Annotated in this window: 82 protein-coding genes (1 of these 82 running past the window's edge); 31 read left to right on the top strand and 51 right to left on the bottom strand. The window is 52.8% G+C overall.

Annotated features, from left to right (window positions below):
- Nucleotides 1-855, top strand: the 3' end of a protein-coding gene (locus ACS5NO_RS27340; RefSeq protein ID WP_439418073.1) for a glycosyltransferase family 117 protein. 2,178 nt of this gene lie to the left of the window's left edge; 855 of the gene's 3,033 nt are visible here — the last part of the coding sequence; its start codon lies off the left edge, out of view; its stop codon occupies nucleotides 853-855.
- 135 nt (nucleotides 856-990) lie between these two features.
- Here the strand turns inward: ACS5NO_RS27340 and dnaJ are convergent, their stop codons facing one another.
- Both dnaJ and ACS5NO_RS27330 read right to left on the bottom strand, forming a co-directional pair.
- On the bottom strand, nucleotides 991-2,133 hold the full coding sequence (gene dnaJ / locus ACS5NO_RS27335; protein WP_138992256.1) for a molecular chaperone DnaJ: 1,143 nt from the start codon (nucleotides 2,131-2,133) through the stop codon (nucleotides 991-993).
- Between the two features lie 89 nt (nucleotides 2,134-2,222).
- The gene (locus ACS5NO_RS27330; RefSeq protein WP_439418072.1) at nucleotides 2,223-2,810 is read right to left on the bottom strand and encodes a nucleotide exchange factor GrpE; all 588 of its coding nucleotides are present in this window, start codon (nucleotides 2,808-2,810) and stop codon (nucleotides 2,223-2,225) included.
- 193 nt (nucleotides 2,811-3,003) lie between these two features.
- Here ACS5NO_RS27330 and queG point away from each other — a divergent pair, with 193 nt between their 5' ends.
- The gene (gene queG / locus ACS5NO_RS27325; RefSeq protein ID WP_439418071.1) at nucleotides 3,004-3,942 is read left to right on the top strand and encodes a tRNA epoxyqueuosine(34) reductase QueG; all 939 of its coding nucleotides are present in this window, start codon (nucleotides 3,004-3,006) and stop codon (nucleotides 3,940-3,942) included.
- Nucleotides 3,943-4,006: 64 nt separating this feature from the next.
- Nucleotides 4,007-4,675 (top strand): FAD-binding oxidoreductase, encoded by a 669-nt coding sequence (locus ACS5NO_RS27320; RefSeq protein ID WP_439418070.1) that lies wholly within the window; start codon nucleotides 4,007-4,009, stop codon nucleotides 4,673-4,675.
- Nucleotides 4,676-4,879: 204 nt separating this feature from the next.
- Here the strand turns inward: ACS5NO_RS27320 and ACS5NO_RS27315 are convergent, their stop codons facing one another.
- The 5 genes from ACS5NO_RS27315 to ACS5NO_RS27295 all read right to left on the bottom strand — a co-directional run bounded on the left by ACS5NO_RS27315 (nucleotide 4,880) and on the right by ACS5NO_RS27295 (nucleotide 10,970).
- The gene (locus ACS5NO_RS27315) at nucleotides 4,880-7,219 is read right to left on the bottom strand and encodes a right-handed parallel beta-helix repeat-containing protein (RefSeq protein WP_439418069.1); all 2,340 of its coding nucleotides are present in this window, start codon (nucleotides 7,217-7,219) and stop codon (nucleotides 4,880-4,882) included.
- Nucleotides 7,220-7,262: 43 nt separating this feature from the next.
- A complete protein-coding gene (locus ACS5NO_RS27310; protein WP_439418068.1) occupies nucleotides 7,263-8,159 on the bottom strand; it encodes a sugar phosphate isomerase/epimerase family protein in 897 nt (298 codons plus the stop codon).
- A 108-nt stretch (nucleotides 8,160-8,267) separates the two neighbouring features.
- On the bottom strand, nucleotides 8,268-9,044 hold the full coding sequence (locus tag ACS5NO_RS27305; protein WP_439418067.1) for an SDR family NAD(P)-dependent oxidoreductase: 777 nt from the start codon (nucleotides 9,042-9,044) through the stop codon (nucleotides 8,268-8,270).
- Between the two features lie 110 nt (nucleotides 9,045-9,154).
- A complete protein-coding gene (locus ACS5NO_RS27300) occupies nucleotides 9,155-10,180 on the bottom strand; it encodes a zinc-binding dehydrogenase (RefSeq protein ID WP_439418066.1) in 1,026 nt (341 codons plus the stop codon).
- Nucleotides 10,181-10,265: 85 nt separating this feature from the next.
- A complete protein-coding gene (locus ACS5NO_RS27295; RefSeq protein ID WP_114407856.1) occupies nucleotides 10,266-10,970 on the bottom strand; it encodes an orotidine 5'-phosphate decarboxylase / HUMPS family protein in 705 nt (234 codons plus the stop codon).
- A 209-nt stretch (nucleotides 10,971-11,179) separates the two neighbouring features.
- On the opposite strand from ACS5NO_RS27295, the gene ACS5NO_RS27290 reads away from it, so the two are divergent.
- The gene (locus tag ACS5NO_RS27290; RefSeq protein WP_439418065.1) at nucleotides 11,180-11,998 is read left to right on the top strand and encodes an HpcH/HpaI aldolase family protein; all 819 of its coding nucleotides are present in this window, start codon (nucleotides 11,180-11,182) and stop codon (nucleotides 11,996-11,998) included.
- Nucleotides 11,999-12,115: 117 nt separating this feature from the next.
- The gene (locus tag ACS5NO_RS27285) at nucleotides 12,116-13,096 is read left to right on the top strand and encodes a Gfo/Idh/MocA family protein (protein ID WP_138992466.1); all 981 of its coding nucleotides are present in this window, start codon (nucleotides 12,116-12,118) and stop codon (nucleotides 13,094-13,096) included.
- Here ACS5NO_RS27285 and ACS5NO_RS27280 read toward each other — a convergent pair whose 3' ends face one another.
- From ACS5NO_RS27280 to ACS5NO_RS27250, 7 genes are all read right to left on the bottom strand, one after another.
- Nucleotides 13,097-14,455 carry an aminotransferase class III-fold pyridoxal phosphate-dependent enzyme gene (locus ACS5NO_RS27280; RefSeq protein ID WP_439418064.1) on the bottom strand — a complete coding sequence of 453 codons (1,359 nt, stop codon included), beginning with the start codon at nucleotides 14,453-14,455 and terminating at the stop codon, nucleotides 13,097-13,099.
- A 32-nt stretch (nucleotides 14,456-14,487) separates the two neighbouring features.
- Entirely contained in the window at nucleotides 14,488-15,960 is a 1,473-nt protein-coding gene (locus ACS5NO_RS27275) for a CoA-acylating methylmalonate-semialdehyde dehydrogenase (protein ID WP_439418063.1), read from the bottom strand.
- Between the two features lie 208 nt (nucleotides 15,961-16,168).
- Nucleotides 16,169-17,728 (bottom strand): calcineurin-like phosphoesterase C-terminal domain-containing protein, encoded by a 1,560-nt coding sequence (locus ACS5NO_RS27270; RefSeq protein WP_439418062.1) that lies wholly within the window; start codon nucleotides 17,726-17,728, stop codon nucleotides 16,169-16,171.
- A 142-nt stretch (nucleotides 17,729-17,870) separates the two neighbouring features.
- Nucleotides 17,871-20,300 carry a hypothetical protein gene (locus ACS5NO_RS27265; RefSeq protein ID WP_439418061.1) on the bottom strand — a complete coding sequence of 810 codons (2,430 nt, stop codon included), beginning with the start codon at nucleotides 20,298-20,300 and terminating at the stop codon, nucleotides 17,871-17,873.
- 123 nt (nucleotides 20,301-20,423) lie between these two features.
- Nucleotides 20,424-22,298, bottom strand: coding sequence for a hypothetical protein (locus tag ACS5NO_RS27260; protein WP_439418060.1), 1,875 nt, complete (start codon nucleotides 22,296-22,298; stop codon nucleotides 20,424-20,426).
- 106 nt (nucleotides 22,299-22,404) lie between these two features.
- Nucleotides 22,405-23,364, bottom strand: a complete 960-nt coding sequence (locus ACS5NO_RS27255) for a metallophosphoesterase family protein (RefSeq protein ID WP_439418059.1) — start codon at nucleotides 23,362-23,364, stop codon at nucleotides 22,405-22,407.
- A gap of 11 nt (nucleotides 23,365-23,375) precedes the next feature.
- Entirely contained in the window at nucleotides 23,376-24,515 is a 1,140-nt protein-coding gene (locus tag ACS5NO_RS27250) for an acyltransferase family protein (RefSeq protein WP_439418058.1), read from the bottom strand.
- Nucleotides 24,516-24,603: 88 nt separating this feature from the next.
- Between ACS5NO_RS27250 and ACS5NO_RS27245 the strand changes: the two genes are divergently transcribed.
- The 5 genes from ACS5NO_RS27245 (at nucleotide 24,604) to ACS5NO_RS27225 (ending at nucleotide 31,185) form a co-directional block, all read left to right on the top strand.
- Nucleotides 24,604-27,171, top strand: a complete 2,568-nt coding sequence (locus tag ACS5NO_RS27245; RefSeq protein WP_439418057.1) for a family 20 glycosylhydrolase — start codon at nucleotides 24,604-24,606, stop codon at nucleotides 27,169-27,171.
- Nucleotides 27,172-27,241: 70 nt separating this feature from the next.
- Nucleotides 27,242-27,790 (top strand): hypothetical protein, encoded by a 549-nt coding sequence (locus tag ACS5NO_RS27240; RefSeq protein WP_439418056.1) that lies wholly within the window; start codon nucleotides 27,242-27,244, stop codon nucleotides 27,788-27,790.
- Between the two features lie 13 nt (nucleotides 27,791-27,803).
- Nucleotides 27,804-29,057, top strand: coding sequence for an MFS transporter (locus ACS5NO_RS27235; RefSeq protein ID WP_114407865.1), 1,254 nt, complete (start codon nucleotides 27,804-27,806; stop codon nucleotides 29,055-29,057).
- Between the two features lie 123 nt (nucleotides 29,058-29,180).
- Nucleotides 29,181-30,344 carry a DNA-binding transcriptional regulator gene (locus ACS5NO_RS27230; protein WP_439418055.1) on the top strand — a complete coding sequence of 388 codons (1,164 nt, stop codon included), beginning with the start codon at nucleotides 29,181-29,183 and terminating at the stop codon, nucleotides 30,342-30,344.
- A 142-nt stretch (nucleotides 30,345-30,486) separates the two neighbouring features.
- Nucleotides 30,487-31,185 carry a 3-keto-disaccharide hydrolase gene (locus tag ACS5NO_RS27225; protein WP_439418054.1) on the top strand — a complete coding sequence of 233 codons (699 nt, stop codon included), beginning with the start codon at nucleotides 30,487-30,489 and terminating at the stop codon, nucleotides 31,183-31,185.
- A 106-nt stretch (nucleotides 31,186-31,291) separates the two neighbouring features.
- Here ACS5NO_RS27225 and ACS5NO_RS27220 read toward each other — a convergent pair whose 3' ends face one another.
- Both ACS5NO_RS27220 and ACS5NO_RS27215 read right to left on the bottom strand, forming a co-directional pair.
- Entirely contained in the window at nucleotides 31,292-33,610 is a 2,319-nt protein-coding gene (locus tag ACS5NO_RS27220; protein WP_439418053.1) for a hypothetical protein, read from the bottom strand.
- Nucleotides 33,611-33,712: 102 nt separating this feature from the next.
- The gene (locus ACS5NO_RS27215) at nucleotides 33,713-34,942 is read right to left on the bottom strand and encodes a DegT/DnrJ/EryC1/StrS family aminotransferase (RefSeq protein ID WP_439418052.1); all 1,230 of its coding nucleotides are present in this window, start codon (nucleotides 34,940-34,942) and stop codon (nucleotides 33,713-33,715) included.
- A gap of 236 nt (nucleotides 34,943-35,178) precedes the next feature.
- On the opposite strand from ACS5NO_RS27215, the gene ACS5NO_RS27210 reads away from it, so the two are divergent.
- The 3 genes from ACS5NO_RS27210 (at nucleotide 35,179) to ACS5NO_RS27200 (ending at nucleotide 39,336) form a co-directional block, all read left to right on the top strand.
- Complete coding sequence (locus ACS5NO_RS27210) at nucleotides 35,179-36,462, top strand: hypothetical protein (protein ID WP_439418051.1); 1,284 nt, start codon at nucleotides 35,179-35,181, stop codon at nucleotides 36,460-36,462.
- A 100-nt stretch (nucleotides 36,463-36,562) separates the two neighbouring features.
- The gene (locus ACS5NO_RS27205; protein WP_439418050.1) at nucleotides 36,563-38,590 is read left to right on the top strand and encodes a tetratricopeptide repeat protein; all 2,028 of its coding nucleotides are present in this window, start codon (nucleotides 36,563-36,565) and stop codon (nucleotides 38,588-38,590) included.
- Entirely contained in the window at nucleotides 38,587-39,336 is a 750-nt protein-coding gene (locus ACS5NO_RS27200) for a LytR/AlgR family response regulator transcription factor (RefSeq protein WP_439418049.1), read from the top strand. Before ACS5NO_RS27205 ends, ACS5NO_RS27200 begins: the two co-directional genes overlap by 4 nt.
- 2 nt (nucleotides 39,337-39,338) lie before the next feature.
- Here the strand turns inward: ACS5NO_RS27200 and ACS5NO_RS27195 are convergent, their stop codons facing one another.
- Nucleotides 39,339-39,755, bottom strand: coding sequence for a hypothetical protein (locus ACS5NO_RS27195; RefSeq protein WP_439418048.1), 417 nt, complete (start codon nucleotides 39,753-39,755; stop codon nucleotides 39,339-39,341).
- 107 nt (nucleotides 39,756-39,862) lie between these two features.
- Nucleotides 39,863-40,873 (bottom strand): helix-turn-helix transcriptional regulator, encoded by a 1,011-nt coding sequence (locus ACS5NO_RS27190; RefSeq protein ID WP_439418047.1) that lies wholly within the window; start codon nucleotides 40,871-40,873, stop codon nucleotides 39,863-39,865.
- Nucleotides 40,874-41,006: 133 nt separating this feature from the next.
- Here ACS5NO_RS27190 and ACS5NO_RS27185 point away from each other — a divergent pair, with 133 nt between their 5' ends.
- From ACS5NO_RS27185 to ACS5NO_RS27165, 5 genes are all read left to right on the top strand, one after another.
- Nucleotides 41,007-43,379, top strand: a complete 2,373-nt coding sequence (locus tag ACS5NO_RS27185) for a TonB-dependent receptor (protein ID WP_439418046.1) — start codon at nucleotides 41,007-41,009, stop codon at nucleotides 43,377-43,379.
- Nucleotides 43,380-43,405: 26 nt separating this feature from the next.
- A complete protein-coding gene (locus ACS5NO_RS27180) occupies nucleotides 43,406-44,608 on the top strand; it encodes a DUF4374 domain-containing protein (protein WP_439418045.1) in 1,203 nt (400 codons plus the stop codon).
- 24 nt (nucleotides 44,609-44,632) lie between these two features.
- Nucleotides 44,633-45,844, top strand: coding sequence for a PepSY-associated TM helix domain-containing protein (locus ACS5NO_RS27175; RefSeq protein ID WP_439418044.1), 1,212 nt, complete (start codon nucleotides 44,633-44,635; stop codon nucleotides 45,842-45,844).
- Complete coding sequence (locus tag ACS5NO_RS27170; RefSeq protein WP_439418043.1) at nucleotides 45,834-46,022, top strand: hypothetical protein; 189 nt, start codon at nucleotides 45,834-45,836, stop codon at nucleotides 46,020-46,022. The genes ACS5NO_RS27175 and ACS5NO_RS27170 overlap by 11 nt, the downstream gene beginning before the upstream one ends.
- 108 nt (nucleotides 46,023-46,130) lie before the next feature.
- Entirely contained in the window at nucleotides 46,131-47,426 is a 1,296-nt protein-coding gene (locus ACS5NO_RS27165) for a sensor histidine kinase (RefSeq protein WP_439418042.1), read from the top strand.
- Between the two features lie 16 nt (nucleotides 47,427-47,442).
- On the opposite strand, the gene aac(6') is transcribed toward ACS5NO_RS27165, so the two are convergent.
- The 13 genes from aac(6') to ACS5NO_RS27100 form a co-directional block, all read right to left on the bottom strand.
- The gene (gene aac(6'), locus ACS5NO_RS27160; protein WP_439418041.1) at nucleotides 47,443-47,880 is read right to left on the bottom strand and encodes an aminoglycoside 6'-N-acetyltransferase; all 438 of its coding nucleotides are present in this window, start codon (nucleotides 47,878-47,880) and stop codon (nucleotides 47,443-47,445) included.
- A gap of 208 nt (nucleotides 47,881-48,088) precedes the next feature.
- Nucleotides 48,089-50,302, bottom strand: coding sequence for a DUF6923 family protein (locus tag ACS5NO_RS27155; protein WP_439418040.1), 2,214 nt, complete (start codon nucleotides 50,300-50,302; stop codon nucleotides 48,089-48,091).
- Between the two features lie 152 nt (nucleotides 50,303-50,454).
- Nucleotides 50,455-51,261: a glycerophosphodiester phosphodiesterase gene (locus ACS5NO_RS27150; protein ID WP_439418039.1), complete on the bottom strand. Its 807-nt coding sequence runs from the start codon at nucleotides 51,259-51,261 to the stop codon at nucleotides 50,455-50,457.
- A complete protein-coding gene (locus ACS5NO_RS27145) occupies nucleotides 51,261-53,042 on the bottom strand; it encodes a purple acid phosphatase family protein (protein ID WP_439418038.1) in 1,782 nt (593 codons plus the stop codon). Before ACS5NO_RS27145 ends, ACS5NO_RS27150 begins: the two co-directional genes overlap by 1 nt.
- A gap of 109 nt (nucleotides 53,043-53,151) precedes the next feature.
- Entirely contained in the window at nucleotides 53,152-54,528 is a 1,377-nt protein-coding gene (locus ACS5NO_RS27140; RefSeq protein ID WP_439418037.1) for a PhoPQ-activated pathogenicity-related family protein, read from the bottom strand.
- A 44-nt stretch (nucleotides 54,529-54,572) separates the two neighbouring features.
- Nucleotides 54,573-55,835, bottom strand: a complete 1,263-nt coding sequence (locus ACS5NO_RS27135; RefSeq protein ID WP_439418036.1) for a hypothetical protein — start codon at nucleotides 55,833-55,835, stop codon at nucleotides 54,573-54,575.
- A gap of 116 nt (nucleotides 55,836-55,951) precedes the next feature.
- A complete protein-coding gene (locus tag ACS5NO_RS27130; RefSeq protein ID WP_439418035.1) occupies nucleotides 55,952-57,592 on the bottom strand; it encodes a SusD/RagB family nutrient-binding outer membrane lipoprotein in 1,641 nt (546 codons plus the stop codon).
- Between the two features lie 23 nt (nucleotides 57,593-57,615).
- Nucleotides 57,616-61,032, bottom strand: coding sequence for a SusC/RagA family TonB-linked outer membrane protein (locus ACS5NO_RS27125; RefSeq protein WP_439418034.1), 3,417 nt, complete (start codon nucleotides 61,030-61,032; stop codon nucleotides 57,616-57,618).
- A 151-nt stretch (nucleotides 61,033-61,183) separates the two neighbouring features.
- Nucleotides 61,184-62,878 (bottom strand): SusD/RagB family nutrient-binding outer membrane lipoprotein, encoded by a 1,695-nt coding sequence (locus ACS5NO_RS27120; protein ID WP_439418033.1) that lies wholly within the window; start codon nucleotides 62,876-62,878, stop codon nucleotides 61,184-61,186.
- Between the two features lie 22 nt (nucleotides 62,879-62,900).
- Nucleotides 62,901-66,497 carry a SusC/RagA family TonB-linked outer membrane protein gene (locus tag ACS5NO_RS27115; protein ID WP_439418032.1) on the bottom strand — a complete coding sequence of 1,199 codons (3,597 nt, stop codon included), beginning with the start codon at nucleotides 66,495-66,497 and terminating at the stop codon, nucleotides 62,901-62,903.
- Between the two features lie 128 nt (nucleotides 66,498-66,625).
- Nucleotides 66,626-67,666: a FecR family protein gene (locus ACS5NO_RS27110; RefSeq protein WP_439418031.1), complete on the bottom strand. Its 1,041-nt coding sequence runs from the start codon at nucleotides 67,664-67,666 to the stop codon at nucleotides 66,626-66,628.
- Nucleotides 67,667-67,846: 180 nt separating this feature from the next.
- Nucleotides 67,847-68,386 carry an RNA polymerase sigma factor gene (locus ACS5NO_RS27105; protein WP_150880523.1) on the bottom strand — a complete coding sequence of 180 codons (540 nt, stop codon included), beginning with the start codon at nucleotides 68,384-68,386 and terminating at the stop codon, nucleotides 67,847-67,849.
- A gap of 180 nt (nucleotides 68,387-68,566) precedes the next feature.
- A complete protein-coding gene (locus ACS5NO_RS27100; protein ID WP_439418030.1) occupies nucleotides 68,567-69,961 on the bottom strand; it encodes a purple acid phosphatase family protein in 1,395 nt (464 codons plus the stop codon).
- Between the two features lie 166 nt (nucleotides 69,962-70,127).
- Between ACS5NO_RS27100 and ACS5NO_RS27095 the strand changes: the two genes are divergently transcribed.
- From ACS5NO_RS27095 to ACS5NO_RS27075, 5 genes are all read left to right on the top strand, one after another.
- Nucleotides 70,128-72,377 (top strand): ligand-binding sensor domain-containing protein, encoded by a 2,250-nt coding sequence (locus ACS5NO_RS27095; protein ID WP_439418029.1) that lies wholly within the window; start codon nucleotides 70,128-70,130, stop codon nucleotides 72,375-72,377.
- A gap of 122 nt (nucleotides 72,378-72,499) precedes the next feature.
- Nucleotides 72,500-73,555, top strand: coding sequence for a polysaccharide deacetylase family protein (locus ACS5NO_RS27090; protein WP_439418028.1), 1,056 nt, complete (start codon nucleotides 72,500-72,502; stop codon nucleotides 73,553-73,555).
- 4 nt (nucleotides 73,556-73,559) lie between these two features.
- Nucleotides 73,560-74,753, top strand: coding sequence for a sialidase family protein (locus ACS5NO_RS27085; RefSeq protein WP_439418027.1), 1,194 nt, complete (start codon nucleotides 73,560-73,562; stop codon nucleotides 74,751-74,753).
- A gap of 26 nt (nucleotides 74,754-74,779) precedes the next feature.
- On the top strand, nucleotides 74,780-76,999 hold the full coding sequence (locus ACS5NO_RS27080; protein WP_439418026.1) for a ligand-binding sensor domain-containing protein: 2,220 nt from the start codon (nucleotides 74,780-74,782) through the stop codon (nucleotides 76,997-76,999).
- A 118-nt stretch (nucleotides 77,000-77,117) separates the two neighbouring features.
- Nucleotides 77,118-79,337 carry a ligand-binding sensor domain-containing protein gene (locus ACS5NO_RS27075; protein ID WP_439418025.1) on the top strand — a complete coding sequence of 740 codons (2,220 nt, stop codon included), beginning with the start codon at nucleotides 77,118-77,120 and terminating at the stop codon, nucleotides 79,335-79,337.
- A gap of 112 nt (nucleotides 79,338-79,449) precedes the next feature.
- Here the strand turns inward: ACS5NO_RS27075 and ACS5NO_RS27070 are convergent, their stop codons facing one another.
- Complete coding sequence (locus ACS5NO_RS27070) at nucleotides 79,450-80,217, bottom strand: DUF2490 domain-containing protein (RefSeq protein ID WP_439418024.1); 768 nt, start codon at nucleotides 80,215-80,217, stop codon at nucleotides 79,450-79,452.
- Nucleotides 80,218-80,790: 573 nt separating this feature from the next.
- Between ACS5NO_RS27070 and ACS5NO_RS27065 the strand changes: the two genes are divergently transcribed.
- From ACS5NO_RS27065 to ACS5NO_RS27045, 5 genes are read left to right on the top strand one after another with little or no spacing between them, the layout of a single operon-like run.
- Entirely contained in the window at nucleotides 80,791-83,958 is a 3,168-nt protein-coding gene (locus tag ACS5NO_RS27065) for a WD40 repeat domain-containing protein (protein WP_439418023.1), read from the top strand.
- A gap of 6 nt (nucleotides 83,959-83,964) precedes the next feature.
- Entirely contained in the window at nucleotides 83,965-86,628 is a 2,664-nt protein-coding gene (locus tag ACS5NO_RS27060; RefSeq protein WP_439418022.1) for a TonB-dependent receptor plug domain-containing protein, read from the top strand.
- Nucleotides 86,625-87,197, top strand: a complete 573-nt coding sequence (locus ACS5NO_RS27055; RefSeq protein ID WP_439418021.1) for a GNAT family N-acetyltransferase — start codon at nucleotides 86,625-86,627, stop codon at nucleotides 87,195-87,197. The genes ACS5NO_RS27060 and ACS5NO_RS27055 overlap by 4 nt, the downstream gene beginning before the upstream one ends.
- Nucleotides 87,172-89,730, top strand: coding sequence for a HEAT repeat domain-containing protein (locus ACS5NO_RS27050; protein ID WP_439418020.1), 2,559 nt, complete (start codon nucleotides 87,172-87,174; stop codon nucleotides 89,728-89,730). Before ACS5NO_RS27055 ends, ACS5NO_RS27050 begins: the two co-directional genes overlap by 26 nt.
- 21 nt (nucleotides 89,731-89,751) lie before the next feature.
- Nucleotides 89,752-93,423: a sensor histidine kinase gene (locus ACS5NO_RS27045; RefSeq protein ID WP_439418019.1), complete on the top strand. Its 3,672-nt coding sequence runs from the start codon at nucleotides 89,752-89,754 to the stop codon at nucleotides 93,421-93,423.
- A gap of 26 nt (nucleotides 93,424-93,449) precedes the next feature.
- Here ACS5NO_RS27045 and ACS5NO_RS27040 read toward each other — a convergent pair whose 3' ends face one another.
- The 5 genes from ACS5NO_RS27040 to ACS5NO_RS27020 all read right to left on the bottom strand — a co-directional run bounded on the left by ACS5NO_RS27040 (nucleotide 93,450) and on the right by ACS5NO_RS27020 (nucleotide 96,191).
- The gene (locus ACS5NO_RS27040) at nucleotides 93,450-94,013 is read right to left on the bottom strand and encodes a DUF4256 domain-containing protein (protein ID WP_439418018.1); all 564 of its coding nucleotides are present in this window, start codon (nucleotides 94,011-94,013) and stop codon (nucleotides 93,450-93,452) included.
- A 49-nt stretch (nucleotides 94,014-94,062) separates the two neighbouring features.
- The gene (locus ACS5NO_RS27035) at nucleotides 94,063-94,452 is read right to left on the bottom strand and encodes a DoxX family protein (protein ID WP_439418017.1); all 390 of its coding nucleotides are present in this window, start codon (nucleotides 94,450-94,452) and stop codon (nucleotides 94,063-94,065) included.
- A gap of 6 nt (nucleotides 94,453-94,458) precedes the next feature.
- Complete coding sequence (locus ACS5NO_RS27030; protein WP_439418016.1) at nucleotides 94,459-94,941, bottom strand: SRPBCC domain-containing protein; 483 nt, start codon at nucleotides 94,939-94,941, stop codon at nucleotides 94,459-94,461.
- A 19-nt stretch (nucleotides 94,942-94,960) separates the two neighbouring features.
- Nucleotides 94,961-95,284 (bottom strand): ArsR/SmtB family transcription factor, encoded by a 324-nt coding sequence (locus tag ACS5NO_RS27025; protein ID WP_150880507.1) that lies wholly within the window; start codon nucleotides 95,282-95,284, stop codon nucleotides 94,961-94,963.
- A 139-nt stretch (nucleotides 95,285-95,423) separates the two neighbouring features.
- Nucleotides 95,424-96,191: a toxin-antitoxin system YwqK family antitoxin gene (locus ACS5NO_RS27020; RefSeq protein ID WP_439418015.1), complete on the bottom strand. Its 768-nt coding sequence runs from the start codon at nucleotides 96,189-96,191 to the stop codon at nucleotides 95,424-95,426.
- Between the two features lie 107 nt (nucleotides 96,192-96,298).
- Between ACS5NO_RS27020 and ACS5NO_RS27015 the strand changes: the two genes are divergently transcribed.
- Nucleotides 96,299-97,864, top strand: coding sequence for a glycoside hydrolase family 43 protein (locus ACS5NO_RS27015; RefSeq protein ID WP_439418014.1), 1,566 nt, complete (start codon nucleotides 96,299-96,301; stop codon nucleotides 97,862-97,864).
- A 16-nt stretch (nucleotides 97,865-97,880) separates the two neighbouring features.
- Here the strand turns inward: ACS5NO_RS27015 and ACS5NO_RS27010 are convergent, their stop codons facing one another.
- From ACS5NO_RS27010 to ACS5NO_RS26945, 14 genes are all read right to left on the bottom strand, one after another.
- On the bottom strand, nucleotides 97,881-98,996 hold the full coding sequence (locus ACS5NO_RS27010; RefSeq protein ID WP_439418013.1) for a hypothetical protein: 1,116 nt from the start codon (nucleotides 98,994-98,996) through the stop codon (nucleotides 97,881-97,883).
- 99 nt (nucleotides 98,997-99,095) lie between these two features.
- Nucleotides 99,096-99,473 carry a hypothetical protein gene (locus ACS5NO_RS27005; protein ID WP_439418012.1) on the bottom strand — a complete coding sequence of 126 codons (378 nt, stop codon included), beginning with the start codon at nucleotides 99,471-99,473 and terminating at the stop codon, nucleotides 99,096-99,098.
- A 146-nt stretch (nucleotides 99,474-99,619) separates the two neighbouring features.
- Nucleotides 99,620-99,784 carry a lmo0937 family membrane protein gene (locus ACS5NO_RS27000; protein ID WP_114407910.1) on the bottom strand — a complete coding sequence of 55 codons (165 nt, stop codon included), beginning with the start codon at nucleotides 99,782-99,784 and terminating at the stop codon, nucleotides 99,620-99,622.
- Between the two features lie 225 nt (nucleotides 99,785-100,009).
- Entirely contained in the window at nucleotides 100,010-101,500 is a 1,491-nt protein-coding gene (locus ACS5NO_RS26995) for an FGGY family carbohydrate kinase (protein ID WP_439418011.1), read from the bottom strand.
- Nucleotides 101,501-101,504: 4 nt separating this feature from the next.
- Nucleotides 101,505-102,485 (bottom strand): ABC transporter permease, encoded by a 981-nt coding sequence (locus ACS5NO_RS26990; protein ID WP_439418010.1) that lies wholly within the window; start codon nucleotides 102,483-102,485, stop codon nucleotides 101,505-101,507.
- Nucleotides 102,486-102,496: 11 nt separating this feature from the next.
- A complete protein-coding gene (locus tag ACS5NO_RS26985) occupies nucleotides 102,497-103,999 on the bottom strand; it encodes a sugar ABC transporter ATP-binding protein (RefSeq protein WP_439418009.1) in 1,503 nt (500 codons plus the stop codon).
- Nucleotide 104,000: 1 nt separating this feature from the next.
- Nucleotides 104,001-104,630, bottom strand: a complete 630-nt coding sequence (locus ACS5NO_RS26980) for a DUF2291 domain-containing protein (RefSeq protein ID WP_439418008.1) — start codon at nucleotides 104,628-104,630, stop codon at nucleotides 104,001-104,003.
- A 140-nt stretch (nucleotides 104,631-104,770) separates the two neighbouring features.
- The gene (locus ACS5NO_RS26975) at nucleotides 104,771-105,748 is read right to left on the bottom strand and encodes a D-ribose ABC transporter substrate-binding protein (protein WP_439418007.1); all 978 of its coding nucleotides are present in this window, start codon (nucleotides 105,746-105,748) and stop codon (nucleotides 104,771-104,773) included.
- A gap of 81 nt (nucleotides 105,749-105,829) precedes the next feature.
- Nucleotides 105,830-107,239: a DUF1593 domain-containing protein gene (locus ACS5NO_RS26970; RefSeq protein WP_439418006.1), complete on the bottom strand. Its 1,410-nt coding sequence runs from the start codon at nucleotides 107,237-107,239 to the stop codon at nucleotides 105,830-105,832.
- 12 nt (nucleotides 107,240-107,251) lie between these two features.
- Nucleotides 107,252-108,226, bottom strand: coding sequence for a transketolase family protein (locus tag ACS5NO_RS26965; RefSeq protein WP_439418005.1), 975 nt, complete (start codon nucleotides 108,224-108,226; stop codon nucleotides 107,252-107,254).
- Between the two features lie 20 nt (nucleotides 108,227-108,246).
- A complete protein-coding gene (locus ACS5NO_RS26960) occupies nucleotides 108,247-109,074 on the bottom strand; it encodes a transketolase (protein ID WP_439418004.1) in 828 nt (275 codons plus the stop codon).
- Nucleotides 109,075-109,080: 6 nt separating this feature from the next.
- Complete coding sequence (locus ACS5NO_RS26955) at nucleotides 109,081-110,499, bottom strand: L-fucose/L-arabinose isomerase family protein (protein ID WP_439418003.1); 1,419 nt, start codon at nucleotides 110,497-110,499, stop codon at nucleotides 109,081-109,083.
- Between the two features lie 307 nt (nucleotides 110,500-110,806).
- Complete coding sequence (gene groL, locus ACS5NO_RS26950) at nucleotides 110,807-112,441, bottom strand: chaperonin GroEL (protein WP_114407920.1); 1,635 nt, start codon at nucleotides 112,439-112,441, stop codon at nucleotides 110,807-110,809.
- 95 nt (nucleotides 112,442-112,536) lie between these two features.
- On the bottom strand, nucleotides 112,537-112,830 hold the full coding sequence (locus ACS5NO_RS26945; RefSeq protein WP_114407921.1) for a co-chaperone GroES: 294 nt from the start codon (nucleotides 112,828-112,830) through the stop codon (nucleotides 112,537-112,539).
- A gap of 277 nt (nucleotides 112,831-113,107) precedes the next feature.
- On the opposite strand from ACS5NO_RS26945, the gene ACS5NO_RS26940 reads away from it, so the two are divergent.
- Both ACS5NO_RS26940 and ACS5NO_RS26935 read left to right on the top strand, forming a co-directional pair.
- Complete coding sequence (locus tag ACS5NO_RS26940) at nucleotides 113,108-113,845, top strand: hypothetical protein (RefSeq protein WP_439418002.1); 738 nt, start codon at nucleotides 113,108-113,110, stop codon at nucleotides 113,843-113,845.
- 191 nt (nucleotides 113,846-114,036) lie between these two features.
- The gene (locus tag ACS5NO_RS26935; RefSeq protein ID WP_439418001.1) at nucleotides 114,037-115,149 is read left to right on the top strand and encodes a DUF2911 domain-containing protein; all 1,113 of its coding nucleotides are present in this window, start codon (nucleotides 114,037-114,039) and stop codon (nucleotides 115,147-115,149) included.
- Nucleotides 115,150-115,343: the final 194 nt, after the last annotated feature.

Genomic DNA, 115,343 nt, shown 5'->3' with positions numbered 1-115,343 from the left:
TTGGTGAAACAGAACAACCAGGCAATTCAGGTGCCGCTGACAACCGGCGAAATGACCAATATTCTGCCGTCGCCGACGTTCTTCCTGCCGGTTGACAAGGCGGAGGTTCAGAAACTCGGTTTTGTGCCGGCAAATCTGCTGCCGATGGTGAAAGATACCGTGGTCTGGAATTATGGCAAACAGGATATCTACAAACCGGATCTGGTGATGCTCGACATCATTGCGACCAACAACTGGAAACGGCCGATCTATTTCTCTACTACGCTGGGGCAATCGAACTACCTGAATCTGAAGGATCACATGCAGTTGGAAGGGTATGCATTCCGGTTGATGCCGGTGCAGGTGCCGAGTGCAACGGACGGTTTTGTGAATTCCGACGTGATGTATACCAACATGATGAAGAAAACCTTCTGGCGGGAAATGAACAACCCGAATTCGTATTACGACGATACGTACCGTGGTTCACCGGTTATTTCGGCCCGGATTGCGTTCCTGCGGCTGGCCGATCAGTTGATGCGCGAGGGGAAAAATGCCCAGGCCAAAGAAGTGCTGAACCATTCGTTGCAGGTCATTCCCGACAAAAGCATTCCGTACGACCAGATTTCGACTAATTACATCCGGATTCTGCTGGAAGTAGGCGACCTGAAAACCGCCCAGGCCATTGCCGATGTGGTCGCAAACCGGGCCGACCAGAGTCTGACCTACATCAAGCAAACCGGTGGCGGCAGCGACGACGCCAACTTTGATCTGTACAACCTGCAAACCATCGTGAACGCGTTCCGCGAAACCAAAAACGAAGCGCTGGCGAAAAAATACGACGCGCTGTTCCAGAAGCATTTGAACGCGCTGGGATAACCCGGAGACAAGGGAGGTGAGAATAGAGAGTAAAGAATTTACAATTTGACTTTCAAATCTTTACTCTCAAGTCTCACCTCTCTTGTTTTCCACTGACATAAAAAATCCCGGCCAGTCTGGCCGGGATTTTTTATGTCAGTGGAAAAAGTCTTTCATTTTATCGAAGAACCCTTTTTCGTTCTTTCCCGGTTTGGGATGGAAGTTCGGCGAGTTTCGCAGTCGTTCCAGAATGCTGCGTTCTTCGGAACTGAGTGTTTTAGGCGTCCAGATGTTGATGTGGATGAGTTGATCACCACGCCCGTAGCCATTCAGCTCCTTGATGCCTTTGCCTTTCAGACGGAGGATTTTGCCGCCCTGCGTACCCGGTTCGAGGGTGATTCGGGCGCGACCGTCGATCGTTGGCACTTCCACGGAGGTTCCTAACGTGGCATCGACGAAGTTGACGTGCAAATCAAAAACCACATTGTTGCCGTCGCGTTTCAGGTTGTCATCTTCCTCTTCTTCCACCACAATCAGCAAATCACCGGCCACGCCCCCGCGCGGAGGAACGTTTCCTTTGCCGGTTACGGAAAGCTGAATGCCTTCGGCAACACCCGCCGGAATTTTGATGGGAATAACGTCTTCCTGCAACAGACGACCTTCGCCGAAACAGGTGTCACAACGGTCGGTGACCATTTTGCCTTCGCCATTACAGGTCGGGCAGGTGCTGGTCGAAACCATCTGACCCAGCATCGTATTGACCACTTTCCGAACCTGACCGGAACCGTTACAGGTGTTACAGGTGGTGACGGCGGTACCGTTTTTGGAACCGTTGCCACCACAGGTCGTACAGGAAACGTGGCGTTTTACCTTGATTTTTTTCTCGACACCGTTGGCGATTTCCTGCAGGTTCAGCTTCAGTTTAATCCGCAAATCCGAACCGCGCCGGACGCGCCGACCCTGCTGCTGACCACCCCGGCCGAAGAAACTGCCAAAGGGGCTGTCGTCGCCGAAAATATCGCCGAACTGCGAGAAAATGTCGTCCATCGACTGGCCACCACCGCCCGCGCCGTTCATGCCGGCATGGCCAAACTGATCATACCGTGCTTTTTTCTGCGGATCGCTCAGCACATCGTAGGCTTCGGCGGCTTCCTTGAATTTGTCTTCGGCGGTGGGATCGTCCGGATTTTTGTCGGGGTGGTGTTTGATCGCCATCTTCCGGTAGGCTTTTTTAACTTCTTCCGGCGAAGCGTTTTTGTCGACCCCTAATACTTCGTAATAATCTCGTTTCGTAGCCATGTATTGTTCGTTGAAAAACGAGTAGACTGAACGGGGAGGGGCGGAAAGCCGTCCTGTTCAGTCTACTCGTTCTAGCCTATCGTCATCGTTCAGGAGCCTAAAATCACTTTCGCAAACCGGATCACTTTATCATTCAGAAGGTATCCTTTTTCCGTTTCGTCCATGATTTTTCCTTTCAGATCATCGCTGGGAGCCGGAAACTGGGTAATGGCCTCGTGCAGATCCGGGTTGAAAACCTGGCCCAGCGAGTCCATCGGCTTCACGCCTTTGGATTCCAGAACTTTATAAAATTTATTGAAGATCAATTTCACCCCGGCTTTCAGCGCTTCGACATCCGATGTGTTTTCTGCCGATTTCAAGGCCCGTTCGAAATCGTCGAGAACCGGCAGCAACGCCACCAGCAACCCCTCGTTGGCGTTGGAGATCAGGTCGATTTTCTCCTTGGCCGTGCGCCGACGGAAATTTTCAAAATCGGCATACAGGCGGAGGTATTTATCCTTTAAATCAGTCAGTTCGACACTCACTTTATCGAATTCGGTAATCACCTGTTCGCCCGTTGCACCGGATTCGATGTCGTCCGACGTATTGTCAGTCGGAGCTTCCGAAACGACATTGGCTTCATGGGCGGTATTGTCAGGTTGCTGCTCTTCGGTATTCAAAGTTTCTTTATTTTCCATACGCTTGGTTGTATTTCGTCGCCACCACATAGTACCCAATAAAGTCGCAAATTAGTTGCCAATTTTTAGAATACTGACAAGATGGCATTTTTATTCGTGGGCCGGGCCTGTTAAATTTGACAGGAAACCCGGTAACGTGTCAGCTTCGGTACGGATAAAACCCCGGAATAGCGGCCTTGGGTTCAACCCGACTATGATTTCAGCGATCCAAAAACATACCCGCTTGCTCAAAGCCAAAGCGACTGAACTAGGCTTCGATTTCTGCGGAGTTTCCAACGCCGAATTCCTGGAAGAAGAAGCTCCGCGGCTGGAAGCGTGGCTCAACCGGCAGATGCACGGCAAGATGGGGTACATGGCCAATCACTTCGACAAACGGCTCGACCCCCGGCTTCTGGTGGACGGGGCGAAGTCGGTGGTGACGGTTTTGCTGAACTACTACCCCGAAAAAACCGTAGCGCAGGAAGAAGGCGGGTACAAAATCTCGAAATACGCCTACGGCACAGATTATCACTTTGTTATCAAGGAAAAGTTGGCGGAGTTACTGGCCTTTGTTCACGAGGAAATCGGCGACGTCAATGGGCGGTTTTTTGTCGATTCGGCCCCGGTGATGGACAAAGTCTGGGCCAAACGCAGCGGCCTGGGCTGGGTCGGTAAACACACCAACCTGATTACCCGCGATACGGGCAGTTTTGTCTTCATCGGTGAACTGATTCTGGATCTGGAACTGGTGGCCGATGGCCCCATCGCCGATTATTGCGGCACCTGCACCCGCTGCATCGACGCCTGCCCGACCGATGCCATTACCGATCCGTATGTTGTGGATGGCAGCAAGTGCATTTCCTATTTCACCATCGAACTGAAAGACGCCATCCCGGACGAGGTAAAAGGGAAATTTGAAAACTGGATTTTCGGCTGCGACATTTGCCAGGATGTTTGTCCCTGGAACCGGTTTTCCCGCCCCCACACGACCCCGGCGTTTGACCCCAATCCGGCTTTGGCGGAATTTACTAGGAGCGATTGGGAAGAAATCACCCAGGATATTTTTCAGGAGATTTTCCGTCGGTCGGCCGTTAAAAGAACGAAACTGGAAGGATTAAAACGGAATATTTCGTTTGTGAAAACGGGTGAGTAAGTTTGATAATTCTCCAGAATTATGAATAATTTGGCGTTTAATACCCTCTTAACCAATTACCGTAATGACCTATGTCGTAACCGTTTTATCCGTAACGCAGGTAACCCATGATGTCCGGTGTATCCGATTTCAAAAACCGGGAAATTATACGTTCGTACCCGGTCAGGCCACGGACGTCTCAATTAACAAGCCAGCCTGGAAAGAGGAGAAACGACCTTTTACCTTTACGTGCCTCAATACCGAACCTTACCTGGAATTCACCATCAAATCCTACAACGACCACGAGGGCGTTACCAAACAGATTGGATTGCTCCAGGAGGGCGATGAACTGATCATCGATGATCCGTGGGGAACCATTGAATACAAAGGTGAGGGCTATTTTATTGCGGGGGGGGCTGGCATAACGCCATTTATGGCCATTCTGCGGCAGCTTCACAAAGAGAACCGTCTCGGAAGCAACAAACTGTTCTTTTCCAATAAAACGCCCGCCGATATTATCTACGAAAAAGAACTGAAAGAAATGCTGGGCGATCAGGTGATTTTCGTCCTTACTCAACCGGAAGCCGGGAGCAATCATCCCAAACAACGCATTGACGAAACGTTTCTGAAAACACAGGTAGATCGGTTTGACAGCCATTTTTACATCTGTGGTCCGGACCCCATGATTCAGTCCATCGCCGGGATTTTGACTCAAAATGGAGCCGACCCGCAGGCCGTCGTATTCGAAAAGTGATTCTAGAAATATTCTTGTTTTCTTTTGAAATTCACATGGTTGTATTGAATTTTCAAAAATAAAAAGACGATCGATGGCTAGCGTTTTAACCGACACGAATCCTCAATCCGTGGTTTCGCCATGGACAAAATTCAGCAAAAGTGCCCTGAACTGGTCCAGCATCGTACTCGTGACGACAGGTTGGGTGAGTGCCGCAGATGTCAGTTACTTTAGCGGCAACGACAAGTTTAAAGTCTGCTGGTTTCGAATCACCGTTATATCGAGACGACCCGTCCAGTTGACCTGTTGCTGAATCGCGATCAGCCGACCGAGGTTGGGCGTCTCTTCCTGATTCGCCGTTCTGATCACGTCGCCGGGTTTCAGCCCCGAGGTTTCGAGCAGACTTCCTGTGGGAATGTTCACCACAATAACGCCTTTTTCGTCCGGCAAACCGAAGGCCGAGCGGTCGCCCAAACCGCGTATATTTCGGATCGAAGCGCCCAGCCAGGTCATTTCCTGCACCGAATCTTCAAACCGGCTGTCTAGTAAAATAGGGAGTTTAGGAGAACGGGCCAGAGCGCGCAAAGCCGGTTTTTGAACCCCAGATTGGTTCATCGGAAAATTCTGAAAGCCGGTTTTTAAAGCCGGACTGGTGGCGCTGACCTGATAATTCCCTTTTTCAGGCTGAACAAAAACCGGATCACCAGAAGCGCTGTGAAGGTCAGTCCCGTCCTTTTGCGCCTTTTGTAACGCAGGCTGATCCAGAAAAAGATTCGCATCCACTTCCTGGCCCCAGTCTTTGATGCCGATGGGCGCGTAAGGCCGCATGACGATGTTTTTCCGGAAGACGTCTCCGCTTTTGGCAAACCAGACGTGCGGGTGAAACGAGTTGTTAATCAGGATATTGTTTTCGGCGATGCGGTAAAAGCCTTCCCGGAATTTCAGACCGCCGTTCAGCAGAACGTTGTTGTAAATGTGGTAATTGCTGCTGCCGTCGTCCAGGTCAATGTCCCAGCCGTGGTCGCAGCGAAACCGGTTGTTGCGGATGATTGTGGTTTTCTGGGCATCCAGCCGAATGAGTTCCGGGTGAACGGCCACCAGACTGTCCATGGTCTGCCGGTTGGGGTGCCAGAACCGGTCGCGGCCCCAGGAATTGAACGCGCCATGATCGCCGGTTTCCAGAACCGTGTCGAAAACGTCGTTAAACTCCAGCAAATGACCGCCCCAGGTGCCATCGCCGATGTTGATCCCGGCGCGGGGAACCTGATAAATCGTGTTGTGCCGGACAATGATCCCGGACGCCATCGCAATTTCTACGCCCGCCGACTGTTTTTCGATCTGACCACTATCATGAATGAGATTATCAGCCGCCACGCATTCGGACGGAAACCGGTTATTTTTCGGCCCTGGTGTCAAATCCATCTGGCCGTACGGGACAAACTTTTCATACCGAAAAGCGGGAGAACGCACCGCCGATGAATCGCCCACGAAGCTGATGGCACTCGCTCCGATGTGGTGAAAATGACAACCTTCGACGGCCGATTTTCGGTTATAACGACTCAGCATCACCGCATTGCCACCCAAGTCGGCAAACTCGCAGTCTTCGATCCGGCAGTTTTCGGTATTCTCCAGATACACCGCAGCACCCCGGTACAGCATCCAGTCGCTCCGCAGCAGCGGCTCATACGGTTCCATAAACGTCCGTTCCGCATTCACAAACAGAATACCCTGAATGCGAACCTGTTGCAACGGTTTTTCCAGTGTTCCTCTTAATTCGATCAGGCTTTTCAGGTGAGAAACTGCCACGGTGGCGGTTTCGGGATTGACACCCGGGGGCGGAATCAGGTGGAGGAGTTGGGTCTTTTTGTCGAAAAACCATTCGCCGGGTGCGTCCAGTTCTTCGAAAATATTCTCGACAAACCGCTCGGTTTTGTGCAGCGGAGCGGGGCGGTTATTCTGCCAACCGCCTTCCTGTTGCAGTTGCCCGCCCGATTTTCCGGTAATCCGGTAATGAAAATCGCCCCATTCGCCCTGGTGGAGCGCATGAATAAAACCGCCTTCGGGCGACTTCCACCGGCTGATCCGTTGTGTACTCAGGGCGTCGGCAGCCGTACCGTTGAAGACCCTTGCTTTGGCGTCATCATTCGGATACCGCGCCAGAATCTGCTTTTTCCCGTTGAGAAACAATTGTTCGAAAGCCGGGCCGTCGACGCGCGCGGTCCAGGTCGTTGTACCGGTTTTCTGCCAGCGTAGCGCCAATTTCCGGCCACCGCTGATTTGCACCTTTTCATTCGAAAAAGCACTGATTGTCAGAATTTTCCCGTTCACGGTTTCCGGCCTGACGACCACGGTTTCGGCTAAATAATAACTGCCTTTCCGCAGAAAGATCTGAACGGTATTCCGGGGAGCGGTTTTTACTTTTTCCAACGCTTTCGATACCGTGGCCAACGGCAACGCGATCGTGCCGGGATTGGAATCTTTCCCCGACGGAGCGACGTAAAACCGGCTTTGCGCCCGAACCGTTAGCGTAATCAAGGAAAGAGAGAGCCAGATCCATTTGGTCATAAAGTATTGATTTGTAGTAAAAACCGCTGCCAGATTTTAGACATCAATCCACCGATTCCGGCCAGTACTGCGCCATTTTCCGGCGGAGAAACGCCACACTGCGCTCCAGTTGCGCCATGCCATCGACTCCGTCTTCGATGCTAATCCAGCCGTCGAAGCCAACGCCCTTCAAGATCGTAAAAATAGCATCATAATCATTCAGGCCCTTGCCGATTTCGCCGTGGCTCAACCGTTTGGCGTAGCCCACGGCACCGCCTTCTTCGTTGCGCAGGTCTTCGATGGTACCGGAAAGCAAAAACCGGTCGCTGGCGTGCATCGTCACCACGCGATCCGCCACGCGGGCCAGCAACTCCAGCGGTTCTTCACCTGCCAGAAAGGTGTTACTTGGATCATAATTCACACCAAAGTTCGGGTCATGAATGGCGTCGACCAACTGGCAAAACACATCCATTTTCTGCGCAAATTCCGGGTATTCCCAGAAATCGTCTTTGTAGTGGTTCTCGATGATGAGCGTAATGCCGCGTTCGCGGGCGTAGGGCAAACAGGCTTCGATGCACTCAGCCGCCAGTTTAACGCCCTCATCGATGGTGAGTTCGGGCCGACGCTGGCCGGAGAGAACACGGCAATACGAACCGCCCAGGGCGTAGGTCATATCGATCCAGCGTTTCTGTTTGGCAATTTCAGTGGCGCGAAACGCCGGATCGGGGTGCGTAAAATCCGGGGAGCAGCACATCATCGGAATCACCTTGCCGTGGCTTTCGACCTGCTGGCGAAACCGCGACCAGTTGGCTTCGTCGGCCATTTCGAGAAAACCGGCGTACCATTCCAGACCGTCGATGTCGAGCTGGACGGCGAGTTCAATCCATTCGGAAACCGTCATCGTGCCGTCTTTGCAGAGGGCTTGCATAAAAGCTTTGGGAAAAGCAGCGAGTTTGGGCATTTTAATAGTGGTTTAGAGTTAGGGTATTCGGTTTACGGTAGTCGGTAGCTGACGCATTTTTTAACTCGCGTCAGCTACCGAATACCGTAAGCCGAATACCCTAAACGGTTAATTTTTTGGCGGATTTCGTCCGATGAGCGGATGTTGTTCCAAATCAACGATTTGGCCGCTGATGGGTCCACTCTCGTCGGCCAGCCAGTAGACAGCCGCAGCCGCAATTTCGGCGGGCCACAGAATGCGACCGGAGGGTGCAAAAACCGGCGGGACGTCCTTGTACCAGTCGACGGGCAAACCCTGTTCGTGTTTGCGCCGGGCTTCATTTTCGGTCAGCACCCAGCCGGGGTTGATCTGATTCACCCGAACGCCGTCTTCCCGGTGGAGGGTGTCGCCGAGGTTGCGGGTCAGCGTCATCAGCGCGCCTTTCGACACGCTGTAGGCCATCAGATCCGGTTCTCCACTCCAGCCGTTGACCGAGCCAATGTTCAGCACACAGCCTTTTGATGGTTTCAGATACGGTAAAGCCGCCTGGATCAGGGCAAATGGAGCCAGCGTATTTACTTCCAGAATTTGCCGGAAAAACGCCAGACTTGTTGTATGAATATTGGAAGACGCGACCCAAGCCGCGTTGTTGACTACGGCATCCAGCCGCCCGAATGTTTGCACAGCCAGATTGACCAGTCTTTCCGCAACGCCTTCAGCGGCCAGGTCTTCAATGTACAGAACGGCGTTTTCAGGACCCAGTTCACGCACCACTTCCTGACCCAATTCGGACTCCAGACCGTGAATGACGACCCGGGCCCCTTCTTCGACGCAGCGTTTCGCAATGGCTTTCCCGATGCCCGTACAACTGCCGGTAACGATGATGACTTTCTCTTGTAAGCGCATTCTGAGAGGAAAGAGAGGAGAAGAAAGACAAGAGACTAAGCGAATCTGAAGAGATTTTAACGAATACGTTTTTTAGTCTCATTTCTCTTGTCTCATCTCTTTATTCTATTTTAAACTGGTTTCAAAACGCTTTTGATCACTTCGCCGTGGTGCATTTTTTCAAAGGCCTCGTGCCATTCGGTGATGGGCCAAACGCCACCGATGATCGGTTTGACGTCGAGCTGACCACTCGTCAGCAATGCCAGAACGCGTTCCCAGATCGGCCAGTTATGACTGAAACTGCCCTGAAGCGTGACGTTTTTCTGCACCAGCGCGTCGAGTGAAAAACCGAGTGGTTGAGGTCCCCAGCCCACTTTGGTGATGTGGCCGTTGGGGCGCACCAGTTGCAGCGCGATTTTGAGCGTAATACTGGCTCCGGCGGCATCGATAATGCAATCGGCTCCCAAACCGTCGCGTTTTTTAGCCCATTCGGTCGCATCGCCGATGATCGCTTCGCAGCCGTATTGCTGGGCGATTGCTAGACGATGACGATCCGCTTCCAGACCAACAACCGCCACTTCGGCTCCGCAAAGCCGCGCCATGGCGGCACACAAAATGCCGATGGTGCCCGGACCCAGCACAATGACGCGGTCGCCGGGTTTAATCCGCGAATTTTCGACCACGGCGTTGAAGGCCACGCAACACGGTTCGGTCAGACAGGCTTCTTCAAACGCCAGCGAGTCTGGCACGTGGTGAAGAATACGCATCGGCACGCGAACATATTTGGTCATGGCGCCATTGACGCCGTAGCCAAAGCCTTTGCGGGTGGGGTCCAGATTGTACAGACCCTGCCGTGTCATGGGGTTGTTGGGATCGATGATGGCGGCCGTTTCGCTCACGACGCGGTCGCCTTCTTTCCAGCCCACGACCCGGCTTCCCACTTCGACAATATGACCGCCAAATTCGTGACCAAGCACAACGGGATAGTTGACCGGCCAGCTATGGTCGGCGGTCCACTGGTGGAGATCACTGCCACAGACGCCGACGTTGGCGACTTCCAGCAACACATCGTCGTCACCAATGGTCGGTTTCGGAATTTCACGAATTTCAACCGAGCCTTTCTCGGGAGCAAAATTGACAACAGCAGCAGACTTCATTGATTTTGTGTGGTTCAAAGAACGGATATAATAATTTTTGAAACAGATTTAACACCCCAACCCCTGAAGGGGCTGGAGGCATTTTTTATCTTCCAACCACAACATCGCCATAGGCGTGGATCTTTTCGCAAATAAGCCGCAACGAGCTTTCCAGATCGCCATCGGCGGTTTTGAACGAATCGGCATCGATGGTCAGGGGCGCACCCAGAACGACCAGCGGAGCGCCAAATTCCGGACAACGAATGGCCTGTTCGAGCGAGAGTCCACCGACGGCCTGCACCGGAATCTTCACCGCCTGAACCACCTCGCGCAACTGGTCGAGCGGGCTGGGCATCCGGTGTCCCTGGGCGGCAATGCCCCGGCGTTCGTCGTAGCCGATGTGGTGAATGATGAAGTCGCATCCCAGGTCTTCGAGCCAACGTGCCCCTTCGATCATGTCCGGGCAAACCATGTTGTCGCCCATCACCTGTGCGCCAAAATCACGCCCGGCTTTCACGACGCATTTGATGGTTTCGGCATGCGCGCGGGCCATCACCACCACGTGCGTGGCTCCGGCCTTCGCCATCATCTCGACCTCCAGGTAGCCGCCGTCCATCGTTTTCAGATCGGCAACAATCGGAACATTCGGGAACGCTTCCCGTAATTTTCGGACACCGTGCAAGCCTTCCGCCAGAATGAGCGGGGTGCCGGCTTCGAGCCAATCTACCCCAGCGCGCATGGCCAGGGCAGCGGTTTCGAGGGCTTCATCGATGTTGGTGAGGTCGAGGGAAATTTGAACAATGGGTTTCATTAACGGAATTGAATGAAGGTTGTGTAAAACGGGAGCTACGTACCAATAGCATTTTTTTCTCCATGACTACTCATAATTTTGCAAAAAAGGCCACTATTCTATAAATAATTCCCTGCAAAATAGTCGGAATTGCAGACTAAGAAGTACTATACCTGTGCGCGGTTAAGCGGGTAGGGTAGGTTCACACCACATTTGAAAAAAAGAAGATCATGGCGTCGCATTCAACGTTACTTCAGAAATTAAAAAACGGGCATAACGTCTACGGTACCTGTATCACCTCCACGGCACCCATGTGGCCGGTTACGCTGCAACGCGCCGGTCTCGACTTCGTTTTTCTGGATACCGAACACATTCCGCTGGACCGCGCTGAACTGGCCCGTCTGTGTCAGATTTTCCGGGCCTATCACATTACGCCCATCGTCCGCATTCCGAAGCCCGATCCGTACCTGGCCTGTCAGGTGATCGATGGCGGGGCGGTGGGAGTGATTGCGCCGTATCTCGAATCGGTCGATCAGATTATCGATCTGGTGGGTGCCACGAAGTACCGACCCCTTAAAGGCGAACGACTGGCCCGGTTTCTGAGCGGAAAAGAGCAAATGCCCGACGACCTGAAGCAATACATCGACGCCCACAACGCCGGAAACATCTGCATTGCCAACATCGAAAGCGTTCCGGCACTGGAACGGCTGGACAGCCTGCTGTCGGTGCCGGGTCTGGATGCGGTTTTTATCGGTCCGCACGATTTGTCGGTCAGTCTGGGCATTCCCGAGCAGTATGATCACCCGGATTTTGAAGCGGCTGTGCGGAAAATTATCCAAACGACGCGGAATAAGGGCCTTTCCATTGGTATCCACTTTTCGCAGTCGCCGGAACGGCAGGTGTATTGGGTGAAGCAGGGCGTCAATATCATCGTGCATAGTTTCGACGTCGCGCTGTTTGGGCAGCGGTTGCGCCAAGATATTGGCACAATTAAAAAAGCCGTCGGCGACGATGCGACGACGGAGGACGGTTCTTCGCTCGTTATTTAAAAACGAGCGTGTTTTTTTAATTAATGCATTCGCTTTTTGCCCCTCTAGGGGATTGAGGGGCAAAAGTGAGCGTCCTACATCAGTAAATTCCGGGTTTACAAACCTTATTAACGTATGATGGATCAGATCAAATGGGGAATTATCGGTTGCGGTAATGTGACCGAAGTCAAAAGCGGCCCGGCTTTTAATAAAGTGCCCAATTCGTCGCTGGTGGCGGTGATGCGGAGAGACGGCGAACTGGCCGCCGATTACGCCATGCGCCACGGCGTGCCACGCTGGTACGACGATGTAGATGACCTGATCAACGACCCGGAGGTCAACGCCATTTACATCGCCACGCCCCCGGATGTTCACACCGATTACGCCATTCGCGCCATGCGGACGGGTAAACCGGTTTACATCGAAAAACCGATGGCCCGGAACTGGGAAGAATGCGACGCCATCAATCAGATGGGGCAGGAGACCGGTTTACCGGTATTTGTCGCCTTTTACCGCCGGTCGTTGCCCTACTTTCTGAAGGTGAAAGAACTGATCGATCAGAAGGTGATTGGCGACATCCGGCTGGTTAACATTCAGTTGCACTGGCAGCCGTATGCGGAAGAAGTGGGGCCGGATGCAAAACCCCGCTGGCGGGTTTTTCCGGAAATCTCCGGTGGAGGCCATTTCCACGATTTGGCGTCGCACCAGTTCGATTTTCTGGAATTTGCCTTAGGACCGGTCAAAACCGCCCGTGGAATGGCCCGGAATCAGGCCGGACTCTACAACGCCGACGACATTGTAATTGCCAATTTCGAATTTGAATCCGGCGTTCTCGGCACCGGAAGCTGGTGTTATACCGTGAACAAAGAACAGCGCATCGACGAAGCGCAACTGATTGGCTCTGAGGGGAAAATTACGTTTCATTTCTTCGAGAAATTTACCATCAAGGTCGAAACGGCAGCCGGGGTGGAGGAATATAATCTACCCTATCCGCCCCACGTTCAACAGCCCCTGATCGAGACCATTGTTCAGCAATTGCGGGGCGAAGGCCAGTCGCCGAGTTCGGGCGAAACCGGAGCGCGGGCCAATTTGATTATGGATTGGATTACAGCGAAATAATCAGGCAAAACATTCCGCATCGGCGATTTTAAGGGCTTCGGAGATAATCGCCAATCCGTCGTTAATCTGCTCGCGGGTCACACAAAGGGGAGGAGCCAGGAAGACGAGATTCCACCGCACGAAGGTGTAGAGGCCCAGTTCGCGCAATTTGGCGGCTACTTTGTTCATGACGACCATTTCGGACGGCTTGGCGTTAAACGGAGCCATCGGTTCTTTGGTAATACGGTTTTTGACGAGTTCCAGGCAACCCAGCAAGCCGGTATTCCGGAAGTCGCCAATGGAAACGTGTTTTAATTTCATCTCTGCGACGCGTTCCTCGATGTATTTTCCCATCGCAACGGTGTTCTCGATGAGGTGATCGTCTTCATAAATTTTGATCACCTCTAGCGCAGCCGCGCACGGAACCGGGTGGGCGGAATAGGTGAGTCCCAGGGGCAGCATCGCATCGTCGTAGCGGGCGGCAATTTTGTCGGAAACCATCAGCACACCCAGCGGCAAATACCCAGCAGTCACGCCTTTGGCCAGCGCCATCAGATCCGGAACGACGCCGGCATGATCGACGCCAAACCATTTTCCGGTGCGGCCAAAACCGCTCATGACTTCGTCGATAATCAGCAGAATACCGTATTGATCGCAGATTTTTCGGACTTCAACCAGATAACCGTCCGGATATTTCAGACAGCCGGAGGTGCCCGATTCGCCTTCCAGCATGATCGCGGCAATGTTGTCGGGACCTTCGTAGGCAATGATGCGTTCCAGTTGCGCCACCGATTCGGGCAGCAGCGTTTCCGGTGCGTGGGGCCAGCGGTAGGCATTCGGAATGTCGATGTGAACAAAATTCGGGGCCTGCTGCGAATCGACCGGTAGTTTCCGGGGATCACCGCCCGCCGAAAAGACCCCGTAGGAAGCGCCGTGAAACGATTGATAGCGGGTCAGAATCTTGTGCCGACCGGTATATAAACGAGCCAGTTTGATGGCATTTTCGTTGGCCGTGGCTCCGCAAACCGTAAAAAAAGCTTTGTTCAAATCGCCGGGACAAATTTCGGCCAGTTTTTTACCCAACTCCCCCCGCACTTTGGTCACACAACTGGGTGTAACGTAACTCACCTGTTGCATTTGGCGAACCACAGCTTCCGTAACCCGCTGATTCCCATGGCCAATGTTGACATTCATCAAGCCGGATGAAAAATCAAGAAACCGGGTTCCGTCGTGGTCATAAAGATAAACCCCCTCGCCCCGCTCAATGCTCAGGGGACTAAGTCCTTTTTGTTTCGACCACGAAAAGAGGGTATAATCAAAGTTGTTCCGGAGAATTTCGTCTCTTTCCTCCTGCGAAACGGTGGCGAAATCTGCGATCATGAGGGGTATGGATTTACAGGGGAAATGATCAGTTAACTCATCCAGTTGACGCCTGCTTCGGCGTTCCACTTGGTGGTGATTTTTTTGAGTTTGGTCCAGAATTCAATCGAGCTTTTGCCGGTAATGTCCAGCGCGCCAAACTTCGATTCGTTCCAGCCGCCGAACGAAAACGGTTCGCGCGGAACCGGCACCCCGATATTGATGCCCACCATGCCGGTGCTGGCTCTTTCGGCCACATACCGGGCGGCACTACCGTTTTGGGTAAAAACGCCGGTAGCATTTCCGTACGGATTGCTGTTTTCAATGGTCAGGGCTTCCGATACGGTTTGGGTGCGGACAATCGCCAGAACCGGCCCGAAAACCTCTTCCCGGGCAATGGCCATATCCGCCGTTACGTTGTCGATGATCGTGGGGCCGACATAATAACCGTCTTCTTTCCCGGAAACAACGGTATTTCTACCGTCGACCCGTATACGAGCGCCTAGTTTTTCGGCTTCCGTGATGTAGTTTTCGATTCGGTCTTTGGACTGCTGGCTGATAACCGCGCCCAGATTCTGGCCCGGAATCACTTTCTGCGCTTCTTCGCAAATCTGGTCGACAATGTGGTCGACTTCGCCAACGCCGAGCATGATGGAAGCCGCCATGCACCGCTGGCCGCAGCAACCCGTTACGGAAGCCACGATGTTGGATGCCGTCATGTCCAGAACGGCATCGGGCAACACGATCAGGTGGTTTTTGGCACCGCCCAGCGCCAGCACGCGTTTCAGATTGGCCGTGCCGCGGGTGTAAACCAGTTTGGCCACTTTGGTCGAGCCGACGAAGGAAATGGCCGCAATATCCGGGTGATCGCAAATCGCTTCCACGATGGTTTTATCGCCGTTGACGACGTTGAAAACGCCATCGGGCAAACCGGCTTCTTTCAGCAGGGCGGCAATCCGCATGACACTCAGCGGTACCTGCTCCGACGGTTTGATCACCATCGTATTCCCCAATACCAGCGCGTTCGGAATCGTCCAATGAGGCACCATGCTCGGGAAGTTGAACGGAACGATGCTGGCGACGACACCCAGCGGATACCGTTCGCTGTGGCACTCGACGCCCCGGCTGACTTCCAGCACTTCACCGCCGATCATCTGGGGCAATGAACAGGCAAACTCGGTCAGCTCGATGCTCTTGTCAATTTCGGCCCGGGCTTCGATCAACGTTTTTCCCCCTTCTTCACAGATCAGTTCGGAAAGCGCACGGCTGTTTTTCTTCAGCAAATTCATGTACTCGTAAAACACCTGAACGCGCTCCTTGATCGGGATGGCCGACCAGAGTGGAAAGGCGGTTTTGGCCGCCTGCACGGCTTTATCAAGGGTTTCGGCAGTACTCAGCGGAACCGTGGAGAGCAGCGAGCCGTCCAGCGGTGAAATCACTTCCAGATACGGGTCATCAGGGAAATCGACAAAGTGTCCATTGATGAATTGCTGCACTTTCGGATATTTTAACGTGAGCGTATCCATGCTTTCCAGAACGGTTAAGGGGCAGAAAAGTCTACAACAGTAAATATTACAACTAATTAAAGAATAAAGCAAAATTCCGGCCAGATATGACTAACGAGGTAAGAGCATAGAAATAAGAGGTGAGAATAAAAAGTGTCAACAATTGACTCCTTATTCTCACTTCTCTTGTCTCAACGGTCCGCCGTCACGGTTCTGTGTTCTATTCGCCTTACTTTACCCGGAAAAGCCGGTGGGCCGTGTACGTTTGTCCAAACTGATCCGTGGTCCGGACCGTCATCCGGTGGGTTCCCGCTGGCAGGTTTTTTGGCAGGACGCCCCGCCAGATGTGATTGGATAGCTCCGGTTCGTCCATTTTCCAGCCCAGAAACTTTTCAACTTTGGTGCCGTCAACGGTGGCGTCGAGGTAAGGGTCTAACTGGTGCATGGCCCCAACGGCGGGGTCGCGCGCGGGGGTAAATGCCAGGGGAATCCAGTTGGTTTGTCCGGCAAGTTGCATCTCCACCTTCGAGCGGGACGATCCGGCAAACACATTGACAACGACGTGGGTCGTATCCCAGGCGGATTGGGCTTGCTCTTCCGGTAGGTAGATATTCATCTGGTAATCAGCCGGTCGGCGGGCGGCTTTAAACCGGATGGAATACTGATTGCCGTCAAAGGTCAGCAGGGAATAGCCGTTGGGTGCGCCGTCGTTCATGGTCGCGTGCGGGATTCCCGTTTCGTCTTTGATTCCCGCCCACCAGCTTCCGCAAACCGTCGCGTTGATGAAATGGTGGTGCGGTTTGGCACCCGTCCAGCCCCATTTTTCATCCACGAAAAGGTGCGCCATCGTGTGCGTATGACCGGAAATGGAAAAGAGATGGGGGCGGTTTTCGATGATCTTAAACAGCTCCTTGCGGTTGTCGCAAATCACAATCGGCGCGTGCATCACCAGCACCACCAGCTTGTTTTCCGGTACATGGGAAAGATAATTGCGGACAAAATCGAACTGCGATTCGACAAAGTGCGCCTTGTACTTCCCATCCGCATTGAAATAGATGTTTTTCAGGACGATAAACGCCACCTGAGCGTACTCGAAGGCGTAGGAACTTGGGCCATAAAACCGCTCGAACGTTTCGTCGCTAAACCGGTCGTCGGTGGCACCCCGGTTGAAATCGTGGTTGCCGAAGGTCGTATACCAGGGGATTCCGATGTGGGCAATACCAGCATTGATCGGGGCAAACAGATTCGGGTCGTCAGCGACGATATCACCGAGGGAAAGGCCAAATTTCGCCGACGTGCCGATGCATTCTTCCACCACATCGTGCAGGACATAGTTCACTTCGGTCATGCCCCGGGCCTGCGGATCACCGAACAACAGGGCCGAAAACTGCTTTTCTTCTTTCTGCGACCAGAGCGGAAAATCGATGGATTTCGGCAATGGCCCGGTGGGGGCGACGCCTTCTGTCTGGGTGGCCGGCGAACCATTGGGTTTATGCAGATACGCGTGCTGCGGAATCTGATCGCCATTGATCGGAACACCAAAACCGGCGGGTTTGATGACGAAAAAACCAGTGTCGTCGCCAGTCGCAAGGTTCCATTTGCCAGACTTGTCTGTTGTGGTAACTTCCCTACCATTCGATACACAGACGTTGGCTAGTCCCGGTTCGTTTTTGTCGCGGATGCGGTTTTTGTTGAGGTCTTTGTACACCGTTCCGGTGGCGGTGGTTTGGGCGTTGACAAATTGCGTCAGCAGTAGCAAAAGGGCGGAAACCGTCAGGATAGAGTTCATGCATTAAGATAATTAATGGGCTACCAAAAAACGCTAACAGACACCTGTAAGGTCTTGAAGACCTTGCAGGTGTGATTCTATCGGGATCACCAGACACCACCAAAAACCTGTAGATCTTCAAGACCTTACAGGTTTTGTATCATTACTTCCGAATGAGCCAGATTTCCGTCACCTGCGAACCGCGCTCACCTTCTCCACAGGTCCAGATAAACGTTACTTTTCCGTCTGACAAAGCCGCTTGTGGCAAATCAAATTCGTAGATTGGTTGCTCGCCGGTTTGAATAAAATCGTGGATCACCGATCCGTCGTCCGTCGTCAGTTTCATGCGGGAGCGAAACCGGCCGGTGTAGGCAATCCGCATTCGGTAAGAAGCCGTCGGGTCGAGCTCGTCATAAGCAATTTTCAACGGCTGGTCATACAATGTCTTGGCCTGTTTCATCCAGACCCGGGGTGTAATCTGTCCTTTAAAACCCGTTGCCTTGATTTCATCCACCCATTCGACCCCGACCAATCCCACGCCGAACCCAATCCGGGGCGATTTCAAACTGCCGGGGTCGGCTTCCCAGCTTAGGCCCGAAACCACCCGGTGCCAACTTTCCGGAGCGCCCAGGTGGTCATAGAAACCGCCGGGGCCGGGGTCGGTGCGGTGCAGCATTTCCTTGATTTTCAGAAATCTTGCGTTCTCGTCGGACAGTTTCTCAATCTTCGCCATCTGATCCAGTAGCCAGGGCGAGTCGTTGAGGGGGATGTCGATGTTGTCGATGAAATTCCCGCGTCCCGACATCGCACCGTGCTTTTCCATCGTCAACTGCGCACCGATCGACTTGAAAAGGGAGTCGGCCAGGGCAAAGCATTTTGTTCGGTATTCCGGCAGAATACGGTTTTTCCAGGCTTTTTCCAGAATCTCGTTCGCCCGCTTGATGGCTGGTAAAGAACCGCTCGTTTCGGCACCAGCCAAAGCATCCCGCGCCTGTTGTTCCAGTTCCGTTTCGTACAAAAGTCGTCGTTTCGTGTAGGCATCGTAGTAAGCCCGAATCTGGCCCATCTGAAACCGGGGGTTCTGCAAAACAGGAAGTGGAGCCTGCTTTTCCAACGCCTGCCACTGCATCAGTGTCTGGTAAACAGCCTGATTGGTGAGCAAATTACCCCGCCAGTTTTGTTCCAGCGAAAGCAGCCCCTGCGCAACGGTTTCGGTAAAGTCCGGACCCATAAACAGACGGGCGTAATCGCGCAGGGTTTCGATGACCGGCGTTTCGGGATTCCAGTCCTGATCGCTCCAGACAAACTTGTTGACGTCGTCGTTGGTACCTTCCGAGTAGCTGATACTGCCCGCGCCAAATTCGTCGAGCGCATTGTGAATGGCTTTTTCGTCGTGGGGTCGCGGGTTGATGCTCTCGCGGCCACTGGTCATCGACCACGCCAGATCCCAGTGCGGCACCGGGTACTGCGAACTGTAGTTGTGGGTGATGTCGGGGTAATGCCGGATCGGGATCGACGGTTTTACCACCTTTCGGATTTCCTGCACGGTCATCTTCACCCAAGGCCCAAAAACCACCCCGCCGAACCAGGAATAGTCTTTGTTGACGTGCTTGAAAAAGGCGTCGAACCAGGCTTGTGTAGGCCGGAACACTTGCGGAGAAACCCAGATTTTGGCTTTGGGATGGTATTTAGTCAACACAGCCGCTTCTTTTTCGAGCCAGGCAAACAGCACGTCCGGCTCGAGATCGCCGGGATCACCGCCCGGTACAAACACCGCATCGAGCTTCGGAACGGTGGCGAAAATTTCATGCCGTTCGTTCAGTTCCTTCTGAATGGAGTCAGGATGGACGTAATCTTTGCCCAGGTTTGGGTACCACATCCAGACATCCAGGCCGTATTCCCGGCAAATCCGGGACTGTTCGGCGATCATTTTAATGGCTGGCAATTTCATGTGCCGACTCGTAAAATCGTCGTCCGTTCGTGGGGGCAGAATTTCGATGCTATTGGCTCCAAACAACGCCAGGTCCCGGATGTACTGATCAAATTGAGCCACCGAAAAAGCATCGTAGGCATTCGTTTTCGGCCGATACCCGAGTTGATGTCCCCGAATCGGATATTTCGGGCTGGTCGCAATCGACGCTTCACCGGAAATCGTGATTTTGCCGGGCCGCATGTCCAGTTTGCGCAACAACCGCCCCACGCCATACAGCAAGCCCCGTGCATCATGCCCCACAATCAGGACGGTATTGTTGCTTTCCTCAATCACCAATTTAAAACCTTCGCTTCGGGTAGCGGGCATCCTGCTCGCGGCCGAACGAAGCGGTTCCGGAAGTGCGGCCAGCTCTTTTTCGGTGGTTACATAGATGGCTGCTTGTCCAGCTTTGGGGATTTTCTTTACGACGGACCACTGAATTTGACTCCGTTTTCCCACTTCCTGTTGCAGGATTTCCAGGCTTCGGAGCAGCACTCTGGGGTCTTTTACCGGACAGTAAATCTGCGCTTTGGTGAGGTCGATGGGGTCTGCTTTGGCCGGAATGGATAGTAGGCCGGAAACCGTGAGCAGGATGAAAAAGAAGAATATCCACGTACGCATGTGATTCATTCAAAGGGTTAGGAAATAAGCATTGTAAAGGTAGATTCTTCGTCATCTTCCACTACCAAAAGCGTTTAAACGGTTGTCACTTTGGGTTTAATACCCCACGGTTAAAACCGCGGGCTACTTGAGAAGTTTAACCGTTACATCGTCCAGGTAATAGACGGCGGGTGTCACGGCTTCATCGGCACCCGGCAGGGGAGGCCCCGGCTCCTCGTTGGGTGTTTTCCGGTTGGGTAAATCACGGTAGGAGCCTGTCCGAACCGATAGCCGTTCGATTGATTTTACCGCTTCAGCCAGTGCGGCTTTTTCCAGTACCTTTTTGCCGTCGATGCTCAGATCGAAGCTTCCCTTAAGGCTGGCGTTGACTGTGAACGTGAGGTCATACCATTGTCCCGGTTTGTACGCTTGCAGGCGTTTTTCGGTACTGCCGTCCGTGGCTACAATATTCCCTTTTTCATCGAACCGCAGCCGGACGGGGCGGTTCCCGTAGCGGTCGGTCAGGTCGATTTCCAGCGTGCCGTTTGTATTTTGGGAAGCCCGGATTCTCAGCTTCATTTCAATGCGGTTTCCTTCTTCAAACACCCGAATCGCCCGGGCGTAATCGTAAGGGTCTTTGTCGGATAATTCAAGGCATTTGCCGGTCGCGCCCGGTGTGTTGACCACCGAAACCGGGGCCCATTTCGGCGCGTAGATATTCCAGTCAGGAACCCCGCCATTCAGGATCAAACCGTCGAAAGAATCCGCAACCGGGCCGCTCACCGCATACCGCACCGGTGTCGGAACCCGGCTGATCCAGATGTCTTCCTTGTTCATGCTGTAGGTCAGCCACAGGTCGTTGCCCGGCGGGTTGCCGTTGCCTTCTTCAATGCCGCGCACGTAGCAGGGGCCAAAGTCTTTCCAGCGACCGAAAAACCGACGGGGCGGCACTTCCCCCTGAACAATCAGCAGGTTATCAAACAGAATGCCGTCATCGCCGGTGATCAGGGCCAGCGGAAACCGGTGTTCATCCATCTCGATGGGGTTGTAGCAAATGGCATACCGGCCATCGTCCGTGCGTTGTCCCCACTGCTTTCCACCCGCCATAATGAGCGTCGGCACCTTGACCGGATCGGAAAAGGTAAGGCCATTGTCAGACGACAGGGCACTGTGCGACCGTTTCCACAAGGCTACCACCTTGCCGTCTTTCCGGTGGTAATACGACAGGGCTTCCCGGGCTTTTTTGCCGCCATAAAAACCGTCAAGTCCCCGGTCTTCATCCCACCATTGAAATGTCATGAGTTTGTCGGCTAATAGCGCGTTGCAGGCGTCCAGAAAACCGGTATCCGTGGCTTTTTTGTAGAAGGGATAACTGGTGTTGGTTTCGTTCCATCGGATGCCGTTGAGGGTCGGGTGACTGCTGTAGCGGATGAAGTAGATCGGCCCGTAAGTACCGTCTTTGTAAGCTTCCCGAACCACCCGGCCAATACCGCCCTGCCCGAACGGATCTTCCGTATGCCCGTAGAACGCCAGCACGAGCAGCCGACCGTTGGGAGCGACGTAAAACCCCATGCGCTGGTGCATCATGTACCCGTTGGAACTGTCGGGAATGGTAACGCCGGTTGGCGGAACGTATGGCGGAAAAACGACCTCGGGTTTGCCCCATTGCCGACCGTCTTTGGAGGTGATCACCAGCGTTTGACCGGGCGCAATGTGCTCATCGACCGGGTTGCTCAGGTATTGCTGGTAAAAGGTGTTGTTCCAGTAGCACAGATTGGAAGCGTGGTTGTAGGTCCAGCCGTGATCATCGGCCAGTTCGGGATGGGCGCGATTGACGCGCAACGTCTGACGGCTTTCCACGCCAACGGCATACCGGAGACGCCCTTCGTGAACACTCGGATCGACGGTTTCGCCACCGATGTACCGCACCGGTTCGGCAGGGCTGCCGGTCTGTGAATGAGAGGTAAAGCTAAAAAACAAAAAGAATGCAATGTAAGGTAAAGGGTTTCTGAAAGTCATACTTTTAGGATTGCACCCCTCCCCTAAAGGGGACTTTTAAATCTGGATAATTCTGTGTCCAAGTCCCCTTTAGGGCCGGGCCGTCGTTACGGATTTAGGGGTTTCGTTAAAGTTTTACAGGCGAAAAGCGCAGCTTTTTGGCCCGGATTTCGGGTCGGTCATACGCCTTGTTTTTGTCAGGAAAGCCCACATCCCAGGGCGACGGACCAACCCATTCGGATTTTTTACCGGCGATGTTGATTACGCCATCGGTCGAAATTTCGACGACGGTATACAGCGGATCTTTGTAAGGCGCGGTGTATTTAATCCATTTAAAATTTTTGTCGATTTCGGCGCTGTACCGAACGTGACCGTATTCTTCGCCCAGCCATTTGTAAGACATGGAGTTGATACAGATGTACCAGATGCCGTTCACTTCTTCGGCCCGGTCATAGTGGATGTGACCGTAAAAATTGGCGATGATTTTGGCCTTCTTGGTTTGGGCATTGTGCGCTTCCAGCATCGCTCGGATTTCGGCGGCATTATCGACGCCGTCGAGCCCCAGGCCCTGGTGGGAGAAGATGATGATGGGGGAGGTGGCCTTTTCAAGCTCTTCTTTCAGCCAGGCCAGTTGAACGATTCCAATGTGTTCCTGATAGCCTTTCAACTCCGGAGATTTTTTGTCGTTACCATCCAGTACGATGAAGCGAAAGCCCTGTTGATCAAAGGCATAATACGAAGACGTCATTTTTCGGTAAGCCAGCGCCTGCGCGAGTGAGGTGCCGCCGTCCATTTCGTGGTTGCCAATGAGGTGGTATTTGGGGCCGGGATAGGCATCCCAGATCGCAAAAGCCGGGGCGTATTTTTCGGCGGGAATCCCAAAATCACCGAGTTCGATGATGAAGTCCGGTTTGGCGGTTTTCATGCTGTCCATAAAAGCCGTCAGCCGGGCTTCGCCGTCGTGCATCGTGGGAATGTGCACATCGGAAAACATCCCGATTTTTACCTTTTTAACGCCTTTCGATTGCGCAAACGAAAGGGTAGTAATCAGACAAAGAATTGAAAAATTGACCAGAAAACGTTTCATGTCGAATGCTTTCAAAGCTTGATAAAGATCTTTTTCCGGTAGAGCAGATACGCCGGTATGAAATTGACACAAACAAAGAACAGGGCATAGAGCATACTAGCCAGTCGCGGATCAAATCCCAGACCGCTTAAAGCCGTCACACCATGTTCGTTTAAGGAGTGACCGCCAAACTTCAGGTAGTAGAAAAGGATGGAAAGAACATCCGCCAGCACAAAAACCGTGATGGCGTTGGCTCCGAAAATAATACCGGGTTTTGTACCCTGCGTGTTGCCCAGAATATCTACCAGAAAATACACCGCACCGAGCAACAAGGCGGCAAACCCGGAGGTGATCAACACGAACGAACTCGTCCAGAGGTTTTCGTTGGCGGGGAACGTCAGGTTCCAGAGGAAACCGAGTGCGGCTGTGAACAAACCGGCCGTCATCAGGTAATTTACTTTTTCGTTTTGGGTTAACGAGCTGATCATCAAGCGGCCCGCCAGCATACCGGTGATGCCGGAAACCGCCGAAGGGATGGTGCTCAGAATGCTTTCGGGGTCCCAGGTGCCTTGCCACATGCGGCCCGGTAGAAACTGCGTATCGAACCAGGCCACGAGGTTCACCCCCGGTTCCAACATGACTTTTCCGATGCCGGGTGTCGGAATTTGCGTCAGAGCCAGCCAGTATAGCAGGAGCGTTATGGCGCCAATCCAGGCCTGCTGTTTCCAGTTGGTATTCAGAAAAAGAAAGGCACAGAGGAGAAATACGAGCGCAATTCGCTGCAACGTGCCGGTCCAGCGGATGTCTGAGAAATTGAAAGTGGGCAGCAGGTTGAGGAACATCCCAACGGCGAAAATCTTCAGCGAACGAATCACAATTTTCTGGTACATTTCTCCTTTGGGATCACCCCGTTCCAGCCGTTTCGCATACGCCAGCGTGATGGAGACGCCGATGATGAACAGGAAAACCGGTGCAATCAGGTCGGTGAACGACAAACCGTTCCATTTGGTGTGCTGCAACTGGAAGTAAACCTGGTCGCCATCGCCCGGAAAATTCACCAGAATCATGGCGGCAATCGTAAAACCACGCAGGGCATCGAGCGAGATCAACCGGTTTGGTGATGACTCCAGGGAATGGGCAGGCGGGGGCAACTGGTTCGTTGGAGAGGTCATCGAAACGGAAGTTGAAAAAGTCTTTGAAAGCCAGTGGTATTTTTAATACGCTATTCCGTATTATTAAGGCTACTTAACGACCCCTTCCATGCGTAACTTTTTTTGCCTTACGGCTTTTTTTGCCGTTTTACTCCTGCTGAACGGATGCAAATCCTCCGAAAAAGAAGCGGGAAAAATTGCCGTTTCCTGGGAATTGGTGAGCAATTTTACCGATGTCGAAGGCGGTTTTGAAGCCCGGTTCATTCTGAAAAATCACGGCGAATCGGCCCTTACTGACAAAAACTGGGCCCTATTTTTTAACATGTCGCCCCGGCCCATCCTGGCATCGAAAACACCTCAACCGGCTACGGTTCAACACATTAATGGAGACTGGTACAAGATGACGCCGAATGCCGGATTTGCGTTGGCAGCCGGCGATTCGACGGAAATCCGGTATGCCGGAACCGAAGCAATCATTAAAAACACGGATTCTCCGCTGGGGCTTTATTTCGTTTTTTACGACCAGGACGGCAAGGAAGAAAACGTCGTTCAGGTGTCGGAATATACCGTCGTGCCTTTTGCCAGAAAAGAGCAGCAGTTGCGCGGAAAAAACGATTTAATGCCGCTGCAAACGGCGGCCAAACGGTATCAGGACAACCTGGCACTCAGCCTGATCGATGCGTCCCAATTGCAGAAAATCATTCCGTCGCCGGTTAAAATCACAGCGGGCGCGGGAACGTTCAGTCTCGATAATAAACTTTCCATTTACTACGGGGCCGGTCTGGAAAATGAAGCGAAGTTGCTGAGTCAGAAATTGAAAGGGCTGACCGGCACCGACTTTACGATCAAGAATACCGCCCCATCCGAAAAAGGCATTGTGCTCAAAACCGGGCCGGTTTCGGTGAACGGGATTGCCAAAGAAGCGTATAAACTAAGCATCGACGGCAACGGAATTGCCATTACCGGAAGCGATGCCGCCGGGGTGTTCTACGGCACACAGAGCCTGCTGGCGTTGATTCCAACCGCTACCTACCTGAAACCAGCGGCTGCGGTGGCCCTGAATTATGTCCAGGTGGAGGATGCGCCCCGGTTTCACTTCCGGAGTTTGCACGTGGATGTCAGCCGGAATTTCCAGACCAAGGAAACCATTCTGCGCATCCTCGACCTGCTCGCCACGTATAAAGTGAACCATTTTCTGTTCTACACGACCGAAGACGAAGGCTGGCGGCTGGAAATCGACGGTTTGCCGGAGTTGACGAAAGTGGGCGCCCAGCGCGAACACACGACCGGCAAAGAGACGTCTGTACTGCATCCGTCGTACGGATCGGGGCCGAAAGCGTATGAAGAGGGGAAATACGGCAGCGGTTTTTATACGAAAGCCGATTTCATCGAAATCCTGAAATACGCGAACGAACGGCACATCAAAGTGATCCCGGAACTGAATTTTCCCGGCCACGCGCGGGCGGCCATCAAGGCCATGGAAGCGCGGTATGAACGCTTGATGAAGGAAGGCAAGGAGGCCGAAGCGAACGAATACCGGCTGATCGATCCGGATGACAAATCCGTTTATTTATCGGCACAGGCGTATACCGATAACGTAGTGAGCGTGGCGAAAGAATCGACGTATCACTTCTACGAAAAAGTAGTGGACGAGATCACCAAAATGTACGCGGAAGCCGGTTTGAAACTGGATGTGTTCCATGCCGGGGGCGATGAAGTGGCCGAGGGTGCCTGGACCAAATCACCGCTGGCGGCTCAGTTGCTGAAGGAAAATCCGGCGATTAAAGACCCGAAAAATCTGCAAACATACTTTTTTGGCCGACTGCTGAAACGGCTCGAAAAGCGGAACCTGGAAATTCACGGCTGGGAAGAAGTAGCCCTGAACAAGTCGGCAGATGGAAAATACATTCCGAATCCCGAGTTCGTGGGTCGCAAGGTGGTGCCATACATCTGGAACAACATTTATGATCTGGATTTGGGCAACCGGCTGGCAAACGCGGGCTATCCGGTGGTGTTGTGCAACGTGACCAACTTCTATTTCGACCTGGCCTACAACAACGATCCGCAGGAACCGGGCCTGTATTGGGGCGGTTTTGTCGACACGCGGGCCAACTGGGCTTTTGCGCCGTTCGACATGTTCAAAACCACCTACAAAACCTCCATGGGAAAACCGCTGGTATTCACTGGTTTGGAGAAGATGAAACCGGAAGCCCGTAAAAATGTCATCGGCCTGGAAGCGCAACTCTGGAGTGAAACCGTGAAAGGGCGTGACATGCTCGAGTATTATACGCTACCCAAACTGCTCGGATTTGTGGAAAGTGCCTGGGCCGCCGAGCGTCCGTGGGAAACCATCGAAAACCGCGATGCTCGTGAAAAGGCCATCCAGTCGGGCTGGAATGTATTTGCCAACACCCTGGGCCAAAAGGACTTGCCGCGTCTGGCGGTTCTGAATGGCGGGTACAATTACCGCATTCCGATGCCGGGAGCTATTCTGGAGAACGGAACGTTGAAAGCGAACAGTGAATATCCGGGTCTGGCGATTCGTTATACGACCGACGGCTCCGAGCCAACGGCGCAATCGACTTTGTATACGGCACCGGTGGCGGTTTCGGGGTCCATAAAACTGAAGAGTTTCGATGCGGCTGGCCGGTCGAGCCGGACGGCGGTGATTGATTAACCTTTAAAAGCGAATCATCGGTGGAATGATATAATTTGATGCATTTTGCCGATGATTTGCTCTATACTGTATGATCGCCTTTCGGACTGAAAGCTGCGGGCTGGTCCTGTTGCTATTGCTCGTCACGTTGCCTTTGATGGCTCAGAAAAAATCGGCCATGATGCTTGGGCTTAACCCGGCGGTCACGGTTGAACCCTTTTACGAAAAAGGTGAGTTGGACCTCAATATTTTGCCTGTGGTAATTCAAAAAACGCTCAACCGGCGAGTCGATCTGCGTCTTATTTCGGTATTGAACCTGGGTATTCGGAAAACCGGCAATCAGATTAGCCACGTGGGCCTGGAAGCCACGCTGCCAGTTTACCTGAAGGCCAAAGAAAGCCTTGCTGAACCGTCGAAAGGCCTTTACCTGGCTCCCGGCTATGCTTTTACCCGAAACCGACTCGGTCGGCACAGCAACAGTAGTTTTTTTCTGGAGCCGGGCTACCACTTATCGGTCAGTCCCAAAATGAGCCTGACTTTTGGACTCCAGTTTGGCCGAACGTATTTCGCTTATGATGATGATGCCACCAGGTGGGATGGACATTTTGGCTTTAAACTCATTATTGGCTATTGGCTTTGATTAGCACCCCTATATGAAACACAATTCCCTGATTGTCATTCTGATTCTGCTGATCTTTTTCGTTATTTCCTTTCTGACCAATATCCTCGGTCCGTTGATTCCGGATATTATTAAAAGTTTTGAGTTAAGCATCGGTCTGGCCGGTTTTCTGCCGTTTGCTTTCTTCGTGGCCTACGGGGTGATGTCGATTCCGTCGGGCCTGCTGGTCGAAAAATACCGGGAAAAACCGGTGTTGCTGGGGGCTTTTTTTCTGGCTTTTGCGGGTGCCCTGCTCTTCGCGCTGATACCCGGTTTTTCCATTGCCCTGTTCTCCCTTTTTCTGATTGGCCTCGGGATGGCGATGCTGCAGGTGGTGATCAATCCGTTGTTGCGGGTGGCGGGTGGCGAAGCGCAGTTTGCGTTTAACTCCGTACTGGCGCAGCTATTCTTTGGCGCAGCATCGTTTCTGAGTCCGCTGTTATACAGTTATTTAGTAAGCCATGTTCATTCCGGTACAGAATCTTCGTCGGTGATTGCCCTCCTGAATCAACTGGTTCCGGCCAATCTAAAATGGGTGTCGTTGTACTGGGTTTTTGCCCTGACGGCCTTGCTGATGGTAGTCGTCATTTACTTTGTCCGGTTTCCCGAAGTAGAACTGAAGGAAGATGAAAAAATCGATACCGGCAAAGCGTTTAAAGACCTGCTTGGCAACAAAACCGTCTGGCTGTTTTTCTGCGGTATTTTCGCGTATGTCGGTACGGAACAGGGGATTGCCAACTGGACTTCCCAGTTTCTCCAAACCTACCACGGCGTCGATCCGGCCACCACGGGGGCTTCCGTGATCGCGTATTTCTGGGGTTTGCTAACGGTCGGATGCTTGCTCGGCTTGTTGTTGCTCAAGATCTTCGACAGCCGCCGGGTGTTGATGCTGTTTGCCGCCGGGGCCATTCTTTCCCTGCTGGCGGGCTTGTTCGGCACCAGGGAACTGGCAATTTACGCCTTTCCACTCACCGGGTTTTTCGCGTCCGTCATGTGGTCGATCACGGTATCACTGGCGCTCAATTCGGTACCGCACCACCACGGGACGTTCTCGGGGATTTTGTGTACGGGCATCGCGGGCGGAGCTGTCGTACCACTAATTGTCGGTGGATTGGGCGAGCTGGTCGGCCTGCGGCTGGCGATGTTGTTTCTGTTGCTAACGCTGGGCTATATTTTCAGCATCGGCATCTGGGCCAGGCCGTTGGTGAACAACGCGACGGTGAAGAGTTTTCGGGAATTATTTGAGTAAAAGAGTTATATCGCAGAGTTTAGCGGAGTAAATTAGAGATACGCAGAGATTTTTTATACTCTGCTTAACTCTTCTTTTTCTCCGCTAAACCGCACGGGCGGCCCCGTCTGCGAAACAAAACAAATGTATAAAATCATCCTCCTGATCGACTTTGCCGAGGACTATAGCAAAAGCCTGTTGAAGGGCGTTACCAAATATTCTCGGGAACATGGCCCCTGGGTGTTTTGCCGGATGCCGCTTTTTTACCGTGAAACCATCGGCATTAAAGGCATTCTGCAATGGGCGAAAGAGTGGGGAGCCGACGGGATTATCGGACAGTTTTATAATGACAAAGAGATTTCCGAAATCATCAAAGCCGGTATTGCCGTCATTGCCCAGGACTTCAAAGAGCGGTTTGACGATATTCCGAACATCACCGGAGCCTATCACGAAGCCGGGGCGATGGCGGCCGATTACTTCCTGAAAAAAGGCTTTACTCAGTTTGCGTTTTACGGGTTTAAAGACATTGTTTGGTCGCGGGAGCGGGCGGAAGGGTTTGAAAACCGGATCAAAAGTGCCGGGTATGGCGTCCATTCGTTCGAACATACGAAGGCCCAATCCAGCGAATTGTGGTATTATAAACCCAGTGCCTTGAGCCATTGGCTGCAATCCTTACCCAAGCCGATTGCGATTATGGCCTGCGATGATCGTCAGGGTCAGCATATTACGGAGACGTGTCGGCAAACCGGAATTCGGATTCCTGAGGAAGTGGCCGTGCTGGGCGTCGACAACGATGAAATGATCTGTGAACTGTCTGATCCGCCCCTGTCGAGCATTGCGCTGGACGCGGAGAAGGGCGGCTACGATTCGGCCAAACTGCTCGATCACATGATCCGGACGGGGGTGACCGGTTTTTACGACATTGTGGTAAAACCGACGCAGGTGGTGACGCGCCACTCGACCGACATCTATGCGACCAATGATCATTACATTGCTTCCTCACTGAAATACATTCACCAGAACATCGATAAAAACCTCCAGGTGGATGAAGTTGTCAGACAGGTTCCGTTGTCTCGTCGGGCACTGGAGAAGCGGTTTTTGACCATTACCGGTTATCCGATTTACAAGTATATCTTTAACCTGCGCATCGAAAAATTCACCCAGAAACTGCTGGAAACCGACATGACGGTGTTTGAAATTGCGCTCGATATGGGACTGACTGACAGCAAGAACATAGCTCGCCAGTTCCGGCAGGTGAAGGGCTGTTCGCCCAGTGAATTCCGGAATCAATACGTAGCGGGGAAATAGAAAAAATGAGGTTATTTCGCGGAGTTGAGCAGAGGGGAAAAGAGTGAAGCGGAGTTTTTTATATTTTCTCTCCGCTTCACTCTGATTTTCTCTGATTAACTCTGCGAAATAACACTTCTTCTAATCCTTAACCACAGAACCCATGCATCCTTTTTTAATCACGGTTTTTCTTTGCACCAACGCGTTGTTTTATTCCGAAAGCCAACCCAAAACCGCTCAATCGGATTGGATTTGGCTTTTCGACGGTACCAACACCAACCAATGGATCAGTGCTAAATTCGATCAATTTCCGAAAGAAGGCTGGTCGATTGACAACAAAACGCTGGTGGCCAATAAAGGCGGAGACAAATCGAAGCGGGGTGGCGACCTCGTTTCGCGCCGGAAATTCAAAAATTTCGACTTGCGGTTTGAGTTTAAACTGACGCCGGGGGCCAACAGCGGGTTGAAGTATTTCGTCAAAAAATACCCCGATGGCGGCTGGCTGGGCTGCGAATACCAGATCATCGACGATGCGGGTAACAAAGACATCGCCGGTGACAAAGATGACAAACGACGCACGGCGGGCTTATACGAGTTGTTTGCCCCGACCGAACGGAAACTGAAACCCATCGGTCAATGGAACGAAGGTCGAGTGGTCGTGAACGGTAAGCACGTCGAACACTGGCTCAATGGCGTCAAAGTTGTTGACTATGAGCGTGGTGACGAGCGGTTCAAAGCGGCCAAAGCACAAAGTAAGTTCAAAACCGTCGAGGATTTCGGCGTCATGGAAGAAGGCCACCTCCTGTTGCAGGACCACGGCGATGAGTCGGCTTTCCGGCAGATTCGGATTCGGGAAATGTAATTACGGTATACGGTTTTCAGTTTACGGTATTCGGTGGCTGACGCACGCTGAGAAAAGAATGCGTCAGCCACCGAATACCGTAAACTGAAAACCGTATACCGAAGATTTACTGCTTCAACAACCACACGTCCGAAATCTTCGAGTGTTGGCGCCAGTTGAGGTGTGACTCTTCCGGTTCGTCGAAGGTTACGGAAATGCGACCGTCCTGCGTGAGCGAAAGCGGCACAATCCATTCCTTAAACGTTTCGGTTGTCTTGTTGTAAATAAGAGGCTTCAAACGGATACCGTCGACCCGCAGCAGGGCGTCGCCGGAACCCGTTACCCGGATGATGTAGCGCGCGCCGGGGTCGAGGTTGTCGTAGTCGAGGGCCGGTTCGTTCTGGAACGTTTGCGTCGATAGTCGGGCGCGACTGGAGCCATTGTCCCACCAGGCAATGTCCGTGGCGTCTTCGGAAATGGTTTTCACGCGGGGGCTGTTGCCACCACTCGACACGTCGTCGTAATAACTCCCCACACCGGGCGTTTCCCAATTACCGATGACGTGCATCCGTTCCACTTGCTCTTTCGGCGTTTTCATGGCCCGGATTTTCTTAAATTCATCGGCCAGCCACCAGCGGTTGTTGAGCGGATAATCGACAAAATCGAGCAAACAGCCGCGTTCATAGTTCTTGGCTTTGTATTTCGGGACGCTGGTTTGCAGACCAATTGATGCGTACAAATCGGCACACAGCGTTTCGATTTTCTTCCGCAGATCGACCGACATCGGTTCTTTATCCGCTTTTTCTTCCGTAGCTAGGGCCAACGCCATAGTTTTTTCAATACCGGTTTCGGTGGCCTGCGCCAGCAAGGCGTTGGCGGTTTTTTCCAGTCCCTGTTCGTAAAGCAGTCGGCGACGCGTGTAGGCATCGTAGGTTGCCCGCAGGACCAGCATTTGCCAGCGCCAGTTGGTTTTCAGCTCAGGATGAGCGGTTTCCAGATTTTTCCAGAAGGAGAACGTCGCTTCGACCCCGCCATTCTGGGCCAACGGGCCTTTCCAGTTGGCTTCGAGGGCCGCAATGCCGTCGGCGGCATCGCTCGCCAGGGGCCAGCCGAAGAAAAACCGGCTGTAGTCGTTCAGAATCTCGTTGACGTCTTTGGTCGGGTCCCACCCACGCTGACTCCACACCACTTTGTTGATATCGTCGTGACAACCATCGGAATATGATACAAAACCGTCGGTGAACGGCGCAAATTTCCCGTGAATATCCGCAAAGAAGAAGGGCCGTGGGTTAATGGCTTCGCGGCCCAGGGTCAGCGTGTAGGCCTGGTCCCAGCGTTCCACCGGAAACTCACAGCGAACGTTGTGGGTGATGTCCGGATATTCGCGGTGTTGGTAGGTTTTGGGCAAGCGAAAACGGGTTTCGGCCATCGGCGGGCTGCTCGGCCCCGACACCACGCCCTGCAACCAGGTGGGCTTATGCTGATCGAGGTACTTGTAAAAATAATCGACCTGCTCCGTATTGAATCCCTGCAATGAAATCCAGATTTTAGCCTTCGGATGGTACTGAACCAGCCTGCCGTGGAGGTCTTTCAGGAACGCCATCACCTCGCGCGGGTGGTTGTCGCCGGGGTCACCGCCGGGGACGAAAATGTGATCGAGCCGGGGGCAGGATTTATAAAAAGCCTCATGGTTTTCCAGTTCGGCTTTTCGCTTCGTTTCGTCGGTTAATTCAAACTCAGCCGGGGTCCAGACCCAGTAATCCATGTCGTATTTCTGACACAATTCACTCATCCTCACCCGCATCTGGGCGGCCGGTATGGGAAAATGGGGACTGCCTTTTCCTTCTTCGTGAAACGGAATGCCCTCGACGGCGTTGGTTCCGAAAATGGCCAGTTCGCGGTAATACTGGTCAAACTGGGCTACAGTCCAGGCATCGTACGAATTGGCGGTATTTCGGTAGCCCAACTGGTGTCCGCGAATCGGGTAGGCGGGCGCACTGGCGAATTCGACCGGTCCGGCGAGTTCGAGCCGCTTCGCATCCATTTTTAAATTCCGAAGCAACCAGCCGGAGCCGAACAGAATGCCCCGCGCATCGGCCCCGATGATCCAGAGCGTTGTGCCTACGGTGACGATGCGGAAGCCCTCCGGTTTTTGCTCCGGCCAATTCGTTCCCGTTCGGGCCGGAACCGGTTTGTCAGCTATTTCCTGATCGGATGCCAGAGCCAGAACGATCGTCGGTGTCGTACCGCCGGGCCAGGCTTGCGACTGTTTGAGCGTGTTATTGGTTCGTTTGGCGATTTCCTCCACCAGCATCTGCGGGGCGGTGGTCCGCATGGGCGACGGAATGGAAGGTGAAACGAGAAGTGTTGCATTTTTCAAGCTAATCGACTGAGCAGCAAGCTGGAATGCAAGGAAGAAAAGGAAGAGGGTTAAGCGAGAGGTCATTGGGAGATAGGAAGTAGAGGTTATTTCGCGGAGTTGAGCGGAGCAAAAAAGAGCTAAGCGGAGATAAATAATAAAAACTCTGCTTAACTCTTTTTACTCAGCTCAACTCCGCGAAATAACTCTGTGAATTTTACGGATCGCTTCCGCGAAAGACCGCATGTCTTCCCGGCTCCCCAGCATCGCGTGCTGAAAAATCCAGACGGCTTCTTCGCTGCACGCCCGTTCGGCCGTCGGGCAATGCACCGCCGTGTAATCGACAGACTCCGGAATGGCGTAACACATGAAGTTTTTGTTCTGAAAAACCGGCTGTTTGTAGAGCGGATGCGGATAGCCGGTCGAGCAGGGAACGCCTTCGGCCGCCAGCCGGGCCACAAATTCGTGACGGGAAAGCGGGCCGAACGCCGTGGCATCGTATTTGAAAATGTACAGGTGATAGCAATGCCGAATCGCTTCCGTGCCCCCGCTCAGGGGCGTAATGCCGGGAATATTGGCCAGTAATTCATTCAGATACAGTCCGTTGTCATTTCTTAAAACCGTCTGTTCTTCCAGCCGGTTGAGTTGTTGGGAGAGCAAAACCGCCTGCATCTGGGTAATGCGGTAATTGCAGCCGGGGTTGAAATGATCGTACCACTGACCGCCTTCCATCCGCCCGACGTTGCGGAGCGACGCCATCATCTTGTACAGCGTTTCGTCGTTTGTAACCACCATACCGCCTTCACCACTCGTCAGGTTTTTGGACGACTGAAAACTGAAACTGCCCGCATCGCCGATGGAGCCCAGTTTTCGTCCTTTGTATTCGGCACCGTGGGCGTGGGCCGCGTCTTCAATCACGCGCAGGTTGTGACGGCGGGCAATGTCCAGAATGGCATCCATGTCGCAGCCCAAACCGGCGAAGTGAACGGGAATAATCACTTTGGTTCGTTCCGTAATCGCGGCCTCGATGGCGTTGGGATCGAGGTTGTAGGTTTCCGGGTCGATGTCCACGAAAACCGGTACGCAATTGACTTCCAGCACCGTAGACGCTGTCGCAATAAAGGTATAGGGCGGAACGATGACCTCGTCGCCGGGTTTGACTCCGCAGGCCATCAGTGCCAGCCGGAGCGACACGGAACCGTTGACACAACTGACGGCGTATTTTGTGCCGCAATAAGCCGCAAACGCCTGCTCGAAAGCAGCTACGGCCTCCCCGCAGTCGGGATTTCCCCAGCGTCCGCTCCGAATCACTTCGGCCACGGCCTGTACTTCACTTTCGTCGTAGATGGGCCAGGGGAAGGTCGTCTGCACGGTTTTCTCACCGCCGTCGATGGCCAGGGTTTCCAGTGTACTTTTCATTTCCATGCTGTTCAGGGGGTGGCGGTATTCGGTTTACGGTATTCGGTTTACGGTGGCTGGCGCAAGCTTCATACGCGTCAGCCACCGTAAACCGAAAACTGTAAACCGAATACCGTAAACCTTTTAGAATACGGCTGCGATTGGGTTTCGGGCTATTGTTACGGCGAAATTTTCGAGCGAATAGCCTGTTTGGCAGCCTGTAACGTATTAGCTCAGAAACCTTTCCTGAAACCACCATGAATTTGAAGTCGCTTTTTACCAGCCTGCTTGTTGCGGGGATGTCGATGGGTACGGCCTGGGCCATCCGGGGTCAGTTTGGTCACGAACAGGGCGCGGCCTGGGCCGGAGCCATCGGCGCACTGAGTGTGCTGCTGGTGGCCAAGCGGTCCGACTGGTATGCGCGGATGTTCAAAGCGACGCTGGCGGCTGCCATTGGCTGGGGAATCGGCGGTATCATGAGTTACGGCATTGTGGTGGGCTACGGGCGGGGCATCGACTTCGTGAACGTTTATTATGGGCTGATGATGTTGTTCATCATCGGCGGTTTGTACGGTTTTATCGGGGGCGGTTTGTTCGGGCTGGCCCTGGCCGATTCGCCAAAGAAACGCGTTTCGTGGCCTCATCTGATCGTTGAAATGGTGGTGGGCGCGATTGTCGTTTACTTTTTCCTGATCGAAGAATGGGGCTGGCTCATGACGCCCCCGCGCTCCGAAATGTGGGCGGCCTGTCTGGGAATGGCAGTGGCCCTGACCTGGTATCTGTATCGGAACAAGCAGTATTCGGCCTTGCGCGTGGCGGTTTTTGCCGGACTGGGGGGCGGTTTCGGGTTTGCCTTCGGAAACTTCCTGCAAGTGATGGGCGGTTTGTCGGGCATCAAATTCAATTTCTGGAATGTCATGGAATACACCCTGGGCTTTTTCGGCGGCACCGGGATGGCGTATGGTACGTTTACGTCGTCCTGGGAACCGGCCGAAAACCGGGAGAAACGGGCCAACGTGTGGTTCCCGCTGTTGATGCTGGTGTTGTTCATTCCGTTTGTGGTCTGGGATCAGACCTTCGAGTTAAAAAAGCTGGAAGAAAACTTCACCCGCATTACAACGGGCGATCTTTCGGCGCTGGCGCAAACGGTGCGGTGGGTGGCGCTACTTGCCGTGTTGGCCACCAGCGCGATCTGGTTTGTGAAGTATTACCAGACCCGGAAAAGCGAATGGATTAGCTACGATTACAACGATGTCCGGACGTTTTTTGTCGGGCATTTCGGGTTATACATCGCCTACAGCTTTCTGATAACCGGTGCCTTTCTGAGTACCTACCGGATTGAACAATACCTATATGTGGTGAATCTGCTTGTGATCATGCTCCTGATCGGAAAAACAAAACCGGGGTTTTCAAACCGGGAACTGAATGCCCGGAAATGGGCGATGGGCTTTGCGCTGGTGCTGGTTTTTATCGCGGTGATCGCGCTGGTGGCGATTCATTCGCACGGGGAGTTAAAAGGCATGAACCGGCGGTTTGAGTGAGTTTTTCGGTCCGTTAGCGCGCACCATACGTCCTCTCTTTTTAGGGTTAAAAATTCTATCTACCCCTTTCATTACTAGCGAATTATCCTATATTTGGAGCATGAAGAATTTTCTGCTGCTCCTGTTTTTGCTCACGGTTTCGGGAGCGGTGCCGGGCGTTGGTCAAACGAAGATCGACAGCCTGATGGCGTCGTCGGCCGGACTTCCGTTTGGGCAGAAAAAGATTAACGCGCTGCGAAGAGTCGCCTGGGAACTGGCCAAAACCCGGACCCAACTGGCCCTGGCGCGGCAATATGCCGATAGCATCGTTCTGGTGGCAAAAGCGACCAACGATGCCGATGGCGTTGCCGTTGCCAATCTGTATTACGGGGTGATCAGCAAACACGGGGGCGATTTTGAGAATGCGCTCGACCATTTTGGTCGGTATATCCGCTATTTCCGGGCTGCCGGTGATTCGGTAAAAGTGGGCATTGGCCAGTTTGAAACCGGTGTTCTGGAACGGGAGCGGGGCAATTACGAAGCCAGTTTGCGGGCTTTCCAGGAGGCATTGCGAATCAACGAAGCCAAAGGGGATGTCTACGCCACGGGCAACAACCTCAATTCCATCGGTTCCATTTACGGACGGATGCAGCAGTGGGACAATGCCATTGCAACGTACCGCCGTGGGCTGGTTTATTTCGAGAAAGAGAAAGACCGGGGCGCACAGGCCAACGCCTACGGAAACATGGCGAACGCGTATGCCAATAAAAAAGACTACAAGCAAGCGGAACTGCATTTTCAAAAAGCACTCGCGATCCACAAGGAGCAGCGGATGGAGTGGGCCGTGGTGAAAGATCATGTCAACATTGCGGCCCTGTTGAACAAGCAGGAAAAGTATGCCGAAGCGCTTCCGATTTACCAGCAAACACTCGCTATCCGCCAAAAATTACCCAACAAAGCCGACATTGCCGGAAACCTGTATTACGTGGGATTTACCCAACTCAAGTTGAAGCAATACGCTGCCGCCAAAGAGAACCTGCTGAAAGCGCTGGCAATGGCGGAAGAGATTGGAGCGAAACCGGTGATCGGCGATGCCAATGCCGCTTTGTCAGAAGTCTACACCGCTCAGGACGATTACCAGAAGGCCCTTGAGCAATACAAAAAACACACGGCCACGAAGGATAGCGTCATGAATCTCCAGATTTCGGGTCGCCTGAACGAATTGCAGGTCAAGTACGAAACCGGCGAAAAAGACAAGCGGATTGTGCTGCTGGCGAAAGAGAAGGAGATTCTGGCGAAGGAAAAAACGATTCTGGCCAAGGAAAAAGCCATTCAGGAACAGGAAGCCCTGCGGCAGGCTACAATCCGGAGAATGTATGGAATTGGTTTGGTATTTCTCTGTATCCTGAGCGCATTGGCTTTCATTCTGGTCCGGCAACGCATCAAAAACCAGAAAGCGATTGCAGCCAAAAACGATGAGCTGAAAACCGCCCGGTTTCAGCGCGAACTGAGCGAACTGGAACTGAAAGCCCTGCGCGCCCAGATCAACCCGCATTTTCTGTTCAACTGCATGAACTCCATCAACCAGATGATTTTGAGTGGGGAGTCCGAAAAAGCGTCGCTCTATCTGGGGAAATTCTCGAAGCTCGTCCGCCTGATTCTGGAAAACTCCGACTCGAAGGAAATCTCGCTCACCAGCGAGCTTGCCACCATTCGGTCGTATATCGAGCTGGAAGAGCTGCGGTTTAAGGGAAAAATCAATTATCGGATCGACGTCGACGAAAGCATCGATCCGGAGGATACCTACATTCCATCCATGATTTTGCAACCGTTTGTCGAAAACGCCATCTGGCACGGTCTCATGCACCGGGTTTCGAACGAACCGGGAACCATTGCGATTTCGGTGGCCAACCAGCGCGAACACCTCACCTGCCTCATCGAAGACAACGGCGTTGGACGCGGAAAATCCACCGCCCTCAACGAACAATCGGTGATCAAAAACAAGTCGATGGGGCTGAAAATCACGGAAGAACGACTGCGGTTTCTGAACCACGGAGCCGCCAGTCAACTGATTTACTTTACCGATTTGATGAATGCTTTCAACCAGCCGGCCGGAACCCGGGTCGAAATCCGTATTCCCGTTTCATGATCAAGACCATTGTTGTGGATGACGAAGCCGATGGGCGGGCGGCCATTGCGATGGCCCTGGCCCGATATTGTCCGGAGGTTTTCATCGCCGAAAGTTGCGAGACGCCCGAAGCCGGTTTGCGGGCCATTCACGCCCACAAGCCGGATCTGGTTTTTTTAGACATTCAGATGCCCCGGATGTCGGGCTTCGATGTGTTGCAGAAACTGTCGCCCATTACGTTTGAGGTGGTTTTTGTCTCAGCCTACGACCGCTACGCCATTCAGGCCATCAAGTTCAGCGCCCTGGATTACCTGCTCAAACCGCTGGATGTCGACGAATTGATACAGGCCGTTCGGAAAGTAGGAGAGCGGCTGCGGCTGAAGAACAACCCCTACGGTTATCAGTCCGTTTTGCACAACCTGCAATTTCGGGACGGGAAAATCAAGCGGCTGGCGGTGCCAGCCCTCGACGGCATTTCCTTTTTCGATACCGACAGCATCATTTTTTGCCGTGCCGATGGCAGCTACACCACGCTCTATATGCGCAACAAACAGCAGGTGGTGGTGGCCAAAAAGCTCAAGGATTTCGAAACCCTGCTGGCCGAATCCGATTTCTGCCGGGTTCACCATTCCGCCCTCATCAACGTCCGGCATGTTCAGAAATACGTCAAGGGCGAAGGCGGTTACGTCATCCTTTCCGAGGGGCATCATATCGACGTTTCCCGCCGGAAAAAAGAGGATTTTCTGCGCCTGATGGACCTGATTTGACACTAGAGCTTTTTGGCCACTGACACTATTTTCTGATTTTCCGAATTGATCCCGGTATCGGTCAGGTTTCCGTCTTTGATGGTAAAAACGGATTTGTCCGTGGCATTGACCGTGTAAGTATCTCCGGATTTCGAAACAGTGCCTTCCCGCAGGTTGCTGGCAAACAGCTTATCCCCGGCCAGGTAATAGGACGTTATAATTTTAACGTTTGTATCATCCGTCCTGACAATGTCGTATTCGCCCCGACGGCCATCAGTATGGGGGAATTTGGTAACGGCATTCCCGACTGTGATCGAAAGCAACTGATACTTCCCCACAATCTGAGAAGCCAGATCCGGGTTCGGCTCGACTTCTTCGCTGTCTTTCGAACAGCCAGCGAGGAGGAGCGACAGAATGAGCAGGAGTTTTGCGATTTTCATGATTCTTTCAGATGGTTCGTTGGTCTGAAAGATATCATGCTGAAAGCCAGCGGAAAACTATGCTTTTGCAGGTGGTCATTCCGGTTTCATAAGTGGTGGCAGCGCTTTCACGGAAAGCGGACTGCGCCTTTCAACTCGCGGGGCAAATACCCGAATTTCTTCTTGAAAGCGGCCGTGAAATGCTGATGGTTTTTGTAACCGATCAGGTTGGAGACCTCGGCAATGGTTTCAAACTGGCCCTTCCTAATCAATTCCTTGGCCTGTTCCATCCGGCAATCGGTCAGGTAACCGAAAATCGTGGTCTGAAACAATTCCTTGAAACCCTCCTGAAGTTTGGTGCGGTTTAGCCCCACAAGCCGCGACAATTGTTCGATGGAGTAGGGGGTCGTGAGGTTCTGGCTGAGGAGTTCCCGGACCTCGTAAAGTTTATCGACATCGGTTTTTTTTAAGGTTGAGGAAGCGGTTTTGGCCGTGGTGATCTGGTCGATTTGCAGCGTTAGTAACTCGCATACTTTGGCTTCCAGAAAAATCCGTTTTAATATTCCGGTATACGGGCATTCTTTCAAATCGGCCAGAATTTCCTTCATCCGTGGGGTGATCGGATAACTGCCATTGCCCAGAAGCGCGGGGACATCCTTTTCGATATGGGTGCCGAAAAGACCAAGCTGCTCAAGGTCGTGGTTAAAAAGACGGCGCAGGAAATCCAGCGATAATTCAATTTCAACACTGGATGCAAAAGGCGTTTTCAAATAGGTTAGATGACCTTTTAAGGCCGGGTAAAAGAGCAACGAATGCCGCCCGGTCATGATGTTGGTATCGGGTTCGAACCAGGCGTTGGGTCTGTAAACACAGCCGCCGGTTGTGATTTCAAAATGCATTTGTAAATACGGAAAATCACTCTCAATGTGCTGCGTAAAGGCATTTGCGTGTTCAACCTGAAACTGGCTGATAATGATCCCGTTCAAATGAATCCGGTGGGAACGGGAATAAATACCGGCATAGTTGAACTCGCCCTGGTATTCGGTTATGCCAATTTCGTTCGGAACCGAGTAGTCATCCGAGTATTCACGAATGTGCTGGATTTCTTCAAGGTCCTCTGATTTAAATACAATCTTCATAGAAATTCTGCTTCTCGCGTCATCAATACTGCATCTGACGTTATTCCTCCAGCCCTGAAAAGAATACCTTTGTCAGCTATTAAGAATTAGTCTTAATAATCAAAGGTAATGATCTCTATCTTTCTGTCATACAATGAGTAAAAGATTTTTGATTTTATTTCTTTTTCTCATATCACGGTTCTGTCTGGCTCAGAGTCTCTTATCCGTCTGGAATGGTTCGGTAAAAGGGACCAAAGGGAATGCATTACCGGGAGCGACGGTGTCCATTGTGGAATTGAAAAAGTTTACCACCACGAATTCAGCCGGAAGTTTTGAGTTTACCGGCATACCGGAAGGCACGTATCACATTCAGGTTACCCACGTGGGCTATACCACCGCCGTGAGAGACGTGCAATCGACGGGACAGAAGCGGGTTCGGCTGAATCTGGTGTTGCAGGAAGAAGCCCGCGAGTTGACGGAGGTGCAGGTGCGGGGGAAATCGGAAACCCAGCAGGCGAAGGAAACACCCATTAAAGCGGAGGTTATCAATACCAAAGCCGTTCAGGAACAGCCGTCTACGCTGGTCGAGCTGATGAATCGGTCGGCGGGAATCCGCATCCGGCAAACGGGCGGTTTGGGTTCCAACGCGGGCCTGATGATGAACGGTTTTCAGGACCGGGCCATCAAAAACTTCAAAGACGGTATTCCGCTGGATTATCTGGGCGCGGGCTACAACATTGCGTTGGTTCCGGTCAATATGCTCGAACGGGTGGAGATTTACAAAGGCGTTTTGCCCGCCGGTTTGGGGGCCGATGCGCTGGGCGGAGCCGTCAACCTGGTGACCAAACGATCACTGTACCGCTACGCCGAGGCATCTTACGAAATGGCATCGTTTAACACGCACCGGGCCTCATTGAATGTCCTTTATTCCGACACTACCCGGAAATTCTTCGTGGGTGCCGATGCGTTTGTCAACCGATCCGATAACAATTACAAGGTCAATGTGACCGTCACCGATCTGGAAACGGCGGCCCGCAGCCAGGCGAAGGTGCGGTTATTTCACAACCGATTCACGAATTATTACGCCGAAGCCTACGGCGGTTTTTCCAACACCCGCTGGGCCGACGAGCTGCGGCTGGGCGTCACCTGGTTTCGGATCGATCGCCAGAACCAGTACGGATCGACCATGTCGCAACCCTTTGGCGCGTCGGTCAGTCAGCAATATTCGGTCATTCCCACACTGCGGTATCGCAAAGTGTTCCGAAAAATCAGCCTCGACCAGTTTTTGACCACCAGCACCATCCACGTTCAGCAGATCGATACGGCGCGGGGCGTTTACGATTGGTACGGAAATTTTAGACCAAGCCCTTCGCGAACGGGCGAAACCTCAACGCGGGGTTCGTTGTCGGACATTGATTTTTCGTATTTCACCTCCCGCTCTAACCTGGCCTACCAGCTCGATGACCGGAATAAACTGGAATTGAATGTCGTGTCGGCGAGGCTGGTTCGGCGGGGAAAAGATCCGCTGGGGCTAACCTTCAAAAACGGCATGGACATCCTGGCGCCAGCCGCTCACTACACCAAGCTGATTACCGCTCTGGGCCTGGAATCGAAGTGGCTGGAGGAGAAAATGGCTACGAATCTGATCGTTAAGTATTATCATTCCAGTGTCGATGCGACTGATACCGATTATTATGGAACCGTGATACCGCGTTCGGAAACCTCAAACCGGTGGGGAATGGCCGGAGCCGCCAAACTTTCGCTCGGGGCCAACGCCTTCGTTCGGGCGTCGGCGGAGGTGGCCACCCGGCTGCCGGAACAGGACGAACTCTTCGGCGACGGGAATTTTCATATTGCCAACTTTGAACTCAAACCCGAACGAAGTACCAATTTCAACCTGGGTTACCGGACTGAAAAACCGGGTCGCTACAGCTTCGAACTCAATTCATTTTACCGCATTACGCGCGATTTGATCCTGCGGGTGCCGGTGAATATTTTCTTCACCCAGAATCAGAACGTAAACAACGTCAAAGGGTTGGGGGTAGAAGCCGACGCCACAGTGTCTCTGACGCATTGGCTACGGGCCAACGGCAATTTCACCTGGCAGGATTTTCGGCTGTTTAACACGGGAAACCAGACAACGCAGGGATCGCGGTTGCGCAACACGCCCTACTTTTTCGCCAATCTGGGGCTGAATGGTACCCTTCCGCGTCTGTTTGCGGGCCACGATCGGCTGAATCTATACTATTATTTCATGTTCGTCCGGGAATATTACCTGGATTACATTCCAAAATCACTGGAGCCGAACGGTTTTCTGGGGCTATGGGGAAAAGCTCAGTTCAACGCCCCGAACATCATTCCGAACCAGCAACTGCATTCGATGGGAATGACGTACAACCCCGTCAATGACCGGTTTTCGGTCGGTTTACAGGTCAAAAATATCTTCGATAGCCCGGTTTTCGACAACTTCCGGATTCAGAACGCGGGCCGAAGTGTGCATCTTAAAGTGAATTACATCCTGAAATAAATCGCTTCATTTTATTACCCATACCCATGAAAAAAGTACTGACCCAATTTGCACTTTCCTGTCTGACCCTGGCCCTTTTCGCGGGGTGTTCGAAAGACAGCACCGATGAAAATCCGACGCCAACCGACAATGCCAAATACGTGCTGATGACGGATGTGGTGCAGTTTCAGGCGCCGGGCTATCTGACGGCTTTTAACGGGATGCCTTCCGGAAACATCGTTGATATTCAACCCAAATCGTTGCAGCTAACCCAGGCGTTTGGGTTTCGTACGTTCGGGAAATGGCTGTTCAACCGCGCCAATGCGGCTGGCGAAGTGGGCCTACAGAAGTTTACGGTGACCGACGACGGCAGTTTGAAAGACGAAGGGTTCATTGCTGGCGCAACCCAGTTTCTGGTGGTTTCCGAAACCAGCGGCTATTACCTCGACGAAACCCGGGGGACTCTCAAGCTGCAAAAATTCAATCCCACAACCATGCAGCGCACGGGCGAAATCGACCTGTCGTCGTTGCAAAAAGCGGGCGTCGAATACCAGGCGGTTGGCAAACACACGATTGCCGCCAAGGATGGAAAACTGTATGCCGGGATTACGTATGGCACGAAAGCGCAGCAGGGCTACGGCGATGATCTGTATAATTACGTGGAGTTTGCCGTGATCGACATGGCGACCGACAAGCTGGAAAAAACGATCCAATATGACGGCCAGAAAGGAATTGGCTGGGGTTCGTCCGCCAATAAAATGTGGACAATTGGCGACGATGGCGCATTGTATCTGTACAGCACCGGTTTGACCGACGGTTTTACGAACCCGGCCGTGATCCGCATCAAAAAGGGAGAAACGGATTTTGACCGGACCTGGAAACTGAAAGGGACGGATTTTCAGACGGCCATGGCGATCTCGATGGGCCTGGTCAAAGGCGGAAAATTTTACACAGAAATCCCATCCGAACCGCTGAAACCGGATTACAGCAACCTGACTGCGATCATCTGGGATTACTACGTAATCGATATGACGACCCTACAAAAAACGAAAATTGAAGGGATGCCGCAGCACCATTATTCGTATGCCAACGAGCAGGCCATCACCGAGATTGACGGAAAAATCTATTTCTGGGTGAAGAACAAAGACCAGAAAATCGACGGGTATTACGTGCTGGACGGCACCAAAGCCACGCAGGTCTTCAACAACACCCACGACGGTTTTACCTGGGGTTTTGCCAAGTTACAGTAAAACAAACAGTAAATCCGATCGGTCATGAGCAACGTAAAATCCATCCAAACCTGGTTTCAGATCCACAAATGGACCAGTCTGATCTGCACGGCTTTTCTGCTGATGCTGTGTCTGACGGGCCTCCCGCTGATTTTCCACGAGGAAATTGAAGAACTGGAAGGCAAACAACTGGCACCAACCCTGCCCGCCAGCACCCCCAAAGCGAGTCTGGACCGGCTGGTGGAAACCGGTCTGAAGCTGAATCCCACCAAGGTAATCCGGTTTCTGTTCTGGGATGAACACCAGCCCAATACGGTTTCGCTGAGCCTGTCGGATTCGGTCGATGCCCCACCCGATAACTACAAAATTGTGATTCTCGATGATCGGACGGCGCAGGTGCTGGAAGAGCCCAATTACCAGGAAGGGTTCATGTATGTGATGCTGCAACTGCACATCGATATGTTCATGGGCATCGGCGGTAAATTGTTTCTGGGGTTGATGGGCATCCTGTTTGTCGTAGCCATCATCTCCGGCATGATGCTTTACGGACCGATCATGAAGCGGTTTGAGTTCGGACTGGTGCGCACCGAAAAATCGACGCGGCTGAAATGGCTCGATCTGCACAACCTGCTCGGCGTAGTTACCATTGCCTGGGCGACGGTGGTCGGGCTCACGGGTGTCATCAACACGCTATCGGAGGTGGTGCTGGGCTTGTGGCAGGTAGGGCAGCTTTCCGAAATGACGGCCCCGTATAAAGACGCGGCCCCGTTGACCGGAAAACTCAGTTCGCTCGATCAGGCCTTTGCCATCGCCCGCAAAGCCGACCCCGGCATGGAACCGTATCTGGCGGCTTATCCGGGGACGGGCTTCAGCAGCAAACACCATTACGCCATTTTTGTCAAAGGCAAAACACCCCTGACCGAACGGCTGATCAAACCCGCCCTGGTCGATGCCAAAACCGGTAAACTCACCGACATGCGAACCATGCCCTGGTATGTCAACGCCCTGTTTATATCCCAACCGCTGCACTTTGGCGACTACGGCGGCTTACCCCTGAAAATTATCTGGGCGGTTTTCGATCTCATCACGATTGTGGTGCTCGGTAGCGGTTTGTATTTGTGGTTTGCGCGCAACAAAGCCACGCAGGCGAAAATTGCCCGACTCGGAAAGTCCAACTCGCAAAAGGCGGTTCAAAAGCTGGAAGATTCTGAAATACTGGCGCTGAGTGGCGGGAAAGGAGAGGGGTATGAATCGTGATTTCTGGCACATCTGGACCATTCCGCTCTTGCTGGCGTTGGTGAGCCTTTTTGGTTTGATCGTTGCCTTGATTGGCGACGGTTTTATGGATTTTCTTTCCTGGGTTTCGCTGGGGATTCCGTTGGTCGTCGTGGGCTGGTTTGTGAACCGGCCATCGACCAAACGCAGGGAGCATTAGGCCGGCGCCTGATCCGGGAAGGCGTTGCAGATGAACAAATCGGCACTTCTTCCCTTTTTGTTGATATATTTGCCCCGCAAAAAGCGAGATTTAAGGGAGCCGAACCGATTGAGAGTTGTTAAAGATACGTTATACAAGCTGATTGGTAGTCCGGACGGGTTCTCACTCGAAGCACGGATCTTCAGTGCCATTTGTGTACTGATTCTGGTTGTGATGGGATATAATATCCCGTTCAGCTTTTCCGTCGGACTGCCCGAAACCGGGTGGATCTGCACGGTGCTTTTTGGTGTTAGCGGTTTTGTCTACTACCTGACGCGGATCCGGAAAAAGTTTGTTGCCGCCCTCACGATTGCCGGGGTCACGATCACGATCCTGTTTGCAGTAAACTACTTTTTTAATTCAGGCATGAGCGGGGCTTCGCTCCTGAGCTTTACCATTACGTTGTTTTTACTCCTGATTGCCGGACCGTCCCGGCACTCCCTGTTCTGGGTTTTGTTCAATCTAACGATTGTACTTTCTCTGTTAACGATCGAATACCTGTATCCGCAATTGATTGTTGAAACCTATCCGACCCGGCTGGCGCAGACCGTCGATCTGGCTTCGACGTATAGCGTCAACGTTTTTTTTCTCTACTTTGGCACCCTCTTTTTTACCAAGGCCTACAAACTGGAACAAAAGCGGGTGGAGGAACGGTCGGTGGTGTTTGAGCGATTGAATGAGGAGAAGAACAAGCTCTTTTCGATTGTTTCGCACGATTTGCGGTCGCCCCTGGCTTCGGTTCAGCAGTATTTGGAGGCCTTAAAACAAATAGAACTCCATTCCGATGAGCGGAAAAAGATCGAATCGGAACTGTTGGTAGGCATTAATCATACGCAGGAAATGCTGGTAAACCTGCTGTCGTGGTCGACAGGCCAGATGCGGGGAACGACGGTTTCGCTGGCGCCGGTCAACGTCGGTGTGTGTCTGAAACCCATCATCGAAATTTACAAACCGCTGGCTGCTCAAAAAGAAATCCAACTGATATTCCGGGTCGATGGGTTGCCGAACGTGCTGGCGGATGGCAACCTGCTGCAACTGATTGTACGAAATTTGGTCGGGAATGCCATCAAATTTACGCCCACCGGCGGACAGATCACGATTGAAGCCACCCGGACCGATACGAGCGGTCTGATTACGGTGAAAGACACTGGTCGCGGCATTAAAGAAGCGGACAAGCCCCGGCTTTTTTCGCTGAAAGCCCAGCCCACCTTCGGAACCAACAACGAGCGGGGCGTCGGGTTGGGTCTTTTTCTCTGCAAGGAATATGCCGAAGCCCAGCAGGGAGCCATCTGGTTTGAAAGCCAAGAAAAGGTAGGAACTACATTTTTTCTGGCGTTGCCGTTGGCAATACAGGCAAAAAATTAACCTTCCAGGTGGTTTTTTATAAGTCTTTAATAAAACAAACGATGCGGTTGGCTTCGGTAAAACCGGTTTTTGTGTGGAAATCGATGCTTGCCCCATTCGTCAGTTCCGCATCGGAGGCAAAGTGTCGGCATCCGTTTCGTTTTCCCCATTCTTCGCCAAGACGCACCAATTCACGGCCAATGCCGCGCTTTTGATAAGCCGGTTTTACATAAATCGCTTCCAGGTAAGCCACAGGCGATTCGGTGGCACCTTCAACGTAATCGGTACGGATGGACAGATGGACGAAGGCGATGTAGCGTTCCTGCTCCCGGACGAGGTAACAGATTTCGGTCTCGGCATCCACGATGCTTGTATAGTAGTCATATTCTTCGTCAAACGTGCAGTCCGGCCAGAGTTCTAAAGCCAGTTCCGTTAGCGTTTTGACGGTAGCTATTGCCAGTGGTTCAATGATCATTGCGACGGTTTTCCAAAATTTTCAAGTGGACTGACGGTTGTCAGTCCGGATGTTGATGGTTAAAGATAGAAAACCTGACGGATAGTTGATTTAACAATGGCCTGAGTGGGAATGATAAACCACAACAGGAACGATTCATAAGAAAAAACCGGTGATCGATCGATCACCGGTTTGGCTTTTCAGTGTGAACAGAATTCAAAATTTTGAATTACCTGACCACTATCCGATGTACCCGGGTTTGGCCGCGCTCGGTTACCTGGATGACGTACATCCCGCTGGCTAAATCGGTGTGGATCAGGACGTTTTCGTTGGTGACCGACTTCGTGAACGAGAGGTTGCGGCCATCCACGGTCTTCAGCGTGATTTTGGCCGTTTGCGGTTCGTCCAGTTGCAGGGTGAAGGTGGAGCCTTCCACCGGATTCGGGAATACGCCATAGGCTCGGTCCAGAATGACGGAGCGAATCGGAAAGCGGGTGGTTTTACCGTCGATGTCCACCTGTGTCAATCGGTAATAGCTTGTTCCTCGGTAGGGAGCCTGGTCAACAATGCGGTAATTGCTGCGTTGTTCGCCCGGGGTTGTGCCTGCCACATCCTCAACCTGAGTCACTTTTTCAAACTTTCTCAAGTCAATGCTGCGTTCAACCACGTACATTTTGTTGTTGGTTTCCGAAGCCGTTACCCAGTTTACTTCCACCGTGACGGGCGACAGCGGTTTGACCGAAAAGCTGATCAGCGAAACCGGCAGAGGGGCAGCCGCCAGATTACAGCGGGCACCGTCGTTGAAACCGGAAGGAATGGAGGTTGACAAGTAATTGGCCGTGTTGGTCGTCGGATCGATGCGGAAGAACTTGCCGCTGCTGTTGGAAAAGACGTACAAGTTCCCATCGCTGTCGAGGAAAGACGCGCCAAAACCCGTCTCTGACTCGATGCCCCCGCCGGTGACGGCAACGGCCGAGGTCGTGGTAGCGCCCGTTGCGGGGTTCAGGGTCATCAGAAAACGGGAGCCGTTGACGATTGCGTGCAGTAAACCGTCGGCCGAGCTGTACGACCAGTCGGTCAGGGGCGTAATCGGAATTCCCGTCACAAAAGGAGCGCTGGTGGCCAGGGTGTAGCCCGAAGTCGGTTTTACGACTTGAAGATAGGTGGCCGGACGGGCCGGATTGATGTCGACGACGGTGTAGGCATCGGTATTGCCCTGGTAAAGAAACAGATAACCGTCACCCACCACGTCACCGACATTGTAGGAGTATCCCGGTAGGTTCGGAACGGTGAAGGCCGTTACCGTGCCGGCGGCATCGATTCGGACGATTTCGTTCGAGTTGGGCGCAAAACCCCACAGCATGTTGTCGACCGTGTTATAACCGATGGCATTGACGTTGCGGTCCAGGGTGGCCACATCCGTTCGTGTACCGGTAACCACGTCATATTCGTACAGGGTGGAAGCGGCCCCTCCGCTGCCGGCGGCCACCTGATAGTAGTTACCCGTACAGGAGAAAGGAACCGGTGTGGGGGCGGAAGTGACAGGGGCTGCGGAGCTGCAACGGGCGCCGTCGTTGAACCCGGAAGGCGTAGAAGACGACAGCAGGGTGGCGGTGTTGGCAGAAACATCGATCTTGTAGAACTTACCGCTGCCGTTGGCAAACACGTACAGATCGCCCGCGTTGTCGATGAAAGCCGCTCCAAAACCGCCGGGGGCATCGGCTTCAATGCCGCCACCGGTCACCGGCGTGGCTGCCGTCGTGATGGCTCCTGTAACCGGATTCAGGGTGGTGAGCAGAGCGGAGGTGTTGGCCAGCCCGTACAGCAGCCCGTCAGCAGGTTTGTAGGCCCAGTCACTCACCGGGATGGCCGCCGTAGGAATTCCGTAGGGCGAGACCGAGAACAGGTTGAAACCCGTGGTGGGATTGACGACCTGGAGATACGTTGCCGGGCGGGCCGGATTGATGTCGACGACAAAATAGCCGGAGCCATTCCCCTGGTAAAGAATTAGATAACCGTTGCCAATGATATCTCCCGTGTTGAAAGCTGCGGCTGGCAGGTTTGGAATGGTGAAGGCCGATACAGCCCCCGTGGCGTCGATCCGGACCACCTCGTGTGAATTGGTGTCATAGCCCCAGATCAGGTTGTCGAGCGTATTGTAGCCTATGGCATTGATGTTGCGGGTCAGGGCTGCGATCGTGGTTCGGACTCCGGTGCTCATTTCATAAGCATACAAGGTGGAGTTGCTGCCACCGCCCGGAGCCGATACCTGGTAACCTGATGTGCCACAGGTGAAAGGTGTTTGCGCAAGCAATTTTGTGGGCAGGAAAGAAACCAAAACCAGTGAGCAAAAGGGGTACAGGCGAGCCAGTCCTGAACGGGAAACGGTGGAATTGGAAAGTAGGCGGGGTAAAAACGGTTTCTGGTAAAAAGTGTGTATCATGCGTAAGTTGTTTTACACGAGAACTAGTAAACATGGAGTGTATATTCCCAGTAAAAGTACAACTTATGATGAACGATAAAAACGATACGCCAATTAAATGTATGATCAAGCAATTTTTCATATTGTAATGCAGTGATATGCAGAATGTATGGCTAATCATTTTTGGTTTTCAACCCGTCGAGTGCCTGATGGACTTTTAGTACGTAATCCGTCTGAATGACATCGAGGCCCATTTGAGCGGCTTTCTTATATTGCTCCGCATTTTCAAAAAAGCCGAGCGCATCCGAAAACACCTGAATGCCGTAGCCATGAATTTGCCGGATCAGCTCATGGGTGAGCGAAGGCCAGCGCACATCAAACGCATACGGACGAAGCTTTTCAATTTTGGCGGATAACTCATCGGCATTCTTTAACGATGGCATCAACTTCGCTTTCGGAGCAACCTGTTTCAAGGACGCTAAATAGTCGTCGGAGCCGTAGAAAACCGCATCGGCCAACACGCCAAACTCGGCTAATTCTGTCACTAACGGTTCTGGTGCAACGGCCTTGCAATCGACATACAGGTTTACCTTCGCAGCATGGCCGGTGTTCCAATCGCGAATCAACTGACAGACTTCGCTCAGGGTCGGAATTCGTTCGTCTTTAAATTTCTCATTAAAGCCTTTTCCGGCCGAAAGCTGCTTCACCTCCGCCAGCGTCAGGTTCTCGACCGGTCCCGAACCGGTGGTTGTTCGGTCAAGTTTGCCATCATGGAGGATGATCAACCGGCCGTCTTTGGTCGTTCGAACGTCAATTTCAATGTAACTAACCGGCATCGCCAAAACCGCCCGGAACGTCGCCATCGTGTTTTCCGGTGCCACGAGCGACGACCCCCGGTGGGCCGAAATGACGGGTTGGGCGTTAGTGGTATTCTGGAAAATGGCACCGAAGGCTAGAAGTAGAAATGGAAGTAGGCGCATCATTTCACGATTTTTAATTCATCTTTCACCTTCCCGTCCTGGTCAAAACTCTGATAGACCAGGGTTTTGCCATCCATTTTCAAGTGCTGGTACAGCGGTCCGTTTTTGTGCCGGATCACGGCGTATTTCTCGTCGGGCCAGACCTTGTGATCGCTCGGAATGCCAATGGAGATCGTGTAAATCGTACCCTGGGCCGGGGAGGAAACCGGTTTTTCGGCCAGCATCGGTTTGGTGCGCAGGTAATAATGAACGTGGCCGCTCATCACCATGTCGACGTGGTATTGATCGAACAGGCTGCACCATTCTTTACGGATGCCGGCGTAATCTTCTTCGAAATTATAGGGCGGGAAATGGAAAAAGGCAAACTTCCAGGTCGCTTTCGAATTCGCCAGTTGGTCTTTGATCCAGGCGGTTTGGACCTCGATCGGCGAGGTCGCGTCGATCATCAGAAAGAGGGCATTCTGGTACGTAAACGCATACGTCTGCTCCGTTGGAACGTCCGGCGATTTGGGGCCATTTTTCGGTAAACTGAACATTTCCTGATACATTCCCGCTCCCAAACCGTCCTGGCTGTCGTGGTTACCCGGAATCGGCATCAGCGGTTTTTGCTCGAAAATACCACCGGAATACTGCCACAATTCATCCCATTCATCGCGGTGCAAACCGGTGCTGACGAGGTCTCCGGCGATGGAATAAAAAGCAATTTCGGGGTGTTTTGCCAACGTCTTTTGGGCCATCGCCCCCCAATCCGGCGACTTGTGCGTATCGCCAAACCAGATGAACGAGAACCCTTCGGCGATGGCGCTCTGGGTCTTGAACGTGGCCGGTTTTGACCATTTGCCGGACGTCGAACCCACCCGATAGCCATACGAACCGCCCGGCTTCAGGCCGGTAATGTTCGCGGTAAACCGGTTGGCATACCGGTCATTCTGCAACAAGCGGTCTTCCATCCGAAATGCCGTCGCCGGAGCCGTCAACGTGTCCGTTGTGCTTGTTTGCCAGTATTTTACCAGCCCATCCGCAACCGGGACTGACGTCCGCCATTGCACATCCATCGTGCTCGTGGGATCACCGCTCCAGGTGAGCAGCACCTGATCCGGTTGGTCCGAAGATGGGGATATGGTTTTCCGAAACGCTCCCACCAGATGTGCTTCCCGCGCGCGTCCGCGAATGGTCTGGAAAAGCGTTTGTCCGCGCAACGATTCGGGCACTTCGGTTAGCGTCAGGTCACTCCAGTCGTGGTAGGTAAAGGCGCCCACCCGAATGGTGTCGAGCGTTTGGTGGGTTGGAAATACGTTGGAAATAATAACTTTTTCGCCCGCTTTCTGTGGCCCCACGCTGATGAAATAAACCGGCCGGTGTTTGTCGAATCCGTTGATACCCAGTTCTACCCGGCCAGCCGGGAAGGTTTTTTGCCAGACTTCATAGGTGTATTCTTCGTTTTTAACGACCCGGTCGGTTTTCTGAAAACCGCTGTCTTCCAGCCAGAACGGCAGTACCTTCTGCTCCTGATGGCGCATCAGCGAAACCGTCACCGGTACATCAACGTCGAAGGTCAAATACCGGGTCGCCAGGGCGGTTTTCTCCGCTTCGGTCAGAAACTGAAGTACATAGGCCTGGCTGATCGTGTCGAGTTGTTCCGGTTTAAGGGTTTGATACAGCCGGGTGACGGCCCCATCCATGACGTCTTTCACCGAGGCCGTGGATGGGTTGGAGGTGGTTCGGCAGGCTGAAAAGCTGAGTGAAAGAACGAAGAATAAGAAGGCGAATGTTGACTTCATTGGTCAGTATAAGAATATGTAACCGCTGTCAGGGTCTTCGACCGCTGACAGGGTTACGGCGCTCTGTCAGCGGCCAAAGGCCCTGACAGCGGCTAAAATGATTAAGTTGTCAAAACGAACTGGGTTTCAAAAATACTTCGTCATTGTCCGACACAAACATGCGCGTACTTTCGGTGTAGGTGCCGCCGTTGGGGTTGGCATATTTCAGGTCTACGTAAAAGGCGTGATACCCCGATGCTGGATAGGCTTCCGAAACGTCGACTTTGGCTTTGTTTTTAACACCCAGGCTTTTGCTCGTCCAGGTTTCATTCCGGAAATCGGTGTCCGGCGAATTGGCCGACCAGACAATCACATCGACCAGCGCATCCGCTGTAGTTTTGATCGACACATCGACGCCTTTTTTGGTACTCGTGGCATTCCACTTGCAAACGGGATACGGTTTTTTCGCCATCGTGATCCCGAAAAAAGCACCCAGTCCTTCGAAGGCCGACCTTCCATCGCCCAGGCTGTGACCGGCATTCGGCACGTAATGAATCAGGTTTTCACCCGGAATATCGTCGAAATAATTTTTGATGTTGTCCACCACCCAATATTCATCATTCGTGCCCATAAAAATCATCTTCGGCATCGTTAAATTCTTGCGGTACGAATACGGATCGACCATCGTATTGATCGCATTCCCACTCTCGGTTTTGGCAGTTTGCGGAATCCCGAGTTTGACATAATCTTCGATCTGAACGCTATAGTCTTTCCACACTTTGACCTGGTAATCCAGACTAACCGGCATGTTCAAAATGTCGATCACCATTGGAGCAATGGCCACCACCCGTTTGTCGTTGGCACCCGTTAACCAGGTGGTCCAGCCGCGTTTGGAAGCACCGGAAACCACAAACCGGGAGATGTCGTGCTTCAACGTTTGCTTCGAAAATTCCTGCACCGCGTCCATGGCTCGCACCGCACTTTTCACCATTGGAAACAGCAGGGGCCAGGAATAATCGCCGTCTTTTTTAAACTGATGGAGCGTGTATGAAATCAGGGCATCTTCCGTCAGGTTGTCATACAGCGGCTGGTTAGGAGCCTGTTTCAGCAGCGTAACAATCGCTTTGTTTTTGGTGGCAATGTCCACCAGACCTTTGATTACTTTATCTTCATGGCCTTTGGCATTCCAGTTGGGCTGTTCATTTTTGTTGGAACCGCCGGTAATAAACAGCAGCGAACCGTCGTAGTTATTTTCTTTCGGAACCAGAATGGTCATTTGATGCCGCCAGGTATGTTCGCGCCATTTCTGCGAGGTGAGCAGCAGGTTATAGGCTTTTACATCGCCCATTTCATACGAATCTTTGAGTTCCCATTGATACGTTTTGTCGCCATTGTTCAAATAACTTTGAAGGGCCGTAGCGGGCGTAATGGGTGCTTTTTTAGGGGAATCAAATGATAAAAAAGCCAGTGTTAAAAGCAGAAGAAATGGTGTTGTGAATCGTTTCATTCGTATAAGTGGTTTTTGGTTATTCGGGGTTTAAGGGTATTTTTTTATTCTGGTTTCGGGCATTCCGACACGGTTTTTAACGCCTGTTCCATGTAAATTTCGCCGGTCATTTCGCCCAGGCTGGTTCGGCTGATGTACTCATACCGTTTGAAACTATTGAAATCGACTTTGGTGAGCATGTAGCCGAATGCGTCGTTCGTTAAGCCAAACAGAAACGGAAATTTGGTGTTCATGTGCCGTTTGACGTAATACCCAATATTCGGCAAGGCTTCCCCCGGAACCGTCAGAATCTGGGCCGGACCAATGTTCAGCAAATTCAGTTGGGTGGTCACTTTGTCAGAACCGGTGAGTTTATACACCAACGGTGAGTTTTTGATGATGTATTTCATCATATCCGACTCAATCGGAAATTCGACCATGCGGGTCGCACAATAGACCGATGGATTTTCGAGTGTGGGGGCCGTTCCGACGATCCGCAGGGCTTCGTCGCCCAGCAGTTCACCAATCCGGATGCATTCTTCCCAGGTGTTGGCTTCAGTTCCGCCCTCCCGCCGGACGTCCGCCGTAACCATTCCGCCCTGCGCGCCGTTCATAAAAATCGCCATGCCCCCGGTTTTCGACTCAATTTTGTCGTACAAGGGGCCGCACAGATCCGGACTCAAAATGCCGCGTCCCGACCCGATCACCTCGGGGTGGATGGCGTAATTGACCAGCGTCACAATCGGTTTCCCTTTGTTGGCTCCTGCGGAAGCGATGGCCTGAATGACCCCGCAGCGCGGATCGTACAAGTCGGCCGCGTAATAATTAAACGCAATTTTCCCTTTCGCTTCACCCACTGCCACTTTCAGACTCGCCGGTTGCAGGTTCTTAACGGCTTCTTCAACGGCTTCGGCAATCTGGGCCACACATTTCTCCAGATAGGGCAAATCCGCCAACGCCTTGCCCGACTGATCCGGAAAACCGTAGGCATCCGGGCCGCTGTGGGTGTGCGTGGCCCCGATCAGCACGTTGCCGGGCGGCACACTTTTGATCAGCGCCCGGGATTTATTGCCCAAAACCGAAGGCCAGCCGAGGTTATCGACGCTGACGATGGCAATCCGGGTGGCGCCTTTTTCGAGCACAAACGCCCGAACGAACAGGTCTCCCTTTTTCTCCGTCGCTTTTTTAGGCGTACCAATCCCGCCGGAAATGGGCAACAGCGGATTCGGCGTAATCACCCGCAAAGCCGCCCCCGCCCGAAATTGCTGCGCGTTAGCGGAAACCGTTGAAATTAGAAATACGAACAGGAAATAAAACGTCTTTTTCATCGATAATTTCTTCCCAAAATCGGATTACAAATCCCGGACAGGCGGGATCGGGATTTTCAAATCCCGATCAGCCCGCCGTCTCTATTCTCTTGTCTACCCTCTTGTCTCTCAAAAAACTACCACGGTTTTCCGGTGCCTTGCAAAACCCACGGTTTCGACCAGGGGCTGTTTTTGCCATCGGCTTCCGAGTTGGGCGTCAATTCCAGGCGGCCGAGTGCGGCATCTGAATTGGCTTTGTTCAGATTCCGCTCATCGAGCATGTAATAAAACCGGACGGGCAGCACCTTGCGTTTGGCGTTAGGGCCGGTTTTGAGTTCGGGAAAACCGGTCCGGCGGTAGTCGAACCAGGCTTCGGTGGCGGCTGTCCAACTGGCAATCCACTTCTGCTCGATGATCTGCTTCTGGGTTCCGTTGTAAGCCACGTCTTTCTGGGCGACGTAGGTCGGGTAAGCACTGGCCAACCCCCAGGTTTCGAGGGATGTTTTCACCCCGGCTTCGTAGCGGGCTTTGGCATCACCGGCGGCCCAGCCTTTCTGGGCGGCTTCGGCCAGGATGAAGTTCACCTCCGACGCCGACATCAGCCGGGCTTTCAGCAAAGGCCCTTTGGCGGCTTTATAGATGTCGTTCAACCACGAAACGTGCGGGTTTTTAGCCGCCTGTTCGGCCGTCGGGCTCAGGTTATAAGCCGAGCCGCCGACAATGGAGGTTGGCAGACCAACATACGAGGGATTGGTATTGACTTCTTTTCCCACCACCATGTCAGGGGAGAGATACCGTTTGCCATCGATAATTTTGTCGGTTTTTGCCGGAAGTGTGGCGTCCACCACCAGTGGAATCTGCACTTTATTGGCCCAGATCGCCAGCCGGGGGTCGTTGACCGCCAGCAGGGCTTTGACGAAGGTATCGCTCATTTTTAACCGGCGGTAATTGCTTTCGCTGGCGTCGTAGGTTGCGTTGGCCGGCCACGAATCGTCGTTGCTGTTGCCCGCAAAGGCCATGGCCGCATCGTCGGCCGAAGCCGTAATGATCGGATATTGCGTGGCGTTGGCGACGATTTTTTCAATACCGGCTTTGGCCACATCCGGTTTTTTAGACGAAATCCGCATATAGTACCGCAGGGCGAGCGAGTTGGCGAGTTTCCGCCATTTGGTTGGGTCGCCTTTGTAATACACATCGGCAGCGTCAGCGTTACTCGTATAAGCACTTTTAGCTTTGGATAACAGGGTGTTGGCTTTTTCCAGATCGGCCAGAATGCCGGTGTAAATGGCTTCCTGCGTATCGAAAACCGGGAATGTATTGGCCGCACCCCCCGCTTCTCCTTTCAGCGCCTGGCTGTAGGGCGCATCGCCCCAGAGGTCGGTAATGAGTCCGAACAGCATGGATTTCATGACGAGTGCAATGCCTTGGTGGAGTTCGAAATTGAGCGTTACTGAGCGGTCGTAGACGTACTGATTATTCCGCAGAATGTCGTAATAGCTGCTCCAGCTTTGGCTGCCACCCCAGTCGTAATCGTTGTGACCACCGCTCCAGCCGTCTTTCTGGGTATGTTGCATCACCCCGGCAATGTCCTGATAGCCCAGGTTTACGAAGGCTTTTCCTGCTTCGGTCAGGACGGTTGAGAGCACCAGATTCGGGTGCGCCGTTGTGGGCTCAACCCCGTTGGGATTGACATTCAGGTCCGTGAGATCCTTGCAGGAAATGACCGTCAGGGAAAACAGAACAACGAGACTGATAACTTTATGCGTGACAATTTTCATGGTTTTTGAGAAGATCGGGTTGCTTAAAATGTTAAACCAAGCCGGAAGCCCACCGGAATAACCCAGGGCGTGACATTATACCGTTCAATGCCCTGCTTAAACTGAATCCCGGAGCTTTGGACGCCGGATTCGAGCTGGAAAGCCATTTCGGGATCGATGCCGATCTTGGCGGCTGTCCACAGAATGATGTTCCGGCTGTAGACCGAAACGTTCGCATTTTGCAGCCCGATTCGTTTGACAAAACTCTGCGGCAGATCATACCCGAACGATACTTCACGGAGTTTGAGGAACGACGCATCAAACGTTACCGCCCGCGAGAACGCCCAGGAGGTTGAACCGGCAAACGGCAGCATCAGGGTGCCGGGGCCGCCCAGGTTTTCCTTATAGCCGGTTGGTTTGCCATTTTCGTCGTAGCCGGTTGCCACCACGCCCGGAATGAACACCCCGCCGTGGGGGAGGGTGTAAGGGCCGTACTTGAACGGATAACCGTTGTAGTCGGGGGTAGGGCCACCCACCAGCGGGAAGTTATTGCCATTGATCAGAATCATTTTGTCCTGATTGGCCACGAGGTAGTTACGGAGCGCATCACCGGTCAGGCCGTTGGGGTTGATGAGTTTATCCAGAAACAACTGCGAGCGGCCGTCTTCTTCGCCGTAGCGGTAGGTTTGCGAGACAAAATCCCCGCCATTCCGCCAGTCGAACGTCATGTTCAGGCTGAAGCCGCGGTAGCTGAGCGACGTTTGCATACCCAGAATAAAGCGGGGGTTGAAATTCCCGATTTTGTTCTTGGTGTTGATGGCGTCGATAGACTGCCACTTGCCGGTCTGATCCAGAATGGGATAGCCGTAGTAGGGTGAATTTTTGTCTTCCACCGTAACGACTTTGGCATCGTATAAATCGCCGATTTCATCACCCACATACGTCCAGGCACCACCTTTGGCGTCGGTCCAGAGCGTGAAGTAGGGGAGGTCGTCTGACAGTTTTTTGATGGTGGTCCGGTTGCGGGTCAGGTTGGCGTTGAGGTCCAGTCGCCAGCCGTTCTTTTCCAGAGGGGTTCCGCCCAGCGTTAGCTCTATTCCTTTGCTGACCAGCAAACCGGCGTTGATGTTTTTCAGGGTATAACCCGATGACGGCGGTAGTTTGGTGCTCAGAATCTGGTTGCGGTTTTCCGATACGTAATAGGTGGCACCGGCCCGCAGGCGGTTTCGGAACAGATTCACATCAAGGCCAAACTCCGTAGAGGTGGCAATTTCCGGCTTCAGGTCCGAAATGAGCAGCGTGCCCGGCACGTTCAGGCGTGGAATGCCGTCCCAGCTTCCGGCGTTGCCCAGTGTGCTGAGCAGCATATACGGATTGGCGTCGTTGCCCACCTGCGCAATTCCACCCCGCAGTTTCAGCAAACTGATGGTGTTGGAAACCGGCAGAATTTCATTCAACAACACGCTCAGCGAAGCCGAGGGGTAGAAGTAGGAGCGGTTGGCGGCTGGCAGCGTACTCGACCAGTCGTTGCGGGCCGTCAAATCCAGGTACACCATGTCTTTGAAGCTCAGGTTGGCCAGACCATACAGGCTGTAGATGCCGCGTTCGAATTTTGTGCTGCTGTAGTCAAGGTTGGCTGGGGCAATGTTCTGAATGGTGAAAACACCCGGAACGATCAAACCGGTGCCGTTGCGGGTGGCGTTGGTGAGGTTCGAGCCTTTCTGGTGGCGGTAGTTCCCCCCCGCCGAAACCGATAGGCCAAAGTTGCCAATGTCTTTCTTGTAGGTGGCCAGAAAGTCGGCGTTGCTTTCGAACGAACCGATGTTGATCAGACCGTAGGCTCCCCGCGGATCGTTGGTGTAGCTGTTGGCGATCTTGGTTTCCCGTTGTTCCTGGTAGGTGTCGAGCGAATACCGGCCCATGAAGCTGATGTCCTTCGTGATTTGCCAGTCGGCGCGTAGGTTCCCAAAAACGCGGTCGCGGGTGAAACCATTGTTGATTTCGTTCGCCAGAAAATACGGGTTGTTATAAATTCCGTTATACTGTGTACGTTGCTGCAGACCTTCCTGGCCCGGCATCCAGTAGTTTTTCAGTTCGAGCAGGTCGATGTGGGGCGAAGTGTTGTATGCCGCCTGCAACGGATTGGAACCCCGGTTTCCGGCGGGGCGGTTGTTGGAGTTGTTGCGGCTGATGTCGATGTTGGTGCTCATCCGCAGTTTCTCGCTGAGTTTGAGCGACGAACTGAAATTCAGCGTGTTTTTAAACAAATCCGAGTTGGGAATAATCCCCCGGTTTTGCATGTTTGAATACGAAATCCGGTACGTAATCTGGTCGGTGCTGTTGGCGATGGAAATCCCATTGGTGGTGGTGATACCGGTCTGAACGAAGTTCCTGACGTTGTTTTTGTGCGATACCAGCGGCAACGGAATCGGTTTTCCGTTGGCATCCAGCGGGCTGTTCCACTGCACTTCTTCGTAGCCTTTGTCCAGGGCTGCGCCATAAGTCGCGCCGATTTCCTCCTGAATCAGCTTGCCAAACGGATTGGTCAGCGGGTTTTTGCTGATGGAAACCGGAATGGCCGAATACTGCCCCGAGCCAAAACTGGTTTGCCATTTCAGAAACTTGTACGGTTGGTCGAACACCGTATTCGAGGTAATCGTTACCGTCAGCTTTTTGACTTTGGAGCCGTTTTTGGTCGTGATCAGCACCACGCCGTTTCCCGCTCGCGTGCCATAGAGTGCGGCTGCGCTGGGTCCTTTCAGGATCGAAATGTTCTCGATGTCGTCGGGGTTCAGGCCCGAAATGGCATTGCCATAGTCGACCCGGTTGTCGTTCCCGACCTGGCTGACGTTGTTGAGCGTGTTGGCAATCGGCACGCCGTCGACCACAAACAGCGGCTGGTTGTCGCTGCTGAGCGATTTGGCACCCCGGATCACCATGCTGACCGACGAGCCGGTTCCGCCGGTGGCGCTGATGTTAACGCCAGCTACTTTGCCGGCCATGCTATTGAGCACGTTTTCCTGAACGACGCGCGTGAGGTCTTTGCCGTCAATTTTTCCAACCGCGTAGCCCAGCGAGCGTTCTTCGCGTTTGATCCCGAGGGCCGTCACCACGGCTTCCTGCAACATTTCCGCATTTTCGGTCATCGTTACGTCGATGGTGCTGCGGTTGCCAACGGTCACTTCTTCAGTTTTGTAACCGATGAAGGAATAAATCAAAACCGGATTGGTACCGCTGACCTCCAGCGAATACCGGCCATTGTTGTCACTGGTGGTTCCGAGCGTGGAGCCTTTGATGAGCACATTGACGCCGGGAATGGGGGAATTGTCGGTGCCCAGCTTGATGGTGCCGCTTACCCGCCGGGATTGTTGCGCCCGGGCCGGAGCGAGAATCATCCCCAGCAACCATGTGGTGACAAACAAACACTGGAGCGTTTTCGAAAAAATAGAGGTTCGGTTCATAGTTTTTGCATAAGAGTTTACAGAAAAAGAGAAAAGAGGAGTTACGAAATTGAGTATACGGTTTATAAAAATAAAGTGCTGAAATATAAATAATTTACGTGAAAAAGGGTGGATCCTGTCCACCCTTTTCAATTTGTTCAAGGTAATTTAATCACCAGGGTTTGCCGGTTCCCTGAATCACCCAGGGTTTGGCCCATTGGCTGTTTTTGCCCCGTATTTTAGTATGGGAATTTTCTTCCAGTTTGCTCAGTGCACTCGTCACATTGGCGTTGTTGTAGTTGGTTTCGTTATCGCCGTAAATGAAACGCACCGGCAATACATTTTCAGCCGCAGCCGGTCCGGGTTTAAAGGCGGGCAGGCCGGTTCGGCGGTAATCGAACCAGGCTTCGGGAGCCGCCGTCCAACTGGAAATCCATTTTTGATCCATAAGTTGGGCCAGGGTATTATCGAATTTCACCCCGGCAGTGGCAATGTAGGTGTTGTATTGCGTTCCCACACCCCAAGTTTCGAGCGAATTTTTCACCCCGGCGTTGTAGTGGGTTTCGGCACTTCCAACCGCCCAGCCTTTCATGGCCGCTTCGGCCAGGATGAACGAGGTTTCGGAAGCCGACATCAGCCGGGCTTTCAGCAAACCGCCACTGCTTCCGCGATAGAGTTCGGCAAGTTGCGAAACGTGCTGATTTTGAACAACTTGTCCCGTCGTAGGATTGTAATTGTACGAGCTTGGGTCAATCAAACCGGGCGGAACACCCACGTATTCACGCGTATCGATCGCTACGGAGAAGGTGTTGGGGTTGAAGTTCCGGGTAAACTTCGTACCGGCTTTCACCAGGGGCAGGAAGGCGGCATCAGTCAGCGAAACCGTACCCGTCTGAATCACCCCGTTTCGGCGGATAAACGGATCGACCGGGGTAGCAAGGGTCGGATCAGCCACCCACTGCACGTAAACCGGCGCAATCCATACTTTCAGACGCGGATCGTTGAGTTGCAGCAGTTTGTCGACCAGCGGTTTAGCGGGTTTCCGACGACGGTATTCCGAGGGGTCGGCTTCAAACGCAACGGCACCGGGCCAGGAGTTGGCGGCAGTGGCACCAATGTAGTCCATGACGGCATCTTCGCTGGGGCTTTTGATATAAATACCGGAGCTGTAAACGCTCTCGATCCCGGCTTTGGCAATGTCTGGCAATTTGGCCGAAATCCGCATGTAATACCGCAGCAGCAGCGAGTTGGCAAACTTGTGCCAGTTGGCCGCATTGCCCTTGTAGAACACATCGTAGTTGGTCAGATAGCCCGTTGTTTCGCCGGTGGCAAACAGGGCAGAAGCGGCCTTCAGATCCTCGATAATACCCTTGTAAATTACCTCCTGGCTGTCATACGTCGGCAGGATGTAGTCGTTAGACAAGTTGCCCTTCAAGGCATTGGTGTAAGGCGCATCGCCCCAGAGGTCGGTGATCAGCCCGAAAATGTAGGCCTTCATGGTCAGAGCCACACCCTGATGGAATTTAAAGCCCAGTTCTGACGCCCGCTGATACAGAAACTCGTTGTTACGCAGCAGGTTATAATAATTGCTCCAGTCGTTGGGCGTCCAGTCGTAATGGTTATGTCCGCCAAACCAGCCGTCTTTCTGGGTGTGCTGCACAACCCCGGCAATATCGCCGTAGCCAAGTCCCAGATAACTGGTTGCCAGGCCGGTAGTGACCGTTGGCATCAACATGTTTGGGTTGGCCGTAGCGGGGTCAACCACATTGGGGTTTTCATTCAGTTCGGTCAGTTGTTCTTCGCAGGAGGAGAACAGGAACATCGCCAGAATGAAAGCCGCTTTGGAAAAAAGGTGAAATCGTTTCATGGTAAATAAGATGTTGTTACGATTACAGACTGAAGCCTACTTTAAAGCCAACCGGAATGGTCCACGGCATGACGTTCTGCAATTCGATGCCTTGACGGAACCGGCCACCATCGGCCTGGAAAGCCCGTTCGGGATCGATCCCGATTTTAGCCGCCGTCCACAGAATAATGTTCCGGCTATAGACCGAAATGTTGGCATTGCGCAGTCCGAACAGTTTCGGAATGTTGTAGCCCAGGGAGATTTCCCGCAGTTTGACAAACGAAGCGTCGAAGGTGATCTGCTGGTTAAAGCTCCAGGGGTAGGTGTCGGTGATCGGGTAAATGTTGGTGCCGGTGCCGCCCAGGTGTTCGGTATACGTGCCATCGGCATTCTGGATTACGCCCGGAATAAAACCGCCGTCGTATTCAAGCACACCGTCGCCGTTGGAATCGAAGCCCATACCACCCGTTGCCTGCGTATGCCCCCCGACGCGCGGGAAGTTGCCGTTTTCGGGGATGATGTATTTTTCCGGATCCGACTTGAGCAGGTTTACCAGGTCCGTCGATGACATCGTTCCACCCGGAATCAGGTTGTCAAGCTGCCGTTGTGACCGCCAGTCCGACTCGCCGTAGCGGTAGGTATACGATTGGAAGTTGCCTCCGCTCCGCCAGTCGAAGCTGGCATTCAGCGTAAAGCGTTTGTAGGAAAGCGATGCCTGCATCCCCATCATAAACCGGGGGTTGAAGTTGCCGACTTTCACCCGCTTATCCCGGTCATTGACGGCTGTCCATTCGCCGTTGCGGGTCAGGATTGGCCAGCGGTAATACGGCGAAGAGGCATCCTGCACCGTGGCAAAACCCCGGCTGTAGAGGTTTCCGATTTCTTCACCCACGAAGGAGAAGGCACCCCCGTTGTTGTCGTCCCACAATTGGTAGAAATCGATACCCGGTGCCAGTTCCTTGATGGTCGTCCGGTTGCGGGTGAAGTTGACGTTCAGATCCAGGTTCCAGCCGTTGGCACTCTTGATGGGTGTTCCGCCCAACACGATTTCCCAGCCTTTGCTCACCAGGGCCCCGGCGTTGATCAGCTTGCTGCCAAACCCCGAGGAGGTGGGCGTCGTAACGGTCAGAATCTGGTTTTTGTTCTCGGCGTTGTAATACGTTCCGTCGAACCGCAGGCGGTTATTGAACAGATTCAATTCCACCCCGAATTCAGTCGAGGTTTGAATTTCCGGTTTCAGTTGCGGGTTCAGCAGAGTTCCCGACACATTGGTCGTAATCAGGCTTCCCCACGAACCGGTTCCCAACGCCGGAACCAGCCGGTAGGGGTCGGTGTCGTTCCCGACCTGTGCGATGTTGGCCCGGAATTTCAGCAATGAGATTTCAGATGGCAGGTTGAAGGTATAGTTGGCCAGCCAGCTCAGCGAAGCCGAGGGGTAGAAGTAGGAGCGGTTAGCGGCCGGCAACGTACTCGACCAGTCGTTCCGGGCCGTCAAATCCAGGTAAAGCTGGTCTTTGAACCCCAGCGATGCCGTTCCCAGCAAACTGTAAATAGCCTTCTCGTACGTGCTGTTGGAGAATTGCAGGGCGGTATTCGGAATATTGGAAATCCGGTACAGGTTCGGGATGGTCAGGATGGCTCCGCCCATGTAGGAATCGCGGTAATTTTGCTTCATGACGTTTCCACCGCCGGAGATGCTCCAGTCGAAATCGCTGATTTTCTTGCGGTAGGTCACCATGGCGTCGGCATTGGTTTCATACCGGGCAATGTCCTGCAGGTAATAGCCACCATTCCGGCCCCGGGAGTAGCTCCAGGGAATTTTGGTTTCCCGGTTTTCGGCAAACTGGTCGTGCGAAACCCGGGCGTAAGCCGACAGTTCGGGCGAAATGGTCCAGTCGAGTTTGATATTTCCGAAAACGCGATCCCGTACAAAGCCGTTGTTGAGGGCATAGGCCAGAAAATACGGGTTATCGCCGTTGGAAGAAACCGACCGCTGTTGAATTCCTTCGCTCCCCGGCACCCAATAGTTGGTCAATTGACGAACATCGACGTGTGGATAGAGGTAAACAGCCTCGAGCGGGTTAGCACCCCGGTTGTTGGTGGAAGGGCGGTTGTTCGATTTCGACCGAACGAAGTTGAGGTTCGTGCTCAGTTTGAAATTTTTGCTGATGTCGAACGCCACCGCCGTTGCCAGCGAATTCCGGAATAAGTCCGAGTTCGGAATCAGGCCCTTGTTCGTCATGTTATTGAACGAAATCCGGTAGGTTGTTTTGTCCCCTGAACCCGCCAGTGCAATGTTATTGGTTGACGTAATCCCGGTTTCCAGGAAGTTCTTCATGTTGTCCTTGTACGACACCAGTGGTGTAGCCACCTTGTTGCCATCGGCACCCACTGGGCTGTTCCACTGAACGGCGTTGATGCCGGCATCGAGCGCCGGGCCACCCCAGTAGGCCGAGCTTTCGTCCAGGCGGTTATTGCGGTCGCCGTTGCCGTATTTATAGTGAAAATCCAGGTAGCGGTAGGGCCGTTCAAACACATTGCTGGTCGAGAAGGTGATGCCGACGCCTTTGCCTTTGGTGCCTTTTTTGGTCGTTACCAGAATAACCCCGTTCCCGGCGCGTGAGCCATACAGTGCGGCTGCGCTGGGGCCTTTCAGCACCGATATACTTTCGATATCTTCCGGGTTCAGGTCGGAGATGGCGTTCCCGTAGTCGACGTTGTTGCGGTCGCCCATGGAGCGGAGGTTGTTCAATCCGTTGGCCACCGGCACCCCGTCGATGACGAACAGCGGCTGGTTGTCGCCCGTCAGAGATTTGGCTCCCCGGATCACAACGCTGATGGAGGAACCCACCCCGCTGGTCTGGTTAATGGCAACCCCCGGCACCCGACCCGCCAGCGAGTTCATGGCATTTTCCTGCGTTACATTGGTAAGATCGTTTCCTTTCAATTCAGGAACAGCGTAGCCGAGGGACCGTTTTTCGCGTTTGATCCCGAGGGCCGTCACAACGGCTTCATTCAGTGTTACACCGCTTTCGGTCAGCGTCAGGTCAACCGAGCTGCGGCTTCCGACAGCAATTTCCTGGGTCTCAAAACCGATATACGAAAAAACCAGTACCGGATTTGAACCCGTTACATCGATGGTATACTGGCCGTTTCCGTCGGTGTTGGCACCGGTTTGCGAGCCTTTCAGCACCACGTTCACACCGGGCAGGGAAGCGCCGTCGACGCTGGACGTTACCCGGCCACTCACTTTGCGGCCCTGCTTGACCTCACTCGGCTCCGATGGCTGGCCGGAACGTTTCCGAATGACGATGTTTTTGTTTACTGCTTTGAATTCCAGTGCCGATTGTTGGGAAATGCTGGCCAGGATGCTTTGTAAATTGTTGCCATTCTCGATTTTGACACGCTTTTCGAGTTCACTTTTCAAGTTGTCCTCATACAGAAATACATAACCGGTGATTTTGGTAATTTTACCGATGATTTTCTGGATCGATCCTTCCTCCCGGACCAGGGATATTTTAACGTTTTCCAGATCGATTTCCGGTCGATCTGCCCATGCTGCCGAGAAACACAACCCCGCCAACAGTGCTACTGTACACAAATGCCTTAACATTCGTGGAATAATAGAGTTCGAGTTCATAGAAGTATTAATTAAGTAGGAATTATCTGTAGATAAAAATGAATTTAATTTTATCCATAAAGTCGCTTGCCACATCAAATTAAGAGGTGTTTTCGTTCATTTTCATCGTTTCTCTTTTTATGATATTGTTAATTTCGAATGATCACGGTTTTGCCGTTAATTTCGTACTGTGCATCAATCGCATAGGTGATTGATTCTAACATTGAATCAAGACTTTCGTTCAGGTGAACACCCGTAAATGAGGTTTGATAAAGTAATTTGTTTTCAATGATAATATCGACATCATACCACTTTTCCAGCGTCCGCTCCACGGAAATCATGGGCGTATTATTGAATTGCAGTGAACCGTTTACCCAACTGCTTTCCTGTACGGCATTGACGTCGGTAATCCGGAACGATTCGGTCGATTTGGAATAGATTAATTTTTGATCTTTTATCAGAATAATGGGTGTCGATGATTCAGCATTTAGATTGACGCTAACCTTGCCGGATCGGACGGTTATTTCCACCTCATTTTCATCGTCATAATTCTTAACATTAAAAGACGTACCGAGTACTTTTATGCGGAGATCACCCACCGAAATGACGAACGGTTTCGATTCGTCCCGTTCCACGTCAAAAAAAGCTTCTCCCTGCAAAGCAACCGTCCGGACGGCCTGACCGAAGGCATTCGGAAACCGTATTTTGGTGTCCGAATTGAGTTTCACCACACTGCCGTCGCTCAGACGCAGGCTTTTCCGTTTTCCGCGTGGTACGGCCTCTTCTTTGGTGGGCGTGTTCGGCGCAAAAGTGGCGGTTTTGGGTTGGTTTAGGGCAATGGGGAGCGTCGAATTGCCGGTGGCGAAAAAGTAATATAAGGTGCCCAGACTAATCAGGAGGGTGACGAAGGCGGCTATGCCCCGGTAATCGGTATAGAATGTTCGAATCGGCAGCGACGTCCGTTTTGACCGCGTGAGGGCGGTCTCATCATCCGGTTTTATAGTCGGTTCTGAGTTGGAAGGTGAACGTTCTTCTTCGACCAGCTCATTGAAATAGTTTTCCAGAATCGGCGAATACTCCTGTAGTGTCTCATCTTTTCCCAGCCCCTCCAGCAATTCATCCAATTCTTTCCCCGTCAGCGTGTTGCTGATGAGTTTGTTAATCAAATATTCGGCGCGGGACCGTACCATTCTATCGGTAGTTTGGTAAGTTGCCTATAATACTGTGCCGACTTGCTAAAAGACTATTGATCAGAGAAATATTTTTGATGAAACCGGTCTGAATCGGGTGCGTATAAAAGTCGAAAGCCATTCGAACGGTGGGAGTCGAATGGCTTTCTGAACAAAAACCGGGAATAGGAGTAAGCCGGATTATAAAGCCGCCATGTCAACCTTTTCGCGAAGAAACTGCTTCGCTTTTACCAACTGATTCTTAACGGTATTTTTTGAAATCATCAGCATTTCTGCAATTTCCTGGTAAGATTTACCTTCCTCGATGTTGAGGAATAAAATTTGCTTCCGTTTTTCAGACAACAGGTTTACCGCCGTATAGAGGAGCTGAAACTTCATTTCTTTATCTTCCAGTTCTTCGTCGCGGGCGGCTGTCATTTTTTCCATGTACTGCTGTTTGAGCTGGTTGTTCTTCTCCATCTTTTTCAGATGATCGAAGGCCATATTCCGCAAACAGGTAAACAGATACGAGGTAAAGTTAAGGGTAGGGTTAATTTGCGAGCGTCGATCCCAGATTTTGATAAAGACTTCGTGAATCATGTTTTCGGCTTCTTCTTCGTCCTTCAGAAGCGTGATGCAGAATTTGAGAGCCGGTGTCCGGTAGTACTTATATAACTCCGCAAAAGCAGCCTGATCGCCCTGGATCACTCTGCGGAGAATACGTTCATTTAGACAATCCATTGTCGTGGGAGATTAGGAAACGTTAAAAATTACGGGCGATTGGGTACTCGTTCTCTTCAATGGTGTGACCTGTTCAGCAACTGGCTGTTGTTAAGCTAAAATTGGTCATTTTTTTTGATAGATACGTCGCAAAATGCGTAAATCTATCCTCAATTTGCGCAAGACGGTTTTTAGGTGAATTTACTGGTTTTTTCGGGCTTTGTATTCCTTGTATTTCCGGTTATATTCTTCCAGTTGTTCCGGTTTGAATCGCTTCTGGTACTCGGTCGGCAGGTCGAGTCGCTCGGGTTTGAGCGCGGGCGACCGATCGGTAAGCTGGTTTTTCCCTTTGGCATTTTTAGCCAGTTCAAACGAGTCGTAGAGTTCGCCCGTAACCGTAAACGACTGGTAGGCCAGCTTCCCGCCGTCGATGGAAACGATCTGGTACAACTGCGTATTGGATGCCGCCCGGTCCATCCAGTCCTGCAACCCGATGTCGTACATCTTCGGCCCGCTAACCGACACCACATACACCGGTCCGTCGGGATACTTCCGGCTTTTTCCCAGCGGCATGTTCAGGCCGCGCCCGTAGGTGTGGTCGTGCCCCTGTAACACCAGATCGACGCCGTATTTTTTATAAAGAGGCTCCATTTTGTCGCGCCATTCCTGGTTGTCGCGTCCGCTTTTGGTCGAATAAATCGGGTGGTGGTGCGTTACGACCGTCCAGCGGTTGGGGTTGTTGGTCAACACCTTCACGAGCCAGTCGGCCTGCTGATCCAAAACCGTCGAGTCGAGCAAGGCCCCCTGCGAATCCAGCGAAACAAACCGGGTGCCCTGGTAATCGACGTAATAAGCGGTTTCTTTGAGTTTTTCGGGTCCATTTTCGGGCAGCACAAACGATGGTCGCCAGTGCCGCGACACCTTCCGCTGCTCGTCATCATCCTTAAAATATTCGTGATTGCCGGGCGTGGCCAGCGTCGGCACCATGCCGTTGATCCAGCCACCGGCTTCGAACCATTCGCCCCACTGCCAGTCGGCATTGGAGGTCGTGATCAGATCTCCCGCGTGAATCATGAAAGCGGCTTTTGGCATGGTGGAATACGCCCCGCGAATGGCCCGCGACCAGAGCGAGCGGATGTCGTTTTGCGCATCACCAAAGTAGATGAACGAAAATGGAACCGGGCTGTCGCTGGCCGTCGTAAACTGAAACCATTCCGTCCAGTAGGTGCCGTTGCCTACGCGGTAATTGTATTTCGTGGCCGGTTTCAGGTTTTTGAAATGAACGGTATGATACAGCTTCGTGGTGCCATCCAGCTTGACCGCCTGGGTCGTCGCAGAAACGGTACTGGCTTTCGCAGCCACTTCGGGCGAAGGATCAGCTTCCGCAATCATACCCACGGCATTGGTGATGGTCGAATCGGTTCGCCAGTTGACCGACTGCGAAGTCGCCGGGTTGTCCTGCCATCCCAGGGTTAACCGGTCCGGATAAACCGATGGCAGATACGGTTTGTGTTCCTGGGCCTGAGCAGGCAGGCAGGATTGGAAAAGGAATAGAAAAGAAGCAATGCGCAGGGTAAACGGCAGGTGAAATTTCATAGGGACTCATTTTTACCAATGGAAATACTGCCAAAATTGCGAAAAGGACTATTACCGCTGTGTTAATCTTTTGGTTTTCAGAAAAGCTGAAATTTGCGTCCCCGGCCCGATAGCCCGGAATTCCGATTGCGGAGTATACTACAGCAGAAACCGTTCCGGATCGTTCATGAACCCAAAACGAAATCTTTATACCCTCCCGCTGTACCTGTTATTCGGTCTGTTCTGGTCGTGTGGATCGGGCGATCGGGTCGTGGAAGAAGAGGCCGTTTACCAGGATTCGGCTTTCTGGCAGGAATACCACGAAGCGTATCCGATCGGCACCCGACCGGAAGAAAACGAGGTGCGCAGCGTGGCTGTTGATCGGGAATCCACGGTTTGGGTCGCTACGGCCGCCGGTGTTTTCAGGAAACAAGCCGACCAAAACACCTGGACCCCTGTGATGACGGAAGCCGACCAGGGCCCGGCTTTTGCCGTCGAAGTGGCTGGCGATTCGGCGGTCTGGCTCGGGACCTGGAATGGGGTGTATCGGGTTAAAGACCAGAAACTGGAGCGGATGAACGGGTCGGTCGCGCCCATTTCTGCGCTTTGTGCCGCCAGCGAAGGCGTTTATGCACTCGGCCCCCACGGCGTCTGGCTTCATACGGCTACGGGCTGGCAACCCAAAAAATACCCGATAGCCCGCTCGATTCGGGATGTGATCTCGGATCGGAAGGGCGGTATCTGGGTGGCCACCGATGTGGGGTTGTACCACAGCCAGGCCGACTCGACGGTGCATCTTTACAAAACCGATCACCTGATCAGTGCCTACATCAAGGGAATTGCCTTCGATTCGGCGCAAAACGTATGGGCGGGTGGATTGGGGGGTGTGACCGTTCTGAACCAGCATCAGAAAGTGAAAACGCTGCGGCAGGAAGAAGGTATTCCGTCCAATTTTGTCACCTGCGTCAAACAATCGCCCGACCGGTCGATGTGGGTGGGAACGGAGATGGGGGTCGTACGGTATCAGCCCGATGGCCGTCATTCGCTGCGGTTTAGCCGACGCTGGTTGCTCGACGATCACGTCAACGACCTGGCGTTCGATGCCGCCGGAAACGCCTGGATTGCCACGGCGAAGGGGGTAAGTGCGATCAAAAAACGGAAGATGAATCTGGCGCAAAAGAACGATTATTTCTACGACGTCCTGATGAAACGCCACATCCGCGAACCGTGGATTGCGGGGCAGTGCAAGTTGCTGACGCCCGGCGACACCACGACCTGGGCACCCGATGACGACGACAACGACGGCGAATATACCGGCAACTACCTGGCGATGGAATGCTTCCGGTATGCCACCACCCAAAGCCCGGACGCAAAGGCGAAGGCCGCCAAAGCTTTCCGGTTTTTGAAACTGTTGCAGGAAGTAACGGACACCGACGGTTTTTTTGCCCGAACCATTGTGCCAACTAGCTGGACCAGCGTTCACGACGGAAACCGCACCTTCACAGCACGGGAACGGGCCGACGAACTGGTGAAGGAACCGCGTTTCAAACCCGTCGAAACCCGATGGCGGAAATCAAAAGATGGAAAGTGGCTCTGGAAAGGCGACACGAGCAGCGATGAACTGTGCGGCCACATGATTGGCTACTACCTGTATTATGAACTGGTGGCGGATGAGGCCGAAAAAACCGTCGTCCGCCAGCACATCGCCCGGATTGTGGACTATCTGATCAAACACAATTACAACCTGGTCGATGTCGATGGCAAGCCGACGCGCTGGGCGGTTTGGTCGCCGGAGCAACTGAATCACGACCCCGAGTGGACGCCCGACCGCAGCCAGAATTCGATGGAAATGCTGTCGTTTCTGAAGCTGGCGCACCACGTCACGGGTCAGGCGAAGTACGAAAAAGAATACCGGCGGCTCATCGATCAGGAGCATTACCTCGACAACATGGCGCAGATTGCGCAGCAGAATCCGGCCTGGTTCATCTATTTCGACGTCATGTTGCAGGCGTATGTCTATCCGATTCTGATCCAATGCGAGAAAGATCCCAAACTGCGGGAATTCTACGAAAAACACATGGATGCGTGGATGGAACGGCGTCGGAATGACCGCAATCCGCTCGTCAATTTCTTTTATTGCTATGCACGAAATACAAAAACCGAGCTGGCGGCATCCGTGGATTTTCTGGTCGATACACCCCTGGATCTGGTCAACTGGCCGTTCGATCACACGAAGCGGGAAGACGTTCGGATTTCGCGACACCCGGTTCTGGATGAATTGCAGATCAATGAATTGCCGCCCGCCAGCATCCGAACCGTCGTCCGTTGGGACAAAAACCCGTGGTCGGCCATCAACGGTGACCCCGGCATCGAACGCGAACCGGTTTTCTGGTTGCTGCCGTATTGGATGGGGCGGTATTTGAAAATGATTGAATGAGAGGGTTGTTTCGCGGAGTTAAGCGGAGGAAAAGGGAGTTAAGCAGAGAATTTTCTTTAATAAAACTTCGCTTAACTCCCTTTTCCTCCGCTTAACTCCGCGAAACAATAAATTTTAACGATATGAACAAATTACTAACAAGCATCCTCGTTCTGGTAACTAGTTCCTACGGGGTCGCGCAGCCGAAAACCACCTACGCCGAGCAGCTTGGCTACCCGAAGGGCAAGAAAATTGTCATCTTCCACGTCGATGATGCGGGTATGTTTCTGTCGGCCAATCAGGGAACCATCAAGTCCATCGAGCAGGGCGTAGCAACCTCGACGAGCATCATGATGCCGTGTGCGTGGTCGGCCAGTTTTATCAAATACGTTCTGAAAAACCCGACGGTCGATGCCGGTATTCACCTGACGCTCACTTCCGAATGGAAAGACTACCGCTGGTCGCCGTTGGCGGGCATCAAACAGGTGCCTAGCCTGACCGATTCAGAAGGTGCCTTGTGGCCGGAAGTCGCCGACGTGGTGAAGCACGCCAAACCCGACGAGCTGGAACTGGAAATGCGGGCGCAGATCGACCGGGCCATTACCATGGGCCTGAAACCGACGCACCTCGATTCGCACATGGGGACGCTGTTTGCCACCCCGGCTTTCCTGGAAAAATACATTAAAGTGGGTGTCGATTACGGCATTCCGATCATGTTTCCCGGTGGCAACAACACGCTGCTGGTCGACAGCGAAATTCAGCCGGTAATCGACAAACTGAAGGCGGAAGGCAAATACCGGGAAGGCATGAATCTGCCCATTCCGGAGTCACTTAAACAAGCCCCGGCGATCGGTGAAAAAATCTGGAAAGCGGGGTTGCCCGTCCTCGATGATCTCTACGCCGATACTGGACAGTGGAAACCGAAAGACGTGAAAGATCCGAGTCCGGAAGCCTGGGGGAAATACAAAACGAAGCGGTTTAAGGAAATCCTGACAAAAATGAAACCGGGCGTAGCCATGATCATCATCCACAGCAACGACCTGAACGAAACCTTCAAATACATCAGCGGTTCCGGCGGTTCGCGGTATGCCGACATGCTGTCGATGATGGACCCCGAACTGAAAGCGTTTATCGAATCCGAAGGCATCGTGCTGACGACTTGGCGAGAAATGATGCAACGCCGGAAAGCGATTAAGTAAAACCATGAAGAAACTTCGTGCGGTTTTGTGGGCTTTTGTGCTGGTAACAAACGGGTTGCTGGCCCAGTCGTCCGTATCCGTTGTTCGGGAAGAACTGATTTTTCCGTATCAGAACGAGCACGTTCACGGCAGTAGCCTCGTTGCCCTGCCCAACGGCGATTTTCTGGCGGCCTGGTTTCAGGGCAGCGGAGAACGCACGGCGGATGATGTGCGGATCATGGGCGCGCGTCTGACAAAAGGACAGAAAATCTGGAGCGAACCGTTTCTGATGGCCGACACCCCCGGTTTGCCGGACTGTAATCCCGTGCTGTTCCTAAACCGGCAGAATAAGCTTTTTCTGGTCTGGATTGCCGTTCAGGCCAACCGCTGGGAGCATTCGATTCTGCGGTTCAAAACCGCCGTTGATTACGCCAAACCCGCTGCGCCGGTCTGGAACTGGCAGGATAACATGCTGCTAAAACCAGACGAGCGGTTTGAAAAGGAAGTGGCCATAAAATTCAAGAAGCTACCCGAAAATACTGCCGGTTGGGCCGAATATGCGCCAAAATACGACGATATGATTATTGAAGCCAGCCGCGATTTGCGCAAACGCAGTACCGGCTGGATGACGCGCATCAAACCGCTGCTGCTGCCAACGGGCCGGATTGTGCTGCCGCTGTATTCCGACGGTCTGAATCTGTCGATGGTTGCCATCTCCGACGACGACGGAACCACCTGGCGCCCCAGTCTGCCGATTGTGGGGCGCGGACCGATTCAACCAGCGCTGGCGCAACGGCGCGACGGAAGCATTGTGGCGTATATGCGCGACAGTGGTGATCAGCCCAGCCGGGTTCACATCAGCGAATCGACCGACAACGGCGAAAGCTGGACGGCTACCGTGAAGTCTGATATTCCCAATACCGCCAGTGTCGAACTGCTCCGGCTCCGGGATGGGAAATGGGCGTTTTTCGGGAATGACATCGACGACGGACGCCACCGGCTGAGCCTTTTTTTGTCGGACGACGAAGGGAAAACCTGGAAATGGAAGACCCGGATCGAAGACAAACAACCCGGCCAGGGCGGTTTTTCCTATCCGTCGATGATTCAGACGCCGGACGGGCTGATTCACCTGACGTATTCCTATCATCTTGAAAAAGGCCGGAAATCAATCAAATATGTAGTTGTCAATCCCACCGCTGTCAGGGTCTCCGACCGCTGACGGAGTGGGCAAAATCCCCAATTTTTATGCGAACACCACTTTACAGTTTTCTTTTTGTCATTTTCTCCAGCGTTGGTTACGCACAGACGCAGCCGGTTTACCAGGACAAACCCTACTGGCAGGATTACAGCATTAAATTTTATGCGGACAAGCCCAATGGCGACTTGCTGGAAGCGCAGGCCGACCGCAACGGTGCCATTCAGATTCTGACTTCCAAAGGCGATTTGCTGCACCCGCACGACGGTCAGTTTCTCTATCCGGGTACCCTGCAACCCGACAATACCTACCGGTTTATGAAGGACAAAAAGCTCACGGCTTTGGGCAGCTATCAGCAGCAATTCGTTTACCTCAGCGATCAGGTGGTATTTGCCAATGCCTGGGCAGGGAAGTTATTTTCAGGACACGGTCTCCCGAATGCCAAATTCTTTCAGGGCGGACCGGATTTTACGTTTCTGGTATCCGACGGCACTTCCCTAAATTTGCTGAAAGATTCGAAAAGCCTCTGGAAAGGCAGTTTGCCGGGTGATGAAACCGTGGCGATTCGCTACCAGCCCGGCGCGAATCAGTTCTGGATTCTGGGTAAAAAATCGTTGTACACCTTGTCGGTTTCGGGTACAAAACTGACGAAAGTGCTGGATGGAGCCGGTTTCACGGCTTTCGATGTGACAAATCAGGGCAAAAAAGTCATTGTCGGAACGAACGACGGCTACCTGGAATTCGATGTGGCCACGAAAAAGCAGGTGGGAGCCATTCGCCGGAAATTGCCGTGGACCGACATTACTGCCGTGGCGGAAGTGGACGGGAAACTGTGGTTTGGTTCGACCAAAGGGGCATTTTCGCTAAAGCCGGATGGCAAGTTCGATTACTACAACGGCGAACGCTGGCTACCGGGCGATGAGGTCACGCACATTTCGAAAGGCCCCAAAAACTCAGTGTTGATTCTGACGAAAGCCGGTTTGGGGCAAATCTGTTTCAAACAGATGACGCTTTATGACAAGGCCGTCTTTTTTGACAATCAGGTTCGGAGTCGCCATATTCGGGTGGGATTCAATTCGACGCTGGACCGGATGGAAAAAGGCAATCTGGCGACGGGGTATCTGGACGATTCCGACAACGACGGTTTGTGGACTGCCATGTATCTGGGCGGGGAGATTTTCCGCTATGCCGCTACCAAAGATCCGGAAGCGTTGCAAAATTGCCGGGAGTCGCTCGATGCCATGGAGCGGCTTTACACCATCACGCCGGTGCCGGGTTTTCCGGCCCGATCGTTCGAACGCAGTGGGCATATGAAGGAACTCTCCGATTCGGAGCGTTGGCAACACGCCAGTGATAAGGAGTGGGACTGGAAATCGACCACGAGCAGTGACGAGGTGATTGGTCACATTTTCGCCTTTGGCGCAATGGCCGAACTGATTCCCGACAAAAACCTGAAAAGCCGGGCCATCACGCTCATCGACACGCTGATGAGTCACATCATCAGCCATGACATGTACCTCATCGATTTCGACGGAAAACCGACGATGTGGGGCAAATGGAATCCGGCCTACGTCAATTCGTTCCCGACCAATGTGGGCGACCGGAAGCTGAATTCGTCGAACATTACGGCGATGCTGCAAACCGCTTACCACTTCACGAAAAAGGAAAAGTACAAAAAGAAGCTCCTGGATTTGATGCAGAAACACGGCTATCTGACCAACCAGATGCGGTCGATGAACGAGATCGGAAAAGCCCCTGCGGATGCGGACGAACACGCCAAACACATGTCGGATGGCTGGAATCACTCGGACGACGAGATGTATTTCGTTGGCTACTGGGGACTGTATCGGTATGCGCTGAACGACACGTTGAAGGCTAAATACAAGCAGCAGATCATTGACCACTGGCAGGCGGAACGGCCCGAAAAGGAGGGTGCCTGGAACATCTTCACGGCCCTGACCGGCACGAAGGAATTTGACCTGAACGAAGCCGCCTGGTATTTGCGCGAACACCCGCTTGACCTCATCGACTGGTCGATTCAGAACAGCCACCGCAAAGACATCGAACTGCTGCCGGAAAAATTCCGCAGACAAACGACGAAGGAAGTGCTGCCCCCCGACGAGCGGCCCATCCAACGGCACAACGGCAACATGTTCAATCTGGATCGCAAAGGCCGGAGTGGCGGCTCGGAAAATAGCGCGGGTGATATCTGGCTGCTGCCCTACTGGATGGGGCGTTATCTGGGAGTAATCAGTGGACCCTTGAAGTAGAAGTTATTTCGCAGAGTTAAGCGGAGTAAATCAGAGTTTATCCGAGTTTATCAGAGTTTTTTCTCTGTGTAACTCTGATTTACTCCGCTTAACTCTGCGAAATAACTCTTTTGATGTCATGAAGAACTTACTCTTTTTCATTATCCTGATTTCCGTTCGATCAACGGCACAACAATCAGTTTATCAGGATATTCCTTATACCCAAGACTACAGCGTCAAGCACTATCTGAAAGACACGACGCTCGCACTCTCCCGGGTTTTCGCGGATCGAAACGGCGTCATTCAGGTGCTCTCGGCCAAAGGATTGCTGCAACCCAACGGCGGTCAATTTCAGTATCCGGGAACGCTGGAACCGGTTCAGGCATATCGACCCATGGCCGATAAAAAGCTGACAGGTCTGGGCGTTGCTCAAAAGCAATTCGTATACCTAGACGATCAAACCGTCCTGAGCAATGCCTGGGCCGGGAAGCTACTGGCGCGGCACGGTTTGCCGAAGGCCCGGATTTTCTGTCCGGGTGCCGACCGGTTTTCGTTTCTGGTTTCGGATGGCACCACACTGAAAATGCTTCAGGATTCGGCGGTGATCTGGACGGGAAAACTGGCAGCGGATCAGGTGAAAGACATCCGGTTCGAAGCGGCTCAAAACCGCTTCTGGATTCTGGGCGAACAGTCCGTGAGTGCGTTTTCGCTAGCGGACAAATCCCTGAAAACCGTGTTCCGCCAACCCGGACTAACTTGTTTTGAACTGGTTAAAACTCAGCTTTACCTGGGAACGCCCGACGGCTACCTGGTTTTTGATCCGGCCCTGAATAAACCCGTTGGCCCGATGCAGAAGAAACTTCCGGTGACGGATCTGACCACGATTTCGTATGCGCACGGCAACCTCTGGTTTGGCTCCAAACTCGGTGCCTTTATGCTGCGACCAGATGGGAAATTTAATTATTACTACGGCGAACGCTGGGTGCCGGGAAATCGGATTATTCATATTTCAGAAGGCCCGGAAAATAGTGTGCTGCTCTTGACGAACAAAGGGCTGGGCGAGATCCGGTTCAAGCCGATGACGCTGTACGACAAATCGCTCGTATACGAAAAACAGGTGCGGCAACGACACATCCGCTACGGTTTCAACTGCGACGTTTCGACGCTCAAAAACGGTGATTTGTCTACCTTCGAAATGGGCCAGCGCGACAGTGACAATCTGTGGACGGCCATGTATCTGGTCAGCCAGTTGTATCGCCATAAAGTAACCGGCGACCCCGAGGCTCAGCAAAATTGGATGGAGTCATTCGACGCGATGGAGCGGCTTTTTACGATCACCGGCATGAAGGGTTACTTCGCGCGGGGCTTCGAGCGGAAAGGGTATTTCAAGTTCAAACCGGAACAATGGGACGGCGGTTTAACCAACGGCTGGACCCACGCCAAAGACGGTAACTGGGACTGGCGTGGCACGACCAGCAGCGATCAGACCGTCGGGCAATTTTTCGCCCTCACCCAGATTGCCGAGTTAACGGACGGCGCTACCCGCAAACGGGCCATCGACCTGATCGATAAACTGATGACAAACATCATCAACAATAATTGGTATCTGATTGATTTTGACGGCAAACCGACGCTTTGGGGAAAATGGCATCCGGATTATGTGAACGGTTTTCCGACGATGGTGGGCGACCGAAAAATCAATTCCTCCAACATCATCGCGTTTTTGCAGGCGGCTTATCATTTTACCCAAAAACCAATTTACAAGGAGAAAGCGTATGAGTTGATGCAGAAACACGGCTACCTTGAAAACCTGCTGCGGCCGATGGGCGAGATCGGAAAAACCCCGGAAAACGCCAGCGACTGGGCCAAGATGCTCTCGAAAGAGTGGAATCACTCCGACGACGAAATGTATTTTCTGGCGTACGAGAGCCTGTATCGTTACGCGTTTGACTCGAAACTGAAAACCCAGTTCGGGGCCACGATCAAAGAACATTGGGAATTTGAACGGCCCGAGAAAAACAGCCTATGGAACTTTATTTATGCATCGACGGGTGCCAACGCCTTCGATCTGAATGAAAGCATCTGGCATTTGCAGGAGTTTCCGCTGGACATGATCGAGTGGAGCGTCGTGAACAGCCACCGGAAAGATCTCGAATTTGTGCCGGAAAACTTCCGCGAACAAACCACCACCTCCGTTCTGCCACCCGACGAGCGCCCGGAACTCAAGCACAACCGCAACCTCTTCAAACTAGACCGGCCCGGCGGCAACGGCATGAGTGAACTCAGCGCCGGTGATTCATTCCTGCTGCCGTATTGGATGGGGCGTTATCTGGGCGTCATCTCCGCACCGGTAAAATGAGTTGTGTCGCGGAGTTGAGCGGAGGAAGGGGGAGTTAAGCAGAGTTATTTTTACTTTCTTTTACTCTGCTTAACTCCCCTTTCCTCCGCTCAACTCCGCGACACAACTCGTATTAAAAATCAAATACCACATTAACCCGGAACCCCTTGTTAAACTCAAAAACCGGGTTGCCAGACACCGGGTCGGTTTCCGCGTGCTGCGTGATCTGATTCAAATACCCCAGTTCCAGCTTGAAATGGTCCCAGAACTGGTAGCCCAAACCGCCCAGAATCCGGTTTTGGTTGAAAATATTGACCCCCGCATTTTTGCCAAAACTGATGAATAGCTCATCGAAAAAAGTCAGGTAAAATTCGTTGTCGTCGATAGTGACCCCTTGCAGAGGCAACTCAACGGCAATTTGATACCGGACCCGGTTTTCATAGTTCCAACCGCTGATGCGCCGGGAGCCGGTTTCGGCAATCTGACTGAGCCAACGCTCCTCGAACCGAAATCGGTGTGAGAGCAGCAACCGGCCAACGGTGTCGTCCACTTGAATGTCCTGATACAGCCGATGTTCCGGCGTAGGCACACCCTGATCGGCCACCGGGTGATCGCCGTAGGGAAACGTTACAAAATGGGTGTAACCACCTCCGAGCTGGACTTTGTCGGTCAGCTTGTAATTGACTCCCAACCGCGCCAGCGACTGTTGCCAGGTTCTCACATACTGGATGCGACGCCATTGATATTCCGTGTGGAGCGACCACTTTTCACTCAGCTTGTGATCGCCGGTATAAACAAACCAACCGATGGGATTGCGATCGATGATGCGCTTCTGTTGACCAAAACTGACAATCGATACCAGCCAGAATACCGATACCCACCCAAGCGTTCGTAGACTCATCTTTGTAGAACCAATCCGAAGCCATAAAGGCTGAGCCATTCAGTAGGATTAAAAAGTAAAGAGCTGTTTCGCAGAGTAACGCGGAGAAGGGGTTTAAACTCCGCTTCACTCTTATTTATCTCCGCTCCACTCCGCGAAACAGCTTGGTTTTTGAACCCGGTTACTGGTACGTTATTTGTGGCAACATTGAGTATAAGGAGTTCTTTTTTTTGCCTTGGCAACGAATGTTAAATGGATTCACTTTTTGGACTGGTAGTGAGGGAGATCAATAGCGGTTTTTACTCAGATTTTTGCCTGATTTCTACCGAATGATAGATTACTAAGTAAAAACATGCATTTTTTTGGTAACAATCGGCTCTGAACGTAAATTGAGTTGTTTTTTGGTACAAATGCGATAGTGGTTGGGATAATTGCGACACTCTTTTTGGAAAAGGCCCCCTACATTTGCTTCAAACAGCATTTCCATCGGCCATAAACAACAAAACACACACACCTGGGACGAAAGCGAATGGCTGTTTCGAAGGCCGACACTAAATTGACAACCGGGCTGTCAGGAGTCCGCTGTGACTGGGAATGATTGAAACGTACCATCAAGTTGCTTTTGCAAACCCGTTTCCGGGCTTACGAAGTTTCGAACCGGAAGACTCCCGGCTGTTCTTTGGACGTGAAAACCAGATTCACGACTTAAAGGAGCGGCTGGCCGATGCGCATTTTCTAGCCATTGTGGGTTCGTCCGGAAGCGGGAAATCGTCGCTGGTCAAGGCTGGTCTGGTTCCGCAACTGCTGACGAGCAACCTGCCATCGGCTCCGTTCAAGACCTGGCAGGTGGTCTCTTTCAATCCCGAAGCAACCCCGAACCGGAATTTTGCCCTGGCGCTTCATCAGACTTTTGCCCGGCAAAACCGCCCGTTTGCCGAACGGTTTTCACCGGAAGACGTAGAAACGTGGCTGAGAACCAAGCCCGAAGCCCTTTTGGACTGGTGCAAAAATGCGAACCTGCTGCTCGTAATCGATCAGTTTGAGGACGTGTTTCGATACCAATCGACCGACGACGGCCACGAAGAAGTGGCGGGGTTCATCAACCTGATTCTGGCGTTGAGCCGTCGGCAGAATGAGTCGGTGTATGTCGTGCTGACGATGCGCTCGGATTACCTCGATGACTGCACGGATTATGAAGGGCTAACGGAAGCCATCAACCACGGTTCGTATCTGTTGCCCAAAATGAACCGGGACGAAATCCGGAAGGCCATCGTGACGCCGATTCAGGTGATGGGGGCCGGTATTTCCGAAGAACTCACCACCCGACTGCTCACCGACCTTGGAAACCGGGCCGATCAACTGCCGATTCTGCAACACGCGCTCATGCGGACGTGGAACTACTGGCAGCTCAATCGCAATACCGATAATCCCATCGATCTGTCTGATTACGAAGCCATTGGCACAATGCAGAAGGCCATCACAGTACATGCCGAGGAGGTGTACGGAAATCTGCCGGATGAAAAAAGCCAGTTGGCAACCGAAAAGCTGTTCAAAGCGCTGATTGTGCTGGGAGCAGGCAACACGAGCGTGATCCGACCCATTTCCGTGGGGACCATCAGCGAGATTTCGGGGGTCAATCAATACCTGTTGATCGATGTCCTGAACCGGTTTCGGGAGCGGGATGTCGCCTTTTTAACCCCTTCGATTGCCCTGCACGCCGACCCCGATCTGATCATCGACATTAGCCACGAACGGCTGATGATTTTGTGGGAACGGCTGCAAACCTGGGTTAAGGAAGAAACCGATTCGGCTAAATTTTACAAGCAGGTTAGTCAATCGGCGACCTTGTACCACGAAGGAAAAACCGGGTTGTGGGTCAACCCCGAGTTGCAGATTGGCCTGAAGTGGCTGGCCGAAAACCGCCCGACACCGGCCTGGGCCAATCGCTACGATCCGTATCTCGAACGGGCAGTCAACTTTCTGGAATACAGCCGGAATCAATACGAATTTGAAATCCGCAACAAGGAAGAACGGCAGAAACGGGAACTGAAACGGGCGCGGTTTTTTGCGGCTTTCCTGGGCGTGGGTTCGCTGATCTCGCTTTTCTTCCTGATCGTTTCGGCGGTTTTGCGTACGGAAGCCCTCCAGAGTGAAGAAACGGCGATTGCCGAGAAAAAGATTGCCCTTTTTGAGCGAAACCGTGCCGAAGCCCAAACCCGGGAAGCCATTACCCAGAAGAAAATCGCCGAGCAGCAGGAAATCATGGCCGAGCAGCAGAAGCGATTGACCGAAGAACAGCGGGTGATTGCCGTGCGTGGCCAACAGACGGTTGAGCTAAAACGGCAGGAGGCCGAAACCGCCCGCCAGTTGGCCGTGGCCCAGACCCAGCGGGCCGAAGAAGCACGGAATGATGCGCAGCGGCAACGCCATCAGGCTGAGGAGGCTCGGAAAGAAGCAGAACAGCAGAAAAGTCGGGCGGAAGGATCGCAGAAAGAAGCCGAATCGCAGCGGTCGGTGGCGCAGACGGCCCAGCAATTTGCCGAACAGCAACGGGGGAAAGCCGTGGCCCGGACGGTCGCGATTCAATCGTATCAACTCAACGAAAACACGCAGGATGATCTGCCGGCTTTGCTGGCCCTGGAAGCCTATCGCCTGAACGTGAAGAACGGCGGTTTGCCCGATAATCCGGATATTTTCAATGCCTTATCCAAGTCATCGGACGCCAATACCGTGCTGCGCCCTCACGCCGACGTGGTGCGAACGGTGGCGATGCAACCCGGCTCCAACAGTCCGATGATGGCGACAGGAAGCGACGATGGTACGGTTAAACTGTGGGCAAACGGGGAACTAAATCGTGCGCCAGTATCCTTGAAAACACCCCGCCGAAATGCCAATGGCGTTCGGGCCTTGGCCGTTAGTCCGGATGGGAAAACCGTGTTTGGCGGCAGTGAAAACGGCTGGCTGTACGGCTGGAATACCGAAAAACCGGAGGCTATTCCATCGGCTATCAAAGCTCATGCAGTTCCGGTGCTGGCGTTGTTGCCGGCCGATGGTTCGTCCCGGCTGATCTCGGTCAGTGGCGATGGTCAGGTTCGGAGCTGGAAACCGGCGGCCAACCGGCTCGATTCGTTGCAGAACAACCGTTCCGGTTTTGCGATCTACTGCGCCCGGCTTACCCGCGACGGCAAACGGTTGGTGTGTGGTTCGAACAACGGGCAGATTCTGAGTTTCGACGCAACGGATCTGACGAAAAAACCGGAGGTGATTGCCCGTCGGCAGTTTGGCAACCGGGTAACGGCCCTGGCCTTTAGCCCGGATGGAACGCAGCTTCTGACCGGCACCTCGACCGGACTGCTCTATGCCTGGAAACTGACCGGAAATGCCCCCGAAGCAGTGGGAAACCTCCTGTCGGGGCGGCATTCGTCCACCGTCAGCGACATTGTTTTCTCGCCCAACGGCAAACTGGTGGCCAGCAGCAGCGCCGACTGGTCGATTCACATCTGGGATTACAACAACCTGATCAAACAGCAGCAACCCATCGTCATCAATGATTTTGACTCCTGGGTGATGGCCATCCGGTTCAGCAACGACGGCAAACGGCTGATTGCCTGCGGGGCCGACCGGACGGTGCGCATCCGCAACATCGACCCGGCGGATTTATATGCCGAACTGGCCCGGAAAGTAAAGCGCAATCTGAGCACCGAGGAGTGGGAGAAGTACATCGGGAAGGATATTCCCTACGAAAAAACGAAGCCTGATTAACCGTACATGACTAAATTTTACCCGATTGGTTTGATACTGAGTTTTTTGCTGCTGGGATGGGCTCGGCTGCCGACCTTGGCGCAGGCCAACTGCGACGAAGCGGCTGTGATCCCGGAAGCTGAAAAACGGTATGCGACCGGTAATTTCGATGAGGTGTTTGCGCTCCTGAATCCCTGCGTCGAGAAGGGGTTTAGCGAATATGCCCGTGTGCAGGCCTACAAGATTCTGTCGATGACTTACCTGGCCATTGACTCTTTGCCGCAAAGTGCGCGGTCGATCAGTCAGCTTCTGACACTCAATCCGAAATTTGAACCCGATTTTTCGGCGTCTCCGCGCTACAAAACGCTTTTTCAGCAGGTTCGCGAATCGAAAGAACAGATTTTACAGGTAACGTCGGTTTCCAAAAAAGCAGAAAATCTGTTGTATGTACCGGCCACGGTGGCGGTGTTGAACAGCAAGGATTTTGCGCAGCGGGGTTATAAATCGCTGGAGGACATTTTGCACGATCTGCCCGGTTTTGACGTCATTCGGGGCAACGGCATCGGCTCGACCAATTTCTACCAGCGGGGCTATCGCTCCACGTCCAACGACCGGACGCTGATTCTGATCGATGGGGTGGAGGAGAATGACCTGGTTTCGAACACGGTTTTGATCGCTCCCCAGTATCCCTTGTCGGACATCGAACGGGTGGAGGTCATTTACGGCCCGGCTTCGACGCTGTACGGGGCCAATGCCTTCATGGGCGTCATCAACATCATCACCAAAAATTTCCGGAATCTGCCGGGACCGGCCAAACAGGTGGCGTTCAACGGTCACGCCCGGTCGGGTGCGCTGGGTCGGAATCAGGTCGATGGTGTGCTGACGGCCAAAAATGCGGACGTCGCCCTGTCGGTCACGGGCCGCGTTTACCAATCCGGCGAACGCGATTTGTCGGACTACCCGGAATGGAATTTCGATGCCCGAACGGCGGGAGATTACACCGGACAGCTCGACCAGCTTGGCACCGACGCCACCGGCAATTACCGGGCGCAGCAATACCTCCAGCGAACCAACCTCACCAAACTCTATCCAAACAGTACCTCATACAAAGTCGATTACGCCCCGGATGGCAAGGCTACGGCCCTGCGCCTGACGCCCGAAGGGGCTCAACGAGCCGCCCGGTTGGATAATAATCTGTTTGGCAACACCCTGAACGGCAATGCAGTAGGATTCAGCAACACCAAACGCGACTGGTTTTTTCGGGGAAAACTGGAGTTCAAAGACCTGACCATTTCGTTTCTGAACTGGAAAACCGACGAGAGCGGCACGCCCTGGTATACCAACAAATCCACGATTTCGACGGAGAAGAACCCGCGCTGGGTGACGCAGGACCGGGCGTTTTCGATTACCTACAACAAGGCGTTCAGCGATAAGTTTCAGATCATGAATATCTCGTCATACCTTCTGCACGAGATTAAGGGCAGCACGAACCTGGTGACCTACAACGGCTATTACAATGGGCGACTCGGTTTTCTGGAACTGGAAAAAGACTCGATTCCGAAGGCGACAGCCACTTACCAATACCGCATTTCGACCCAGTTTCGGAACGAACTCCGGCTTTTCTGGAGTCCTTTATTCAACCTCGACGTCAGTGGTGGCATTGAATTGCGGAGCGGGTTGATTCAGGGCAACTACATCACCTCGACGCTGGCTTTTGCCGACGAAACCGGTTCGGTCGCCAACGCGTCCGGGCTGGCGGGGGGCAACAACTTCAAAGCCAACGACATCGGGGTGTATTCGCAGGTCACCTACCGACCGCTCAAAGACCTGAAACTGGTGGGCGGTTTACGGGTCGATAACAACCGGATTCGGAGCAGCGGGGGTTACGGCACCGTGGCAACGCCCCGGCTGGCGGCCATTTATAACCGGGGGAAAGTGATTTTCAAGGCCATTTATGCTGAAGCCTTCAAGGATGCGTCGTTTTTGCAGAAATATGGCACCACGGCCACCCGGCGGTTGCCGAACCCGACGCTGCTGCCCGAACGGGTGAACAACCTGGAAATGAGCGCCTACCTCCAGGCCACAGAGCAAATGTCATTCAATGTGGTCGGTTATTTTGCCAACTACAGCAACGCCGTCGGAACGGCCCAGGTCATGCAGGAAAATGGCAGCATGACGCAGCAGTTTCAGGGCATCGGCCGACGCCGGATCTGGGGATTGCAGGGCGAAGGCAGTTACCGGTCTGCCAAACTAAACATCTGGTGGAATTTCACGTACACGAACCCGTATGACGAAGACGCCAAACTCCGCATCAGCGATATCGCCGATTTTATGACCAACGCCGGTGCCGATTACCAGTTGACGCCCCGGCTGAGTTTCTACCTGGCGGGCAACTACGTCAGTGCGCGAAAAACCGGTGCGGGAACGGCGGGCAGCAACAACCCATCCCGGCGTTTCGACCCGTTTCTGGTACTCAAATCGAACCTTACCTACCACAATTTGCTGAATGGCTTGTCGCTGCAACTGTCGGTGAACAACCTGCTCAACAAGGAATATTATGTTCCGGGAATCCGGGAAGCCGATAATTTTACGTACGCTTCCCGTTTCCTGATGGATCGCCGGATTCTGTCGCTGGCGGTTTTTTACACCCTTAAACCCAAGGAGTCGGGCCCTGTGACATGGAATCAATGATTGCTGAAAAGTACTGTCTGGAAAAGGTAACGTATCCGGATCGGATGGACGAAATTGGTGTGCTTCGCGTGCGGGCCTGGATCAACGAACCGGGAGCCAATCCCCTTTTCTTTTCCAATCGAACCTGGATCGAGCCCCTCGACCAGACGGCTTACCACTGGGTCATTACCCGGAACGGTGTCATTGTGGCGGCTGCCCGGATGAACATTCACGAAACCATCGAAACCGCTCCGTATTCGTTTCTGCTGCCCAAAAACGAAAGCCGCTTTCGGTTTGAAAATCAGACCATTGCGTCGTTCAGTCGGATGGTGATCGACCCGCAGTTTCGCGGAAACGGGTTTGCCGAACAACTGGACCGGGCGCGCATCCGGATGGCCGAAAAGAAAAATGTCGATGTGATTGTGGCTTCGACGCAGCTCAACTTTCGGATCAGAGCCTTGACGAAGCTGGGTTTTTCGACGGTTTGCGAACTGCGGAACGCCCCCGAACGACCCGACTGGCCCCTGTTTTTCATGCAATACGACCTTAAAAAACAATTCGCGGATGTTCCGGCGGGACTTAGTCTATAGATTTCTCAATCTCCAGTCGGGCGAAGGCAAAACCGTGTTGCTGTTCGTCATTTACTCCCTGCTGATGGGAGGAGCGGTCGCCCTGTTTTTCGCCAGTACCACCTCCCTTTTTCTGGTCAATTTCAACCGTACCCAATTGCCGCTGGCCTTCATTGCCAGTGGATCGCTGGTCTATGTCCTCGGCCTGGGCGTACGCTACCTCCGCCGAAAAGCGTCTTTCCTGCGCGTCAATGGCTATTTGCTGGCGTTCATGCTCCTGTCAGTCGCCGGTTTGCTGGTGGCCTCCAGTAGCCTGAATAACAAATGGGTTTATTTTGTGCTCTACCTCTGGAACCGCGTTTTTGTCTTCATCCACGGCATCACGTTCTGGGCCACCGCCGGGCGGGTTTTTAATTTTGGCCAAAGCAAACGACTGCTCAGTTTCATCACGACGGGTGACGTCATTGCGTCGATCCTGAGTTATTTATCGGTACCGCTTCTGCTGACTTTCGTTTCAACCGACGATTTGCTGGTGCTGGCCCTGGTGTTGCTGGTGCTCTGCGCCTTGCTGATGACCTACATCTACAAACGCTTCCAGCCAAAGCTAACAACGGCTCCGCCTTCGCCCGTTGCCGCAACTCAGCCGGTCGAAACCGGTGCGATGGCGAGTAAATCGTATGAGTCGATGCTGGCAATCATTGCGTTGCTCACGGTTTTTGGCCTGATTTACGTCGAATTCATGTTCACGATTCTGTCGAAAGAGATTTTCCCCAACAAGGAACTGCTCGCCGGTTTTCTGGGTATGTTTTTTGGAATCTGTGCCGTGATTGAATTGATTATCAAGTCATTCCTGTATAACCGACTGATCAGTGCGTATTCCATTCGGGCCGGTATTGTGATCTTGCCCATTGCTTTGCTCGTCAGTTACACCGTTGGGGCGGTTTATGGCACCGTGTACGGAACGACCTCCCTGTTTTTTGCGCTGATTGCCCTGAGCCGCTTTTTTCTGAGTTCAGTACGGAGGTCGATCAGCGAACCGGCTTTTCAGGTGCTGTTTCAACCCATTCCGTCGGCCGAACGGACGCTGATCCAAAGCCGCATTGAGGGTGGCCCGAAGGCCTTGGGAAGTATTCTGCCGGGCGTTTTGTTACTGATTCTGACCAGTTTCAGCGCCATAACGCTCGTTCATTTGAGCTATCTGTTTCTGGTAATTCTGGTTTTCTGGGCGGTGGTTTCCTTCCGGATTCAATCCGAATACCGCACCACCCTGAATGCCGCCGTGATCCGGTCGGCAACGCTGGCGTATAAAAATACCATCGATCACACGACGATTCGGCCCAAAGCTGAACGTTCGCTCAGTTCGGCCCAGGCGTTTTCCAGCATGGTGCGGCTGGCCGAATCGGATAATCCCGACGACCGGGCACTGGCGGCTACGGAGTTGGGCTATTCGGGGCGGTATTATGCCTATACGCACTTACAGACGTTGTTGTACGACGAAAATCCGACTGTTCGGAAGGCGGCTTTGCTGGCTTCGGGGGCGTTGCGGAAACCGGAATTATGGCCCCGTCTCTTCGAACACCTGCTCGATGAATCCTATCGCGATACGGCGACCTCCGCGATTTTATCGGTTGGCGATGCCGTTATTCCGTCGCTGGCCCGGTTTTTCAGTCAGGCCAATTTGTCCGGAAAACAACAGGCACACATCGTCGGGATGATCAACGAAATGGGGGGCGACGCGGCTTTGCGGTTTTTGCGGGCGCGGATCAACCACCCCGTTCAGATCGTGCGCGACAAAGTGTTTGAAGGACTGAATCACCTGAACCACCGCGCCACCGTCCTGGAACGGCCCCATGTACTGCTGCAACTTGACGAGCAGGTGGGCTTGCTGGTCTGGTTAACGGCAGCCCGGCTTGATCTGGACTCGTATCCCCGGAATGCGCCGATCATCAATGCGTTACGGGACGAAAAAAACCGGATCGTTCCCAACGTTTTCAACCTGCTGGCCACGCTCTACGGCGACAACCGGTTCGATCTGATCAGCCAGTTGATCACCCAAAAAAACGACGAAATCAAAGGTTATCTGATCGAATTGCTCATTACGGCTTTGCCCGAAGAGGTGAAAGGCAGCGTGTTACCGCTCTTTTCGGACATCTCGTTCGCCGAGCGACTGCGGAGAAGCGCGGTCAATCACCCGCAGCAACAGTTGTCGGTGGAAGCCCGACTGCACGACATTATCAACAAGGATTTCAACAAGATTACGCCGGAACTCAAAGCCGTTGCCATTCGCGAACTGTTGGTTTGGCACGAAACCGATCCGACCACCATTCTGGTCGCCAACGTCTCGTCACCGGAGGAGCGGATCGCCGAAACGGCTTTCTTTGTCCTGAAAGAACTGAATCCGACCCGGTTTGGGGAGTTGCACCGGATGTTGCAGCTACAGCCCGATTCAGAACGCTGCCGTCTTGCCAGTCGGGTAGCCGGTTTTCAATCGGAAGCCGAGCTGTTAATAAGCCGGAACGAAGCCGTTGCGGTGGAGGAAGTGAGTGTACATTAATGGTGTCAATAGCTGGAAACGATGAGTCGGTTTGGATCATGCCTTTGCTGGATTGCCCTGTTCATGCTGGTAAACGCCGGGATGGCGGTTGGACAGTCTGGCGGGGCGGATGAAGGCGTGCCGCCGACGCGGATTTATTTGCCCGACCAATACAACGCGAACGGGCAAAATTTTGCCATAACACAGGACCAGCGGGGCGTCATTTACGTCGGTAATTTCGCCGGGGTGCTCGAATACGACGGATTGAACTGGCGAACTATCCCGACCACCAACATTACGAAAGTGTCGGCGTTGCTGCGGGCCAAAAACGGCACCATTTACGTAGGAGCCAATGGCGAATTTGGTTTTCTGAAAGCCGACAGCACCGGAACGCTCGGGTTTGTCAGTCTGAGTCAGCGGGTCAAAAGCCGGTTTGCCGAGGTGCTGTCGGTGGTCGAAATGCCGGATGGAATCTACTTCATTTGCCAAAACCGGGTGTTTCGCTGGAACGGAAAAACCGTCAACGAATGGGCGGTGGAGCAGGCGGTTCTGTCGGCGTTTGAGGTCAATCAATCGCTCTATCTGTTTCGGAAACAAAGCGGTTTAGGCGTGTTTCGGAACGGTTCGATCACCCCGGTCCGCCAGAACGGAAACGTGCCGGTGCTGTTTGACTTGCTTGACATCTTGCCTTTGAATAAAGATAAGTCGCTGCTAATCACCAGCAACCAGGGCCTTTTTCAGTTGTCCAACAACACCATCGACGTTTTCACCAGCCCGGTCAACGCCTTTCTTTCGGCCCATCAGGCCACCAGTGGTGTGGTGTTGAGTGATCGCAGCATTGCCATCAGCACCTTGCGGGGCGGTATATTGATCCTGAATTCCGATGGGCAGCTCAAACAGATTATTCGGGGCATCGAGGGACTGACCGACCAACTCGTCAATGCGATGTTTACCGACCGTGAAGGGAACGTCTGGCTGGCGCTTAACAACGGTCTGGCGCAGATGGAGGTGCCTTCGCAACTGACCCTGTTCGGCACGTCGTCGCGGCTGACGGGCGAAATTATGGACATTCGGCGGGTGGGAAGTACGGTTTATCTGGCTGCGGTAAACGGCCTTTTTCAACTGACCAACGCGGCCGTTCGCCCGGTGCCGGGCCTGAACATGAGCTGTTTTTCGCTGGCCGAAGCCGCCGGTTCGCTTTTTGTTGCCACCAGCAAAGGCGTTTATCAACTGATCGGTAACCAAAAACAGGCTCTGACGCAGGCGTATGCACTCAGCCTGTCAGCCTCTCTAAAAGACCCTTCGCGTCTGTACGTCGGAACGGAGAACGGGGTGGGCATTCTGACGGTTCCCCGTAGTAAACTATCGTCCTATCGGCCCATTTCCGGTTTTTCCGAGCGTGTGGTCGGCATCCACGAAGATCCATCCGGCACGGTTTGGCTCGAAACGCTGACGGCGGGTTTACACCGGCTGATCGCTACGACCAACGGGGTTCAGGTGGTAGAAAGCCAGCAGGGGTTGCCTACGTTGTTTTACAACCGCGTTGCGGTTACGACGCAGGGCGTGCTGGTTTTCAACGAAAAAGGCATTTATCGGTACAATCCGCAGCAAAACCGCTTTGCCGCCTACAATCCGTTTGGTACGGAAAAACCAGGGACGGCGTATTGGAAAAATAACCTGATGGAAGACCGGAGCGGGAACATCTGGACGGTGGAAGGCGACAAAAAACGTGTGACGCTGTATCAAAAGCAGGGCAACGGATTCAAGGAATTTACGACGCCGTTTCTGCCGATTTCCACCTCGCCGGTCAACGTTATTTACCTGGATCAGCAGGGGCTGGTGTGGTTTGGCGGGCGCGATGGCGTGATTCGGTACAATGCCGGTATTGCCAAAAAATACGCGTTGCCGTACCAGGCTCTGATTCGGAAAGTCCAGACGCTGGACGAGAAAAACCGGTTCAGTGACGTGAGTTTTGAGTATTCAGCGGCCAGTTTCCCGATTGCAAAAGGGCTGACTTTTCAATACCGGCTCGAAAATTACGACAAAGCCTGGTCGGACTGGACGCCGGAGAGCAAGAAAGAATACACCAACCTGCCGCCGGGCAACTACGTGTTTCGGGTGCGCGCCCGGAATATTTACGAAACCCCGAGTCGGGAAGCGACCTATTCCTTCCGGGTCTTTCCGCCCTGGTATGGTCGTTGGTGGGTGATCACGCTGTTTGTTCTGGCTGCCGGTTTGCTCATTTACCTCCTGGTGCGTTGGCGACTGAAAGTGCTGATGCGGGAAAAACAGGCGCTGGAAACGCTGATTCAGGAGCGAACCGAAGAGGTGGTCAGCCAGAAATCGGAGCTGGAAAAGCAGTCGGAAGAACTGGCGATCAAGAACGATCAACTCGAAAAAATCGACCTCATTGTGCAGTCGATCAACGCGGAAATCGACTTTGCGAACCTGTTCCAGACCATTCTGACGAAGTTTTCAGTGATTCGGAACATGACGAGCGCGAGCTTTTTGGTGTATGACAAACCGACGAATTCGTACCACTTCAAGGCGCTGCGGAGTAATCTGGAGTTGGCGCACGTGGCGTCGATAGGGCTCACGCGCGAACAGGCCGAAAACCGCTACCTGTCGCAAACCGTCGAAATATTCGAAGATATTTACCTGAAAAATGACGTCTATTACGAACCGTTGAACAATCCGATCGATGATCTGGATACGCCCAAGTCGTTGATTACCATTGTGATCGAGAATAAAGGCCACATCGAAGGGTTCATTACGCTCGAAAACACCACCCGTTCGGGCGCGTTCGACCAGCGCGACATCAGCATGATCGGGAATCTGCGGGAACACCTCATTGCCGCTTTCATCAAAACCCGGTTGCTGGAAAATCTCGAAAATACGTTGCACGACCTCCGCGCCACGCAGCACGAACTGATCCGTCAGGAGCGGCTGGCGTCGGTTGGGCAGTTGACCAAAGGCATCGTGGATCGGATTTTGAACCCACTCAATTACGTCAGCAATTTCTCCCAATTGTCGGAAGAGATCATCCACGAATTTACCGACCGGCTTAAAAAGGAGCAGGACGTGCTCAGCGCCGATGTGCGGGACGACATCATGGATGATCTGGACGTGTTGAAGATGAATCTGGCTAAAATTCAGGAACATAGCGCCAGCACGACCCGAATTCTGAAAGACATGCAGGTATTGCTGCGGGAAAAATCCCGGGATTTTCAGGACACCGATCTCAATCAGTTTGTTGAAACCAAAGCCCGGATTGCTTTGCACGAAATGAAAGGCGATTACCCGGATTTTGCCATCAATCTGGTGCTGAATCTGGACAAAAAGCCCGTCCGAACCAGCCTGCTACCGAACGAATTCGGGCAGGTGGTTCAGAACATTGTGAGCAATTCGTATTATACCCTGTTCGAAAAGAGCAAGCTGACCAAAGACTTCATGCCCGAAGTACGGATTGTTACCAGTCGGGTTGATGATCACGTTATTGTACGCATCCGCGACAACGGCAAAGGTATTCCGCAGCGGGAAATTGCGAATCTTTTCAACCCGTTTTTTACCACCAAACCCACCTCCAAAGGCACCGGCCTTGGCCTGTTCATGACCAAGGACATTGTGCAACTCCACCGGGGGAAAATCGAAATCAGCTCGAAAGAAGGCGAGTACACCGAGATTCAGATGACGCTGCCGGTTTTGGGTGATTAGCGTATGGTGGCGATTTTGCGGACTGGTTAAACCCGCAACGAGCCACGGAACGCCCGGGCCGCATAGTATGATTCGGCACCGTTGTGATAGACGAAAACCGTGTTGTAGCGACGGTCGCAAAAGAGCGCACCACCGAGTTTTCGGATCTCGGCAGGGGTTTGAATCCAGCTCGATGTTTTGGTGTCGAATGTTCCCAGTTGCTGCAAGGCCCGGTATTGGTCTTCCGTTAAGAGCTCGATGCCCATGTCTGACGCCATCTCGACGGCACTGTTTGCCGGTTTGTTTTCTTTCCTGGATTCCAGCGCTGCATGGTCGTAGCAAAGGCTTCGGCGGCCTTTGGGACTTTCCGCCGAGCAATCGTAAAAAATGTATTCGTCCGTCTTCTGATCATAGCCCACCACATCCGGTTCACCACCCGTGCTTTCCATATCGTCGAGCGACCACAGTTTGGCCGGATTCGCTTCCAGTCTGGCCTGCACTTTCGCCCACTCTAGCCCGGCGTGGCGGTTCTTGTTTTTCTCAAAACGGGCTTTTAAAATTTCCAGAAGTTCTTCGCGTTGTTGGGAAGACAATTCGTTTCGATGGCTCATTCTGATAGATTTGTTATACGTTTTTTCTAACTGTTGATTCAAGCCTTCATCATCCTACTGACTGGCGCATACTAAACTTTCTGTCGACCGGCCTGAAAGACCAGGATACACCGGTTAAGATTAGCAATAACAGGGGACCAAACAATTCTTTAGCGTCATCCCGTACGACTAAATGAGAAAAAACCGCCCCCGACATGGCGAAGAAAAAGCCGGCATAGGTCCATTCCTTGAGTAACGGAAATTTAGGGATGAGAATGGCGATAACACCGGCTATTTTCCAAATTCCGATCAACGTTAAAAAATAGATGGGATAACCCAAACGGGTCATCATGTCAACTTCTTCTTTCATTTTAATTAATTGTACGATTCCGGTTGACAGCATTCCCAGGGCCAGCCAGATCGTGGAAATCCAGTAGATTAGTTTATTTCTCTTTGTCATTTCCGGTTAGTTTAAAGGGCGTAAGATTTCCTGTAAGCGGTTGTGAGCCATGTTGATACCTTGAGCGAAGGGGAGCCGCAGCATCTGGTCCCGGAGGGCCACGGATCGGTAGACAATGTGCATCGTGAGTTTGCTGGTATCATCGGTCAGGTGTTCGAATTCCAGGAATTCAAGCTGAGCCTCAAATCGGATCGCCGAACCGGGCGTGTTTTCCATCTCGAAGGTACGGGTGATTTTCCGGTTCGATACCAATTCATGAATCACGCCATGGGACTGAAATACCACATTTCCCTGCGCATCGGCGGTTTCAAACTGCCAACTGCCGTGCTTTTTATTTTCAAGTTTCAGCACCTTCGTTCCCATCCATTGCGCCACCAGATCAGCCTCTGTGTAGGCTTTAAAAAGTAACGATACGGGCAATTCAAATTCCCGCGTAATCACCAATTCCTGTTTGCCGTCTTCGGCCATTATTTTTGTTTTTCGTTCCATACCAGCCTGTTGTATCCGTCTATTGTCCGGGTTTATAATTTTTCATAAGGGTTTCCAATTTGTTGAACCGATCATCCCACATTGCACGGAATGGTTCGATAAAATCCGCTACTTCTTTCATCTTTTTCGCATTGATGGAATAGTACATTTCCCGGCCGTTTTGGTGCTGTTCCAGTAATTCGCACTCGGTCAGTATTTGCAAATGTTTGGAAACGGTCGGTCTTGCGGTGTCAAAGTTAGATGCGATGGCTCCTGCCGTCATCGAGTGGGAAGCCACCAGCAGCAGGATGGCCCGGCGGGTCGGGTCGGCCAGGGCCTGGAATACATCTCGTCGTAAATTCATTGTGTAGTCATTTGGCTACAAATATATATGTAGCTGTTTGACTACGCAAAATTTTCTAAATTTTTTCTATCAGACAGGGGAAGGCTGATCCACGAAAGTTGGAGGAAAAGGTTGGGCAGTTGCCGTAACAGAACTGGCGTTACTGGATGTCGTAACTGCCGCCGTAGACTTTGCCATTGCTGAAATAGATGCTGATCAGTAAATCGCTGGCAATGGGCTGATCATCAACGATAACGGGTTGCCAGCGGGGCATATCCCGCAGGGCCGTTACAAGTTGACGGGCCAGTTCGCGCTCGGCCGGGGGGCGGTTTTGGATGTAGGCCAGTGGCTTGAGGCCAAACAGAATGCCCTCTTCCGACAGGGTTCCTTCCAGCGTGAAAAATACCGACGGCTCAGTGGGCTGAATGTGACGAAGCCGCTCCTTCAATACGGTGATAAATTGCTTTTTACCGCCTTCAAATTCTGCTTTTTTGATGAGGGGCTGGCAGTCAACCGGTATTCCTTCGGGCGTAAAACATTCGCCTTTCCGGGCTGTTCCCAGTTTGTATAATTCCCGGCGTTTCGGGGAGCCATCTTCATAATACGAAAAATAGGGGCCGTTGATCTGGCTATCTTTAAAATCGCAGGTCCAGTGCAGTTGTCCGTTCGGATACCAGGCCCGGGTTTGTCCGTGGCGAATTCGGAGCTGAAAATCCCGGTAATGTTCTTCCAAAAGCCGCCGGTTGGCTTTGTCATACACGCGGAAGGTTGCCACACGTTTCCAACGATCGTGGTAGGTGACTTCCTCAATCGAATTCTGAAATTCCCGGCGTTCAATCCGGTTCTTCATCCGGCGACTTTTCTTGTTTTCGTCGTCGGGCTGGGCGACCAGCAAGGTGGCCAGGGCTATCAGAAAGAAGCTGTTCATCGGGCGCGGAATGGATTTTACTTTTCACGTACTATATAGCTGCGAACGCGTACTTTTGTTCAACCGAAATCGGGTCAGCCTGTTCATTCAGTAACTAAAAATAGCGCATGAAGTCAATTTATATAATCATTGCTACATTTTTTTTATTTTTTCAGGGTCTGGCGCAGTCAGGTCCGCAACCAGGTCCGACGGTTACGTACCGCAATCCGGTTATTGCCGGTGATTTTGCCGATCCGTCGGTCATCCGCGTGGGCGACACCTACTACGCGGCTGGTACGTCGTCTGAATGGGCACCCGCCTACCCAATTTATTCGTCGAAGGACCTGGTCAACTGGGCGTATGTAGGCCCGGTTTTCTCCGCCCTGCCCGAATGGACGATGGGGAGTTTCTGGGCGCCGGAACTGTATCACCGCAACGGGATTTTTTACGTCTATTATACCGCCCGCCGGAAATCAGACCAGCGTTCGTTTATCGGCGTGGCCACCACCCGCGACCTGCGGAAAGGCTTTACCGATCAGGGCGTCCTGCTCGAATGGACGTCTGAAGCCATCGACGCCTTTGTGCTGGAAGATCAGGGGAAACGCTACATCACCTGGAAAGCCTACGGGCTGGACAAAGGAAAAGCCATCGAGCTATTGGGGGCTGAACTGTCGCCCGATGGGTTGAAGGTGACCGGCAAGGCGTTTACGCTGCTAACGGCAGAACGCGGCAACTGGGAAGCGGGTGGCGCCGAAGGGCAGGCGTTGTTTAAACGGGGACGGTATTTCTACATGCTCTATTCGGGCAATACCTGTTGCGGAGCCAATTGCAACTACCAGGTCGGTTTTGCTCGCGCCGAAAAACTGCAGGGGCCGTGGGAAAAATACGCCGGCAATCCGGTGCTGGTGGGCGACGATACTTGGAAATGCCCCGGACACGGAACCGTCGTGACGACCCCCGACAACCGCTATTTCTATTTGCATCACGCCTACAATGGCACCGATTTTACGTTTACGGGCCGCCAGGGTGTTCTGAGTGAGCTGGTTTGGGATGAAAAAACGCAGTGGCCGGTTTTCCGCTACGGAACCACGACGCCCGCGCAGGCCGAATCGCCCACCCGAATGGGGCAGAAAACGGATGTCAATTTAGCCGTCGATTTTGGAAAACCGGTGGGTAATTTGCCCTGGGTGTGGGATGTCAGCTTGCCAAAACCGGTGTTCAGCGTGGCGGGTGGTTCGTTCAAAATGCAAAACACCGTCGCTACGCCAATCGGGAATTTTCTGGGATTTGTGGTTAAAAAAGGCACCTATACCTTTTCAACCACGGTTGAGCCGCAACCGGATGTGTTGCAAAGCATCACGCTTTACGGCGATGCTGCGAATGCGCTGGGGTTCGGGGTTCGCAAAAGAACGCTGGAACTCTGGCAGGTGAAAGAAGGTGTCCGGCAAATCCTGAAATCACAACCACTGCCGACGACAACCGCTGCGGTTCATTTGCAGCTAAAAAGCCGTTTCGGCCAGCTTTACGATTTTTCCTGGTCGACGGAAGGAGGGAAGCCCGAACCTTTGCTAACGATGCCGGTCAATGGCGGCTACCTGCCCCGCTGGGATCGTGCCCCGCGCATTGGCCTGAGTGTTTCCGGTGAAAAACAGGGCTACGGGGTCGTGCGGTCTATTGGGATGCAGTATCATTGAAAAACCAGACCGGTTTTCAGGGTAAACCGCCCGTAATTTCCTTTAAATAATCAAAAAACGCTTTCTTCCGGGGTGAACTGATCTGCCAGTTGACGGGAATGGACTGATAGCCGTCGTTGAAACCTTCGTCCTTCAGGCGGTAATCGAAGAATCCCCAGGACGCGTAGGCAGTAGTAGCGGCCTGAAAATTGTTGGCGGGTTTATCAAAATCGAAATGATCGTCTTCGTTGAAGACCAGCGGCATGGGGCGGTACCCGGCCACGGCGCGGGTTTGCTGAACCATGTCGACAATTTTGGAAGCTTCTTTCACGCCATTGCCGTGTAGAATCAGATAGTCTGCTTCCCGCACCACGTTCTCTTGCGGGATTTTCCCGCCACTGTAGCTCGTGCTGACCAGAAACCGGTGGCCGTTTCGTTTTTTCGCTTTCACGCGCCGGATCAGTTCATGAACGCGCTCCGCTTTCAAAATGTCGTGGTCATACCGGATGTCACACTCGTTGTTGATCTCGATCAACACATTCCGATAACCGCCATTAGCCAAAATTTCCATCGTATTGTCTACGGCATTGACGACAGCCGCTTCATTTTTTAAGTACTCATCTTGCCCGAAATAGAACAAACCGAGGATAACTACCATGCCCAGCTCGTCGGCCTTGTCCAGAATTCGCTTGAGCCGGTTGGCAAAGTGAGGTTCATAACTGCCGTTTGGGTTGAACATCGAATTGATCCAAGGCTGGTTTTTGGAGTAACCTTCCGGGCTTCCGCCCTGCAAATTGAGGGTGATGGCCAGCAAACCGTGTTTTTTCCAAACCGGCATGGCGGCCACAAACTCCGCGGTGTTGCGGTTAGGGTCCCAGGTTTTGGTGTCGGGATAGGCCCACTTGGAGCGGGTTTCCGGATTTCGGTCGTCAAAAATACCCTGTACCATGCGGGAATTGGGCAAAAGTCCTTCAATCTTGTGACCATTCCAGGTGCGTCCTTTGAAGGTGGGTTTGCCGTTGATGTAGAACTGGTCGCCCACGATGGAAACCGTCGTTTTTCGTTTGGGTGGTTTGGATTGGCCGACCGACCAGTGAGGGAGAAAACAAAGAAAAGACAGGCTGACAAGTAAGGCAAAGGAACGGTTTTTCATGAAGGTTCAGGAACAGGATTGGGCGGCAAGGTATTGATTTCCCGAAAAAAGAAAAAGGGCACCGTTCGGATGCCCATCGTTCATTAGTCTGTGCCGGTTTTAGCTCCGGTTTCGTTGTTCCAGTTGATAAAGCCGGTCGCGTTGCCGGGAGGTCAGCACGGAGAGTAAATCTTTCCGTTTCTGTTGTTGCAACTGCCGGTATTGCCGACGGTCGTTGCGTTCATTCCGCGTCAGGCCCCGGCGCTCGTAGCGATCCTGAATGTTCCTGATTTCGCGTTTCTGGCGGTTGGTCAGGTTCAGTTCGTTCTGCCAGCGTTCCAGTTTATTTTCGAGGGGAATCTCCCGAACGTTGGGGTTATCGTAACGGCCATAGCGATCATCATTTCGGTCGTAGCGGTCGTTCACAGTAGGCCTTTGCGTCGTACAACCGCCAATCATTAGGGCCACAGCCGTTACCATTATCAATATCTTTTTCATGTTCGTATCGAATTGTTGTTCGTTAATGTGTTTTGGATGCGTATCGGCAGCGAAGGTTTAACGGAGAAAGCAAAATTGATCGAAAAGCAAAAAGCCCCCGGAAAATTCCGGAGGCTTTGCCTATATGATTTGTTGATTTCGGCTATTTACACAACCCGGTCTCCGCGAATCAATCGTAAGATAATGGCAATGACGGCGATCACCAGCAAAACGTGGATGATGTTACCCATACCAAAACTACCAAAGCCCAATAATCCTACCAGCCAAATGATGATTAAAATCACCGCAATGACATAAAGCAAATTTCCCATGACGTTTCCTGTTTTGGTTTAATGAAACTGTGATACGGTTATGGTTTAGAAAAATGCGTGCCAATTGTGGGAAAGGCGGTTTTTGAGCAAAAAACGGCTGTTTCCTGATTTTTTAGCGAAAAGTTGTACCCATAAATGACACAAAACTGGTGTCATTGTGTAGAAAATACTACCCACTTCTTTCGGATAGTGCGCTTTTATTCCTTGGGAGGGACGTAAAAAGAATCAGTTTCGGGTTTCGCCCAGGGCGGCCAGCCAGTCAGCATAATAAAGTTGTGTAGTCCTGGCATCTTCCGGGTGGATCGACTTCTTCCCGGTATTCAGACTTTTGAGGTGAGTCAGACTTGGATAAATACCGGCTTTTAATCCGGCGAGGTAAGCCGCACCCAGCGCCGAAACATCCGGCATACCGCCGTTGACGACCATTTTGCCAAGCAAATCCGCCAGAAATTGCAGGATAAATCCGTTGGCGGTCATTCCACCGTTCACCATCAATTCCTGCAAGTGGATTCCCGTGTCCGCTTCCATTGCCACGATGACGTCCTTAATCTGGTAGGGAATCGACTCCAGGGCCGCCCGAACGAGGTGGTTTTTACTGGAACCGAACGTGAGTCCGGAAATGGTTGCCTTGCGGGCCATCTGCCAGTGGGGCGCTCCCAAACCGCTGAACGCCGGAATGATATAGACCCCGCCGTTGTCGCTGACGGCTGTAGCCATCGCTTCGGTTTCCCGGCTTTCAGCAAAGAGGTTCAGGCTATTTTTTAGCCATTCGATGGTGGCCCCGCAGGTGACGATGACGCCTTCCAGGGCGTAGTCCACGCGGTCTTCGGTGCTCCAGCAAACCGTAGAAACCATTCCGCGTTTTGACTCCTGAAGCTCCGAGCCAATGTTCATGAGGATGGAACAGCCCGTTCCCAACGTCGCCTTGGCGGTGCCGGGTTCAAAACACCCCTCGCCAAACGCAGCCGCGTGGGAGTCGCCGATGAGGGCGGTAATTGGAAGAAGATGATCGAATAAACCGTTGAAATTCGACGCGCCGAACGAAAAAGCCGACGGTTTGGGCTGGGGGAGATTCAGTTGGGATAAACCAAAAGCTGCCAGCAGTTCCATGTCCCAGTCCAGCGTTTTCAGGTTAAAAAACAGCGTTCGGGATGCGTTGGTGTAGTCTGTAAAATAGGTCTGGCCGTCGGTTAACTGGTAGAGCAGCCACGTATCGACCGTACCAAAGTACGCATTTCCGGCATCGACGGCCTGGCGCACTTTTTCGTTGTTTTCGTAGAGCCAGATCAGTTTGGTTCCCGAAAAATAAGGATCGATGAACAGACCGGTTTTCGTTTTTACCTGCTCTTCCAGTCCTTCGGATTTGAGACGCTCACACACCTCGATCGAGCGTTTACACTGCCACACGATGGCGTTGTAGAGCGGCATACCGGCCCGATCCCAGACGACGAAGGTTTCGCGCTGGTTTGAAATGCCACAGGTCCGAATGGCCCGAAGATCACCACCCTGAGCTGCAAAAGTTTCGAGGCATTTTTTGACAGAAGCCAGCACATTGGCGAATAGCTGTTCTGGGTCCTGCTCGACGTAACCGTCGCCGTAATACCGGGTTCTGAGCGGTTCCGACGCCCGCGCAACGGCTTCTCCGTGTTCGTTAAACAGCAGCGTTTTCGTACTGCTCGTGCCTTGGTCAATCGCCAGAATAAAGCTGTTTTCCATGTTCTTACTCGCCTTTGGTGCTGGATTTGTCGATGATAACGGCCAGTAGGATGACGATTCCCTTGACAACCTGCTGCCAGAACGGCGAAACGTTTAACAGCACCAGCCCGTTGTTCAAAACGCCGATGATAACCGCGCCCTGCACTGTGCCGAGGATGCTGCCCCGTCCGCCCGACAGCGAGGTGCCACCAATCACCACGGCCGCGATGGAATCCAGTTCGTAGCTCGTTCCGGCATTGGGTTGCGCCGAATCCAGCCGGGACGTCACCAGCAATCCACCGACTGCCGCCAGCGCACCGGCCAGGGTGTAGACCCCTATTTTGATGCGATTGATGTTGACGCCCGACAGCCGGGCCGCACTTTCGCTGCCGCCAATGGCGTAGACGTACCGGCCAAACCGGGTCTGATCCATGAGTAAAACCGTGACCAGTACAATACCACCGGAAATCCAGACCGGCAGCGGAATGCCTAAAAACCAGCCGGTTCCGAGGAAGGTGAACGAATCGCCCAAACCGGTGATGGGAAATCCTTCGGTCCACAGCATCGTCAAACCCCGGGCGATGGTGAGCATGGCCAGGGTGGCGACAAACGGTGGCAGTTTAAACCGGGTGATCGCCCAGCCGTTGAACCAGCCGAGCAAACTGCCGGTCAGAATACCGGCGACAATGGCTCCGAAAACCGTAAAACCGATATACAGATTACTGGCGGGGAGTTCAATTCCGTTCCGGAGCAAACCGGCGGCAATGGCACCCGAAAGCGCCAGCACCGAACCGACGGACAGGTCGATGCCGGCCGTCAGCACCACCAGCGTCATGCCGACGGAAATGCAGATGTTGACCGAGATTTGCCGCAGAACGTTCCAGCCGTTGGCTACAGTAAAAAACTTGTCAGACAGTAAACCGATCGTGATGCAAAGCAGGAGCAGGGCAATCAGCGATTGAAATTTCAGGATAACGGGTCGGTAGGTTTGCAAGGAGATTTGCATGGATGCCTTTGTTAAATGGTTTGAGGAATAGCGGCTTTCAGAATCTCGTCTTCCGAGGCATCGGCGGGGAGTTCGGACGTTAGACTTCCTTCGCTCATGACCAGAATGCGGTCGGAAATCGCCAGAATTTCCGGGAGTTCCGAGGAAACTACGAGAATGCCCATGCCTTCGTCGGCTAGTTGCAGAATGAGCTTGTAGATTTCATTTTTGGCGTTGACATCGATGCCACGCGTAGGCTCGTCCAGCATCAATAGTTTGGGATGGGTCGCCAGCCATTTTGACAGAACGATTTTCTGCTGGTTTCCCCCGCTCAGGTTCCGGGCGGTTTGCCGCTCCGAGGATGTTTTGATGTTCAGGTCGGTGATGTATTGGTTTGCCAGGCTGGATTCTTTCGCCCGGCTGAGCAGTCCGTTTCGTTCAATGCTTTTGAGGTTGGTCAAACTGATGTTCGTCCGTACATCCAGCCCCAGTACAAGTCCGTCTTTCTTCCGGTCTTCCGGCACCAGTGCCAAACCCGCTGCGATGGCGTCGCCGGGTGACTTAAAATGCCTTTCCTGCTCATCCAGCCGAATTTTGCCGCTGGTTCGCTTCGGATGCAGGCCAAAAAGCGTTTCCAGCAATTCGGTTCGTCCCGCGCCCATCAGCCCGAAAATACCGACGATTTCGCCCCGCCCCACGCTGAAGGAAATGTTCTTGAGCTGGTTTTCCTGCGTTCGCTCGGGGTGCTTCAGGCACAGATTCTCCACCGACAGCAGCGGTTTGGGAGACAAAAAACCGGCTTGCCGACGGATGGTATGAACCGCCCGTCCAACCATTCTTCGAATGATGTCATCGTGGGTCATGCCCTGCATTTCGCCGGATTCGATGGATTTTCCGTCGCGCAGCACCACAAACCGGTCGGCCATTTTGAACAGTTCGTCCAGTTTGTGCGAGATATAAACGATGGCTTTCTGTTCCTTTTTTAAATCCGCGATAATTCTGAACAGCACTTCCACCTCGCTTTCGCTGATGGCCGAGGTGGGTTCATCCATGATGATCACTTCCGAGTCGATCAGTAGCGCTTTGGCGATTTCGACCACCTGCTGCTGTCCCACTTTCAGCTCCGAAACCAGCGTGTCGGGGCTGATGGACAGACTCAGCCGGTCGAGCAGTTGCCCGGTCCGCAGTCGCATTGCCTTCTTGTCGAGTGTTCCCCAGCGGGTTGTCAGTTCGCGGCCCAGAAAGATGTTTTCGGTGATGTTCAGGTACGGAATCAGGTTCAGTTCCTGGTGGATGATGGCAATGCCGCAGTCCTGCGCGTCGCGGGGAGAGGTAAACCGAACAGGATTCCCCTTGTACCAAATCTGGCCTTCGTAGTCGGGATAAACACCCGACAGGATTTTCATTAGCGTGGACTTTCCGGCACCGTTTTCACCAATCACCGCCGTCACTTTTCCGGCCTGAAATTCTAGGCAAACGGCGTCCAGCGCGGTTACCCCCGAAAATCGCTTCGTTATGTTTTCCGCTCTTAGCATATCACGTACCCACGGACCGGATGGAAATCGGAATGACTTCGATGGCTTCGGTATGCAAATGGGCCTGGTTCAGTTCGATGGCACCCGTAAACTCCACTTCCATCCCGGTTTTTACGCTGGTTTTAAAGGGAGCCACCACCCGCTTCCGAATAATCTGGTTGATTTCCGCCGAGACATTGTTCAAATCCATCGTACTGGTAAACTCCGTCAGGCTGATCAGCCCTGATGCATCGCGGGCGGCATTTCCGAAAATGTATTCCGTGGCCACGATGATGTCAGGTCCGTTGGTCAGCGAAACCGTGACCTCCTGATCGCGAACTGCGGTTATTTTACCCTGCCCTTTGACCAGAAAATACCGGATGTTGCCGATGCTCATCGCGTTGGAATGTGCAGCAAACGCCTGGTCTTTGTCGGTTTTCAAGGCCTGAATCAAGGTGTTCAGGTCGGTTGCTTTGGTTGTTGCGGGCAGCAGTTTGGTTTTCCAGAAGGCATCGGCGTAGGCTGTCGCATCGAACTGCGTCCGGGCACCTTTGGCCTTCACTTCGTCCAGTTTTTTGAAATAAACGGAATGATAGACCACTACCGCCAGCAGCAGAAGCAAGGCTCCATACTTTAATCCGGGTTTATTCATGGTTTAGTTTCTAGGACTACGTCTGATAATTATTTACACTTTCGCTTTTTGCCCCTAAATCCCCTAAAGTGGACTTGGACGCAGCTAAATCCGGATGCAGAAAGTCCCCTTTAGGGGATTTAGGGGCAAAAGCGAAAGTCCTAGTTTCGTTTAATCAATGCGCTGTAATCCTTGATGTTAGCTTGCGAAACCAGCTCGACGGCTACCGGCATTTTTTGCGGGAAATCCCGTTTCCCCTTAAAATAGTCGCCGGCATACAGCGCAGCGGTTTTCGCCATTGTCTCGGGTGATTGCAGGCCGGTCGCCATGATTTTTCCGTTGCTGATCGACTCGATGACATCCAGTGCTCCGTCGAAACCGTAGACTTTGATTTCGCGGGTTTTTCCAGCCGCCATTACGGCCTGGTAAGCTCCCATCGCCATGGCATCGTTCCCGCAGAAAATCCCGTCGATGTCGGGGTGGGCCTGCAAGATCGATTCGACCACTTCCAGGGCCTTGTTCCGGTCGAAATCGGCACTTTGCTGGGCTACCATCTTGAAAGCCGGGTACGAATCCACGACGCTGTGGAATCCCTTCGACCGGTTCCAGGTGTTGTTGTCGCCCACCAGACCCAGGATTTCGACATATTTGATCGCGTCGCCTGACGGTTTTTTCGGGATCGTCTGCACAAAATATTTCCCGATGGCCACGCAGCCCGCGTAGTTGTCGGACAGAATCTGGGAGGTTGCCGCCCCGCTCGAATTGACTTCACGGTCCATACAAAACACCGGAATACCCGCTTCTTTGGCTTTCAGAACATTCACGACCGAACCGTCGGCATCCGTTGGATTGAACAGGATGGCGTCGAAACCGGAGACAATGGCGTTTTCGAAATGATCGGTTTCCAGCGCCGTATTGTTCTGGGAGTCAAAGATTTTGGCTTCGTATCCCAGCGATTTCGCCTGGGCGGCTGCCGTTTCGGCCAGCACCACAAACCAGGGATTGTTCAGCGTCGAAATAATGACCGCAACCTGTTTAGGCTGGTTTTCGCTGGACGTTTTCTGGCATCCACCGAAAATCAGGAGCGTGATGATCAAGGCGAATAGCGGTATTTTTTTAGGAAAGAATGCCTGGTTCATGGTGTTGTTGCACAATCGATTAAAGTAAGTAGCCGCTGTTAGCGTGTTGGAAACACGCTAACAGCGGTAAAGGCCCCATTTTTACGGAAATACCGTCACAATCACCCGCTGATAACGGGTCAGGGCCGGTTTGCCGTTATCGGTTACGGCCAGAATGACATGCAGTGTCTCCGGTTGGGTCACTTTTGGGGCCGTCAAAAAAGCCGACTTTTGCCGGTTATCCTGAATTTCGAGCGGCCGGTTGCTTTCAAAAGTCCCTGGTTCGCGGTAATAAATCCATTCGTAGGAGAGCGAATTTCCATCGGGATCGGTTGATCCGTCCGCACTTAAAACCACTTTCTCCCCACTTTTTACCCGCAATTGATTGGCGTGTTTCAAAACCGCCACCGGCGGGTGGTTGGCTTCCTTGTACGGTTTGACGGTCCAGTCGATGCGGGCGGCAAAGTCGTGTTGGTAGGCCTGCCGCCAGCGCCAGATGGTCGCTTTGTTGCTGTTGTGCCAGGCTCCGTCGATGCCCACCACCTCGTCTTCGGTGTCGGTCCAGATGGGGCGGGTTTCGGGTTCCAGAAACCACTTGCGGGTGCGGGGTGTATACAGCTCGTAACGGCCGCCCCAACTACCGTAGTTGGGGTGTTCCGGATCGCTCAAGCCGTTGGTAATCAGGCCAAGAAAGCTGGGCGTGTCTCCTTCCATGATGAAATCTGTGTGCGGGTGTTCGGCACCGAGTGGTCCGTGGTTTTTTCGAATATTTTCGTCCAGCCAGCGGTTATTGACCAGATTGGAATCGGCACCGTCGAATCCCCGCGTGAAGCCGTCGCCACTGATGCCGCGCCAGGTGGAATAATGGTAGCCGCCCCGGGCGTGAAAACCGGGACTAATAATGTAAAAAAGGGTAGGGAAGGTCTTGCGAATCCACGGCCCGGCGTCATCCTGATCAGAAATGGTATAGACCCGGATTTTGGACACAAACTGCTCCACTTCTTCGGGGGTGCGGGTTTGCCTGACTTTCCAGAGGGCCTGTCCCAGGCAATTGGCTCCGCCCCAGATTGGAATCCAGACCGGGCGGTCGTCTTTCCGGTCCACCACGGCGATGATGTGTTCCGAGCCTTCCGAGTCGTTGCCCGGCCCAACGGCATCCATACCGTATTTGGGAATCGCCGGTTTGATGCGACTGAGCAGGTAGTCGGTTTCGGGATAGCCTTTTTCGTGGAGCAGCAGGTTGTTCCGCACTTTTCCGTAGGCCTGAACAATCCGCTGAATCCGCTCGGGCGCCACCCGGTTTCGTTGATGCACTGAGGTTGTAGCGATCAGTCCTTCCACATCCCATTGATTGGAATAGGTCAGAAACCGCACCATTGACTGGGCGTCATCGGGTTCATTTTCAATGTCGGTCAACACCAGCACCCGGAGTTTTCTGGCTTCCTGCGCCTGACAAATGCCTGACGATAGCAATACGATGAAGGAGAGGAGGGGTAGGAATACGTTTTTCATGGGTAGGAAAGGTTAAGCCGTTTTCCGAACCAGGTTCAGCCCGGTTTCGGCAATGCCTTCTTCGGACAAACCGTAATGATGGAAGATCTCGATCTGGGAACCCGTAACGGTGTATTCATCCGGGATACCCATGATTTTAAACGAATTACGAAAACCGTTCTGCATCAGGAACGAAGCACAGGCTTCGCCCAAGCCCCCGTATACACTGTGTTCTTCCACCGTGACAATCGGAACACCGCTTGAAGCGAGCTGTGCCAGCAACTCGTAATCCAGCGGTTTGATGGTGTGCATACTGACCACCGTCGACCGAATACCGTACAGGGTTTCCAGCCGCCGGGCCGCCTGAATGGCCGGATAGACGGTTTCGCCCGTTCCGATAATGATCAAGTCATTCCCTTCCCGGACAACACTGCCTTTCCCGAATTCAAACCGGCGGTTCGGGTCTTCGGTCAACAAGGGCATCGCTTTTTTGCCGAACCTGATGTAAATGGGATGTTCGGTTTGGGCCGCTAATCGAATGGCCTGTTCCGTTTCAAAATTATCCGCCGGAACAACAATGATCAGGTTGTGGACCGCCCGCAAAGCCGCAAAATCGTGCAAACTGTGGTGGGTCGAGCCCAACGCGCCGTAGCTTACACCGGCACTGATGCCGATGAGTTTGACCGGGTTATCGGAATACGCGACGTCGGTTTTGATCTGTTCAAACGAACGGGCCGTCAGAAAACAGGCGGGAGAAACCGCAAACACTTTTTTGCCGGTCGAGGCCAAACCGGCCGCGACGCCCACCAGATTTTGCTCGGCAATCCCGATTTCGACCATCTGCGCCGGGAATTTCTGGCCAAAAGGCACCAGCTTTCCCGAACCCCGCGAGTCACTGGTTACGACCAGAATCGTTTTGTCGGTGCTGGCCAGTTCCTGAAGCGTTCCCGAAAAAACGTCGAGGTTGGCTTTATACGTAACAAGTTCGTTTTGCGTGATTTCTGCCATGTCTATCAATCGTTCGTTTCTCAGCGGAGAACGGCCTCGGCCTCCGCCAACTCTGCCAGCGCGTGGGTATATTGATCGGGATTCGGCACGCCGTGGTGCCATTTCAACTGGTTTTCCATGTAACTGATGCCCCGGCCTTTGACCGTGTGTGCAATCACGAGGCTGGGTTTGCCGACCGTAAAAGGCAAAGCCGCAAAGGTTTCCTTCAACGCTCCCAAATCATGTCCGTCGACGTGCCGGACTTCCCAGCCGAATGCTTCAAATTTCCGGTCGATGGGGTCCGTATTGCAGACGTCGGTCGTGGCCCCTGAAATTTGCAAACCGTTGTTGTCGATGATGGCGCAGAGGTTATCGAGCTTGTAATGAGACGCTAACAACGCCCCTTCCCAGTTGGAACCTTCGGGTAATTCGCCGTCGCCGAGCATCGTGAAAACCCGGTAGGAGAGGTCGTCCAGTTTGGCGGCCAGGGCGGTTCCGACGCTGAGCGACAGGCCGTGTCCCAGCGAACCGGTATTCTGCTCGATGCCGTTGACTTTGCGGGTCGGGTGACCAATGTAATGCGAACCGTATTTACACAGGGTCATCAAATCCGATTCCGGGAAAAAACCTTTGTCTGCCAATACGACGTACAAGGCTTCCACCGTATGGCCCTTGCTCTGAATGTAGCGGTCGCGCAGGGGCGACCTGAAGTTGTCCGGACCGACGTTCAGAACGTGGTTATACAGCACATTCAGAATGTCCACGCACGACAGACTTCCTCCGGTATGCCCGGCTTTCGCTTCGACGATATACTTGAGAATCTTCCGGCGATAGTCGACGGACTTGCGGGCTAATTCCTGTTCAGTCATGCTTTCTTAATGTTCGTACACGTCCCAGCCCATGTAGTTTTCAAAGGCTTCTTTCAAAATACCGGCGGTTTTGGACGCATTCATCACCACATGGTGTTCAAAACCGTTGCGGCAAACGTACTGCATGAGCCCCTGCAAATTCGGAATTTGGGCTACCGCCCGGTTTCCGAAGGTATTCAGGGCATCGTCGGTCAGTTGGCCTTCGCCAATGTAGGCTTTGATGATGCCTTTGGAATCGTCGGTGCTGATGCGGCCGAAGGTGAGGGGAGAGGCCGGGGTGCGACCCGACAGGGCTCCGTACGTATTTTCTTCCCCGACGCTGGTCCCCAGAATCGGGGCGGTACTAATTTCAATGTCCGGTAAAAACGACTTCGCCCAGTTGCCACAATGAAACAGCACGCACTTATTTTCGTCGTCGGCGTAATTGTTGTTCCAGTCGACCAGCGCGCTGGGCGAACCGGAGGCCAGTTGCATGGCGTACATGCTCAGTGTTCCCGTCACATCGACCTCGCAGGCACTCGGCAACATGTTTTCACTCATCATGCTCATGCTGGTACAGACGTTGCAGCCGTAATTCTGCTGAATGGAGGTCCAGCACTGAATGGCGGTGGCGTCGAGGGAATTCTGTTCCACGAAGTCATTCAGCACCACGTCCAGTTTGGCGATCTGCACCAGCTTCTCATCCGGTGTGCGGCCCGTTGGCGTATACGCTTTAATGGCTTCCAGGCGGTTTTTGACGCTGATGTCGTCTTTGGTCAGCTTGTTGGCATTCCCCAGAATTTCGGACAAATCGACGGTCACCACCGAAATGCCGTTGCGCTGAAGAATTTTTTCGCTGTAGCGAACCGTGTTGAATCCGCCCGGCCGGGCACCCACGGCACCAATCCGGACTTTCTGCAAACCCCGTACGACTCGACAAACCCCGATAAAATTCTGCAAATCCTGCGTAAAACTCGGATCGGTTGGATGAACGACGTGTTTGGTCGTCAGGGTATATTTGATGCCGAACTGGTAGAGGTTATTACAAACCGAAATCTTTCCGCACCATGAATCCCGTCGGCGGGCGACATCCAGTTTGTTCAGATCGTCGGGATAGGCCTGAATCAGCACCGGAACGTTCAAGTCGGCCAGTTTCAGGGTTTCTGCGACGCCCCGTTCATCGCCGAAATTGGGCAGAATCACCAGAATGCCGCTGATTTCGTCGCGGTGCTTTTTGAACAAATCCGCACATTTCCGGGCGTCCTGAAACGTTTCCACTCCGCCCAGTTTAGTTTCTTCCGTTTCCAGTAAAATCGGATTGACGTTTTGGCTTTTCAGGATGTCGATGATTTCGACCCGCGACTCGGCCACCAGCCGATCCGGGAAAAAGTCACGGTTTCCAATGATGACACCCAGACTGATGGGAGCGCTTTCTTTCTTGGTCATAGTAAGTTAAGGGGCAATGGTCGTAGAATGATTGGCAGGTTTCGTGCTACCCGAAATCCGATAAATCGAAGCAATTTACAAAATAAACGAAAGTAAAAAATAGTAAACGAAAAAATAGGTCGGCATTTTAAAACTTAATAGTAGGAAAATTATATCATTTTATGGTTTTTAGCTTTATTTAATTTTTGTATTCTTTCGTTTGAAATGCGTCATCCAACCGCCTGGACGCGCGATTGGCAAAAGATAAAACCAAAAAAGCCCCCGACAGACTGCCGGGGGCTTTTGTATGCGTAAGCTGAGGGGATGATTACATCATGCCGCCCATGCCACCTGGGTGGCCATGTCCGCCACCACCAGCCGGTGCTTCTTCCGGTTCGTCGGCAATCACACACTCGGTGGTCAACAACAAGCCAGCGATCGAAGCGGCATTTTCCAGGGCCAGACGGGTTACTTTCGTCGGGTCGATGATACCAGCTTCCACCATGTTTTCGTAACGATCTTCGCGGGCGTTGTAACCGTAGTCGCCTTCGCCGGCTTTCACCGCGTTCACAACCACGGAGCTTTCGCCACCAGCGTTGGCTACAATCGTCCGCAACGGAGATTCCAGCGCAACGCGGATGATGTTTACACCGGTTTTTTCGTCTTCGTTGCGGGTTTCAACCGCATCCAATGACTTGATCGTCCGGATGAAAGCAACACCACCACCGGCAACGATACCTTCTTCAACCGCAGCGCGGGTTGCGTGCAGGGCATCATCAACGCGGTCTTTCTTTTCTTTCATTTCTACTTCGGTAGCAGCACCGATGTACAGAATCGCTACACCGCCCGACAGTTTCGCCAGACGTTCCTGTAGTTTTTCCTTGTCGTAATCGGAAGTCGTGTTTTCGATCTGTGATTTGATCTGGTTTACACGGCCCGTAATGTCTTCTTTTTCACCTGCACCATTGATAACAGTTGTGTTATCCTTGTCGATGATGATTTTTTCGGCAGTGCCTAAAAATTCAATAGAAGTGTTTTCCAGTTTGAAACCACGCTCTTCGGCGATGACCTGGCCACCCGTCAGGATAGCAATGTCTTCCAGCATGGCTTTCCGGCGATCGCCAAAGCCCGGAGCTTTCACAGCGGCCACTTTGAGGGCACCACGGATTTTGTTGACAACCAGCGTAGCCAGTGCTTCACCATCGACATCTTCGGCGATGATCAGCAACGGACGACCGGTTTGAGCAACTTGCTCCAGAACCGGCAGCAATTCTTTCATCGAAGAAACTTTTTTCTCCGAGATCAGAATGAACGGACGGTCCAGTTCAACTTCCATTTTGTCGGTATTGGTCACGAAGTAAGCCGACAGATAACCGCGGTCAAACTGCATCCCTTCAACGGTTTTTACTTCCGTTTCCGTACCACGCGCTTCCTCAACGGTGATCACACCTTCTTTACCCACTTTTTCCATGGCATCGGCAATCATCTGGCCGATTTCCTCATCGCTGTTCGCCGAGATTGTTGCTACCTGAGCAATTTCTTTCGACGTTTCGATGGCGCGTGACTGTGAACGCAGGTTGTCAACTACAGCGATAACCGCTTTGTCGATACCGCGTTTCAGGTCCATCGGGTTGGCACCGGCTGCTACGTTTTTCACCCCGATCGAGTAGATCGCCTGGGCCAGAACGGTAGCCGTCGTGGTTCCGTCACCGGCTGAATCAGCGGTTTTGGAAGCGACTTCTTTCACCAATTGAGCGCCCATGTTTTCGATGGCGTCTTTCAGTTCAATTTCTTTGGCAACGGTAACACCATCTTTGGTGATCGCCGGTGAGCCGAATTTTTTATCCAGAATAACGTTCCGGCCTTTTGGTCCCAACGTTACTTTAACAGCGTCGGCGAGGGTATCAACACCCTTCTTGATCCGATCGCGGGCGTCGATATCAAAAAATATTTTCTTAGACATGAGTGAAAAGGAATTAATGGTTTTAACGAGTAATGCAAACGGGTTTCCGGGCAGCCAGTGTCAGTTTAAACTGAACCGGGGCTGGCGGGAGAACCTTAGATAATGGCAAAAATGTCCGACTCACGCATGATGAGGTATTCTTTTCCCTCAACGGTGATTTCGGTACCGGCATACTTACCGTACAAAACGGTATCGCCAACCTGAACGGTCAGAGGCTCATCTTTCTTGCCCGTGCCAACGGCGACAATCGTTCCACGTTGTGGCTTTTCTTTGGCGGTGTCGGGGATGATGATACCAAATGCGGTTTTTTCTTCAGCAGGAGCTGGTTCAACCAGCACCCGGTCAGCCAACGGTCTTACGTTTACTTTACTTTCCGTTAGTGCTTCCATAATGGGCTTGTGTTTTAGAAGTTAAATTGTTTTGTGCTTAACTAGGGCCCGACATACTGTCGAACTGACGGTCGATTTTGGTCACTTATTGTGCCAGACCACTTTTTTCTGGTAATACTGACAAAATTTCCGATTTATAATGTCAGTTTGGTAATCAGTGGGTTAGGGCAAAGCCTTTTTGGTCGGAGAAAAAAAACGCCAAACACTATTTGGCAGAATGTGAATTTTCGTTAACTTACTAAACAACAAGACTGTCTGTTCTTCATTCGTTTTCACTATGAAAAAACTTCAGAAAGACTGGTTGACGCAAGGACTGATTGATTTAGAGTACAAAAAATTTGTCGTTCTGGCCTATCTGCAAAACGTTCAGCAACACTTCTCTGACAAAAAGTTATACCCTGACCTGACGGAATTGCGGGATCATTACGAGACCGGCCTCCGTTTTCGGAACCGCAAAGGTACGCTTTCTGCTTCATTCCCCAAGGACGCCACCGGAATTGACCCCGAAAGTCTTACGGTACGGTACCAGCCCCGGCAGGAAGACGATGAGTATATGTCAGAAATCGACTCCATCATGAATTTCGCCCTGCCCCGGTTTGGACAAACCCTGACGAAAGGGCAGGAAATGGCCGACGAACTGGCCGCAAATCTGACGCTGACTCCCATCGGTATGCTGCCGCTGCGCCGGGATGAAGGCTATATTTTTCTCCATTGGTCGTCTCATTCCCAGACCCATATCTATTATTTCAGCCTGACCTGGACGGGGTTGTCTTTGCCGGGATTAGCCCTGTCGACGACGCAAACCGGCCGCCAGCCAATCCGGACGCGCTACATCGACTCCGTGCGGAAAGGCGTCGGGCGGACCTACGAAACCCTGAAACTGGAACTGATCCGCCGTCGGCCGTTCCTGCCCAACCCGGCCACGTTCATGGTGGAATCAAAACGTCGTCTGCCGCTGGAGGAAACGTTGCTGCCCATGGCTGAGCGGTTGGTGGAGCGGGAGGTTTCAGAGTAAAAAGAGTAGTTCGTTACACAGAGTTGATCGGAGGATATCAGAGGTAATCAGAGTTTACATTAATTTCTCTGATTACCTCTGATGTCCTCCGATCAACTCTGTGTAACGCTCTCTAAAATCCCCCAGAGTGCGGGAGCTACACCCGGTTTTCATGCGTTTATTTTGACGGTAAACACTTTATCGACAACACCATGAAAACACGGTTTATCTTATTCATTCTGGTTCTCAATTCAATGCTGGCTTCCGCCCAGCAACTCACCGCTATTCCCGATGGCGGCAACAAAAAAGCTTTCGTTTCGGAGCAAATTGGCCTGACAAAAATCGCCATTCACTACAGCCGCCCCGGTGTGAAAGGGCGGGAGGGAAAGGTTTGGGGAACACCGGTGGCCCATTATGGACTGGTGGACCTCGGTTTCGGCACCAGCAAAGCCGCTCCCTGGCGGGCAGGTGCCAACGAAAATACCGTCATTTCGTTTTCGAATGATGTTAAAGTCGAGGGCAAAGACCTCCCCGCCGGAACGTACGGGCTGCACATGATATTGGGCGAGGCCGAAACAACGGTTATTTTCTCCAAAAACGCGACGTCCTGGGGCAGCTTTTTCTACGAACCGTCGGAGGATGCGTTGCGCGTGACGGTTAAAAACCAGCCTCTCGACAAGAGCGTGGAGTGGCTCAAATACGAGTTCATCAACCAGACGGACAACGCGGCAACGGTGGCACTTTCGTGGGAAAAACGCCTGATCCCGTTTACGATTGAGGCCGATGTGGTGAAGATTCAGTTGGCGTCTTTTAAAAACGAATTGCGCAACTCGCAGGGCTTTACGTGGCAGTCGTACGTTCAGGCGGCTAATTATTGCCTCCAAAACAAAACCGATCTCGATCAGGCACTGGTCTTGGCCGATCAGGCCGTTGGATTGCCCTTCATTGGTCAGAAAAATTTCCAGACGCTCAGCACGAAAGCGATGGTTTTGGTGGCCCTCAACAAACAGGCCGATGCCGATGCGGTGATGAGGGAAGCCGTTCCGATGGGAAATATGAATGAATTGCACCAGTATGCGCGCACCTTACTCCAGCAGAAACGGATGAAAGACGCATATGCGGTTTTTAAGGTGAACTACGACAAGAACCCGAACCAGTTTACGACCAACGTCGGGATGGGCAGGGGGTTGTCGGCCCTAGGTGATTTCAAAAAAGCGTTGCCGTACCTGAAGGCGGCTCTGCCCCAGGCACCGAACGAGCTGAATAAGAATGGCGTCACGGCGATGATCAAGAAACTGGAAGAGGGGAAAGATGCGAATCAGTGAGTTTTAGAGAGGAGTTGTTACACAGACGGGGCCGCCCGGCGGTTGATCGGAGGACATCAGAGAAAATTAATTTAACGCAAACTGTGAGATTATTGACCCCGGAGGGGTCCGATGTTAATAGCAAATGGGTATTTTAAGCGCTTCAGGCGTGCCGGAGGTACGCGATATAGGCTTAATTGCGTACCTCCGGCACG

The organism is Larkinella fluvii (genome assembly GCF_051857545.1).
GTDB lineage: Bacteria > Bacteroidota > Bacteroidia > Cytophagales > Spirosomataceae > Larkinella.
The sequence above is the reverse complement of the archived record's forward strand: the minus strand, read 5'-3'. Positions and strand labels throughout refer to the sequence as shown.

Coding starts and splice junctions, on each gene's coding strand:
- ACS5NO_RS27185 (WP_439418046.1), top strand. CDS start 41,007: ATGAGTAAAAGATTTTTGATTTTATTTCTTTTTCTCATATCACGGTTC.
- ACS5NO_RS27200 (WP_439418049.1), top strand. CDS start 38,587: ATGATCAAGACCATTGTTGTGGATGACGAAGCCGATGGGCGGGCGGCC.
- ACS5NO_RS27040 (WP_439418018.1), bottom strand. CDS start 94,013: ATGAGCCATCGAAACGAATTGTCTTCCCAACAACGCGAAGAACTTCTG.
- ACS5NO_RS27255 (WP_439418059.1), bottom strand. CDS start 23,364: ATGAAACGTTTTCTGGTCAATTTTTCAATTCTTTGTCTGATTACTACC.
- ACS5NO_RS27065 (WP_439418023.1), top strand. CDS start 80,791: ATGATTGAAACGTACCATCAAGTTGCTTTTGCAAACCCGTTTCCGGGC.
- ACS5NO_RS27115 (WP_439418032.1), bottom strand. CDS start 66,497: ATGAACTCGAACTCTATTATTCCACGAATGTTAAGGCATTTGTGTACA.
- ACS5NO_RS27175 (WP_439418044.1), top strand. CDS start 44,633: ATGAGCAACGTAAAATCCATCCAAACCTGGTTTCAGATCCACAAATGG.
- ACS5NO_RS27090 (WP_439418028.1), top strand. CDS start 72,500: ATGAACAAATTACTAACAAGCATCCTCGTTCTGGTAACTAGTTCCTAC.
- ACS5NO_RS27230 (WP_439418055.1), top strand. CDS start 29,181: ATGTATAAAATCATCCTCCTGATCGACTTTGCCGAGGACTATAGCAAA.
- ACS5NO_RS27020 (WP_439418015.1), bottom strand. CDS start 96,191: ATGAACAGCTTCTTTCTGATAGCCCTGGCCACCTTGCTGGTCGCCCAG.
- ACS5NO_RS26975 (WP_439418007.1), bottom strand. CDS start 105,748: ATGAACCAGGCATTCTTTCCTAAAAAAATACCGCTATTCGCCTTGATC.
- ACS5NO_RS27195 (WP_439418048.1), bottom strand. CDS start 39,755: ATGAAAATCGCAAAACTCCTGCTCATTCTGTCGCTCCTCCTCGCTGGC.
- ACS5NO_RS27290 (WP_439418065.1), top strand. CDS start 11,180: ATGGCGTCGCATTCAACGTTACTTCAGAAATTAAAAAACGGGCATAAC.
- ACS5NO_RS27215 (WP_439418052.1), bottom strand. CDS start 34,942: ATGAAAAGTACACTGGAAACCCTGGCCATCGACGGCGGTGAGAAAACC.
- ACS5NO_RS27320 (WP_439418070.1), top strand. CDS start 4,007: ATGACCTATGTCGTAACCGTTTTATCCGTAACGCAGGTAACCCATGAT.
- ACS5NO_RS26955 (WP_439418003.1), bottom strand. CDS start 110,499: ATGACCAAGAAAGAAAGCGCTCCCATCAGTCTGGGTGTCATCATTGGA.
- ACS5NO_RS26945 (WP_114407921.1), bottom strand. CDS start 112,830: ATGGAAGCACTAACGGAAAGTAAAGTAAACGTAAGACCGTTGGCTGAC.
- ACS5NO_RS27300 (WP_439418066.1), bottom strand. CDS start 10,180: ATGAAGTCTGCTGCTGTTGTCAATTTTGCTCCCGAGAAAGGCTCGGTT.
- ACS5NO_RS27315 (WP_439418069.1), bottom strand. CDS start 7,219: ATGACCAAATGGATCTGGCTCTCTCTTTCCTTGATTACGCTAACGGTT.
- ACS5NO_RS27155 (WP_439418040.1), bottom strand. CDS start 50,302: ATGATACACACTTTTTACCAGAAACCGTTTTTACCCCGCCTACTTTCC.
- ACS5NO_RS27205 (WP_439418050.1), top strand. CDS start 36,563: ATGAAGAATTTTCTGCTGCTCCTGTTTTTGCTCACGGTTTCGGGAGCG.
- ACS5NO_RS27035 (WP_439418017.1), bottom strand. CDS start 94,452: ATGACAAAGAGAAATAAACTAATCTACTGGATTTCCACGATCTGGCTG.
- ACS5NO_RS27000 (WP_114407910.1), bottom strand. CDS start 99,784: ATGGGAAATTTGCTTTATGTCATTGCGGTGATTTTAATCATCATTTGG.
- ACS5NO_RS27305 (WP_439418067.1), bottom strand. CDS start 9,044: ATGCGCTTACAAGAGAAAGTCATCATCGTTACCGGCAGTTGTACGGGC.
- ACS5NO_RS27295 (WP_114407856.1), bottom strand. CDS start 10,970: ATGAAACCCATTGTTCAAATTTCCCTCGACCTCACCAACATCGATGAA.
- ACS5NO_RS27285 (WP_138992466.1), top strand. CDS start 12,116: ATGGATCAGATCAAATGGGGAATTATCGGTTGCGGTAATGTGACCGAA.
- ACS5NO_RS26935 (WP_439418001.1), top strand. CDS start 114,037: ATGAAAACACGGTTTATCTTATTCATTCTGGTTCTCAATTCAATGCTG.
- ACS5NO_RS27210 (WP_439418051.1), top strand. CDS start 35,179: ATGAATTTGAAGTCGCTTTTTACCAGCCTGCTTGTTGCGGGGATGTCG.
- ACS5NO_RS27030 (WP_439418016.1), bottom strand. CDS start 94,941: ATGGAACGAAAAACAAAAATAATGGCCGAAGACGGCAAACAGGAATTG.
- ACS5NO_RS27005 (WP_439418012.1), bottom strand. CDS start 99,473: ATGAAAAAGATATTGATAATGGTAACGGCTGTGGCCCTAATGATTGGC.
- ACS5NO_RS27330 (WP_439418072.1), bottom strand. CDS start 2,810: ATGGAAAATAAAGAAACTTTGAATACCGAAGAGCAGCAACCTGACAAT.
- ACS5NO_RS27105 (WP_150880523.1), bottom strand. CDS start 68,386: ATGGATTGTCTAAATGAACGTATTCTCCGCAGAGTGATCCAGGGCGAT.
- ACS5NO_RS27260 (WP_439418060.1), bottom strand. CDS start 22,298: ATGACTTTCAGAAACCCTTTACCTTACATTGCATTCTTTTTGTTTTTT.
- ACS5NO_RS26995 (WP_439418011.1), bottom strand. CDS start 101,500: ATGGAAAACAGCTTTATTCTGGCGATTGACCAAGGCACGAGCAGTACG.
- ACS5NO_RS27015 (WP_439418014.1), top strand. CDS start 96,299: ATGAAGTCAATTTATATAATCATTGCTACATTTTTTTTATTTTTTCAG.
- ACS5NO_RS27220 (WP_439418053.1), bottom strand. CDS start 33,610: ATGACCTCTCGCTTAACCCTCTTCCTTTTCTTCCTTGCATTCCAGCTT.
- ACS5NO_RS27055 (WP_439418021.1), top strand. CDS start 86,625: ATGATTGCTGAAAAGTACTGTCTGGAAAAGGTAACGTATCCGGATCGG.
- ACS5NO_RS27275 (WP_439418063.1), bottom strand. CDS start 15,960: ATGGATACGCTCACGTTAAAATATCCGAAAGTGCAGCAATTCATCAAT.
- ACS5NO_RS27145 (WP_439418038.1), bottom strand. CDS start 53,042: ATGAAGTCAACATTCGCCTTCTTATTCTTCGTTCTTTCACTCAGCTTT.
- ACS5NO_RS27140 (WP_439418037.1), bottom strand. CDS start 54,528: ATGAAACGATTCACAACACCATTTCTTCTGCTTTTAACACTGGCTTTT.
- ACS5NO_RS27265 (WP_439418061.1), bottom strand. CDS start 20,300: ATGCGTACGTGGATATTCTTCTTTTTCATCCTGCTCACGGTTTCCGGC.
- ACS5NO_RS26970 (WP_439418006.1), bottom strand. CDS start 107,239: ATGAAAAACGTATTCCTACCCCTCCTCTCCTTCATCGTATTGCTATCG.
- queG (WP_439418071.1), top strand. CDS start 3,004: ATGATTTCAGCGATCCAAAAACATACCCGCTTGCTCAAAGCCAAAGCG.
- ACS5NO_RS27025 (WP_150880507.1), bottom strand. CDS start 95,284: ATGAATTTACGACGAGATGTATTCCAGGCCCTGGCCGACCCGACCCGC.
- ACS5NO_RS27045 (WP_439418019.1), top strand. CDS start 89,752: ATGAGTCGGTTTGGATCATGCCTTTGCTGGATTGCCCTGTTCATGCTG.
- ACS5NO_RS27150 (WP_439418039.1), bottom strand. CDS start 51,261: ATGCGCCTACTTCCATTTCTACTTCTAGCCTTCGGTGCCATTTTCCAG.
- ACS5NO_RS27190 (WP_439418047.1), bottom strand. CDS start 40,873: ATGAAGATTGTATTTAAATCAGAGGACCTTGAAGAAATCCAGCACATT.
- ACS5NO_RS27010 (WP_439418013.1), bottom strand. CDS start 98,996: ATGAAAAACCGTTCCTTTGCCTTACTTGTCAGCCTGTCTTTTCTTTGT.
- ACS5NO_RS26990 (WP_439418010.1), bottom strand. CDS start 102,485: ATGCAAATCTCCTTGCAAACCTACCGACCCGTTATCCTGAAATTTCAA.
- ACS5NO_RS27280 (WP_439418064.1), bottom strand. CDS start 14,455: ATGATCGCAGATTTCGCCACCGTTTCGCAGGAGGAAAGAGACGAAATT.
- ACS5NO_RS27240 (WP_439418056.1), top strand. CDS start 27,242: ATGATCGCCTTTCGGACTGAAAGCTGCGGGCTGGTCCTGTTGCTATTG.
- ACS5NO_RS26985 (WP_439418009.1), bottom strand. CDS start 103,999: ATGCTAAGAGCGGAAAACATAACGAAGCGATTTTCGGGGGTAACCGCG.
- ACS5NO_RS27110 (WP_439418031.1), bottom strand. CDS start 67,666: ATGGTACGGTCCCGCGCCGAATATTTGATTAACAAACTCATCAGCAAC.
- ACS5NO_RS27125 (WP_439418034.1), bottom strand. CDS start 61,032: ATGAACCGAACCTCTATTTTTTCGAAAACGCTCCAGTGTTTGTTTGTC.
- ACS5NO_RS27120 (WP_439418033.1), bottom strand. CDS start 62,878: ATGAAACGATTTCACCTTTTTTCCAAAGCGGCTTTCATTCTGGCGATG.
- ACS5NO_RS27250 (WP_439418058.1), bottom strand. CDS start 24,515: ATGACCTCTCCAACGAACCAGTTGCCCCCGCCTGCCCATTCCCTGGAG.
- ACS5NO_RS27270 (WP_439418062.1), bottom strand. CDS start 17,728: ATGAACTCTATCCTGACGGTTTCCGCCCTTTTGCTACTGCTGACGCAA.
- ACS5NO_RS27225 (WP_439418054.1), top strand. CDS start 30,487: ATGCATCCTTTTTTAATCACGGTTTTTCTTTGCACCAACGCGTTGTTT.
- ACS5NO_RS27070 (WP_439418024.1), bottom strand. CDS start 80,217: ATGAGTCTACGAACGCTTGGGTGGGTATCGGTATTCTGGCTGGTATCG.
- ACS5NO_RS27095 (WP_439418029.1), top strand. CDS start 70,128: ATGAACCCAAAACGAAATCTTTATACCCTCCCGCTGTACCTGTTATTC.
- dnaJ (WP_138992256.1), bottom strand. CDS start 2,133: ATGGCTACGAAACGAGATTATTACGAAGTATTAGGGGTCGACAAAAAC.
- ACS5NO_RS26965 (WP_439418005.1), bottom strand. CDS start 108,226: ATGGCAGAAATCACGCAAAACGAACTTGTTACGTATAAAGCCAACCTC.
- ACS5NO_RS26940 (WP_439418002.1), top strand. CDS start 113,108: ATGAAAAAACTTCAGAAAGACTGGTTGACGCAAGGACTGATTGATTTA.
- ACS5NO_RS27050 (WP_439418020.1), top strand. CDS start 87,172: ATGTTCCGGCGGGACTTAGTCTATAGATTTCTCAATCTCCAGTCGGGC.
- ACS5NO_RS27135 (WP_439418036.1), bottom strand. CDS start 55,835: ATGAAAAAGACGTTTTATTTCCTGTTCGTATTTCTAATTTCAACGGTT.
- ACS5NO_RS27085 (WP_439418027.1), top strand. CDS start 73,560: ATGAAGAAACTTCGTGCGGTTTTGTGGGCTTTTGTGCTGGTAACAAAC.
- ACS5NO_RS27170 (WP_439418043.1), top strand. CDS start 45,834: ATGAATCGTGATTTCTGGCACATCTGGACCATTCCGCTCTTGCTGGCG.
- ACS5NO_RS27130 (WP_439418035.1), bottom strand. CDS start 57,592: ATGAAAATTGTCACGCATAAAGTTATCAGTCTCGTTGTTCTGTTTTCC.
- ACS5NO_RS27080 (WP_439418026.1), top strand. CDS start 74,780: ATGCGAACACCACTTTACAGTTTTCTTTTTGTCATTTTCTCCAGCGTT.
- groL (WP_114407920.1), bottom strand. CDS start 112,441: ATGTCTAAGAAAATATTTTTTGATATCGACGCCCGCGATCGGATCAAG.
- ACS5NO_RS27060 (WP_439418022.1), top strand. CDS start 83,965: ATGACTAAATTTTACCCGATTGGTTTGATACTGAGTTTTTTGCTGCTG.
- ACS5NO_RS26960 (WP_439418004.1), bottom strand. CDS start 109,074: ATGACTGAACAGGAATTAGCCCGCAAGTCCGTCGACTATCGCCGGAAG.
- ACS5NO_RS27075 (WP_439418025.1), top strand. CDS start 77,118: ATGAAGAACTTACTCTTTTTCATTATCCTGATTTCCGTTCGATCAACG.
- ACS5NO_RS27310 (WP_439418068.1), bottom strand. CDS start 8,159: ATGCCCAAACTCGCTGCTTTTCCCAAAGCTTTTATGCAAGCCCTCTGC.
- ACS5NO_RS27180 (WP_439418045.1), top strand. CDS start 43,406: ATGAAAAAAGTACTGACCCAATTTGCACTTTCCTGTCTGACCCTGGCC.
- ACS5NO_RS27100 (WP_439418030.1), bottom strand. CDS start 69,961: ATGAAATTTCACCTGCCGTTTACCCTGCGCATTGCTTCTTTTCTATTC.
- ACS5NO_RS26980 (WP_439418008.1), bottom strand. CDS start 104,630: ATGAATAAACCCGGATTAAAGTATGGAGCCTTGCTTCTGCTGCTGGCG.
- ACS5NO_RS27235 (WP_114407865.1), top strand. CDS start 27,804: ATGAAACACAATTCCCTGATTGTCATTCTGATTCTGCTGATCTTTTTC.
- ACS5NO_RS27245 (WP_439418057.1), top strand. CDS start 24,604: ATGCGTAACTTTTTTTGCCTTACGGCTTTTTTTGCCGTTTTACTCCTG.